Source organism: Subtercola sp. PAMC28395, assembly GCF_018889995.1.
Taxonomy (GTDB): Bacteria; Actinomycetota; Actinomycetes; order Actinomycetales; family Microbacteriaceae; genus Subtercola.
Genome location: NZ_CP076547.1, coordinates 1,772,402 through 1,887,744, shown reverse-complemented (window position 1 = coordinate 1,887,744; position 115,343 = coordinate 1,772,402). Strand labels below are relative to the sequence as shown.

Genomic DNA, 115,343 nt, shown 5'->3' with positions numbered 1-115,343 from the left:
TTGCCAGCCTCGCCAGCATCGGCGCTGTCGTCGTCGTTCTGGTGGGGTCGGGCAACCAATCGGGATTCGCCCGGTTCGGTAGTGGTGCGCTCGGAGTGGCCAGCCTGACGATCTCCTGGGTTCTGGTGCACACCCTCTACACGCTGCGGTATGCCTCGATCTACTACCGGGGAACCGACGGCGGCATCGACTTCAACCAGGACGCGAAGCCCAGATACAGCGATTTCGCGTACGTCGCATTCACGATCGGAATGACCTACCAGGTGTCAGACACGACGTTCCAGTCGAGCGAATTCCGCTCGGCAGCTCTGCGCCACGCGCTGCTCTCGTACCTTTTCGGCGCCGTCATACTCGCCTCGGCAATCAACCTCGTTGCGGGGTTGGCGCACTGAGGTTGATCGCTGGTTGCCGGTCGCGCTGTCAGGCTTGTGCTCTTTGCAGAACCAGCTCGCGAACGCGTGCCGCGTCAGCCTGGCCCTTCATCGCCTTCATGACGGCACCGATAACGGCCCCGGCGGCCTGGACTTTGCCGTCGCGGATCTTCGCGAGAACGTCAGGCTGAGAGGCGAGCGCCTCGTCGATCGCGGCGATCAGGGCACCGTCGTCTGAGACGACAGCGAGCCCACGACCGGCGACGACCTCGTCGGGTGTGCCTTCTCCCTCGATCACACCTTCGAGCACCTGGCGCGCAAGCCTGTCGGTCAGCTTTCCCGACTCCACGAGGGCGATCAGCTCAGAGACGTGAAGCGGAGACACGAGACTCGACGCATCGACACCGCGTTGGTTCGCGACACGGGCGATCTCGCCGGTCCACCACTTACGTGCAGCCTGGGCCGACGCGCCAGCCGCCGTCGTCTCGACGATCTCGGTGAGAAGCCCGGAGTTCACGACATCCTGGAACTCGAGGTCGGTGAATCCCCAGTCGGCATTCAACCGGCGACGGCGCATGACGGGAGCCTCGGGAAGCGCCGCGCGGAGTTCGGCAATCAGTTCGGCAGAGGGTGCAACGGGCAGCAGGTCGGGCTCCGGGAAGTACCGATAGTCGTCGGCGTCGCTCTTGGGACGGCCGGCCGAGGTCTGGCCGGTGTCTTCGTGCCAGTGCCTGGTCTCCTGGATGATCGTTCCGCCCTTGGCCAGAATGGCCGCCTGCCGCTGGATCTCGTAGCGGATGGCCCGCTCCACCGAACGCAGCGAGTTGACGTTCTTCGTCTCGGTACGCGTGCCCAGCTTCGCCGGCGGCTCGCCGGGAGCGGTGCGGGGCCGCAGCGAGATGTTCGCGTCGCAGCGCAGGTTGCCTCGCTCCATCTTCGCGTCAGAGATTCCGAGCGAGACGACGATGTCGCGGATCGTCGAGACGTAGGCCTTGGCGAGCTCTGGCGCGTCGCCTTCTGCGCCGTAGATGATGTCGGTGACGATCTCCACCAGTGGCACGCCTGCGCGGTTGTAGTCGACGAGCGAATACTCCGCGCCCTGGATACGGCCGGTCGCGCCGCCGACGTGGGTCAGCTTTCCCGCATCTTCTTCCATGTGAGCGCGCTCGATCGGCACGGTGAAGATACGGCCGTCTGCGAGCTCGACTTCGACAGAGCCACCCACAGCGATGGGCTCGTCGAACTGTGAGATCTGGTAGTTCTTCGCCAGGTCGGGGTAGAAGTAGTTCTTCCGTGCGAAGCGCGAGACCGGTGCGATCGAGCATCCGAGGGCCAGCCCCAGGCTGATCGAGTACTTGACGGCCTGCTCGTTCACCACGGGCAGCGAGCCCGGCAGCCCCAGGTCGACCGGAGTGACGTTGGTGTTCGGCTCGCCGCCGAAGAAGTTCGGCGCGTCAGAGAACATCTTCGTCTTGGTGTTTAGCTCGACGTGCACCTCGAAGCCGAGTACCGGCTCGAAGAGTTCGATCGCTTTGTCGTAATCCATCAGTTCGGCCTTGGCCATCAGACTGCACCTTCTTCAGAGGCGAACATTTCGCCGGACTCGAGCGCGGGCGCCTGGCTGAGCAGGGTGTGGCCCCACTTCTCTTCGAGCAGGGCCTCGAGGGTTGCCCCGAGGCTGTAGAGCCGGGCATCCTGCCGCGCCGGCGCCATGAACTGGATGCCCACCGGCAGCCCGTCTTCGGGTGCAAGCCCCACGGGCAGGCTGATACCGGGCACGCCCGCGAGGTTGGCCGGAATGGTGGTGAGGTCGTTCAGGTACATCGCCAACGGGTCTTCGAGCTTCTCGCCGAGCTTGAAGGCGGTGGTCGGGGCGCTCGGGCTGACCAGCACGTCGACGTCGGCGAACACCCTGGCGAAGTCGCGCTGGATGAGCGTGCGAACCTTCTGCGCGCTGCCGTAGTAGGCGTCGTAGTAGCCGGCGCTGAGTGCGTAGGTGCCGAGAATGATGCGGCGCTTCACTTCGTCACCGAAGCCCGCCTCGCGAGTGGCCGACATCACGTCTTCAACCGTGCCGCCGCCGACCGGGTTCACCCGGAGGCCGAAGCGCACAGAGTCGAATTTCGCCAGGTTGCTCGACGCCTCGGCGGGAAGGATCAGGTAGTACGCCGAGATCGCGTATTCGAAGCTCGGGGTGCTCACCTCGACCACGTCGGCGCCGGCCTCGGTGAGGAGCGCGACCGCCTCCTCGAAGCGCTGGGTGACGCCGGACTGGAAGCCGTCGCCCTGGAGTTCCTTGACGATACCGACCTTGAGGCCTGCGAGGCTTCGGTTCTCGGCACCTGAGCGCGCTGCGGCGGCGAAACTCGGCCAGGTATCGGTGAGCGAGGTTGAGTCGCGGGGGTCATGGCCACCGATCACGTCGTGCAGCAGCGCGGCGTCGAGAACGGTGCGGCTCACGGGGCCCACCTGGTCGAGCGAGGAGGCCAGCGCGATGGCACCGTACCGGCTCACCCCGCCGTAGGTGGGCTTGACGCCCACGCTGCCGGTCAGGGCTGCGGGCTGGCGAATCGACCCGCCGGTGTCGCTTCCGAGCGCAAGGGGCGCTTCGAATGCGGCGACGGCAGCGGCCGATCCACCGCCGGAACCACCCGGAATGCGCTCGAGATCCCACGGGTTGTGAGTGGGCCCATAGGCAGAATGCTCGGTCGACGAGCCCATGGCGAACTCATCCATGTTCGTCTTGCCGAGAGGAACGAGGTCGGCATCGCGGAGTTTGCGCACGACCGTCGCGTCGTACGGCGGAACCCAGCCCTGCAGGATCTTCGATCCGGCGGTGGACGGCATGTCGATGGTGCAGAGCACATCTTTGATTGCGATGGGAACGCCGGCAAGCGGGCCGAGTTTCTCGCCTGAGGCCCTGCGCTTGTCGATCGCGTCGGCCGTGGCACGGGCTGCTTCTGATGCGACGTGCAGGAAGGCATGCACGTCGCGGTCGACAGCCGCGATGCGGTTGAGATGGGCATCCGTCGCTTCGAGGCTCGAAACCTCGCCGGAGGTGAGTTTCTCGGCGAGCGCGGAGGCGGTCAGGCGGGTCAGGTCGTGGCTCACTGCTCTTCTCCCAGAATGGCGGAGACGCGGAACCGGCTGCCGTCGTGGTCGGGTGCGCCCGAGAGCGCCTGTTCCTGCGTCAGCGTTACACCGACGACGTCGGGGCGGTACACGTTCTGGAGTGGAATGGGGTGGCTCGTCGCAGGCACGTCTGGCGTTGCCACTTCGATCACTTTGGCGACGTTGTCGACGATCGCCTTCAGTTCGCCGGTGAGCTTGGTGATCTCAGCGGGCGTGAGGCGGATGCGGGCGAGGCTGGCAAGGTGCGACACCTGGTCGGCTGTGATCTCACCGGGGCCGGCCGAATCGATCTGCACGGGCCTGCTGTTCGCGCTCGTGCTGATGGTGGCGGGCTGATCGGCGTCTGCTGATCCGGCCGGGGATGTTTCGGGGGGCATGCTACTCCGTAGGGCTTCTTGTCTCGCGCGCACTGTCACGGCGGTGAACCAGTCAAGTGTATTCGGTCGCCATGCCAGTGATCGGTGTGGCGAGCTGTCGCGACCGACGCGGTTCGGATCGTCGCGGTCAGGTTGTTGCGGCTTCGGCTCCGCTTTCAGAGGTCGCCACTGCGGGTGGTGGGCCCAGAGCTTCAGGACCCTCAGCGAGCAGCAGCGCGAACTGGGCCGCGTCGATGATTCGCACTCCGAGTGCTTCAGCTTTGGGCAGTTTCGACCCGGCTCCGGGACCTGCAGCGACGAAGTCGGTCTTCTTGCTTACCGACGACGCCGCCTTCCCTCCGGCAGCAATGATCGCCTCGACAGCACCTTCGCGGGTGAACCCCTCGAGAGAGCCGGTGGCCACCACGGTCAGCCCGGCCAGGGTTCCCCCGGCAACCGCTGCAGCTCCGGGGCCAGCGTGACCCGGAGTGGAGAACTGCACGCCGGCCGCTGCCCACGTGTCGATGATCTCGAGATGCCAGTCCACGGCGAACCAGTCGGCGAGCGCCTCGGCGATGATGCCACCGACGCCGTCGACCGATGCGAGTTCCTCGGCGGTCGCGGCCCTGATGGCTTCGAGTGAGCCGAAATAGTCCGCCAGCGCACGGGCGGCCACCGGGCCGACGTGGCGGATGCTCAGCGCGACCAGGATTCGCCACAGCGGGCTGGTTCTGGCCTTGCCGATGTTGTCGATCAACCTGATCGCATTGCTGGAGGGAACGAAGAACTCGTCTCCGGAGAATTCGCCCCCCGCAACGAATGGGCCGTCTTTCTTCTGCCGCCGACGCCGGAATGGAGCTTCGCGTTTGGGCAGATCGTCATCGCCGAGCTTCTCCAGCCCCGTCTCCGAGTCGCGAACAGTGGTCGTGATGGGGAAGATCTGCGCGAGCGTGAGGTCGAACAGCCCGGCCTCCGTGATGAGCGGCGGGGTCTTCGGTTCGACGGGTTGGGTGAGTGCCGCCGCGGCGACTTCACCGAGCACTTCGATGTCGAGCGCACCCCGCGAGCCGACGTGCTCGACCCGCCCGCGCACCTGGGCGGGGCAACTGCGCGCATTGGGGCAGCGCAGGTCGATGTCATTCTCTTTCGCGGGGGCGAGTCGTGTGCCGCACTCCGGGCAGAACTCCGGCATCACGAACTCGCGTTCAGTGCCGTCGCGCAGTTCGACCACCGGGCCGAGCACCTCGGGGATGACGTCGCCCGCCTTGCGGAGAATGACGGTATCTCCGATGAGTACACCCTTTGCTTTCACAACGTCCTGGTTGTGGAGTGTGGCCTGGCGCACCTCCGACCCGGCGACGCGGACCTTCTGCATCACCGCAAACGGGGTGGCCCTGCCCGTGCGCCCGACGCTCACGACGATGTCGAGGAGTTTCGTCTGCACCTGTTCAGGCGGGTACTTGTAGGCGATCGCCCAGCGCGGAGCGCGGCTCGTCGCTCCCAGCTCCTGGTGGAGGGCAAGCTCATCGACCTTGATCACGATGCCGTCGAGCTCATGCTCGACGCTGTAGCGATGCTCTCCGTAGTACTCGATGAAATCGGCGGCTTCTGCCGAACTCGGCTTCACCTCGAAGTGGGTACTCGTCGGCAGGCCCCAGCCCTTCAGAACGCCGTAGACCTCGGACTGCGTCTGCACCGGCGGGTTCGGCCAGGCCCCGATACCGTGCACCAGCATGCGGAGTCGTCCAAGACGGGCCTTCATCAGCGCGAGCTGTTCGGGATTCTTGTTCTCGGACTTCTGGCGAAGCGAACCACTCGCTGCATTTCGTGCGTTTGCAAAGACGCGCTCACCTGCAGAGACCTGGGCCGCATTGAGATCATCGAACGCTGCGGTCGGAAAGAAGACTTCGCCCCTCACCTCCATGACGGGCGGGAACTCCAGACCTTCGACCGGTGTCAGGCGTGCGGGGATCCCGGGAATCATCGCGACGTTCTCCGTGACGTCTTCACCGACGACGCCATCACCCCTGGTGGCGGCCGAGAGCAGTACTCCGTTCAGATACCGCAGGTTCAGCGCGAGCCCGTCGATCTTCAGCTCGCAGAGGAAGTGAACAGCACGACCGGAATCCCGCTCGACCTTGCCCGCCCATTCGGCGAACTCCTCGAGCGAGAAGACGTTGTCGAGGCTGAGCATGCGCTCAGCGTGCTGCACGGGAGCGAAGAGAGTGGTCTCAGCACGACCGCCCACGGTCTGGGTGGGGCTGTCCTGGCTCTGGAGTTCGGGGAAGAGCCGTTCGAGCTCGCCGAGATCCCGAAGCAGGGCGTCATACTCCTCATCGGAGACCAGCGACGAGTCGTTGTCGTAGTAGGCATCGCGCAGCTCCTGAACGCGCTGCGTCAGCGCTGCCGCTCGCTCTGCTGCTGCTTCGAGCGACAGATTCTCAAGCGGCGCGCCACTGGCTGGCGGAGCAGTGTGCGAGACCGCTTCGTGCGAACTGGCTTCTGGCGAGACGCCATTCGGCTCTTTCACGCCAGTGGGTTCGCTCGGTGAAGACGGGGAACTCGCGGTCATCGAGGTCTGCTTTCTCGGCTCTTCTACGCTGCTTCTGGCGCTGCTGCCGGGGCCGTGGCGAGAGGCACAGCGCTCACGGTGCGGTCGATGGTGGTCTGCCCCAAGACGCGTGTTCCGATGTAGACGACCGCCGTCTGCCCGGGCGAAACCCCGATGAGCGGGTTGTGCGGCCTGATCACGAGTTCGCTCGAGCCGGCATCGCCCACAGCGACGACCTGGGCAACTGCCGGCACGGGGTCAGCATGCGCACGGATCTGCACCTCGCACTCGAAAGGGAGCTCTGGATGCTCGGGGGCACGCCCCGCCCAGGTGAACCGTGAACCGGCGATCTCGGCGATGGCAAGTGCCTCTTTCGGGCCGACGACCACAGTGTTGCTCGCAGGCTTGACCTCGAGAACGAATCGCCGACGACCGTCTTCGGCCAGCCGGCCGAGGTGCAGGCCACGGCGCTGGCCCACAGTGAAACTGTGCGCACCCTCGTGGCTGCCCACCACGGTGCCGTCGCGCTCGACGATGTCACCCGTCGCCGTGCCGACCTTGTCGGCGAGCCACCCTTTGGTGTCTCCGTCGGAGATGAAGCAGATGTCATGGCTGTCTGGCTTGTTCGCGACACTGAACCCACGCTCGGCGGCCTCGGCCCTGACCAGCGCCTTCGACGGAGTCGCCCCGAGAGGGAACATGGAGTGTGCGAGCTGCTCTGCGGTGAGCACCCCGAGAACGTAACTCTGGTCTTTGGCCCACGCGCTCGCTCGGTGAAGCTCCCGGTTGCCGTCACCGTCGGTCACGATCGTCGCGTAGTGGCCCGTCGCCACCGCGTCGAACCCGAGGTCGAGCGCCTTCTCGAGCAACGCGGCGAACTTGATTCGCTCGTTGCAGCGCATGCAGGGATTGGGGGTTCTGCCTGCCGTGTACTCGGCGATGAAGTCGTCGACGACGTCGAGCTTGAATCTCTCAGAGAAATCCCAGACGTAGTACGGAATGCCGATGATGTTCGCGGCACGCTGGGCGTCTGATGAGTCTTCGATCGTGCAGCAGCCCCTGCTGCCTGTGCGAAGGGTGCCCGGCATTCGGCTGAGGGCCAGGTGAACCCCCACCACGTCGTGGCCGGCCTCGACCGCGCGCGCGGCGGCCACCGCGGAATCGACACCGCCGCTCATTGCTGCCAGAACTCTCATGTGCACAAGTCTAAGCCGACCCTCCGACTGTGTCCCCGGTCCAAGCATGCGGGCGCAGTGCTGTGCAGAACTCAGTTCGACACACCTGCGTGTGGAGGAGATGTTCACTCAGCAGTCAGTTTCGTGGGGGAAAGTAGTCGTGATGTCGTTTCTCTCCACCCCGACCCGCCCGGTACCCGTCAGCACACCTGAGGGGCACGCCGTCGTGCCACGCAGAGGCAGCTCCACGCTCGGCATCACCACGGTCATCCTCGCACTGCTGCTCGTCGGGCTGCTCCTCTTCCACACGGCCGTGCCCGACATCGCAGGCGTTGGCCTCGTGCTCGACACGGCGATCCCCTGGTTCGGGCTGCTGGTGCTCCCCCTCGGGGTACTCGCACTCATCAGCAGGCGGCGCCGGGCCTGGCTCGCCGTTCTGGCGCCGATCGCGGCCTGGGCTCTGCTGTTCGGCCCCTCGATCGTGCCGCTCTCCTGGGGTGCCGTACCACCGTCGACGGCAGAGGGCACGAGCCTCACCGTCGCCAGCCAGAACATCGAAGCGACCTCGGGCACCGGCGCCCAGTCGGCCACGGCGCTCGCCGCGACCGGGGCCGACGTCATCGCTCTCGAAGAGATGACCTCGACCGACTTCGACACCATCTCCGCGACCCTCGCATCGGCATATCCCTATTCGTACGGAGTCGGCACCGTCGGGCTGTGGAGCAAGTACCCCGTTCTCAACGCGCAACCCCTGAACCTCGGCCTGGGCTGGAACCGAGCCCTCGCCGCCGACCTGCAGACACCGCAGGGCCTTGTCAGTATCTACGTCATCCACGCTGCCTCGGCGAGGCCGGGAGACGTTTCTGCGCGAGACTCGATGCTGTCCGCGCTCGCCACAACCCTGCCGAGAGACGAGAACAACCGGGTGATCGCGGTGGGCGACTTCAACGCCGCCTCAACCGATCGGGCCATGGCGGGAATCGAATCACAGCTGACGGAGTCCAATCAGAGCGAAGGGATGTTCGGCAGCACGTGGCCCACCCCGCTCCCCCTGACCCGCCTCGACCACCTCCTGCAGCGAGGAATGACTGTCACGTCGAACACCACACTGAGAGCCGGCGACAGCGACCACCGCGCCATCCTGACGAGCATGAACCTCTGAGAATCACAACGTCCCGGTGCCACACCGCGAGGCTTCTGGCTTCCCGGCCAACCAATGAGTGAGCCGTTGAGCAGCCGAGAGCCTGAGAATCGGCACGTGTGGCCGCGGGGCGGCAGAGCCACAGGGCCCCTCCTTCCGCCGGTCGGGTCAACTATCCCTGAGCGATGAACATCAGCTCGCGGGCTCAGCCGACGGTGCGGTCAGCGAAACCGGCCTTCGACGCGCGGCTGACTGCACCCGGTAGCGCCGACACGAGCGCATCGACATCGGCCTGGGTGGTTCCGTGGCCGATTGTGAACCGCAACGCACCCCGCGCCTCCGCCTCCGGCACGCCCATCGCGGTGAGCACGTGCGAGACCTCCGGCACCCCTGCCTGGCAGGCAGAGCCCGTCGAAACCGAGAAACCGGCGACATCGAGCAGGAAGAGCAGCGAATCGCCCTCGCACCCGGCGAACGTGAAGTGAGCGTTGCCCGGAAGCCGGCCGGCAGGGTGCGGGTCGCCCCTCAGCACCGCCGAGGGCACAGACGACCGGATGCCCGACACCAGGCGATCGCGAAGGCCGGCCAGCGATTCAGCAAAATCCGGCAGCCCTGCCGTCGCCGACCGCGCAGCCGCAGCGAACGCCACGGCCCCTGCTGCGTCCTGCGTGCCGGATCGCCCGCGCTGCTGGTTTCCGCCGTGGATGAGGGGCACGACGTCGGCCGTGCGCGCCACGAGAAGTGCTCCGACCCCGACAGGCCCACCGATCTTGTGCGCAGAGACGCTGAGCGCCGCAACTCCGATGCCGTGGAAGTCGATCGGCAGGTAGCCGTAGGCCGAGACCGCGTCCACGTGCACAGGAACCCCGAACTCCGCCGCAACGGCCGCGAGTTCGGCGACCGGCTGGAGCGTGCCCACCTCGTTGTTTGCCCAGAGAAAGCTCACCAGCGCGACATCGGCGGCGCCCCGCGGCTCGCCGCCGAGAGAATCGACCGGACGCGACTCGCCCTCTTCGGGCTCACCGAGGGCGTTTCGCGTCAGGTCGACGTCTGCCACGCCCGCCGCCGCACCGGTGCCAGCGAGCGCGGCACGCAGGACGTCGGGGTGCAGTCGCCCGTACGAATCGACCGGAAGCCACTCGACGACGGCACCCTCGTGCCGCACGAGCCACTCGACGGCATCGTTCGTCGCATGGTGCTCTCCGCCAGGGACCAGGATGCGCGGCCGGGCGTGCTGCTCCTGCTGCCGATTCCAGTACAGGCCCTTGATCCCGAGGTTGATCGACTCCGTGCCCCCCGAGGTGAAGACGACCTCGACAGCGTCGGCTCCGAGGGAGGCCGCAACCACCTCACGCGACTCCTCGAGCAACTGCTTGGCCTGCTGCCCCTGCGAGTGGATCGACGAGGGGTTGCCGACCACGCTGAGTGCCCCGATGTAGGCCTGCAGGGCATCCGGAATCATCGGCGTGGTCGCCGCGTGATCGAGGTAGATCGCCATGTTCGCCCGAGACTCCCGTTTTTCTTGCTGTAACAACCATTCACTACTCTAAGACTCATGACACACGCCGATGCCCTCGCCAACCTCGGCATCAGACAGACCGCCAGCGGCGGCGAGATCCGGGTGTGGTCAGAGAACGCCAGCCAGATCGAGCTGTGCCTGTTCGACCACAAGGATTCGAAGTGGATCTTCAAGACCGTTGCGCTGACCCGCGACGCTAACAACGTCTGGTTCGGCAGGACAAAGTCACTCACCCCTGGCCGCAAGTACGCCCTGCGAGTCAACGGCCCCGACGGCCCGATGAACTCGTTCGACCCGAATGCGCTTCTGCTCGACCCGTATGCGCGAGGCCTGACCCGCACAGGCCCTGACATCTGGCGAAGTGTCGTCGTCGACAACGATTTCAACTGGAATGGCTCCGTCAAGCCGAACACCCCGCTCGACCACACGGTCATCTACGAGGGCCACGTGAAAGGGCTCAGCAGGCTCAACAACCGGATGCCCGAACACCTCCGCGGCACCTACGCCGGTCTCGCGCACGAAACGACCATCAGCTACCTCAAGAAACTCGGCGTCACGGCCGTGCAGTTGCTCCCGGTACACGCCTTCGTGTCGGAGCGTCGCCTCATGAAACAGGGGCTCAGCAACTACTGGGGCTACAACACCCTCAACTTCTTCAGCCCGCACTCGTTCTACGGCACGCGCGAGGCGCAGGCCAATGGCCCGAGCGCAGTGCTGCGCGAGTTCAAGGGCATGGTCAAGCTGCTGCACGAAGCGGGCCTCGAAGTCATTCTCGATGTGGTCTACAACCACACCGCAGAAGAAGGGCCGAACGGCCCGCGCACCAGCTTTCGAGGCATCGACAACGCGAACTACTACCGACAGACCAAATCGGGCAACTACATCGACGTCACCGGCTGCGGCAACAGCGTCAACACCTCGGTGCCCGCTGTCTCGCGGCTCGTTCTCGACTCGTTGAAGTACTGGGCGAACGACGTGCAGATCGACGGGTTCCGTTTCGACCTCGCAGCCACGCTCGGCCGCAACGCCGACGCGTACTTCGACCCGCAGCACCCTATTCTCGACGCGATCATCAGCGACCCGGAGCTGAAAGACGTCAAGATGATCGCCGAACCCTGGGACGTGGGCATGGGCGGCTGGCAGACGGGCAACTTCCCCGAGGGCTGGCAGGAGTGGAACGACCGCTACCGTGACCGCATGCGCAAGTTCTGGCTGCGCGACGTGCGATCGATGCGCGAACACGGCTCCCCCGGCGACGGCGTCGGGATGCTCGCCACACGCCTGGCGGGGTCGTCGAACACCTTCTCCCAGACTCGCGGCCCCCTCGCCTCCGTCAACTTCATCACGGCCCACGACGGTTTCACCCTCGCCGACCTCACGGCCTACGACGTGAAGCACAACGTCGGCAACGGCGAGTCGAACCGCGACGGCACCGACAACAACATGTCGTACAACCACGGCGTCGAAGGGCCGACGACGAACCGCGTCATCGAGGCAAGCCGGCGCCGCACCATCCGCAACATGATGGCGACGCTTCTCCTCTCGGCCGGCACACCGATGATCACCGCAGGTGACGAATTCGGCCGAAGCCAGAAGGGCAACAACAACGCCTACTGTCACGACAGTGAACTCACCTGGCTCAGCTGGGATCGCCGCAAGTGGCAGAACGGCCTCTGGCAGACCACGCAGCACCTGCTGAAACTCCGCCACGAGAACCCAGCCCTCCGTCCCTCGCATTTCGGCGTCTTCGGCGAGACCACGCCGAGCGCGAGCCAGATGGACTGGTACGACGCCGACGGCGATGAGATGAGCGTCTGGGACTGGAATTCAGCCGAGAACCGCACCCTGCAGTTCCTTGCAGCGTCGACACCCGAGCGCGAAGAGTTCAACCGCATCCTGCTGGTGATCCACGGCATCGAATCGCCCACCAGTGTGATCCTGCCGCGTCACGAGGGCGTGGCCGGTTATACCCTGCTCTGGGACAGCAACGACGACACTCCTCCGGGAGAGGATGCTCCCGCCATCGTCTTCGCCCCCGGCACCGAGCTCACCGTGTCGGCGAGCTCACTGCAGCTCTTCCGCGCAGACTGACCCCCACGCGCGCGCTGGAGCTTCAAGCGGGCATCCAGTGGATGCCCGCCGCGACGCCAGCGCTGACAAAGCTGTGCTTTGTCAGGTCACAGCCCCACCTCGTACACTCGTTCGTCCACACGCGCGCTGGAGCTTCAAGCGGGCATCCAGTGGATGCTCGCCGCGACGCCAGCGCTGACAAAGCTGTGCTTTGTCAGGTCACGATCCCACCACGACCACCCATTCGTCCACACGCGATGCCACGTGCAGTGTGCACACGGTGATGCGTGTGGACGAACGGGTGGACGCCAAGTACCGCTCAGCGAGCGGTCGCGATTAGGCCCAGCTCGGCAGACGACGCCAGAAGCTCGTGCCTCGGCACAACGCGAACGGTGTACCCGAACGAACCCGCGTGCTCGAGTACGACAGTGCCCGAGAACCCATAGAGGCCGTCAGCATCGGTCGGTACGACCCCGGGGGCGACCACCGTGAGCGGGGTCGTCGAGGTCGAGACGACGGTGGGTGCGAGGGCGACGGCCCGGGCATCCGTCAACTGGTCGCCGACCGCCGTGTGGCCGTAGACCACCTCGACCGAAACGTCGTCAGGCGTCAGTGAGCCGAGGTTCACCCTGGCCCTGACCTGCAGCTCATCGCCGACCTGGGGCGTGTCGTCGAGGCCACCCGATTCGACGTGTACCACCGCGACACTCGGCCACGCCGCGCGCTCGCGTGCCTTCCAGTCCGACAGCGCGATCGCGGGCGCATAGTCGTGGCCGGAGACGGCCTTCTCGGCGGCGCAGGCGGGTACGTAGAGGCGGGTGACGTACTCGCTGACCATGCGCTCGGCCGAGAGTGACGGCGAGAGTGTGGCCAGCGTGTGTCGGATCGACTTGGTCCAGCGCTCGGGCACACCCTCGGAGTTGCGGTCGTAGAACCGCGGCGCGACCTGGTGTTCGATCAGATCGTACAGGGCCTCTGACTCGAGCTGGTCACGCTCTTCTGCCGACTCTGCGCTGTCTGCCGTCGGAATAGCCCAGCCGTTCTCACCGTCGTAGAACTCGTTCCACCAGCCATCGAGAATCGAGAGGTTGAGCCCGCCGTTCAGGGCGGCCTTCATTCCGGATGTTCCGCAGGCCTCGAGCGGCCGCAACGGGTTGTTGAGCCACACGTCGGTACCCGGGTAGAGCTTCTGCGCCATGCCGATGTCGTAGTTCGGCAGGAACACGATGCGGTGCCGCACCTCGGGGTCCGAGGCGAACTGCACAAGCTTCTGGATGAGGCGCTTGCCTTCTTCGTCAGCAGGGTGCGACTTGCCGGCGATCACGAGCTGTACCGGCTGCGTCGGGTTGAGCAGGATCGACTTCAGGCGGGCAGGGTCGCGGAGCATCAGCGTGAGGCGCTTGTAGGTCGGTACTCGCCGGGCGAACCCGATCGTGAGCACGGCGGGGTCGAGCAGGGTGCGATACCACGAAGGAGGAATCGAGCCGGGGCTCCGCTCGAGCCACGCTTCGGTCACGCGGTGCCTGGCATCGGCCACCAGCTGGCGGCGCATGTCGTTTCGAACCGCCCAGAGGTCGTCGTCGGTGACGTCAGGCGACATCCAGTCGGCCGTGGCCGTGTCGGGGGTGCCGAGCCGGTTCTGCGCGAGCTCCATGAGAAGCGGATCTGTCCAGGTCGGGGCGTGCACACCATTGGTCACAGAGGTGATCGGCACATCGGCCCTGTCGAAGCCCGGCCAGAGCCCTGCGAACATTCCGCGGCTCACCTCGCCGTGCAGCTTCGACACGCCGTTGGCCCGCTGCGCGAGGCGCAGGCCCATGATCGCCATGTTGAACATGCCAGGGTCTCCGCCGTTGGCGACCTCATTGCCGAGCGCCAGAATGGCCGATACGTCGACTCCGGGGAGGAGGTCGGTGGAGAAGTAGCGCTCGACGACAGCGGCATCGAACCGGTCTATGCCGGCCGGAACCGGAGTGTGGGTGGTGAAGACCGTGCCCGCACGAACCACCTGCAGGGCGGCATCGAACGACAGCCCCTCGCCGATGAGGTCGCAGATGCGCTCGAGGCCGAGAAAACCGGCGTGACCTTCGTTGGTGTGGAAGACCTGGGGCTCCGGCTGCTCGGTGAGTTCCGCCAGGATCTTCAGTGCGCGCACTCCCCCGATCCCCAGGAGGAGTTCCTGCAGCAGGCGATGTTCACCCCCGCCGCCGTACAGGCGGTCGGTGACACTCCGCAGGTCTTCGTCGTTGTCGGGGATGTCGGTGTCGAGCAGCAGCAACCGGATGCGCCCGACCTGCGCCTGCCAGATCCGGGCGTAGAGCGCGCGGTCGTCGGGAAGAGCAAGCACGACCTGGGCGGGTGATCCGTCCGCCAGCCGCAGCACGTTCAACGGCAGCCCGTCGGGGTCGAGGATCGGGTAGCTTTCCTGCTGCCAACCGTCACGCGAGATCGCCTGCCGGAAGTACCCGGCACGGTAGAACAGCCCGACGCCGATGATGGGCACCCCGAGGTCCGATGCCGCCTTGAGATGGTCCCCGGCCAGTATCCCGAGCCCGCCGGAGTACTGCGGCAGCGCGGCGGCGATGCCGAACTCGGGTGAGAAGTAGCCGATGCTACGGGGCTTGGGCCCCTCGAGGCCCTGGTACCAGCGGGGTTCGGTGAGATACCGATGCAGATCGTCGCGCAGGCTGTTCGCCCAGGCCACGAAACCCTCGTCGGAGGCCAGGGCAGCCAGTCTGGCAGGGCTGACGGCACCGAGTAGCGCGATCGGGTCACCGAGGCTGGCCTCCCAGTCGTCTGGCGAGATATGCGCGAAGAGCCTGCGCGTCGGCTCGTGCCACGACCAGCGGAGGTTCGCCGCAAGCTGTCCCACGGATTTCAGCTCAGGGGGCAGAACAGATCGAACGGTGAACTTGCGTATTGCCTTCACGTACAGCTCCTTCGAAGAACACAGCAGTGCCTCGGTACTGACGGAGCAACGTGTCGGGTGCGCTCCATCGTTGCCCCTGTCGCGCAAGCCTAGAACAGGTACGTTACGGAACGTTAAACGCACAAGGGGGCAATTTTTCCGCCGCCTCCCCTGACCTTTGTTGGTACGGTCAATCTGTGGCTAAGACAGTGGCAAAGACATCCGGCCGAGCGGCACCCAAGCGAGCCGGGGCTCCGACGGAACCCGGCTTCACCCCCGCGATCGGGCGTATCCCCATCGTCGACGTCTTCCCTCAGGTCTCCGGCGGCCGATGGCCGGCAAAGGCTTTCGCCGGTGAAGTGATCCCGTTCGGCGCAACGGTGTTTCGCGAGGGCCACGACGCCGTCGGTGCCAGGCTCGAGCTCGTCGACCCAACGGGTGCGGCCTCCTCCCACGGGCTCCGGATGATCGGCACCGGCATCGATCGCTTTCAAACACTCGCCCATGTGCCAACGCAGGGTGCGTGGAGATTCCGTATCCGCGCCTTCAGCGACGACTACGCCACCTGGGAGCACAACGCCTCGATCAAGGTCCCCGCCGGGATCGATGTCGAGCTGACCTTCGCCATCGCGAGCAAACTGTTTCTCTTCGCCGGCGCCGATGCCGAGCGCCCCGTAGAGGAACGTGCACTGTTCGACGACCTCGCCCTGTTCGTGGTCGACGCGGCCATCCCCGCTGCAGACAGGCTCGAGCAGGCAACCTCGGCGGCCGTGTTGCACGCCGTGGAGAATCGCCCGATCGCGAGCCTCGACACGTTCTCCGACTGGCACGAACTGAAAGTCGAACGCGAGCGCGCCGGCTACGGCGCCTGGTACGAGTTCTTCCCCCGTTCGGTCGGAGCTGTGGAGCAGGCCGACGGAACGTTCACCAGCGGGACCTTCCGCACTGCCGCGCGTCGCCTGCCTGCCGTAGCAGCAATGGGATTCGACGTGCTCTACCTGCCGCCGATCCATCCCATCGGTGAGGCCTTCCGCAAGGGCCCCAACAACTCCCTCACTGTGGAACCGGGCGACCCCGGCTCTCCGTGGGCGATCGGGGGCGAAGCCGGCGGCCACGATGCCGTGCATCCCGACCTCGGTACGGTCGCGCAGTTCAAGATCTTCCGTGCCGCAGCCGAGAAACTCGGGCTCGAGATAGCGCTCGACTTCGCGCTCCAGGCCTCGCCCGATCATCCCTGGGTGAAGCAGCACCCCGAGTGGTTCACGACCCTGCCCGACGGGTCCATCGCCTACGCCGAGAACCCGCCGAAGAAGTACCAGGACATCTATCCGATCAACTTCGACAACGATCCCGCCGGTATCCGCGCAGAGGCACTCCGCATTCTGCGGTTCTGGATCGCTGCCGGCGTGCGGATCTTCAGGGTCGACAACCCCCACACGAAGCCGCTGGACTTCTGGGAGTGGATCATCGCCACCGTCAACTCCGAGCATCCCGACGTCATCTTCCTCGCGGAGGCCTTCACACGGCCGGCGCTGATGCAGACGCTCGCCAAGGTGGGCTTCCAGCAGTCGTACACCTACTTCACCTGGCGCAACACGAAGGAGGAGCTCGAAGAGTTCCTCGATGGGCTCGCACACGAGACGGCGGCGTTCTTCAGGCCCAACCTGTTCGTGAACACGCCCGACATCCTGCACGCCTACCTGCAGTTCGGCGGTCGCCCAGCGTACAAGATCAGGGCGGCGATCGCGGCGACGGCGTCGCCGACCTGGGGAGTGTATTCGGGATACGAGCTGATCGAGAACGTCGCCAGGCCCGGCTCCGAAGAGAACATCGACAACGAGAAGTACGAATACCGGCCACGCGACTTCGAGGCGGCAACGGCCGCCGGAACCTCGATTGCGCCGTACCTCACCCTGCTCAACAAGGCGAGGGCGGAACACCCCGCGCTTCACCAGCTGCGCAATCTCGACATCCATGCCAGCGACGACGACTCGGTTCTCGTGTACAGCAAATACATCGCGGGCGAGTTCACCGAGAGCGGCCTTCCTGACGGCCTGATCGTGGTCGCGAACGTCGACCCCTGGTCGGTACGGGAGACCACCGTTCGCCTCGACGTGACCAAGTTCGGCCTCGAGCCCGGGGCGCAGTTCCGAGTGACCGACGCGGTCACGGGCGCCTCTTGGCTCTGGGGCGCAGACAACTACGTGCGGCTGAATTCCTTCGCCGAGCCGGTCCACATCCTGTCGGTGCACTACAGCCCCGACGAGCCGGCTGACGCGACGGCCGCCGCCGGCTCAGACTCACAGAACCTCGACGAAACGGACAACACCTGATGGCCCAGATCGACGGCCTCACCGCCCTGACCATTCCCGAGATCGATGAGAACGTTCTGCAGCAGGTCGCCAGCGGTTCGTACTACGACCCACACTCCATCCTGGGCCAGCACCTCATCGACCCCGGCAGTGCGGGCGACCCCATCACGGTCATCCGCACCCTTCGTCCGCTCGCCACCGAAGTTGTCGCGGTGCTCTCCAACGGGGCACGCACCCAGCTGACCCACTTGTACGGCGGCATCTGGCAGGGTTTCACCATCACCGGGCTCGACGACTACCTCATCGATGCCACGTACGGCGACGGCTCCACCTGGTCGGCCGATGACCCTTACCGCTTCTCACCGACACTCGGTGAACTCGACCTCCACCTCATCGGCGAAGGCCGCCACGAGCAGCTGTGGGACGTTCTGGGGGCGCACCACCGCACACACCACGGCATCGACTCGGCGACCACCGGCACCTCGTTCGCGGTCTGGGCGCCACATGCCCGCGCTGTGCGCGTGATCGGCGACTTCAACGGTTGGGACGGCACACGCCACTCGATGCGCAGCCTGGGCGCGACCGGCGTCTGGGAGGTGTTCATTCCCGACCTCGCGCCCGGCAGCAACTACAAGTTCGAGCTGCTGACACAGCACGGCGGCTGGGTGAGCAAGGCAGACCCGATGGCGCGCCGAACCGAAGTGCCGCCTTTGACGGCCTCGGTCATCACCCAGTCGAGCTACGAATGGGCCGATGGGGAGTGGATGCAGACGCGGGCAGAGACCGACCCGCACAACTCGCCGATGAGCGTCTACGAGATGCACCTCGGCTCGTGGCGGCCCGGGCTCGACTACCGTTCGCTGGCCGATCAGCTGATCGACTACATGAACGAGCTGGGCTTCACCCACGTCGAGTTCATGCCCCTGGCCGAGCATCCATTCGGCGGGTCATGGGGCTACCAGGTCACCGGCTACTACGCACCGACGGCACGCTTCGGCACTCCGGATGACCTGCGGTACCTCATCGACCGCCTGCATCAGGCGGGCATCGGCGTGCTTCTCGACTGGGTACCGGGTCACTTTCCGAAGGACTCCTTCGCCCTGGCGAACTTCGACGGCCAGCCCCTCTACGAGCACGCAGATCCGCGACGCGGTGAGCAACCGGACTGGGGCACACTGGTCTTCAACTTCGGAGACTCGAAGGTGCGCAACTTCCTCGTCGCGAATGCGCTGTACTGGTTCGAGGAATTCCACATCGATGGGTTGCGGGTCGATGCCGTGGCCTCGATGCTCTACCTCGACTATTCGCGCAAGGCGGGCGAATGGCTGCCGAACCAGTACGGCGGGCGTGAGAACCTCGAGGCGATCAGTCTGCTGCAGGAGGTCAACGCCACAGCCTACCGACGCTACCCCGGCATCGTGATGATCGCCGAGGAGTCGACCAGCTGGCCGGGCGTTACGCACCCGACGAACCAGGGCGGGCTCGGCTTCGGCATCAAGTGGAACATGGGGTGGATGCACGACAGCCTGCAGTACATCGAGACAGATCCGCTCTACCGCTCGCACCACCACGGTGAGATCACGTTCTCGTTCCTGTACGCATTCAGCGAGAATTTCATGCTGCCGATCTCGCACGACGAGGTCGTGCACGGCAAGGGATCACTCCTGTCGAAGATGCCGGGCGACCACTGGCAGAAGCTCGCGAACCTGAGGGCGTACCTCGGCTTCATGTGGGCGCACCCGGGCAAGCAGCTGCTGTTCATGGGCCAGGAGTTCGGCCAGCCCTCGGAGTGGAGCGAGGAACGGGGCCTCGACTGGTGGATCCTCGACCAGCCGGTGCACCGGGCACTGTTGCACCTCGTCTCGTCGCTGAACACCGTCTATCGCGAGAACCCGGCGCTCTGGGCGCGCGACAACGAATCCGGCGGCTTCGAGTGGATCGACGGCGGGTCGAGCGAGAAGAACCTCGTCTCCTTCCTTCGATGGGATGCCGACGGCAACCCGATCGCTGTCCTGATGAACTTCTCCGGCGCCCCTGTCGGCCCGTACCGCGTGGGTCTGCCGTTCGGCGGAATCTGGGACGAGATCATCAACACCGACGCCGTCGAGTTCGGCGGTTCGGGCGTCGGCAACTTCGGTGCCGTCACCGCCGAGAGCGTGCCCTGGTCGGGACGCCCCGCCTCCGTGGAGCTGACCCTCCCTCCCCTGGCCGCTCTCTACCTGAAGCCCCGCCCCCGCGCCTGAGTCCGCGCCGCTGGCTGCCACTGCACTTCGGGCGGAGCTGGGCGGATGCGCCTCCGTCGAGCACCCGCACGCCATCCCATAGCGCCTTCGGACTGACGCCCCCGCCACGGCCGGACGTGGGCATCGTTCCGCAGCTCACCCCGCAGGCGGCGCCAAACCCAACGCTTCAGAGTTTCGGACTGACCCGTGAGCCCCGGCCGGACGTGGGCATCGTTCCGCAGCTCACGTCAGGGGTGCCCTCGCAAACCCTCCCCCGGCACGGAGTGTGTTGAAGTTTCGGACCGGCGCGTCGAGTCCCGGCCGGACGTGGGCATCGTTCCGCAGCTCACCTCAGGGGTGCCCTCGCAAACCCTCCCCCGGCACGGAGTGTGTTGAAGTTTCGGACCGGCGCGTCGAGTCCCGGCCGGACGTGGGCATCGTTCCGCAGCTCACGTCAGGGGTGCCCTCGCAAACCCTCCCCCGGCACGGAGTGCCTTACTTCGCGTCCTGCTTCGGGAACACCACCTTCTCGATGATGATGATGGCCGAGGCGGCCACGGGAATCGCGACGAGGGCACCCAGCACACCGCCCACGGTTCCTCCGGCGACCGCACCGATCACCACGACCGCCCCCGGAACCGACACTGCGCGGTTCATGATTCGAGGGCTCAACACGTATGCCTCCACCTGCATGTACACCAGGTAGTAGATCGCAGCGACGAGCGCCGTGAGCGGCGACGCGAGCAGGCACACGAGCACGATGATCAGTGAGCCCGTGATCGTACCGACCAGAGGCACCAGCGAGAGCAGGAAGGCGATGAACGCCAGCAGCACCGGCAGTGGCGCGCCGATGATCGAGAGGAAGATGAAGCTCAGAATGCCGTTGACCAGCGCCAACGCAATCTGCCCCACGACGTAGCGACCGACCGCCTGGGTGATCTGCTCCGTGATCTCGGCGAAATTCGCGCGCTTCGTGGCCGGCACGAACCGGTACGTGACGCGCTTCATCGACCGGAGTGACGCCAGGAAGTAGAGCGTCAGGATCAACACGATGACGGAGCCGGTCACGCCGCTTGCCACGCCGGCCCCGACAGCCAGGATCCCGCCGCCGAGGGAGAGCACCTTGTCGGGGCTGAAGAAGGTCTGCACGTTCTTGATGACGTCGTCGACACTCACTACACCCGAGAGTTGGTTCTCGAGATTCTTGACCCAGTCCGAGTTCTGCAGGTTCGTCATGTACGTCGGAAAGTTGTTCACAAGATTCGTCGTCTGGTCGACGATGATCGGGATGATCGTGAACAGCAGCCCCGCGAGAATCAACACCACGACACCGAACACGATTCCGATCGCGAGGGCCCTGGGCATCCGCTTCGACAGGCGAGACACCAGGGGGTCGAGGCCGAGAGCGATGAACAGCGCGACGCCGACGTAGATAAGCACCGTGCCCAGCTGCGTGACGAGCCCCCCGATGACCAGTGCCACGAGCACACCGAGCGCCCCGAGCAGCCCGATCTTGAAGGCGTTCACTTGGGCGAATGTCTCGGTGCCCTGGGTGACGGTCTGAACCTCGGGCGAAATACTGGCCGGGCTCGGTGGTGGTGTGTGACGCCTGCTCATCCTCATGGTTCGACTTTATTGCCCCGGCAGTCAGATCAGGCGCAACCATACTGCCGATTGACAAGCATCAGCCGCTTGGGTATCCGCGCCGGGCCGTATCGAAATCTTCTCGAGCAGCCGGTTTCGATACCCCTTGCAGGCTCTTCAACCAGAAGGCGGATCAGTACAGCAGCATCGTGAGACGGCGGCGGGCAGCTGTCACTCGGGGGTCTTCGAGACCGACCACCTCGAACAGGTCGAGGAGCCGGGTGCGCAACACGTCTTTTGCGGGCACATCTGCCCTGGCCGATGCCGAGGCGAAGAGGGTCAGAATACGGTCGAAGGCGTCGTCGATGTGCCCACCGGACACGTCGAGATCGGCAACCAGGAGTTGCGCATCGAGGTCCTCGGGCTGGGCCGCTGCCTGCGCCCGGATCTCGTCCAGCGTGTGGTCGGTGAGGCGGTCGAGCAGCTTCACTTGCGCGAGGCCGGCGATGGCCAGCTGGTCGCGAGGGCTCTGCGCGAGCGCCGTCTCGTATTCTGCGATGGCTGCCTTGTAGTCCCCTCGCGAAATGGCTTCGTATGCTTCAGCGTGGTGAGGGGGAAGCACCTCTTCTGCGGCTGACGCAGGGTCGGCCTCACTTTCGGTGGGTGTTGCGCCTGTGCGCCCGTCTGAAGGTTCTGCGCGGCCGGTGATGCCATTCTGGTCGGCGAGTTGCGCCACTTGTTCGAGCACGTCGCGGATGCTCTGCTCGGGCTGCGCGCCTTCGAACAGTGCCACGGGTCGCCCACCGATGATTGCGGCAACGGTCGGCACGGATTGCGCCTGGAACGCCTCGGTCAGCTGAGGGTTCGTGTCTGTCTCGACTCGGACCAGCACGAATTGGCCCGAGTACTCCAGGATCAGCTTCTGCATCAGCGGAGCGAGAATTCGTGATCCGTCAGACCACGATGCCCACAGTTCGACAATGACGGCAACCGAGTTGGAGAGTTCGAGAATCTGCGAGAACGAGGCATCAGTTCCATCGAGAAGGAGACTCGGAACCGTGACGACACCCGTAGGCCCCGCTGCCGCGCCGCTACCGTTCGATGACGGTGCCGAACCCGCCGGCGAAGTTGCCCGGTTCACCAGCGAAGACAGGTCGACCGCACCTCGCAGGCTCGCGGCGGAGGGGGGAACCTGACTCACGGCAACTCCTTTGCACTCAAGAGCCCCTGAGCGAAACCGAGAAGTCTGACCTTCGAAGTGTCGCCCGACGGCGGGATATAGAACAGCAACTGGTAATCGTAGATCGCCTCGGTGCCCTTCGTCGACGTGGTGACGCCGGAAGCGGCCTTCACCGCACCTTCCGGACTGACTGTCGCACCGGCCTCGACCACCTTGACGGTCTCCGACTCCCTGATGTTGAGTGCGACGATCGCGCCCGACTGGTTAGTCGCGAGCGAAATGGTCTGCCCGGCCCCGGCGACCTTTGCGAATTCGATACTCGCAGTGTTGGGTAGCGCGGCTTTCTTCGCGTTCTTGTAGTCCACGCCGACGCTCGTTCGAAGTGTGTCACCTGTTGCATCGAATTTGTCGAAATACGGGCTCTGGTCACCGACAGCCAGAATGTCTGCATATCCGGTCGCTGCATCGGCCGGGGTGATGGACAGGAGCTTGCTGTCGTCTGCCAGGCGCGAGGTGCCGACGGTTGCCGGAGCAACTGGGGGAAGTGTCGTGTTCGGCTCGAGCGGAATCGCGTAGTACACCTTGTAGGCACTGCGTGGGGTGTCCTGAACCATCATCAGCGAGAGTGGCGCAACGGTCGTATCGGCCGTGTTCTCAGCGATGGCGAAGACGGTGCGAGGCCAGGCCGTTGTAGCCTGTGGCAACACAACCGAGGCTGGCCCGACGGGAATGGCCTGTGGGGCTGGATACGCGGGGTCCGCTGCCCGGATCTTGTAGGTCGCAGCTCTCAGCTCCAGGGCCGGCCCGGTGACGCGTGCGGCCAGGGCTGTCGCGTCTGAGGCAGCATCTGCCGCGGTGGTGGTGGCACTGACCCGGGCGAGAATCGCGTCGAGCTGCGTCTCGCTGACCACTGGCGGCGGCCCGGACTCGGGAGTCGGAACAGGCGTGGGAGTGCCGGTCGTCTCCGACGGGGTCGAACTCGGCGTCGGTGTTCCCGTGGTCGACACAGGCACTGGCGTAGCCGTATCCGCAAGAGCACCCTGCGCCGGCATCGACACTCCGCCGGCCGCCACGACACAGAGCACCAAGGCTGGCGCCACGGTTCCGGTGAAGCGGGTGATCGAGCGTCGCCCGCGCCTGACCCCGGACTCGATGGCGTTCGTTCTTGAAGGAGAGAACCTCGTGCCCCGAGGGAGCGCCGGCGGCTTGCGGCGCGGTCCGCGGGACTTCTTCATGTGATTGAGCCCCAGGAGTAGCAGCACGAGCCCGGCGATGAGGAACGCTGCCCCGGCGAGGATCAGCGGCGTGGCCGCTGGAGTGCTGTTGTCGAGGGGCCACGAGATGCTCACCGTGGTCGGTGCTGGCGCCGTACCGTCGTCGGCCACGATCAGCGAATAACCTGCCGGGAGGTTGAACGTGCGCGACATCGAGGTGTCGGCGGAGTATTCCTCGAGCCAGAGGTCGGATCCAGCGGGATTCGCAGAGCCACTCGCGACGTTCGCCGCCGCGGCAGTTGTCGTGTCTGCGGGAACGATCGTCGACGACAGGGAGGGCTTGTCGCCACCCTGGTAGGCGATCTTGGCGAAGCTCGACCCGTTCAGCCAGGCCTTCACGTCATCGGTTCTGCCGTAGGCGACGAAGATCTTCGGGCTGCCGGAGAGGGTGACCGTCTGGTCTCCGCCCAGCGCTTTGAGTACATCACTGTCGATGTAGACATAGGGCGTGCTCACCGATTGGGTGGTTTCGACCTTCAGCGACGAGGGCGGAAGGAGCACTGTCCGCTCGGCGATACCGATGCCGATGAGCGCTGTCGCAATAACGAAAGCGAAGATCGCAAGAATGAATCGCACGTGATTTCTCCAGACACAAAGACATTAAAAGATAGCTGATCCTCCTTGTGAATGCTCCCAGACTTCTGCGTTGTCGTGTGCAGGGGCTAGATTTGCAGGCAGACCGAGGGAGCATATGCAGGTGAAAGTGAAGAACGCCTTCACGCTGGGCCTCGTGGGAACACTGGGCGTCGGCCTCGGTGTGGTGATCCTTCTCGCCATCGGAAACCTCGCCACGGTTCTCACGTATATCGGCATCGCCGTCTTTCTGGCGCTCGGTCTCGACCCGATCGTCTCCTGGCTCGAACGACACCATTTCCGCCGTCCGGTGGCCATCCTCGTGGTCGTGATCGGCGTCGCCGGAATCATCACGGGCCTCGTCTTCGCCGTGCTGCCGATCATCATCGACCAGCTGACGCAGCTGTTCGCCCAGATACCGCACCTGGCCACCCTGCTCCAGTCGTCGAGCTGGGCATCGAACCTCACCAACAGCCTGGGCGGCTTCATCGACGTGCAGGCCGTCGTCGACGCGGTCACGAAGTATCTGCAGGATCCCGGCAACATCACCACGATCGCCGGCGGTGCGCTGGCTGTCGGCGTGGGCATTGCAAACGGTATCTTCGGCACCGTCATCGTGGTCATCCTGACGCTCTTCTTCACGGCCAATCTCGCGCTGATGAAGAGGTCGGTCTACCTCCTCGTACCGGCGAGCAGACGCGAACGGTTCGCCGACCTCGGCGAGCAGGTGACAGAGGCAGTGGGCCGGTACGTGATCGGCCAGGTGACGCTCGCGCTCTGCAACGGTGTTCTGAGCTTCGTGTTCCTGTCGATCATCCAGGCACCATACGCAGCAGTTCTGGCGTTCATCGCCGGAATGCTCTCTCTGATCCCGCTGGTCGGAACGATCTCTGGCTCAGTCATCATTGTCGCCGTGTGCCTGATCCCGGGCGTGGGCTCACCACTTACCGCTCTGGTCGCCGCCATCTACTACCTGGTGTACATGCAGGTCGAGGCATACCTGCTGAGCCCGAACATCATGAAGCGTGCGGTCTCTGTGCCCGGATCGGTTGTGGTGATCGCCGCGCTGGCCGGCGGGTCATTGCTCGGGGTCCTGGGAGCGCTGGTTGCGATTCCGATCGCCGCGTCGATCATGCTGATCGTCAAACAGGTCGTGATTCCGATCCAGAACGAGCGCTGAGCCGCGGTCCCAAACCGTCCCGCAGGTGTCCGAGACGGTTCCGCAGATGCCAGAGGTCGTCTCGTCGAACTCTGGCCGTATCCTCGGCCTCAGGCCGTCTCGTAGGTCTCCGGCAGCGGGGCCGCGGCGGGGTTCACTCGCTGGACGATCTCGTTGAGCACCCTCTTGGTCTGCGACTCCCCCACCCACAGGTGTTTTCCGCCTTCGACCTCGACGATGTCGGCTTCGGGAACAGAAGAAAAACGTTCCCGAGCCTCGGGAGCCTTCAGATAGTCGTCGAATTCCGGAATGAGAGCGACAAGAGGGATGCCCGTCCCGGCCCACGCGGCGACTTCCGCCGTGGTCGCGCGGTGCAGCGGCGGCGACAAGAGGATCGCGCCCTCGATCTCGTGGCCCAGACCGTATTTCAGGGCGAGTTCGGTACCGAACGACCACCCGACTAGCCAGGGGTGCGGCAACCCCCGCTCCCCTACGAACCGCATCGCCGCGTCGACGTCGAGGCGCTCGTCGTCACCGTGGCCGAACGTGCCGTCACTCGTCCCGCGCGGAGACGAGGTCCCTCTGGTGTTGAAGCGCAGCACGGCGAGCTGGGCGAGTGCCGGAAGCCTGCCTGCCGCCTTGCGGATGATGTGCGAGTCCATGAATCCACCGGCCGTCGGCAGGGGGTGGAGCATCACCAGCGTTGCGACCGGTTCTCCTGTCGGGGGCAGCGACAGCTCACCGACCAGGGTGAGACCGTCTTCGGTGTGCAGTTCGATGTCTTCCCGAATGGCGGGGAGCACAACGCTGCTTCGAACATCGATCACGGGTGCCATCTACGAACCAATCCTCCAACAGTGGGTGTGCCAGTGCCTGCGGGCAGCAAGATCGCTGGAGTCGCCGAGCACGCCGTCGGCCCGCCACGCAACCAGGTGTGCCGTTCCCGGCGTGACGGTGAGCGAGCATCCGGGGCAGGTGTACGGCTTCGTGGCCTGCTTGGCCGAGATGGGCTGCACGTTCCAGTCGCCATTCCGGCGGTGTTCGACGGTTCGCCAACCCGTCATCATGCGTTCGAATCCGTCGTCACCCGTGTCGCCCGCCCCCGAATTGCGTCGAGGGCGATTGCTGCGGGGCATGACGTCAATTGTACGAGCCTCTCCCGGACTCCCCGGCGATGCACTCGGACTGCCCGGCGATGCGCTCGTACTACCCGCCGAGGCCCTCACTCTGCACCAGCCGAGACTCCTCGAGGTCGAGCATCTCGTGGGCGCGAGTGAGGGTGTGCGAGCTGAATTCACCGCGGTCGCGCTCGTCGAGAAGTGTCTCGCGCTCGACCCGGATCACCTCGAGCCTCAACTCACGATACTGTTCGTGCGGCGCAGGGTTGGTCTCGTCCTCGGCCAGGCTCGTGACCTCCCAGGCCGACTGGCTGCGCAACTTGGCGTCGCGCTTGACACGCTCGACCACACCCAGGTCGGGCACGGCTCCTCCCGGCAGCACGAGCTCCGGGTTCTCGAGAAGCCCGCGCCCCGCCTCCTGCAGGCGATCCACCAGCGAGGCGAACTCCACCTTCTCATCGGCTGCGCGCGCCCGCTGGATGCCCGACAGCTTGATCACGAACGGCAACGTCGACCCCTGCACGATCAGGGTCACTATTGCCACCGTGAAGGCGATCAGGATCAACTGGGGGCGGTATGGCGTGTCTTCAGGCAGGGACTGGGCCGCGGCAAGCGTCACCACGCCGCGCATTCCACTCCACGACAGTACGACTCCGCCCGCCACACCGGTCGGCACGTCACCGGCCATGGCACCCGGGCGCGTGGGCGGCGGATGACGTTTGCGACGCCAGGCGCTGATCAGGGTCGGCGGCATCACGAAGACGAACCGCACGATGATCAGCAGCCCCGTGGCCAACAGCCCGAAATAGATCGCCTGTTCGACACTCAGGTGTTTGTCGACGACTTGTTCCACAAGGTCTTTCAGCTGCAGCCCCATGATGAGGAACACCGCGTTCTCGAGCAGGAACTGCAGCGTACGCCAGGTGAGCCGTTCGCTGATGCGCGAGGGGGCGGTGAAGTACTTGGCGCCGAAGTGCCCGGTCATGAGCCCGGCCGCGACGACACTGAGCACCCCGGAGGCACCGACCGATTCGGCTGGCACGTATGCAAGAAACGGCACGGCGAACGAGACCGCGGTGGTCAGGACGGGGTCGGAGAGTTTCGAGCGCACCAGAATCGTCACTGCACCGACGAGCGCACCGACGACAGCTGCCACGACGACCGAGTAGACGAAGCTGCCAGCGACCTGCCACAGGCTCACCGCTCCTGCCGTTGCAGCAACGGCTGACCTCAGCAGAACGAGTGCTGAGGCATCGTTGACGAGGCTCTCGCCTTCGATCACGGCGCTCAGCCGGTGGGGCAGCCCGAGCCGCTTTCCGATCGATGTCGCCGCCACAGCGTCGGTCGGGCTGATCACCGCGCCGAGGGCGATTGCAGAAGCAAGGCTCAGCTCAGGGAAGAGCGAGAAGAGCAGCAGCCCCGTTCCGAATGCGCTCACGAACACGAGGGCTACGGAGAGCCCGGTGATGCTCCCGATATTGCGGCGGAAGTCGATGAGGGGAAGGTTGATCGCAGACGCGTAGAGCAACGGCGGAAGCACGACCGTCAGGATGAGCGCAGACGGCACATGAACGGGCTGTACACCAGGAATGATCGAGATACCCACCCCGATCAGCACGAGGATGATCGGGGCAGCGATGCGCAGCTTCGGCGCCAGAAGCGAGACCCCGACGATGACGATCACGCCAATGATCGCGACGATCTCGTTTCGCATGCCGTCAGCTTAGCGAGTGACGGGGATCGGTCAGGTCCTCAGCGAACTGCGCGTCAACGAACGGCGAGCATCACGTCGACGACGGCGTCGAGCACCAGGTCGACCTGCACCTCGCTGTAGCCGCCCAGCTTCGGGCGGAACACGACACCCCGAACATCCGCCACCGTGACGTTCGCGCCCGAGCGGAAGTATGCGATGAGGGTGTCGCAGAAAGCGTCGACGTCATCGCGGTTGTACCCGCCGGTGAGAACATTCGCTCGGGCGAACTTGTGGCCGTCTGCGCGTTCGAGACGCGCGACGATCTCGCGGGCCCGCTCCCTGCTGCGCGTGAACCACGCCTCGTCACCGATCTCGTGCTTTGCCCGCGCACGCTCGCGGGCGACGAAGGCATCTTCGAGGCGCTCCAGCGCCGCATCGACGTGGGCAGGCGAGTAGCCGCCCTTTTGCAGCCCGAAGCTCGCTCGCCGGATGCTCGTCGAATCCGTCTCGGCAGAATCGGCAGGGTTCAGCTCGGCCTGGGCCTCGTACGCCTTTCGGGCACGGGCGAGAAATCCCTCGACTTCATCGATGTTGTAGCCCAGAGCCGACTTGCGGCTGAGGGGAAAGGATTGGCTCACTCGACCATTGTGCCAATACTTGGCCCGTTACGCTGACAGCCAGCCGAGTGGACGCACAGGGTGCCTCTCAGGCGAAGACGATGAAGAGCACGTACGCCGCTGCTGCCGAGGGCAGCATCGAATCGAGGCGGTCGAGAAAGCCGCCGTGCCCCGGCAACCAGGTGCTCATGTCTTTGATACCCATGTCACGTTTGAGCAGGGACTCCGCAAGGTCGCCGAACGTCGCGGTGACGGTGATCACCGCCCCCAGGAGGAGCCCGAACCACACGGGTTCCTGCAGCAGGAAGACCGAGAGCAGCACACCAGCAACCAGCGCCGTTATTGCAGCGCCTGCAAGACCCTCCCAGGTCTTCTTCGGGCTGATGCGCGGTGCCATCGGGTGCTTGCCGAAGTTCAGGCCCGCCACATACGCGCCGGTGTCGACGCAGACGACGATGAGCATGAAGCTGAGCACCCACCACTGGCCGCCGGGTTGCACGACGAGAAGAAGCGAGATGCTCCCGAGAAAGACGACGTAGCCCTGCACCAGGAGACCGGCCGAGAGGTCACGCACAACGGATTGCACCGAGCCCCGGTGACTCCGGCTTGCGAGCATGACAATGCGCCACACGCACACCACGGCTGCGCCGACAAGAAGAACGAGCCACTGCGCCGAAGCGCCGAAGAAGTAGGCGGCTGCGGAAACCGCTGCCCCGGAGGCGATTGTCGGGATGAGCGGCACCGTGCGACCTGAACGGCGCAGTGCCTGCACGAGTTCGGCTGCGGTGACGCACACGAGGAGACCGACGAAGATGAAGAAGATCAGATTGAAGAACAGAAGGCTGACCAGCATGGTGCCGCCGAGGCCGAGGCCGATGGCAATGGCCGGGATGAGGTTGCGGCCCGTGCGCGCCGTGATCTTCTCATTGGCCTCTTCGAACTGCTCGCGCCTTGCACGAACCCGCTCTTCGAGCTCGGCCCGGGTGATGCCCTGGGGCGATCGCCTCGGCCGACCGGGCCTGCCCTCGCGCGAATCTTCTGTCACGTCTGGTACGCCTAGATTTCCAGCAGCTCGGTCTCTTTGCGCTTCAGAGCATCGTCGATGGCATCGACGGTGGACTTCGTGTTCGCCTCGAGCTCCTTCTCTGCCCGGGCAACCTCGTCGTCACCGACTTCGCTCTTCAGGGCATCCAATTCGTCTTTGGCCTTGCGACGGATGTTGCGCACAGAGATCTTGCCGTCTTCGGCCTTGACCTTGACCACCTTGACGAATTCCTTGCGGCGTTCTTCGGTGAGGTCGGGCAGCGTCACGCGGATGATGTTGCCGTCGTTCGTGGGGTTGGCGCCCAGGTTCGGCATGTCGCGCAGTGCCTGCTCGATATCACGGAGTGCACCCTTGTCGTACGGGGTGACGATGATCGTGCGGGCTTCGGGGTTCTGCATCGACGCCAGCTGCGAGAGCGGAGTGGGTGAACCGTAGTAGTCGACCAGAACCTTCTGGAAGAGGGCGGGGTTGGCCCGGCCGGTGCGGACGGTCGAGAAGTCCTCTTTGGTGGCCTCGAGGGCTTTTCTCATTCGCTCAGCGGCGTCAGACAGTACATCGGCAATCACGGCAACTCCTTATTTCTCGGCTCAGTTTACTGTCAATCGCAGTGGATGGCTGGGCAGACGCCCCGTGACATCTCTACGCGTGCGAGGTGTGCACCAGTGTGCCGATCTCTTCTCCGAGGATCGCGCGCGTCACGTTGCCGTGCGGCTCCATTCCGAAGACGACCATCGGCATCCGGTTGTCCATGCAGAGGCTGAACGCCGTCGAATCGACGACCTTCAGTTCGCGCTGCAGCGCGTCGAGGTAGGTGAGTCGGTCGATCTTCTTGGCGTCGGGGTTGGTGCGGGGGTCAGAGTCGTAGACGCCGTCGACGCCGTTCTTGGCGACCAGCACGACATCGGCGCCGATCTCCAGTGCACGCTGGGCAGCAACGGTGTCGGTCGAGAAGTAGGGCAAGCCTGCCCCGGCACCGAAGATGACGACCCTCCCCTTTTCGAGGTGGCGCTCGGCACGCCTCGGAATGTAGGGCTCGGCGACCTGGGTCATCGAGATGGCCGACTGCACGCGAGTGGCGGCGCCAGCCTGTTCGAGGAAGTCCTGGAGCGCGAGGGCGTTCATCACAGTGCCGAGCATGCCCATGTAGTCGGCGCGGCCCCTGTCCATGCCCCGCTGGCTGAGCTCCGCACCCCGGAAGAAGTTGCCACCACCGACAACGATGGCGATCTCGACGGATTTTGCTGCTTCGGCGATCTCCCTCGCGAGTGCGCCGACCACATCAGGATTGACTCCGAGTGAACCGCCACCGAAGGCCTCCCCCGAAAGCTTGAGCAGAACCCGTCGTTTTCCGGTCGATTCGTTCATCGTGTGGATTTCCCTTCGTCACTTCCGTTGTTCAGGCTACCGGTAATTCCTTGCCCCTCTTTCGGGTACAAAAAAGGGGCAGCCGAAGCTGCCCCTTTTTGCCTGCCAGATGCGGGAGCGTTATGCGCCGACCTTGAATCGGGCGAAACCCGACACGGTCAGGCCGGATTCCGACAGCACCTTGGCAACGGACTGCTTGTTGTCCTTGGCGTAGTCCTGGTCGAGCAGGGCGACCTGCTTGAAGAAGCCGGTCAGGCGACCTTCAATGATCTTGGGCAGGGCCGCAGCGGGCTTGCCCTCGTTCTCGGCGATCTCCGTCACGATCTTGCGCTCAGCCTCGACTGCATCGGCCGGAACGTCGTCGCGGGTCAGGTACTCGGGGTTGGCGAACGAGATGTGCTGCGCGATGCTGCGCGCAGTCTCGGCGTCTGAACCGCTGTAGCCGACGATCACGCCGACCTGCGGGGGAAGGTCCTTGCTGGTGCGGTGCAGGTAGATGGCAAAGTGCTCGCCGGTCACCTGGGCAACGCGACGCAGTTCGATCTTCTCGCCGAGGATTGCAGCTTCGTCGGAGATCGCCTCTGCGACGGTCTGTGATCCTGCAGGAGCGGCAAGCGCCTCTTCGACGCTAGAGGCGCCGGCTGCAACAACGGCTGCCAGGACCTTCTCGCTCAGGTCGATGAACTTCTGGTTCTTCGCGACGAAGTCCGTCTCGCAGGCGAGTTCGATGAGCGTGGCGGTCGTTCCGGACTCCTGAGCGGCGACGAGGCCCTCACTGGTGGCACGGCCCTCGCGCTTGGCGACGCCCTTCTGGCCCTTGAGGCGCAGGATCTCGATGGCCTTGTCGATGTCTCCATCGGCTTCGACCAGAGCGTTCTTGCTGTCTACCATTCCAGCGCCCAGGCGGTCGCGCAGAATCTTAACGTCGGCAACGTTGAAATTTGCCATAGTGCTTCATTACTCCTAGCTAAAGTGCTGTGCCCGAGTCTCCCCGGGCACAGCATGGTTCAAACGGGTTACGAGTTACTCGGCTTCTTCGATGATCTCTTCAGCTTCGACCGCGGCAACGACTGCCTCGACGACAGCCTCAGCGGCGACCTCAGGAGAGACGGCGTCTGAGGTCAGAGCCTCTTCTACGAGGGTCTCGGCGACAAGAGTCTCATCGACGGCCAGCTCGACAGCAGAAGCCTCGAGAAGCTCGCGCTCCCACTCGGCCAGCGGCTCGACAGCCGAGACATTGCCGGCCTCTTCGGGCTTCTGGTGGCGCTGGATCAGGCCCTCAGCTGCGGCGTCGGCGATGATGCGGGTCAGCAGGCCGACCGAACGGATCGCGTCGTCGTTACCCGGGATCGGGTAGGTGACTTCGTCGGGGTCGCAGTTCGTGTCGAGAATACCGATCACGGGGATGCCGAGCTTCTTCGCCTCGTCGATCGCGAGGTGCTCCTTCTTGGTGTCGACAACCCAGAGAGCCGACGGGGTCTTCGTCAGGTTGCGAATACCGCCGAGGCTCTTGTGCAGCTTGTCGAGCTCGCGCTTCTTGATGAGCAGCTCTTTCTTCGTGAAACCGCTCTTGGCGGTGTCTTCGAAGTCGAGCTCCTCGAGCTCCTTCATACGGGCAAGACGCTTCGAGACCGTCTGGAAGTTCGTGAGAAGCCCACCGAGCCAGCGCTGGTTGACGTAGGGCTGGCCCACGCGGGTCGCCTGCTCGGCGATCGCTTCCTGCGCCTGCTTCTTGGTGCCGACGAAGAGAATCGTGCCGCCGTGGGCGACCGTCTCCTTCACGAAGTCGTAGGCCTTGTCGATGAAGCCAAGCGACTGCTGCAGGTCGATGATGTAGATGCCGGAACGCTCGGTGAAGATGAATCGCTTCATCTTCGGGTTCCAACGGCGGGTCTGGTGCCCGAAGTGCACGCCGCTGTCGAGCAGCTGGCGAATCGTTACGACGGCCATGAGCCGTTCTCCTGTTCCAAGGCCCGCCGCCGTGCACGCCCGGAGGGCACGCAGAACTGGTCAGGCCAAATCGGTTTTCAGCAGCGATCGGATGATCGGCGCTCCTGGTGCCCGGCACAGAACCGCCCCGACTCCCCGTTGAACCCAGCAGAATGAGCCTGGATCAGTACAGAAGGTCAGAGACCGAATGGATCTGGCGGCCGAATGGCACGCGTAGTCACCACGACAAAGCGCGGTGCTCCGTCCATGATAGCACCGCGCAGGGCAGGCCCGTGCGGGCCGTGCCAGGATGCCTCTCTGAGACCGATCAGGAGGGAGAAGCTTCGGCACGGAGTGCCGCCGCCTTGGCAGCTCGCCCGCCGCGATCGACCTTCAGGCCATCCATACTCTCGAGTGAACGCCCCTTCGTCTCTGGCACCGCGAAGAACACGAAGAAGAACGACACCAGGGCGAAGAACGCGTACATACCGTAGGTGAAGGTGAGCGAGAACGCCGACAGCGCCGGGAAGGTCTCGGTGATGGCGAAGTTCGTGAGCCATTGGGCTGCCGCCGCGATGCCGAGTGCCTTGCCGCGGATGCGGTTGGGGAAGATCTCGCCGAGCAGCACCCAGACGAGCGGGCCCCAGGTGGCGCCGAACGAGATGACGAACAGGTTGGCGGCGACGAGGGCGATCGGGCCCCATGCTCCCGGCAGTTGCGGCGTTCCGTTGACGAGCTGGGATTGGCCGAACGAGAGCGCCATGACTCCGAGCGAGACGAACATGCCGATCGAACCGCCAAGCAGCAGCGGCCGCCTGCCGATCTTGTCGACGAAGAAGATGGCGACGAACGTCACTGCCACGTTGACGACCGAGGTGATCACCGAGATGGTGAGCGAGGTGCCCGGGTTGCCGGTGTCGAACCCGACCGACGCCCACAGAGACGTGGAGTAGTAGAAGATCACGTTGATGCCCACGAGCTGTTGGAACATCGACAGCAGGATGCCCACCCAGACGACCGGCAGCAGACCGAACATCTTGCCCCTCAGCGAGGCGGTGCGCGCGTTCTCCTTGTCTTCGCGAAGGGAGGTCTCGATCTCCTGCAGGGCATCGTCGACCTGGGTCGTGGGCATCACGCTCGCAAGAACGGTTCTCGCCTCCTCCTTCTTGCCCTTGCCGGCAAGGAAGCGGGGAGACTCAGGCAGGCGCAGGGCGAGCAGCCCGTACACGATCGCGGGAACTGCGCAGACCACGAACATCCATCGCCAGGCATCGACGCCGAACCACAGCGGGCTGTTGGCGTCACCGGCTGCGTTAGCAAGGATCGCGTCAGAGAGCAGGGCGGCGAAGATACCGAGCGTGATCGCGAGCTGCTGCAGTGAGGCCAGGCCACCACGCACGGCCTTCGGCGCGATCTCGGCGATATAGGCCGGGGCGATCACCGAGGCGATGCCGATGCCGAGGCCGCCGAGGACCCGCCAGAGAACGAGGTCCCAGACCGCAAAGGCTGCTGCCGAGCCGATGGAGCTGATGAGGAAGAGCGAGGCGCCGATGAGCATGACGGGGATGCGGCCCATGCGGTCGGCCAGGCGGCCCGCGAAATAGGCACCGACTGCACAGCCGAGCAGCGCCGAGGCGACGACGAAGCCGCTCAGAAGCGGTACCGCCTCGAGGCCGAAGTCCGACTTGATGGCGTCGACCGCCCCGTTGATGACAGAGGAATCGAAACCGAAAAGGAACCCGCCAAGTGCCGCTGCAACCGAGAGTGCGATGACTTTTCGATTGAGTTTCTTCTGGAGGTTCTTGTCGGTTTCACCAGACGCCGTTGTACCAGCTGACCCAGACATGTCGTGCCCCTTCGAACGTGTGACTCGCGCGTCGTGCACTGCGCGATCGAACTACCCATGAAGGATCACAGCTGTAAGTTGTCTCCCTCACAGTTTCGATCTTCGCACGATGTTGCACAGTTCGATCGGATTGCGTCAGGGGGTTGCGTGCGACAGCCGATGCTGTCCCTATGAAATTCTGGATGCTCGTGTTGCTGCATGCGCGTGTGTACGCGCTTGTGCCGGTGGTTGTCTGGCTGACGGCTATCGGTCCGATGGTTTGGCCGGTTGATGGGCCGCAAGAGGGGCAGGCGGGGCGGGCTCCGGTCACCGGAGTGTCCCAGAGGTCGGTGCCGGCAACCGGTGGAACGACAGCGGTGATGGATGGGGCTGAACCCGTTGGGGCCGAAACTGTCGGCACAGGGTCAGCGAGCGCGCGGTGGCCTGTCGCTGGCACTCTGCTGATCATCCGGGAGTTCCTTGCACCGCTCGACCGGTATTCTGCGGGGCACCGGGGCATCGACCTGGCTCAAGAGCCGGGCTCTGAGGTGACGGCGGTTGCCGACGGGCGAGTTTCGTTCGTCGGCGTCGTAGTCGACCGGCCGGTGGTGTCGATCACTCACGACGGAGGGTTCATATCGACAGTGGAGCCTGTGACTGCCTCGGTTGTGCTCGGCCAGGCCGTCACCGCAGGCACGCCCATCGGCGCGCTCTCCAGCGGGGCGTCGCATTGCGCCCCGTCATGTCTCCACCTTGGCGTACGACTGCACGGCTCGTACGTGTCGCCGCGTGTCCTCATCGGGGGGTTGCCACGCGCCGTGCTCCTGCCCATCGATTCGACAGCAGTCGGCGAAGGCGCCAAGACGCCGGCCAGAATCGTGGGTGGGCCTGTTCGGTCTCCGGTCACGCTCGAGGGTGAGCGGAGAGATAGGTCTGGCGAAGGCGTTCTGTGGTCACGTGCGTGTATATCTGCGTCGTGCCCAGGCTCGAATGACCGAGCATCTCCTGCACCGCCCGCAGATCGGCGCCTCCGTCGAGCAGGTGCGTCGCCGCGGTGTGCCGGAACGCGTGCGGGCCCTCCGGTCCCGATCCCGGGAAGCGCTGCAGCAGGCTCGCTACCAAGGAATACACCGAGCGCGTACCGAGGCGGGTGCCGCGGGTGTTCAGGAACAGTGCCGTCGTGGTCGCCGGTTGAGCCGCCCTGAGCGCGAGCTGTGGTCGACCGAGCCGCTGGTAGGCGATGACGGCATCCTGCGCTGGGGTACCGAACGGCACGACTCGCTGTTTCGATCCCTTCCCCGTGACCAGTACAGTACGCCTGTCGTGGTCGATGTCTGCCGGATCGATACCGACGAGCTCAGATACCCGAAGCGCCGACGCGTACAGAAGTTCCACGATCGCGTGATCCCGCAGGGCGATCGGGTCGCCCTCGGCCGCCCTTTCTGCCAGAAGCGCGAACACCTCGTTCATCGACTGCGAGGTGAGCACCCTCGGTAGCGACCGATCGGCCCGAGGCGCCCGAAGTCGCGCTGCCGCGTCGGAGGGCTCCCTCTTCGTTCGCACCAGCCAGGCCGAGAAGCTCTTCGCCGTTGCCGAACGCCTCGCGAGGGTCGATTTCGACAACCCCGAGTTCGATGCTTCCCAGAGCCAGTCCCGCAGCATTTCGAGGCTCAGCTCGTCGGCTTGCTGCTCGCGCGCGAACGCTGTCAGATTCGCGAGGTCGGAGGCGTATGCCCTGACGGTGTTGGGCGAGTAGGCGCGCTCGAACTCCAGATACGACAGGTAGTCGCCGATCGGCTGGTCCAGGCTCACCGCTCCAGCATGCCTGATTGTGGCACCTCGACTGGCCGCGCTGTGTGGCGCGTCGCTGTTCAGCAGTGCCCCATCGTGCCCGATCAGTCTGTCGTGGGGGCCTGTCGCGAGAATGCTTCCCTCTGCGCAGCTGCGGGGAGCGATTCGATCCGGTCGACGAATTCCGCTGGAAAGGTGTTCACGACCTGACTGATGCCCAGCGGCACCACGGAGTGCACCACCTGGCCCGGGTACACCTGCACGAGATTGAGCGACTGGCCCCCGTCCCTGCCGACCAAAGACTGGCGAGCCGAGACAAGGTCCATTGTGTAGCAGGTGGCTGCGGCCACCGAGATCGGCACACCGGCGAAGAGGGAGTGTGTCGAGTAGTGAAGGTGCCCCCCGAGGATCGAGATCACGTCGGTCCCTCGGATCACATCGGCAAGCTGATCCTGTTCCTGCAGTTCGAGGATGGGCATGAGCGGCAGCGTTGTGGGGATGGGCGGGTGGTGCAGCGCCAGAATCGTGCCGGCGGCCGCGGGTGTGTGAAGCTCTGCAGCCAGCCAGTCGAGCTGTTCGCGTGTCAGCTCGCCGTGGTGGAATCCCGGCACAGAGGTGTCGAGGGCAATCAACCTGAGCCCGTTGAGCCAGAAGACCCGGTCGACCGGAGAATCCGAGCCGGGTTCGTCGAGCAACTCGACTCGCATCCGCGACCGGTGGTCGTGGTTCCCCATCACCCACACCAGTTGCGCTCCCATCCGATGGGCGGCCGGCTCGACCAGAGCCCTGACGCGCTCGTAGGCGTCCGATTCGCCGAGGTCGGCTATGTCACCGGTGAAGACCAGCGCATCGAATGAGATGCCGGATCCCTCGAGTCGCTCGAGGGCTCGAGCCAGGGTCGTATCCGTGTCGATCGCGCCGTAGAGACGAGCTTCGCCGGCCAGGAAGTGTGTGTCGCTGATGTGGGCGATCGTGTGGGTCGGCATTGCCTCGATGGGCCGGGCCGGATGTTCTGAGACCATGCTTCCATTGTCACAGCAGCCACCGCTGCCCGTCAGTGCCGGACTCTGCAGGAGATGGAGTTCGCCCTGTCACAGCGCGCTGCGTATACAGGGGTTGCTGATCCACTGACGCTACGTCCGGCCCCGCCCGGATGCAGGAGCCTTCTTCCAGCCGTCATCCTCGTGCACCACCTCCCGCGTGAGGCTCAATGTTCCGAGTACTGACTGGGTGTCGCGAATACTCATGCCGGTTCGCGAAGCGACGTCTTCTACGCTCCGGAACGTGTGCACGGCGAGCGCGTCGAGAACTCGGAGGTGTTGGGGATGCCGACGATCGGCCGAAGGAGCCGAGCCCTCGCGGCCCTCGCTGCCTGCACTGCCTTCACCGCCACCAGGCTCACACCCGATAAGCTCGGCGACCTCGTCTGCGCTCGTCACACAGACTGCATCGAACTCACGAAGCAGACGGTGACACCCAGCCGAAGCCGCCGAGGTGACCGGACCGGGAACGGCTCCAAGTGGGCGACCCATCGATGCTGCGTGAGCAGCGGTATTCAGAGAACCGCTGCGTGCCCCTGCTTCGATGACGATCGTCGCCTTCGACACCGCCGCAATCAACCGGTTTCGTTGGAGGAACCTCCATTTCGTCGGTGGCGCACCGCACGGCAGTTCGGAGACGATCACGCCCTCGCTCGCGATGCGTGAGAGAAGCGAGTCGTGTCCCGAGGGATACGAGCGGTCCACACCACCGGCGAGAAACGCGATGGTGAGTCCGGAGCTCGCCAGCGCCGCCCGATGAGCCATTCCGTCGATGCCGTACGCCGCACCCGAGACGATCCCGAACCCGCGATCGCAGAGACCCGCCGACAGTTCCATGGTGACGTGTTCGCCGTATCCGGTGGCGGCCCTGGCCCCGACAATCGCCAGGGAATGACCGACGGCCGCGACAGAGTCAGGCGTTCCACGCACCCAGAGCGCGAGCGGCTCGTGTGCATCAAGATCGTTGAGCCCCGCGGGCCAGGCGTCGTCGGCCGGAGTGAGCAGTCGGGCACCGCATTGCGCCGCAAGACGCATCGATGTCAGCGCCGAGTTCGCCGCGAGGCGCGGCATCCACCGTTCGATCGCGAGCGCCATTTCACGCTCAGAGCCGAACTCAGTGCCCGTTGCAATGACCTCAGCTCGAACCCGCTCGGGGGAATGTCGCTCGACCAACGCTCGCAGGGCACCTGCAGCGCCCAGCGCCCGCACGAGCGTTCCCGCCGCCACATCACCAGGTTCGGCGATCCCGCTCCACGTCGCGCGGGCGAATCGCTCTGCGGCCCACGCACGGAGGCTTTCGTCGTCGCCAGAGCTGTTTGTACCAGGGCCGATTGCATCAGGGCCGCTTGCACCAGGGCCGATTGCACCAGGGCCGTTGGCACTGGAGCTGATGGCGTTGGGGCCCTCGGTGACCGGGCCCACCGGTAGACGGGCGTCAGCATCGGGTGCTGCGGTCGGGTCACTGATTGCCCGCACTGCCGCAATGATCGTTGCCTCGTCGAGCGAGAAGAGAGTCATGAAACCGACCTCCGGAGGTAGAGGGCCCGCCCGATGTGGTCGGCGCCGGGGTCGCCGGAGCAATCGAGATCAGCCAGCGTCCACGCGACCCGCAGGATCCGGTCGTATCCGCGCATGGTCATCCCGCCCCTCTCCAGTGCACGATCCAACGAGGTCAGGGCCGCGGGAGACAGCTTTCTCGGCCCTGCCCTGAGCCATGCTCCCGAGACCTCGCTGTTGAGCCGCCATGGGGTCGACGCGAGCCTCTCTGCTGCTGCCATCCGGGCGTGGTTCACCTGGCCGCGCGCGACCGCGGTGGTCAGACGCTGCTTGTCTGCACTCAGCCGAAGTTCGGCGGCGGTGACACGGCGAACCTGGACCTGGATGTCGATCCGGTCCAGAAGGGGCCCTGACAACCTCGCGAGGTAGCGCCTTCGGGTATTGGGTGTGCAGGTACAGGTGGAATCGATCGCACCGTACTGGCCACACGGGCAGGGATTGGCAGCGAGCACCAGTTGGAACCGGCCGGGAAAACGTGCCACCGCGTTTGCGCGGTGAATACTGATCACTCCCGATTCGAGCGGCTGCCGCAGGCAGTCCAGTACGTTCCTCGCGAATTCGGGTGCCTCGTCGAGAAACAGCACTCCACTCGACGCACGGGCGGCCGCGCCCGGCCTGATCTGCCGGGACCCACCCCCGATCAGCGCAGCAGCCGTCGCCGTATGGTGGGGGCTCTCGAACGGCGGCCTTGTGGCGAGCGCCTGGGGCACACTCGCACGGGACAGCGAGCGGACGGCGGTCACCGCCAGGGCCGCTTCGGTGTCGAGGTCAGGAAGCAGCCCCGGCAAACGGGATGCCAGCATCGTCTTGCCGGCACCAGGCGGCCCGAGCAGAAAAACGTGATGGCCCCCTGCGGCCGCCGCGACAAGAGCGAGAACCGCGTCTGGGTTGCCGACGACGTCGGCGAGTTCGTGGACCGGTTCGTGGTCGTCAGTCGCACCGCTGGGTTCGATCGCATCACGTTCCACGTGCTCGAATGCACCACCGTGGAAGATCGCCGCGTCTCGCATCGAAATGACGGGAACAATGACGACCCCTGGCACCAGCTCTGCCTCCCGGCGATTGCCAGCGGGCACCACAAATTTCGTGAAGCCCGCTCGCGCAGCCGCGGCTATGGCCGGCAGCACACCGTTCATGGGCCGCAATCGCCCGTCCAGACTCAGCTCGCCCAGGTGCACGACGCCCTCGATCGAGGAGGCAGAAATCGAACCTGCAGCCGCGAGGATGCTCATCGCGATACCGAGGTCGAAGGTAGAGCCGTGTTTGGGCAGGGCCGCAGGAGACAGGTTCACAGTGATCTTCGCCGTCGGCAACGGGCACCCGGAGTTCGCCGCGGCAGAGCGCACCCGGTCCCGTGAATCAGCCAGCGCCGTGTCGGGCAGACCGATGATCATGAGCGTCGGCAACCCGTTCCCGATGTCCGCCTCAACCTCGACAATCGAACCGGTCATCCCCATCAGCGCAACGGAGTATGTTCGGGCGACCATCAGAAGATCCCCTCGATGTGCTCGATTGTCGCAGCACCGTGGAGTGGTGCGACGACACCGATGGCGTCGATACGGATCTGCCGCCTGGCGTGCGGTGCCGCCTCGCACCACGCACGGCTCAGGCGGCGCAGCCGGGAGAGCTTTCCGAGGGTGATCGCCTCGAATGGATGCCCGTACCGCAACCCCGAGCGCGTCTTCACTTCGACGAAGACCGTCACCCCGAGCTTCTCGGCGACCACGTCGAGCTCACCGATCTCGCACCGCCAGTTGCGGTCGAGGATCGAGTACCCCTGCTGTTCCAGATAAGCGGCCGCGAGCGCTTCACCACGCCGACCGAGCACGTCTTTCGCCTTCATCACTACCTCCGCCACCAACTGTGGCGAAGCAACACCCGGCTAGAAGGCTCTACACCATGAACTGTGCAGAGCCAGAAAGGCGGTGGGATTGTGAGGGAGTAGCGCAGACGATCGCCGAGCACGAAGAAGAATGACGGACGCAGCCACCATCGGCGGAGCATCCAGATGGACCCTACTCGTCGAGCGCGAGTTCTTTCGGCAGTTCGAAGTCCTTCGACGAGAGCTCTTCGATGTTCACATCTTTGAACGTGAGCACGCGCACCGACTTCACGAAGCGGTCGGAGCGGTATACGTCCCAGACCCAGACATCGCTCATCGTCAGCTCGAAGTAGAAGTCGTGCTCGGTGTCGCGGCGCACCAGATCGACATCGTTCGCCAGGTAGAACCGGCGCTCTGTCTCGATGACGTACTTGAACTGCGAGACAACGTCACGATATTCGCGGTAGAGGGCCAACTCGACCTCGCGGTCGTAATCCTCGAACTCATCTTCTTCCATGGTGGGGCAAGTCTACGCCAGCGAGCCCGCCCACCCGGTGAGCAAGGTCAGGAAGCTCAGGCCGGCTGGGCGATCATCCGCTCGCTCTTCAACCAGGTTCGCCGGTGGTGTTCAGTGGCACCCAGCAACTCGATCGCGTCGAAGTGCGCGCTGCTCCCGTACCCCTTGTTGCTGGCCCAACCGTAGCCCGGCGTGATGCTGTCGAGCTCGATCATGAGCCGGTCTCGGTGAACTTTGGCGACAACGGAGGCAGCAGCTACTGAGGCGCAATCTCTGTCGGCCTTCACCCGCGTCGTGATGGTGAGTGGTGTCGTCAGCGACGGTGAGAGCCAGTCATGCGAGCCGTCGAGCAGCACGACCGAGCGGAGCACGTCGGTTCCAGCGGCATGCAACTGTCCGAGCGCACGCTTGCCCGCGAGGCCGAGGCAGGCGATGATGCCGAGGCGGTCGACTTCTTCGGCACTCGCGAGCCCGACGGCGGATGCCCGGACCCAGGCCGATGCGAGCGGCGCCAGCACCTCGCGGCGAGCCTCCGACAGCAGTTTCGAATCCCGGAGCCCCACGGGGAATACCCCCGGACGCCGAGGATCGATGACACACATCCCCACCGCGACCGGGCCGGCCAGCGCGCCACGACCGACCTCGTCGACCCCGATCACCAGCTCTGCGCCCGCTCGACCGAGCGCGCGTTCGTGCCGGAGGGTCGGATCTGCGACTGGGCTCACCCAGAAGCTCCCGGTGTCGCGGTGGGTGCTGCCTCTTTGGCGGCGCGGAAGACCGAGGAGTAGTTGTCGAGGAACGTCCAGCGGTCAGCGGGCCACGTGATCCACAGCGCCCTTCCCACGACGTCGCCGATGGGCACGAAGCCACCGCCCGGCTTGCCCTGGTTGTACCGGGAGTCTGCCGAGTTGTACCGGTTGTCGCCCATGACCCAGAGTGAGCCGGCGGGAACGGTCACATCGAACGTGAGGTCGGAGACCCTTGTCACCCCTTCGGGCAGCTTCACATAGGGTTCGCTCAGGGGTACATCGTTCACCATCATCTGGCCCAGGGCATTGCAGCAGGTGATGTGGTCGCCAGGCAGGCCGATGACGCGCTTGATGAGGTGGTCGTTGCTATCGGTGGCCGCAAGCCCAACGGCATCGAGCACCCAGTTCACGGCCGAGACCAACGGAGTGGTCGGCGCATCGACGTGTGGCTGAAGCCATCCACCCGGGTCTTTGAAGACAACGACGTCGCCGCGCTCGACGGGCATGATGCGGGGCTCGAGTTCATTGACGAGGATGCGATCGTTCTTTACGAGCGTGTTCTCCATCGACCCCGAAGGGATGTAGAACGAACGAACCAGGAACGTCTTGATGAGCACCGACGCCAGCAGCGCGACGAGAAAGATGATCAGGATGTCGCGAATGAAGAGGGCGGTGCTGCGTGTGCGCCGCCCCCGGCGTCTGCCGGCACGATCGTGTCGTGTCGGCAACGTTGTTTCTGTCATTTAACCGCCTGAGCTCCCGACCCATTTTATGGGGCGGGAGCTCGGGGGAGATGTCATGACGCTCGACTCGAGCGGCATATTCCCAGCCGCGTTACCCAAACGTTAGCCCAAAGTACAACTGGCCGTTCGTTTGGAGCCGAACAGATGCGACTAGTCGCGCTTCTCTTTGATCTTTGCCTTCTTGCCGCGCAGTGCGCGGAGGTAGTACAGCTTCGCGCGACGAACGTCACCGCGGGTGACGACCTCGATGTGGTCGATGATGGGCGAGTGCACCGGGAAGGTACGCTCGACGCCGACCTGGAAGCTGACCTTGCGAACGCAGAATGTCTCGCGAACACCCTCGCCCGACTTGCCGATCACGACGCCCTGGAACACCTGCACTCGCGAGCGAGTACCTTCGATGATGTTGACGTGAACGCGAACGGTGTCGCCCGCGCGGAAGTCGGGAACATCGCTACGCAGTGAAGCTGCGTCTACGCTGTCGAGAATATGCATGTTGTGTCGCTCTCTGTAACCGCCACAGGTCGACTACGTGTTAATAGTTAGAGGAAGAGTGTGCACTCGTAACTGCAGAACTCCCCTGTGGCAGAGTCTGGCGGTGGCACAATCGTCAATTGTGCCATGACAGCGCGTCTTTAAGCAAAGCGCGGCCCACGAACCTGCCAGTGGTGACGCGGCCGGAGCCTACTTCTCGTGGCTGCGCCCGGTGTCGATGACGATGTACTCACCGTCGGCGACGATCGGCGTGCGCGGCGCAGACGAGACACCGGCAGCAGCGGCCTGTGCCTCGGCCATCTGCGCCGCGTATTGAAACGAGTCGAACACTCCGCTGACGCGACGTTTGGTCTCTGCGCCCAGCTGGAAGATCGAAGCCCAGAATGCGGCGAGGCCGAGCACGACGACGGCGACGGCCAGAAGAGTGCCCGCCGGTGTCAGGAACCCGACAGCGATGATCGCAGCATGCCAGGCGGCGAGAAGACCGGTGTCGAGCCACGACAGCGCACGGGCCTGACGCACCGACCTTCGAAGGTAGTTCAGCACGCCGACGCCAGCAAGGCCGAGCGCGAGAACCCCGCACGAAAGGAGCACCAGAAGGAACTGCCAGCCAGACCCACCGAACAGCGACCAGCCGATCAGCACCCACAAGGGCAGCACGACAACGGCGGCAACCTGCCAGTAGTAGAAAGCCCGGCGAACGAACATGTGTCAATGGTACGGCGGGTAACGTGGGTTCGGTCCAATCGCGTTTTGGTACACAGGCAAATCAAAGGGAACCGCCATGATCGAGCTCAGAACACCCGCCGAAATCGAGAAGATGCGAGTCGCCGGAGTCTTCGTCGGTGAGGTACTCACCGAACTCGCTTCCCGCGTCGCTGTGGGCATGAATCTCCTCAAACTCGACCAGATCGCGCACGACATGATCCGCGCCCGCGGTGCTGAGTCCTGCTACATCGACTACCACCCCTCGTTCGGTGCCAGCCCCTTCGGCAAGGTGCTCTGCACCTCGGTCAACGATGCAGTGCTGCACGGGCTCCCCCACGACTATCGCCTCCGCGACGGCGACATGATCTCGCTCGACTTCGCCGCCTCTGTCGACGGCTGGGTCTCCGACAGTGCGGTCACCGTGATCGTGGGCACTCCGCGGCCAGCGGATGCCCGGCTCATCGACACCACGACCAGGGCCCTCGACGCGGGCATTGCTGCGGCCCAGCCCGGCGGAAGACTGGGCGACATCTCGGCCGCCATCGCCGCGGTCGCCCTGGCCGACGGATACACGATCAACACCGATTTCGGCGGCCACGGCGTCGGGCGCACCATGCACGGTGACCCCCACGTACCCAACAACGGCCGGCCTGGCCGGGGCATCCATCTCGACGCCGGGCTCGTTATCGCGATCGAACCGTGGTTCCTTGAGACCACCGACAAGCTCGTCACCGATCGCGACGGCTGGACTCTGCGCAGCGCCGACGGCTCCCGTGGCGCGCACATGGAGCACACCGTGGCGGTCACGGCCGACGGTCCCCTGGTGCTGAGCGCTCGCGCCTGAGTCTGGGCCCGGCGGCAGACCGATCCCGACGAAACACAGCTTCGTCGGCGCTGGCTGGCGCGGCGTCGCGGCGAGCATCCAATGGATGCTCGCTCAGCGCGTCACTGCGCTGGAGGCAGCAGGTCGGGCCGGACCCGCCGCGTGCGCTCGAGCTGCTGCTCTCGGCGCCACACCGCGATCGCCCCGTGGTTGCCATTCGTCAGCACCGGCGGCACCGCATACCCCCGCCATTCGGCAGGCTTGGTATAGCTCGGGTACTCGAGCAGCCCATCCTCGTGCGACTCCTCGACGAGGCTTTCGGGGTTGCCGATCACCCCGGGAATCAGCCGCCCGATCGCCTCGATCATGGCCATCACGGCGACCTCTCCCCCGTTGAGCACATAGTCGCCCAGGCTCACGAGCCTCACGGATGCCCGGCTCTCGGCATACTCGAACACCCTCTGGTCGATCCCCTCGTACCGGCCGCACCCGAACACGATGTGTGACGCCCCACTCAACTCGCGTGCCATCGCCTGCGTGAACACCTCGCCCGCCGGCGACGGGAAGATGACGATGGGGTCGGTCTCACGCCGGTGGCGCGGCCGAGCATCCGCGGCCCCCGCTGACAGGCCCGTGCCGACGACGCTTGCCGCGTCATGGTCGACGATGTCGCCGTCGGCGTTGGCATCTCCGTCGGCATCGGTGGTCGCCCCTGGCGCGGCTACCTGGTCGAGGATCGCGTCGAGCGCCTCTCCCCACGGCTCCGGCTTCATCACCATGCCGGCGCCTCCGCCATACGGCTTGTCGTCTACCGTGCGGTGCCGATCGTGAGTGAAGGCGCGGAGGTCGTGCACCTTCACGTCGAGGATGCCGTCTTCGCGCGCCCGCCCCAGCAGTGACACGTCGAGCGCACCGAAGTACTCGGGAAAGATCGTCACGATGTCGATGCGCACCCCAAAACCCTATCCTGATGCGCACTACCTCAGATTGGACGGCCCTCAGCCGACGCTCGGTGAAATGCGTCGAGGTCTGATTCACCGCCGCCCATTTGCAGACGGCGACGTTGTCGGGCGCTCCAGCGGTGCTCGTTGCGCTCCACTGCGGCGCGGATCATCCGCTCGACCCTGGGCCACTCGTACATCACCTGGGCGTAGGTCAACCGGATGACCGTGTACTCCCGCTCATGCAGGATGAGGTCGCGCCGCCGATCCTCGAAGAAGGCGGCCTCGCTGGTGTGCCATCGTGCACCATCGAGCTCGAGAACGATTCTGTCGCCGATCACGAGATCGACGAGTCCGACGACAGGAACGTGCACCTGCGTGCGGTACGGGATGTTCAGCGACCTCAGCCGCAAGCGGGCCTTCGTCTCGAGGCCGGATTGGGCCCTCGGGTCGGTAAGGGCGATTGCGGCCCGGTACCGTTGTGGAAAGTACACGGCCAGCCCATCCAGGCGCGCACGGGTCGTGAGTTTCAGGTTGAGTGCCGAATCCAAGGCCGCAATCGCGTCGTCTCGCAGCTGGCAGCCGAAGAGCTGGAGCAGGGCAAGCTCGATAGGAACGCAGGCCACGTGAGCACGGAGGCCGAGGGCGTCGGGCACGCGGTGCACAGCCACATTTCTGGCTCGCTGAAGGGGCCGCCCCCGCGCATCCGGAGACGATAGGTGGCTGGTGTGTCGTCCGACCGCGACGTGCAGCCGGTGGTCGTCGTGACACCAGACCTCCAGCTGACGCAGCAGTGAGATGCAGGTGAGCTGGCCGCCGACCCTGACCGCGCGAACTACGTCATCAGGCGCGCTTGGGAGCGCTACCCAGCCCTGCCGAATTCGCAGCAGAGCGCCTCGCGCGACGGCCGCCCGGGCATCCGCCGTCGTGAAACCGTGGAGGGCCAGGTGCGTTGTGCTGGCAACCCCGCCAGCCTGAGCCACGGCCTCTTCGAGATACATCTGCACAGGATGCCCGAGCCGTGGAGGCTCATGGCTGCCGTGCTCGAATCTGTGGAAAGAAGAATGGGCGGCCCTCAGCCCAACCTCGGTGAATTACGTCGAGGTTCGGTTCAGCGCCGCCCAGCCCCCGCTCACTACACTGACATTTCCTCGGTGAAATAGAAGGCGTCATGGAACCACATGCCCTGCGGGAGCTCCTCGCACCGCTCGCGGTCCCCCACGCCCTGGCTTCCCTCGCGCACTTCGCCCTGACGGTCGACGGATACTACGCTGAGGATTTCGTGCTCTGCCGGCGTAACGACCACCGACTGCGGCAGTACTCGACCGCAGCCGAGTTCGCCGCGCGCCTGAGGGTATTCGGCCAGGCGAACGAAGACGGCAGCGAGTACGCACTGAGGGGCATCCCCGGATGGGCTGCCGACGACCTGCCCGTCGTCGTGCTGGGTGACGAAGGCGGCCTGCACCCGGTTGCCGAGAACAGCGTTGAGTTCTTGCGGTTTCTCGCGGCGGACAGAAGCATCGGCGTCAGCAGAGAGCGCGTCTGGCTGACCCAAGACGAACTACACGACGATTCGCCCGGGCATCCGGCGTACGCGCACTGGCTCGAGCTGCACTTCGGCTGCGAGCTGCGCACGGCCGAGGGCGTCTTGGCACGGGCCGAAGACCGGTTCGGCGAGGCTGTTCGCGCGTTCGCGGCGAAGCTCGCATCCTCCTGAGCGTCAGGCTGTGGGCGCGCCCGTTTCGGGTGTGGTGTCCGTGGGCCGATCGAGAGTCGGCTCGGAGGCCGCTCGTTCTAGCTCGGCGTCCGGCATGTCGCCGTCGGTGCCGCGATCATCGGGATCAGCGTCATCTCCACCATCGGACTCTTCGTCGGCTTCACCAACACCAGAAATGTAAGCGTCATCGGCGGCCGGGAGCTCCTCGAAGAGGCCGGGCGGCGGTGTCACCGTCAGCGTGCCCGCGTCGATGTCGACCGCCGAGACGATCGCCTTGACGAACGGCACGAGCACTTCGCCCGTTTCCGTCTGCACGTGCAGGAGGTCCTGAGCCGCGAGGTGATCGATCTGCGTCATCGTTCCGATGCGCACGCCGTCACGCACCACAGCGAGTCCGACGAGCTGGTGGTCGAACCACGCATCTTCTTCGTCGGTCTTCTCGTCGAGGTCGTGGTCGATCCAGAGGATCGCCTTGGCCAGCGATTCAGCCGCCGTACGGTCGGGCACACCGACGAAGAAGCCGACCGGATGCCCGTTGTACCAGCGCAGTTCGGCCAGTTCGAGGGTCTTTCCGTGCCAGGGAGAGGTTGTTGGGACTTGCAGCGTGAACACCGAGCCCGGAACGAAACGTCGTTCCGGGTCGTCGGTGAACAGCTCGAGTTTGATCGCACCCTTCAGCCCATGGGCTTTGGTGAGGCGACCGACTCTCAGTTGTGTCTCGTTCTTAGAAATCGGTATCAACCACGTCAACGCGAACGCGCTTGCCATCGGCGAGCGCTGCAACGAGGGTGCGCAGGGCTTTCGCCGTGCGACCCGATCGACCGATCACGCGGCCGAGGTCACTGGGGTTCACTCGAACCTCCAGCACCTCACCGCGCGGAGAACTCTTCGCTACGACGTGGACGTCGTCGGGATTGTCGACGATGCCCTTGACGAGGTGCTGCAGAGCTGGTGCGAGCAAGACTTACGCCTCGTCGGTCGCGGCGGCCTCGGCGTCAGCCGAAACCTCAGCGGCAACGGGCGCGACGGCGACGGGCGCCTCGGCCTTGGGGCGAAGAACGGGCTTCTTCTTCTCGTCTGCGACGAAAACAGCCTTCGGCTCTTTCACGCGAACGGTCGAAACCGCGTTGGGGTCACCCTTGAACTTGCCCCAGTCACCGGTGAGCTTGAGGATGGCCTCGACCTGCTCGGTCGGCTGTGCGCCGACGCCGAGCCAGTACTGGGCACGATCGCTCTTGACCTCGATGAACGAGGGCTCCTCGGTCGGGTGGTACTTGCCGATTTCTTCGATGACACGGCCGTCGCGCTTGGTGCGCGAGTCGGCGACGACAATACGGTAGTAAGGAGCGCGGATCTTGCCCATGCGCTTCAAACGGATCTTTACAGCCACAATTCTCCTGAGTAATTTTTATGGGGCGAACTGCCGGCCGTGAGCGTGGGGATGCACACTCGGCCAAGAATAAGTTCTAAGGTTCTGCGCACCGCCTGATTAGAGGGTCGGGCAGGGGCAGACTCGACTGTCCATTCTGTCAGATATTTGCCCTGACGAGTAATTAACCGGCGATATTGCGAAATACCACAGGTAGCGGGCATCCATGTCAGGATATTCGCATCAGAGTTGCGCACCTGCGGGGCTCCAGAGGTTGGGCGGGCGCTAAGCAATGGAGATCAGCTTCGCAGAGTCCGAGCGCTCCACAGTCGGCATCGAGTGGGAGGTCGCGCTCGTCGACCGGAGCTCGGGCGACCTGGTGTCTGTGGCCGGCGAGGTACTCGAGGCGCTCCGCCAGGGCGATGGCTCCGAGCATCCACAGATCACCGGCGAACTGCTGCTGAACACGGTCGAGCTCGTGACGCGGGTGCACCACACGATCGGCGACGCAGTGGATGATCTGCTCAGCCAGCTCGACGAAGTACGCGCCATCACCGACCCCCTCGACGTCGAGCTCATGTGCGCCGGCTCGCACCCCTTCGCGCAGTGGTTCGACCAGACCGTCACCGACAAGGAGCGCTACCACCGGCTCATCGACCGCACCCAGTGGTGGGGTCGCAACATGATGATCTGGGGCATCCATGTGCACGTGGGGGTCGAGTCGCGCGACAAGGTACTGCCGCTGCTCGACGGGCTTCTGACCTACTACCCGCACCTGCAGGCGCTGAGCGCCTCGAGCCCGTTCTGGGGCGGGGTCAACACGGGGTACGCGTCGAACCGGGCCCTGATGTTCCAGCAGCTGCCCACCGCCGGCCTGCCGTACCAGTTCACGACATGGGCCGCGTACGAGCAGTACGTCGCCGACATGACTGTGACCGGCATCATCGACGACTACACCGAGGTGAGGTGGGACATCCGGCCCTCGCCGAAGTGGGGCACGGTCGAGATGCGTGCCTGCGACGGGCTGTCGAGCCCGCAGGAGATCGGCGCTGTGGCGGCGCTGATCCAGTGCCTCGTCGACCACATGTCGGGCGAACTCGACGCCGGGCGCGAACTCGTGACGCTGCAGCCCTGGTTCACGCGGGAGAACAAGTGGCGCGCGGCGAGGTACGGGCTCGATGCGGAGATCATCCTGAACCCGGCCGGAGACGAGCGCCTGGTCACGGACGAGATCCGCGATCTGCTGGTGATTCTCGCCCCGACTGCTGAGAAACTCGGATGCTCGGCTGAGCTCGCCCAGGTGAACCTCATTCTCGAGCACGGCGCCAGCTACCAACGTCAGCTGCGGGTCGCCGCCGAGAACGGCGGCAGCCTGCACGCGGTGGTCTCGTCGCTGACCCACGAGTTGCGGCACGGCCTCGGCGGCTGATCGCCCGATCGAACAGACACACGACGCGCGCGAGTCACGTACGCCGTGGTGAGGCCGCCAGACCCGTCTCACCACGGCGCAGCGGCCTCACGGGACAGCGCCTCAGCCCGACGATCGTGACTCACTCATAGACGTGTCGGCAGTCCGGCCGGCGCCCGACGCGAGTTACGCGTTCTTGGCGTCGCGCCAGGCGAGCAGGTCGGCTATCGGCGACAGGTCGATGTCGGGGCCGGTGATGCCGAGCGTGAAGAGGCTCGCCCCGAGCTCGACCTGCGCGTCGAGGTCGGTCGTGTCGAAGTCGCCCGGCGTGTGTGGGCGGGTTCCGGTCGAGATCTCGATCTCTGCGAAGTCGCGGCCGATCTCCTCGCAGTGCGAACGGAGGATGACCAGCTTGCGCTCGAGCGTCTCGGTGTCGGCGAAGCTGTGCCAGATGTCGGCGTGCTTGGCGACGATACGCAGCGTCTTCTTCTCTCCGCCACCGCCGATGAGCACCGGGATGTCGCGCGTCGGGGGCGGCGTCAGTTTGGCCCAGCGGGCTTCGATGCGCGGGAGGCTTTCGGCAAGGGCATCCAGCCGCTGGCCGACGGTGCCGAACTCGTAGCCGTATTCGTCGTAGTCGCGCTCGAACCAGCCGGAGCCGATGCCGAAGATGAGTCGACCCTCGGCGCCAGGGGTCTTCGCCGAGATGTGGTCGACCGTGCGTGCCATGTCGGCGAGCAGGTCAGGATTGCGGTACGTGTTGCAGGTCACGAGCGGGCCGAACTCGATCGTCGACGTCTGCTCTGCCCAGGCAGCGAGCATGCTCCAGCCTTCGAAGTGCAGGCCGGCAGGGTCACCCGAGAGCGGGTAGAAGTGGTCCCAGTTGAACGCGATGTCGACGCCTAGCTCTTCGAGCGAGGTGAGCGTGTCGCGAATCTGTGTGTAGGTGGAGTGCTGGGGAGCGATCTGGACGCCGATTCGAATCGGCCGCGTCAACGTGTTGGTCATACAGAAAGCCTAAGCCTCTCTACAGACACCCCGCGTGAACATCTCGGATGCCCGTTCCCTGGTTCGCGGACAACGGAGGAACGACTCCGCTCAGCGGCGCAGGAACTTCTGAAGCGACTCGAGTTCCTTCTCGCTCGGCCCGCCCGCGGCCGCACCGGCACCGCCGCTGCCCAGGCCGAAACCTGAGCCAGCAGGCGTGCTTGCACCGGCAGCCGGCAGCTTCTCGCCCGAGGCCAATGCCGCGTTCTCGATGGCGCGCTTGGCCGGGTTGCCCGACTTCGAGCCCTTCTTCTTCTGCTGGACCTTGCCGCGACCGCCGCCGAAACCGGCACCGGGGATCGGCCCCATTCCGGGAATCTGTGGCACTCCCCCGCGAGCAACCGTCTTCATCATCTTCGCGGCCTGCTCGAAGCGCTGCACCAGCTGGTTCACGTCGGTGACCGTCATGCCAGAACCGCGCGCGATCCGCACCCGGCGCGAGCCGTTGAGGAGCTTCGGGTTCTGCCGCTCTGCCTTGGTCATCGACTGGATGATCGCTTCAGTGCGCACGATTTCGCGCTCATCGAAGTTGGCCAGCTGCTCCTTCATCGCCCCGGCACCGGGCAGCATGCCGATCATCTTCTTGAGCGACCCGGCCCCGCGCAGCTGCTGCATCTGGCCGAGGAAGTCTTCGAGGGTGAACGTGTCGGTGCGGAACTTCTCCGCGACCTTCATCGCCTCTTCTTCGTCGAAGGCGCCCTGTGCCTGCTCGATGAGGGTCAGGATGTCACCGAGGTCGAGAATGCGGCTCGCCATGCGGTCGGGGTAGAACGGCTCGAAGTCGTCGAGCGACTCGCCCGTCGACGCGAAGATGATCGGGCGACCGGTCACCGACGCGACCGACAGGGCCGCACCACCGCGGGCGTCACCGTCGAGTTTGGTGAGCACGACACCGGTGAAGTCGACACCGGCCTGGAACGCCTTGGCTGTGGCCACAGCATCCTGCCCGATCATCGCGTCGATCACGAAGAGCACTTCGTCGGGGTCGACGGCCTTGCGGATGTCTGCGGCCTGCTTCATCATGTCGGCGTCGACACCCAGGCGGCCGGCCGTGTCGACGATGACCACGTCGTACTGCTTGTCGATGGCCCACTTGATCGAGTCTTTGGCGACCTTGACCGGGTTGCCGACACCGTTGCCGGGCTCGGGAGCGTAGACCGCGACCCCGGCCTGCCCTGCAACGACCTGCAGCTGCTGCACGGCGTTGGGGCGCTGGAGGTCGGCCGCGACGAGCAGCGGGGTGTGGTTGTCTTTCGCGAGCCACTTCGCCAGCTTGCCGGCGAGGGTCGTCTTACCGGCACCCTGGAGCCCTGCGAGCATGATGATGGTCGGCGGCTTCTTGGCGAAGTTGATGCGCCGGGCCTCGCCGCCGAGAATCGCGATGAGCTCCTCGTTGACGATCTGCACGACCTGCTGGGCCGGGTTCAGCGCCTTGTTGACCTCGTCACCGAGCGCGCGCTCGCGCACCTTGCCGGTGAAGTCCTTGACCACGTCGAGCGCCACGTCGGCATCGAGCAGGGCGCGGCGAATCTCGCGGACGGTGCCGTCGACGTCGGCCGGGCTCAGCTTGCCCTTCGTGCGGAGGTTGCGAAAGGTGTCCGCTAAGCGGTCAGAAAGGGTTCCGAAAGTTGCCATGGTGCGACAATCTTAACCGCTCCCGCCGGGCCCTCGCTGCGAAAACAGCCTCGCGAGCGCACGCCCCCGGCGAACGGATGCCCGGCAGAGGCTCCCGACCGCTTGCTTCAGCCAATCAGGTTCTGCACGAAGACGTGCGGCGTGAACCCGGTGAGGTCGTTGATGCCCTCGCCCTGGCCGATGAGCTTGATCGGGATGCCCGTGCGCTCCTGCACCGCGAGCACGAAGCCGGCCTTGGCCGAGCCGTCGAGCTTCGTCAGCACGAGCCCGGTCACGCCGGCGTGCTGGATGAACGCCTCGGCCTGCAGCAGGCCGTTCTGGCCCGTTGTCGCGTCGAGCACGAGCAGCACCTCCGACACGGGGGCCTGCTTCTCGATGACCCGGCGGATCTTGGTGAGCTCATCCATCAGCCCACCCTTGGTCTGCAGGCGGCCGGCGGTGTCGATGATGGCGATCTCGATGTTGTTGCGCTTCGCGAAGTCGACGGTCTGGAAGGCGACCGAAGCAGGGTCCTGCCCCTCCTGCTGCGGCCTCACGATCTGCGCGCCTGCCCGCTCAGCCCAGGTGGCGACCTGCTCTACGGCCGCGGCGCGGAAGGTGTCGGCCGCACCGACGACCACGCTGCGGTTGTAGTTCGCGAGGAACTTCGCGAACTTGCCGATGGTCGTGGTCTTGCCGACTCCGTTGACGCCGACGACGAGCACGACCGCCGGGCGCTCGGTGAGCTTCAAGGTGGAGTCGAGTTTGGAGAAGCGTTCCTCGAGGGTTTCGCGGAGCATCCGCTGCAGGTCTTTGGGGTCTGTGGTGCTGTACCGGGCGACCTTGGCCCGCAGGTCGTCGACGATCTGGTCGGTCACGTCGATGCCGAAGTCGGCCGTGATGAGGGCGGTTTCGAGGTCGTCCCAGGTCTCGGCGTCGATCGTGCGTTTCGCGAACATGCCGCGAAGGGCTCCGGAAAGCGACCAGGGAGTGCGTTCAGCCATGCGACAAGCCTATGGTGCGGGCGTGGTCGACGCTGCCCCCTCTGTGAGCTGGGGTCAGGCGGAGTCTTTCACCCGCTGGCCGATCACGGCCGACACCCCGTCGTGCCGCATCGAGACACCGTAGAGCGCATCGGCGATCTCCATCGTGCGTTTCTGGTGGGTGATGACGATGAGTTGGGAGGTCTCACGCAGGTCTTGGAAGATGGTCAGCAGACGGCCGAGGTTGGCGTCGTCGAGGGCCGCTTCGACCTCGTCCATGATGTAGAACGGGCTGGGGCGCGCCTTGAAGATGGCGATGAGCAGCGCGACTGCGGCGAGCGAGCGCTCCCCACCCGAGAGCAGCGACAGGCGTTCGATCTTCTTGCCCGCGGGCTTCACCGAGACCTCGACACCCGTCGTCAGCAGGTCACCGGGGTCTGTGAGCGAGATGCTGCCGGTTCCGCCCGGGAAGAGCACGGGGAACACCTCGGCGAACGCCGCCTTCGTGTCGTTGAAGGCGCTCTCGAAGATGTACTTCATCTTGTCGTCGATCTCGTCGATGATCGTCAGCAGGTCTTTGCGCGTGTTCGTGAGGTCGGTGAGCTGTTCGGTGAGGAACTTGTGGCGCTGCTCCAACGCGTCGAACTCTTCGAGTGCAAGGGGGTTCACGCGGCCGAGCTCGGCGAGCATCCGTTCGGCTTTGGCCAGGCGGCGCTTCTGCTCGTCACGGTTGAAGGGAACGGTCGGATGCCCGGCACACGCTTCATCGCCGGAAGCGCTGCTGTTCGCGTCCTGCCCGTCCGGCACCCCGTCGAATGCGGCCCTGGCGGTCGAATCGCCGTCGGCGGGAACAATCTTGGCGGTGGATGCGGCGCCGGGACGTCTGTCTGCCCCCACCCCATCGACTGGAATGGGTTCGTCGGGCCCGTACTCCGCCACCAGGTCGGCCTCGACGAGTCCGAGCTCTGAGCCGACGCGCTCGAGCACACTCGACAGGTGCAGCTTCTTCTCGTAGATCTGCAGTTCGAGGCCGTGCACGTTCTCGGTGATGCCCTGGAGTCGCTCGCGTAGCCCTGATTCCTCGCGGCGCAACTCGGTCAGCTCTGCGTTCTGCTCAGCGCGCTCGGCCTCGCGCTGGGCGAGTTCGAGCCGCGCCACGGTGACGGAGCGGTCGACGGAGTCGAGAACTTCGGGCAACGCCGTCACCACGGCTGTCGCCGATTCGACCTGCCTGCGACGGATCACGGCCCGGCGCGCGGCCTCCTCGGCCGCGGCGCGCTCAGCCACCCTCTGGCGTTCGAGCTCGGTCACCCGGGCGAGTTCGGCCCGCAGACGCTCGCGCGCCGTCTCGAGCGACAGCCGCGCTTCGATCTCAGCCTCGCGGGCGGCCTCGAGTGCGCCGAACAGGTCGTCACGCGAACTCACGTCGAGAATGGGCCGGGGCCGCGAGCGCATAGCATCGAGTTCGGCGCGCGCCTTCTCTGCCGCTGCCAGCGCGGTTGCCACGGTCTCCTTCGCGGCGGCACGCGAGCGCTCGAGGCGCTCAAACTCGCTGTGGCTGGCGTCGACCTGCGCTTTCAAGCGAGAGAGCCGTTCGGCCTGCGCGGCGAGGCGCGAATCGAACTCGCGCAGTGCTGAGAGCGCGTTCGTCGACTGCTGCTTGGCGTTCTGGAGAATGGATCGCTGCTCGGCCAGCGCCTCGCGGGCGCGGTCGATCTCCGTCTTCACGGTCTCGAGGCGGGTCGCCGCCGAGTCGCGCTCAGCCACGAGTTCGAGCCGCGAGCGCTTCGCGCCAGAGCCGCCGCGGAGCACGTACTCGGTGAGCACGTCGCCGCTCTTCGTGATGATCGTGAGCGGGCCGAAGCCCTTGCTGCCATGCGCGTGCTGGCCCGCAGGGTGAGTCGTCTGCGCCGAAGTGAGCGCGGCAGAGCTGCCGCTTTTCGGCGCAGCGGCCTCACCACGGACATCGTCACCGTCGCCGTCGCCGTCGCCGTCACGCACCGACGCGTTGGCAGCGGCCTCACCACCGGCTCGCCACGCGGCCCGCGCAGACTCGAGGTCGTCGGCGATGAGCGTCAGTGCCAGGATCGCCCGTACTCCGTCGGGTGCCCGCACAACGTCGACCGCCCATACGAGCCCCACGCCCGGCAGTTCGCCGGCCTCTGCGCCGTGAGCCTGCTGCGCCGAACTGCGCCCGGCAGGCGCGTCTCGCTTCGGCGCAGTGGCCTCACGTGAACTGCCCGAGGCCGCAGCCGCAGATGCCGCAGCGATGATGACCTCCACGCGGCCCATGTCAGCATCGCGGGCCGAGGCAAGGGCGTCGAACGCCGCCTCAGCCGTGTCAGCAAGCACCCCGTCGGCCAGCGAACCCAGCGCCGCCGCAATCGCGGCCTCGAACCCCGGCGTCACCTGCACGTGCTCCGCCACGAGGCCCCGGATGCCCGGCAAACCCGACCCGGCGAGCTCACTCGAGCCGTCTTTCTGCCCGAGCGCCATCGACAGCGCGCTCGTCTTGCCCGCCAGAGCGTCTCGCTCGCGCTCGAGCGTGTGCAGGGCATCCCGAAGCTGTTCGATCTCGGCCTCGGCCTCGAACACCGCGGCCTGCGCGAACTCGTACGCCTCGTCGAGATCGGTCGCGCCCTCGTCGGTCGTCGTTGCCTCAGCGTCGAGGGCAGCGAACTCGAGCTGCAGGCGGCCCCGGCGCTCGAACGCCGCGTCGAGGGCGTTCTGCTGGCGCAGGTCTTCGCCGCGAACGGCAGCGAGCCGCGAATTCGCCGACTCGAGCTGGCCGGTGAGTTTCGAGATCTCGAGATCGTGTTTCGACACGAGCGCGCTCTGAACGGCGATCTGCTCGTCCACGGCGTCAAGCGACTGCCGCATAGCCAGGGTCGCGGCACCGGCATCGCGCCACCCCTGTTCGGCCGCAGCCAACCGTTCGGCGAGGCGCTCGGCCTCCTCCTGCGCGTCAGCGATCATGCTCGCGGTCACCCCGGGCCCGTTCGAGGCCGTCTCCGCTTCGGAGCCGAGCAGCGCGAGCCGCTGGTTGGCGAGCGTATAGAGGCCACGCAGCCGTTCCTGCACAGACTCGAGCCCGAACGCCGTGCGCCGGGCGAGGTCGACAGCATCGCCCACCTGCGCCTGCTCGATGCGATTGATGCGCAACTGGTTCTGCTCGAGGCGCTCCTGCAGAACGATCCGTTCGGTGCGCCGTTCGTTCTCGCTTCGGGAGTGGTCGTCGAGGGCGGCTCGCAGCGTGACCACTTCGTCTGCCAGGAGGCGGGCGCGGGCATCCCGAACGATCGAGGCGATGCCCTGGGCTTCCTTGGCGACCTCCGCCTGCCGGCCCAGCGGCTTGAGCTGCCTGCGGATCTCGCCGGCAAGATCGCTCAGCCTGGTGAGGTTCGCCTGCATCGCCTCGAGCTTGCGCTGCGTCTTCTCCTTGCGGCGGCGATGCTTCAGGATGCCCGCGGCCTCCTCGATGAAACCACGCCGCCCCTCGGGGGTGGCGTGCAGCACCGCGTCGAGTTGCCCCTGCCCGACGATCACGTGCATCTCTCGGCCGAGACCGGAGTCGCTCAGCAGCTCCTGCACGTCGAGCAGCCGGCAGGAGTCGCCATTGATGGCGTACTCGCTGCCGCCGTTGCGGAACAGGGTGCGGCTGATCGTCACCTCGGAGTAGTCGATCGGCAGCGCGCCGTCGGCGTTGTCGATCGTGAGGATGACTTCGGCGCGGCCGAGCGGGCCCCGGGTGGAGGTGCCGGCGAAGATGACATCTTCCATCTTGCCGCCGCGGAGGGTCTTGACACCCTGTTCACCCATGACCCAGGCCAGGGCATCCACAACGTTGCTCTTGCCGGAGCCGTTCGGCCCGATCACGCAGGTGACGCCGGTCTCGAAGGCGAATGTGGTCGGCTGAGCGAAGGACTTGAACCCCTTGAGGGTCAGGCTCTTCAGGTACACCGGCGACCCTCTCGTGTAGCTCTCGTCATGCTGCTGGCTCTACGGTACCCAACCCTGCCGGTTCTTCGGCCCTGTGACGCGGCGGCGCGGCGGGAGTGGGCGGGTCGGGGCCGGACGAGGCAGTGGGGCGAGCGGTGGGTCTGGGCGGGCGCGGCGGCGGGTGTGGGCGGTTCGGGCTCGTGGGGCACGGCGGTCGCGGCGGCGGGTCTGGGCTGCTGAGGGTAGCGAGTCGTGCTGTCTCCCGGTGGCCACCTGCCACCCGTTCTGCCGCCCGTTCTGCCGCCCGCCCGTCCACCCGTTCGTCCACACGCGGTGCCACGTGCAGTCTGCACGTGATGTCGCGTGGGGACGAACGAGCAGCGCCCCCGCGCCGAATCGGTCGCGCCTCCGAGCCGGTTCGGGCTGGCACCGCGGAGTTAGGGGCGGCCGGTCGCGGCGGCGGGAGTGGGCGGTTCGGGCTCGTGGGGCACGGCGGTCGCGGCGGCGGGTGTGGGCTGCTGAGGGTAGCGAGTCGAGCAGTCTCCCGGTGGCCACCTGCCACCCGTTCTGCCGCCCAGTCGTCCACCCGTTCGTCCACACGCGGTGCCACGTGCAGACTGCACGCGATGTCGCGCGTGGACGAACGGGTGGCGCCCCCGCGCCGGTTCGGTTGCGCACGCGTACGGGCTCGGTCGAGCCCCGAGCCGGCTCGGGCAGGCACCGCGGGGTTAGGGTTGGGGGTTATGGCACGCAGACCGCTCGTCGCCCCCGGGCCCGAGCTCACCCCCGACGAACTCGAGCGGTATTCCCGCCAGATCCGACTGCCGCAGATCGGCCTCGAGGGCCAGCGACGGCTCAAGGGTGCGCGGGTGCTGGTGCTCGGCGCGGGTGGGCTCGGGTCGCCGGTTCTGCTGTATCTCGCCGGCGCAGGGGTCGGCACGATCGGCGTTGTGGATGATGACACCGTCGATGTTTCGAACCTGCAGCGGCAGATCATCCATTCGGCCGCGGTGGTCGGCACGTCGAAGGCCCGCTCGGCGCGCGCGGCGATTGAGCGACTCAACCCGCTCGTGCAGGTAGAGCTGCACGAGGTTCGGCTCGATGTGGGGAACGCGGCCGTGATTCTTGCGGGATACGATCTGGTGATCGACGGCACCGACAATTTCAGCACGCGATACCTGGCGAATGACGAGGCAGCCCTGCTGGGCATGCCCTACATCTGGGGTTCGGTGCTGCGGTTCGACGGGCAGATGTCGGTGTTCTGGCAGGATGCCCGGGGTGACAGTGTCACACTTCGCGACCTCTACCCTTCGCCACCGGCCGATGATGAACTCGAATCGTGTTCAGTTGCCGGCGTGCTCGGGCCGCTCTGCGCGACGATCGGTGCCGCCATGGCCACCGAAGCCCTCAAGCTGATCGCCGGATTCGGTGAGCCGATGCTCGGCCGCGTTCTGGTGGTGGATGCCCTCGACGGCTCACAGACGCAGGTACCGTTTCGTGCCGCCGAGCCCCACGCCACAGCCCAGGCCCAGGCACCCGCTGCGACCCAAGCCTCGGTCTCAGCCCTTGCCGCGTCCTCAGGCTCGGGCGCGGTCTCTGCCTCTGCATCTAGCACTGCCTTAGCCCCTAAATCGGCTTCCGGCTCGGGCACCCGCTCGGGCACCGGCTCACCTTCAGAACCTCGCTCCGCCTCTGGCTCGGACACGCATCGCGCATCTCCAGCTCCCGCCTCGAACCCGGCGGACGCGACGCCCTCGATCACGGTTGCCCAGCTCGCCGAGCGACTCGCGGCCCGAAGCGCAGGCGCTGACGACTTCGTGCTCGTCGACGTGCGGGAGGAATGGGAGCACGAACTCGTGGCCATCGACGGCGCGGTCCTGCTCCCGATGTCGACCCTGCTTTCCGACCACGCACGGGAGCTCCTCATGGGCGAGCGAGTTCTGCTGCACTGCCACCACGACACCCGGTCGCGCTATGCCCGCGAGGTCATGTTGCAGTCGGGCTACACCGATGTGACCTTTGTCGAGGGCGGCATCGATGCGTGGGCGACGACGATCGACCCCGAGCTGCCGCGCTACTGAACCAGGTGCCACGCCTGAGATAGTCACGGCCGGGAGCATCCAGCTGGGGCTCAGGCGGCAGGCGACGACAATCAACCAATGCCGCGAGGTTCGATACTCGCCGCCGGAATCAGTGGCGGGCACGCGGTCGGGCTTGGACTCGCAGGGTCAGTCAAGCAGCGGGCTGCCCTGACTCAGCCGCCGGCGAAAGGGGGCAGAACGTCGAGGGTGTCGCCGGGGTGCACGAGGGCCTCGCGATCGGTGGTCGTGACACCGTTCAGCAGAAAAGTGCTGCGCGCGAAGACGGGAGCCGAGCCGAACGGGGTGCTGTCGAGCAGGGCCTGGATCGAGCATCCGGGGCCCGAGCCGGGCAGTGGGCGCACCTCTTCGCCGAGACCGGCTGCCGCTTTTGCCGCGGCGAAATAGCGCACGGTGACGCCAGCAGTGCCGGTGGCAGCAGACTCAGAGACCTGCGTGACCTGCGTGAGCTCAGCCACCGATGGCACTCATCGGTCGGTCGGGCTGCTGGAAGCCAGCCTGGTTCATTCCGTGGCCGGAGGGTTTCGCCCACATCGCCGCACGCCAGAGGTCGGCGACCGTGTCGTCGTCGGCACCGGCCCGCATCGGGCCGAGCAGGTCGATCTCGGTGTGCGAGAAGAGGCAGCTGCGCACCCCACCCTCGGCGGTGAGCCGGGTGCGGCGGCAGTCTTCGCAGAAGGCCTCGGTGACAGAGGCGATGATGCCCACGGTTCCGAGCGAGGGTGAATCGGCTGCCGCGCCGCGCAAACGCACCTGGTACAGCTCGGCCGGCGCGCCGTCGCGCGGAGCTTCGTCGGGCGTCAGGTCGTAACGCTCCGAGAGTCGGCGGCGCATCTCCTCGGCCGTGATCATCACGTCGCGATCCCAGATGTGGTCGGCGTCGAGCGGCATCTGCTCGATGAACCGCAGCTGGTGCCCGCCGGCGAGCGCCCACTCGAGCAGCTCGGGGCCCTCGGTGTCGTTGATGCCGGGAATGAGCACCGCGTTGATCTTGGTGTGATGGATGCCCGCCGCACCCAGCGCGTCGATGCCTGCGAGCACCTTGGTGAGAAAGGGGCGCCTGGTGATCGTGGCGAACGTCTCAGCACAGATCGAGTCGAGCGACACGTTCACCCGGTCGAGGCCCGCGTCGGCGAGCGCGGTCGCGCGCCCGGCCAGCCCGATGGCGTTGGTGGTGAGCGAGACCTCCGGGCGGGCATCCAGTGCTGAAACGTCACGGATGATGTCGACCAGGTCGCCGCGAAGAAGTGGTTCACCGCCCGTGAAGCGCACCTGCCGAACGCCGAGCCGCTCTGTCGCGAGGCGCGCAAGCCTCACGATCTCGTCGCGCTGCATGAGCTTGGGAGTGGGGAGAAAAGGCAGGCCCTCTGCCGGCATGCAATAGGTGCAGCGCAGGTTGCACTTGTCTGTGAGGGAGATGCGGAGGTCGGTGGCGACCCGGCCGTAGCTGTCGAGCAGCCCGGGAACAGACGACGATGCCGGTCGCACCCCGAACTGGGCGATCTGCTGGGCGCTCTGCGGCTCGCCCGGGCGAACCCTCACCTGCGGCACTCCGAGCATCACGGTCATTGACCAAGCCTAAGTGGTATTCCGGCCGACGTGCCTCTCCGGTTTGAGGCGCCTGCAGCGAGTGCACCAAGCCGAATGCGTCGGGGCCGTCAAGTGGGCAGACAGCTCCCGGCAGAGTGAGGCAGGATGGTGCTGTGATCCGCCGCACGATTGATGAACACCGTGACGCCATCGACGCGCTGCTCGGGCCCCTTGCCGCGGGTCGCTCCGCCCGGGCATCCGAACCGCTTCGTGTCTCTGCCGACGCACTCGCTGCCCGGCCGGGAGACTACCAGGGGCGCATCCTGGCCGCCGACGTGCTCTCCCCCACCGATCTGCCCGGGTTCGACAACTCGCAGATGGACGGCTACGCCGTTTCGTGGTTCGACCTGGTGACCGCGTCGGGCGAGAACCCGGTGAAACTCACGGTCGCAGGGCAGATCGCCGCAGGTGACCCGGCAGGCGTGCTCACACCCGGCACCGCGGCACCCATCATGACCGGCGCCCCGGTGCCGCCGGGCGCAGACGCTGTCGTGCCGATCGAGCAGGCAGTGCCGCCGCGGTTCCCCGAGCACCTGCCCCAGGGTGGCAGGCACGCGACAGACGAGGTCGCGCCCAGCGTGAACGTCGAATTCGTCGAGCCCGTGACGCCAGGCGCGTTCATCCGCAAAGCCGGAAGCGACGTGACGGCGGGCGACGTGCTGCTTCGGTCCGGATCCTCGCTCGGGCCCGCGCAACTCGGAGTCATCGCCGGCACGGGGCTTCGAGAAGTGCAGGTGCTGCCGCGCATCCGGGTGCTCCTCGTCTCCACAGGGCACGAGATCCGCGACGCCGGAACCGCGCTCGAGCCTGGGCAGATCTTCGACTCGAACAGTGTGGCGCTGAGCCTGGCGATCATCGAGACCGGGTGCGAAGTGCGTGCTGTGCCGTGCCGGTCTGACGACGCCGAGGTGCTGCTGGGCATCCTCGCAGAGCACGCGGCCTGGGCCGACATCGTTGTGACCATCGGAGGCGTGAGCGCCGGCGCCCGCGAAGTGGTGCGCGACGCGCTGACACCCCTCGGCGTGGTGTTCGGCAAGGTCGCCATGCAACCCGGCGGCCCCCAGGGATTCGGTCTCGCGGCCATCCCTGCCGCCGCAACAGACGTGGCCTTCGTGCGCCCGGTCATCTGCATGCCGGGCAACCCCGTCAGTGCCCTGGTCACGTTCGAGATGTTCCTGCGCGCGCCGCTGCGCCGGCTCGCCGGGCAGAACCCGGCCGAGCGCCTCAGAGAGCTCGCTATGACCGCCGAGGCCGTCGACTCACCCCTCGGCGTGCACCAGATCCGCCGCGGATTCGTCGATGACGACGGCACAGTGACCCTGGTCGGCGGCCCCAGCTCGCACCTCCTGCACTCGTACGCGTCGTCGAATGCGCTCGTGCACATTCCCGCCGACGTCGCCCACCTCGACGCCGGCGACCCGGTGATGGTCTGGAGAATCGATGACTGACGAACTCACGCCCGGGGTCGACGGCGATCGGCTCACGCACGTTCGGCCCGACGGAGCGGTGCTCATGGTCGACGTCACCGACAAGGCGGTCACCAAACGTATCGCCCACGCCACGGCGACGCTCAACACCCGGCCCGACGTGATCGCCCTCCTGCTGGCCGGCGACCTCCCCAAGGGCGAGGCACTGGCCACCGCGCGCGTCGCCGGCATTCTCGGCGCGAAGCAGACCTCGAACCTCATTCCCCTCTGCCACCCCCTGCCGCTGTCGGGTGCGACGATCGATTTCACTGCCGAGCACGATCGGGTCATCATCCGGTCGATGGTCAAGACGACGGGCGTGACCGGCGTCGAGATGGAGGCGCTGACGGCCGCGTCGATCGCCGCGCTCACGCTCTACGACATGATCAAGGCCGTCGACAAGACGGCCAGCATCACCGACATCGCCGTGCTCGCCAAGAGCGGCGGCAAGAGCGGCGACTGGGTGCGCGAAGACGGGGTCAACGGTCAATCGGCTGCCCCGCGCGATCTGGCGAGCCAGACAGAACCGGCTCATACGCACGAAACGGCTCATCAGCCCGGAACGGTCGCGCAGTGACTGACACCGTTGCCATCCTCATCGTGTCGACCCGGGCGGCGTCTGGGGTCTACGACGACCTCACCGGCCCGCTCATCGCCGCGTGGGCAGCGGCGCGTGGATGCTCGGCGGCACCACCGCTTGTCGTCGCCGACGGCCCCGGGGTGACCCCGGCTCTGCAGCGGCTGCTCGCCGCCGCACCCACGCTGCTCGTCACGAGCGGCGGAACGGGCATCCACCCTGCAGACCGCACGCCAGACCAGACCCGCGCGCTGCTGGACTACGAGATACCGGGGTTCTCGGAGGAACTGCGCCGTCGAGGCTCGCTGAAGGTCGCGAGCGCCCTGTTGTCGCGCGGGGTCGCAGGGGTTGCCGGGTCGACGATCGTGGTGAACCTGCCCGGCTCGCGTGGTGGTGTGGCCGATGGTCTGGCGCTGCTCGACGAGGTTCTCGACCACATGATCGACCAGCTGAGAGGTGGAGACCATGCCCGCTGATTCTGATTCGTACGTCTTCGGGCCCGACGATGTGGGGCCAACCGGGGCGGTGCCGAGTGAGTCGATTGCTGGTGCCAGCGGTTCAGAGAAGAGCGGCGCCGAGGCCGCGGCTAGCGCATCGGGCGAGACTATCGGTGGCTTCGAGCTCGACGACCGCAGCGCCACGGGCCAGGTCGCGTTCGCGTACGTCAGCGATGTCGGCATCACCGTCGAATGGTGCGCCGAGAACGTCGCAAGTGACGAAGCAGGGGCCGTCGTGACCTTCAGCGGAGTGGTGCGCAACCACGACCACGGCAAACCCGTCACACGCCTCAGCTATTCGGCACACCCGAACGCCGGCGAAGTCATGCGCGAGGTCGCAAACGACGTCGCGGCTGCGTACCCCGGGACCCGCATCGCCGTGGCCCATCGCATCGGCAACCTGGCCATCGGCGACATCGCCCTCGCCTGTGCGGTCTCTGCGGCTCACCGCTCGGAGGCCTTCGCTGCGTGCGGCGAACTGGTCGACGCCGTGAAAGACCGGGTACCCATCTGGAAGGAACAGTGGTTCACCGACGGCACGTTCGAGTGGGTAGGTGCGGGGTAGCGCGAGCCCGTCTCTCCGTCAGCAGATCACAGGCGCAGCACCTGACCGAGATGTAAGACGTGGTGTCAGGCTCTGACGAGCCGTGCTGACTACAGGTGAACGTCGCCCTCAGCCAGGTAGCCGGGGGCGTGCACGAGAAAGAGTTCCATCTGGCCGCCGTAGGAGTACGGCGTGTTCTTGGGCAGGAACACGACGTCTTTCGCAGTGACCGCTTTCGTAGTTCCGTCGACCTCGAACCACCCCGTTCCCTCGACAACGAGGTACACCCGGCCTGAGTGCGTCGAGAGAATGCGCGGGTGAGAGCCCTCGACGGTGATCATCGAGGCGCTGGCGAAGTCGTCGCCACTCGAGTAGGCGAAGACCGTGAGCTCGGGGTACGGGATCTCGGTGGTCTCGGCGTAGGAGACGACGTGATTCATGGAACGTCCTTCTTTCTGTGGTCGATCGGTGAGTTGGAGTGTCTCGTCGGTTCCCGGGCAGCGTAGCCGAGATTCTGGATTGGTGGACTAGAGTCGATTCCGCAAGCATTAGTAATACTGATAGCGGAGGCTCCATGAGTGCAATCACCCTCAACAACGGCGTGACGATCCCCCAGATCGGGTATGGCGTCTTCCAGATTCCGCCGGCCGACGCGCAGCGGATGACCGAAGCAGCCCTCGCCGTCGGCTATCGCCACATCGACACCGCGGCCGGCTACCAGAACGAGGAGGGCGTCGGCAGCGGAGTGATCAGCTCGGGCATCCCTCGTGACGAGATCTTCGTCACCACGAAGCTGTGGAATGCCGACCAGGGCTACGAGAAGGCTCTCGCCGCCTACGAGACCAGCCGCAAGAAGCTGGGTCTCGACTACATCGACCTGTACCTGATCCACTTCCCGGTTCCCCAGAAGCGGTTGTATGCAGAGACGTGGAAGGCGCTCGAGAAGCTCTACGCGGAGGGCGCCGTGCGTGCGATCGGCGTCTCGAACTTCAAGTTCCCGTACCTCGACCGGCTGCTCGCCGGAGCCGACGTGATTCCCGCGGTGCACCAGATCGAGGTGCACCCGACCTACCAGCAGGCCGAGCTCGATGCCCTCACCCGCACGCACGGGATCGCCGTCGAGGCCTACAGCCCACTGGGCCGCGGAGCCGACCTCACCGCCCCGATCATCGTCGAGATCGCCGAGCGAGTGGGGGCCAGCCCTGCCCAGGTGATCATGAAGTGGCACCTCGACCGCGGCCGGGTCGTGCTGCCCAAGTCGGCATCCGTCGACCGACTCACCGAAAACCTCCGCGTCGACGCCATCGAGCTGACGGAATCAGACCTCACCGCGATCGAGACCCTCGAAGAGGGCTTGCGCACCGGCGAGGACATCGAGACGTTCGACATCCCGAACCGATGAAATCCGCAGCTGAGGTCATCGCCCAGGTCGAGGCCGACGAGAAGCTCTTGGTGTTCCCCGCGTTCACCGACGACGACGCTTTTCGGCTCGGTTTGCTCATGCGCGAGCTCGCGGTCAGTCGCGGCCACGCGATCGTCATCGACATCGCTCGAGGCGAGCAACGTCTCTTCTACACAGCGCTGCCGGGAACCTCCGCCCACAACGCCCACTGGATCGAGCGCAAGAAGGCCACGGTGCGCGAGTGGGCGGCGAGCAGCTACGCCGTGGGGCTCCGGTTCCCGGTCCTTGACCCGCCCTTCGCACTCGAAGACGCCCCGTGGATGGACCCGAAACGGTACTCCGGCAGCGGTGGCGGGTTCCCGATCGTCGTGACCGGGGCGGGCCTGGTCGGCACGATCGCGGTCTCGGGCCTGCGACATGACCTTGACCATGCCTTCATCGTCGACGCGCTGACGCTGTTCCTTGGCTTGGAGCCGGCGCCACAGGTAGCGAGCTGAACGCGGTTTCGGGCGAACCCGGCGGGCCCGATGCCGCCGCGCCGAAATCGTCGCTGCACGCAACCGTGCTCGATGTACTGGGCTCGGAGATCGTCGCTGGCATTCTCGCTGAAGACGACATTCTCAACGTCGAGTCGGTGCGCGAGCGATTCGGCGTCTCGCGCACCGTGGTGAGGGAGACCCTGCGATCCCTGGGAGCCCTGGGGTTGGTTCGCGCTCGATCCAAAGTGGGCACGCAGGTCAACAACGCACGATCCTGGGCGCTGCTCAACCCGGCGGTCATCCGCTGGCGGGCGTCATCACACTATCGGCAGCAGATGATCGAACTGCTGCAGGTTCGGCGCGGCGTCGAAGCCACCGCCGCGCGCCTCGCGGCACTGCACGCGAGCGACGAGGCAGCTCGCGGATTGGTTGATCTGAGCGACCGATTGGCCGCCGCGGCCGAGTCCAACGACGGCGAAGCGTTTCTGGAGGCCGACACCGCGTTCCACCGGCTGCTGCTCGAGGGCAGCGGCAACCAGGTGATCGCCCAATTCGCCTTGGTCGTCACCGCAGCGCTTCGCACCCGTGATGACGCGAAGCAACCGCTCGTCATCGACACGACGCCGCTCGGTATCGCGCTGCACACTCGCCTGGCGCGAGCGATCGCCTCCCGCGACGCCGCTCTTGCTGAGCGTCTGGCGACCGAGATCGCCGACACGACGCTCGCTGAGTTCAGTTGAGCCCCGCACACCATGCCAGCTCGAAGAAAAGGAAACCCGGTGAACGCACTCTCAGACCAGACCCACCCCACGGGCCAGCAGTTCGAACTCCGAAGTGAGGGCGGTCGTATCGTGGCGGTCGTCACTGAACTCGGCGCCATGCTTCGCGTTCTCGAGATCGACGGCGTGTCACTGATCGAGGGGTTCGACGCCAGCGTCTACCCGACGTTCTGCGCCGGCTGGATGCTCGTTCCCTGGCCGAATCGGGTGCGCGACGGCCGCTGGAACGACGGCGGTGTCGAGCGCCAGCTGCCGATCACCGAACCCGACCGCGGCAACGCACTGCACGGGTTCCTCTTCGACACCGTGCATTCCGTCGTACGTCAGAGCGACTCATCGATCACGCTGCGCGGTGTGATCGGCCCGGTGGAGGCCTACCCCTTCGAGCTCACGGTCGACACCACGTTCACCGTCGGTTCAGCATCCATTGCAGCCGGCGCGGCAGAATCGGTGCTGACCATCACTCACGCGATCACCAACGTCGGCGAGCGTGACGCCCCGGTCGCCATCGGAGCCCACCCGTACTTTCGCATCGGAGACGTGCCCACAGAGCAGCTCACGGTGACCGTGCTCGCGGCTTTGCGGGTCACGGTGGATGACCGGCTGAACCCAACCGGAACGGCTCCTGTCGCGGGCACGCCGTACGACCTCTCGCAGGGAGCAGTGGTGGGTGACCTCGACCTCGACACGGCCTACCTCGATCTGACCCCCGACACAGACCAGCGATACCGGCACACCATCGCCGCACCCGATGGCCGCCGCATCGAACTCTGGGGCGACGAGAACTACAGCCAGGCCCAGGTCTTCACAACGTCTGTCTTCCCGACGAAGGCCGGCCCCGGCTGGGCCGTGACGGTCGAGCCGACCACCGCGCCACCCGACGCCCTCAACTCGGGCGAGAGCCTGCGCTTGATCGCACCCGGCGACAGCTGGGTCAGCTCCTGGGGAATCGACTTCGTCGCGTAGTCCACCTCCGCGAAACGCAGGGCATTCCCCACGTTCTAGGCGATAGCCGACTCGCCCGTGACGTGCACTGCGATAGCCTGTGGCTATGGCACGCAGCGGCGTCGGAACAACGAGTGGCATCACTCTGCTGCAGCTCAAGTATTTCGTCGAGGTTGCCGTAGAAGGCTCCATCAGCGCAGCCGCCGACCTGAGCTTCGTGTCGCAGCCGACCATGTCCGCCGCAATGAAAGACCTCGAGACACGCGTCGGTCGCACCCTCTTCACCCGCTCCGCACGCGGGGTCACCCTTACCGAAGACGGCGCAGAGTTCCTTGGCTACGCTCGCCAGGTCGTCGAGCAGGCAGAGCTCCTCGAGCAGCGCTACCTCGGGCGCCCGCGTTCCCGCCGGCTCCTCGCCGTCTCTGCACAGCACTACTCCTTCGTCGTCGACGCTTTCGTGCGGATGGTGAACGCCTCAGACGCGGCGGAGTACGAATTCACTCTTCGTGAGACCCGCACCTGGGACATCATCGAAGACGTGCGCACACTCCGAAGCGAGCTCGGCGTTCTCTACCGCAACGACTTCAACCGAAACGTCATCAACAAACTGCTCCGGGAATCGGGCCTCACCTTCAATCCGCTGTTCCTCGCCGCCCCGCATATCTTCGTCGCGCGCACGAACCCGCTCGCCAACCGCGAGCGTGCCACCCTCGCCGACCTCGAAAACCTGCCCCGGCTCACCTTCGACCAAGGGGCCAACAACTCGTTCTACTTCGCCGAAGAGATACTCTCGACCCTTTCGTCGAAGCAGAACATCAGGGTGAGCGACCGGGCCACCATCTTCAATCTCATGATCGGTCTCGGCGGTTACACCATCTCCACCGGCATCATCTCCGACGACCTCGACCCGTCGATCACCGCTGTGCCACTCGACGTCGACGAGCGCATCGAGATCGGCTGGATCGGGCACACCTCCGTGCCACTCACAGATCAAGCACGGGGTTTCGTCGCCCAGCTGCGCGATGTCGTCAGAGATTTCGGGGTCGAACTGCTGGCATAGGCAACGCCTATGCCAGCGCATCCTTCATCTCGATGGTGCTATGGCCGCCGATCGTGCCTAATCTTGAATCTCTCAGACAAGGCATCGGATCACATGACGAACGAACTCACGTTTGATATCACCACCACGCGCTTCGACGAAGATTATTCCCCGTCGAATGGCTCCCGAAGCACGACGAACTTCGCTAACCTCGCACGAGGCGACGATCGTCAACAGAATCTTCGCTACACCTTGGGGATGATCGACAACCGCTTCAACGACCTCGCGCACTTCGACAATCCCAACCGGGATCGCTACTCGGTCGAGCTTGAGATCGTCTCCATCGACCTGCACCTCCCATCAGACGTCGCTCATGAAGCATTCCCGCTGATCGAGATCCTGGATACCCGCATCGTCGACCATCGAACCGGTGAGCGTGTTCACGGCATAGTCGGAAACAACTTCTCGTCGTACGTTCGCGATTACGATTTCAGCGTGCTGTTGCCGCGGCACAGTGCGAGTGGATCTGCACTCCCTGTGCCACAGGATTTCGGAGACCTGCACGGCAAGCTGTTCAGACATTTCCTCGACTCTGATGCCTATGCCGAGCACTTCGAGAAGCCGCCCGTGATCTGCATCAGCGTGTCGAGCAAAGAAACGTATCGTCGCACTGGCAATCACCACCCTGTGCTGGGCGTCGAATATCACCAGGATGCACTCTCGTTGACCGACCACTACTTCGCGAAGATGGGGCTTCAGGTTCGGTATTTCATGCCTCCAGGCAGCGTGGCGCCCTTCGCGTTCTACTTCGTCGGCGATCTCACGAACGACTATTCCGACCTGGAGCTCATCGGCACCATCAGCACTATGGAAGCGTTCCAGAAGATCTATCGCCCAGAGATCTACAACGCCCATTCACCGGCCCCAGAGATCTATCGACCGAAACTGGAGAACCCAGACTATTCGCCGGTTCCCGTAGCCTACGACCGCGAAGAGCGCAGCCAGCTGGCGATCACGCAAGGCAAGCTTGCCGAAGAGCACTTCATGATTCCGTTCCACGATGTGCTCGAGCGGTGGGCTGCGAGCTACCCCCCACAAGCCCGACGAGTCGCGGAGATTCAGGCAGCATGAACCGTCTGTTACCGACCTCGATCGTCGGAAGTCTGCCCAAACCCTCCTGGCTCGCACAGCCGGAGAAACTCTGGTCGCCCTGGAAGTTGCACGGCGAGGAATTGATCGAGGCCAAGAAGGATGCGCTCGGCCTGGCGACCCATGAACAGCTTCTGAGCGGCATCGACATCGTGAGCGACGGCGAACAGACTCGCCAGCATTTCGTCACCACGTTCATCGAACACCTCAGCGGTGTCGACTTCGAAAACCGCGAGACGGTCCGCATCCGCGATCGTTACGACGCGAGCGTGCCGACCGTCGTCGGTGCGGTGACCCGCGAGCGGCCCGTTTTCGTCGAAGACGCGAAGTTCTTGCGCCAGCAAACCGATCAACCCATCAAATGGGCCCTCCCTGGCCCCATGACGATGATCGACACGCTCTACGACGGTCACTACAAGAGTCGCGAGAAGCTCGCCTGGGAGTTCGCGAAGATTCTCAACGAAGAAGCGAAAGAACTCGTCGCGGCAGGGGTGGACATCATCCAGTTCGACGAGCCCTCGTTCAACGTCTTCTTCGACGAAATGAAGGATTGGGGGGTGGCGGCTCTGGAGCGGGCTGCCGAAGGCCTCAGCAGTGAAACCGCCGTGCACATCTGCTACGGCTATGGCATCAAGGCCAACACCGACTGGAAGGCGACGCTCGGGTCTGAATGGCGCCAGTACGAGGAATCGTTCCCGCTGCTACAGAAGTCGACCATCGACATCGTCTCGTTGGAGTGCCAGCACTCTCACGTTCCGCTCGAGTTGATCGAGATCATCCGGGGCAAGAAGGTCATGCTCGGCGCCATCGACGTCGCCAGCAATACGACCGAGACCCCTGAAGAAGTGGCCGCCACGCTTCGGAGCGCGCTCGAGTTCGTCGATGCCGACAAGCTGTACCCGAGCACGAACTGCGGCATGGCGCCGTTGCCCCGACAGGTTGCACGAGACAAGATGGTCGCTCTCGCTGCAGGAGCTGACATCATCCGAGCAGAACTCGGCCAGTCTCGGGTGGCCGAGTAGCAATGCTTCCTTCGGCGAGACGACCGCGCGCTGAGGCGAGGGGCAGTCTGGTCAAGGTTCTGGCGGCTCTCGGCGAAGTTAGCAGAGACCTCTTGAGCCACCCTCGCTTGCGACTACATATGCTGAGCCAATCGGGTTCTTGTACTCCAAACCAAGTTGGCGGCCGACTGGGCCATTCGAGCCTCGATCTTTGGTGAAGTGCGCTCCGCCTCACTGCTCGTAATCGAGGTGTCCGTTCTCCACCGCCCATCCGATGAAGCGTCCTGCCTCAAATGGGTACCGGTAGTCGCTGGCGAGAATGTCGTCGGCAACCGCTCCTGCCGTGTCTCTCGACAGCCCATGATTGCGGACGGCATCTAGAAGCAACCCAACGGTGCCGCGTAGATCGACGCCTTGCGAAGCGCCCGCGCGCCGGGCAGCACCGTCATCGATAATCGCAGTCCCTGGGAGTGTCTCGCTCAGGGCGAGCACTCCGCACTCGCCCACGTTCGTGACGCCATCCGCACCTACTAAGAATGAGTGATATTTGGAAAAAGCTACAAGGCCGCTTGATTCGACGATCGGCCGTACCGAAATCCAGGACTTTGTTGCGTCGAGGACCAGCGAGAGGTGTGAGTGCCGCTCCGATCCCCGGATCACCTCGTCGTGAACGACATCAGGAATAAGAACCGGGTGATCACCGGCCATCAGCTTGAGCAGACCCAGCCATCCGGCCTTTGCAAAGTGGCTAAGAGGTCGCGCCGTTAGGTCATGGTCGTCGGTCTGGTCGGGTGTCCCAGCGGTAGCGGGTCCAGGCTTCGCGGATCAGTCGTCTGGTGGTGATGATCGCGGCCGCGAGGGCGATGAACGCGTCGATCACGCGGGTGCGGACCTCGGTGCAGATCTGGAGTTTACGGAACCCGCGGGTGTGCCACGAGTTCGTGCGTTCCACGACCCATCGGGCTCCTGTCTGCAGGGGTGTGCCCTTCTTGCTGATGACGTAGTCGCAGCCGAGCGTGTCGAGCAGGTCGCGGGTCTTGCCAGAGTCATAGCCGGCGTCCAGGTGAACGGTGATCCGTTCTGGGAGGTCGAATCCGAACCTGCCCAGCGTGTCCAGCGTGGGCGCCAGCAGGGGTGAGTCGTGACAATTCGCGCCCGCGATCACGCAGCCGAGCGGGATGCCTTTCCCGTCGACGAGGAGGGAGCGTTTCGTGCCCTGCTTCCCGCGGTCTACCGGGGATCGGCCGGCCGCTTCGCCGCCGCAGGGTGCTTTCACGATGCACCCGTCCACCGACAGATCTGTCAGTTCGAGGCCGATCATCTTGTCGTAGGCGTTCAGGCAGATCTGCTCCAGCTCGGCGAAGACCCCGTGCATGATCCATTCGTCGCGTCGGCGGCGGATTGTCGTTGCTGAGCAGCTGCTGTCGGCGATCTTGACGTACGCGGCGCCGAGCACGAGGACCTGCACAAGCTTGTCGAACACGATCCGGTCCGGCACACGAGGCCGGTGGCAGCCGAGTGGGTGCTCATCAGCTACCGGTGGGATGAGCGCTTCGAACTGGTGCCAGATCGGCTCAATGATCGATGATGGAACGGCGGGCACGAGGACTCCGGTTGACGCACGAGATATTCACACATCCGTGATTAACAGGCCTCGTGCCCGTCCCGCCGACAACACGCCGAAATACCACCTATCGGCGCGACCTCTAAGTGGCCCACTGTCGAAGATCCATGGTCGGGTAGAAGCGTCACTCAATTGAGGATCGACCATAGCTCGTCCTCGCGGGCAGGGGACAGCTCGGGCAGGTCTTCCAGCGCGTACGTCGAGTGAAGAAGGTCAAGCGCCCGTTCTGCGCTAATCCGCTCGCCACGGTAGAGGGCTAATACGCCGCGCTCGTACGAGCGCGGCAGCGTCGGCTTCTCCAATTCATACGGCACAATCAGGTCGTAATCGACGATGTCGGCTCGCGTGGTTCGGACCTCCCTGATTCGACCCGCTTCTTCTCGATCGATGATCCCTGTTTCGTGCAATCGTCGAGCCAGGGTGGCCATGTCCACCTGGAAGTGGCTCGCGGTCCTCACAGCAGCGGCACGAAGACCGTCCGCTAGTGCCGTCAGCCAGTACCGGCCAAGGCCTTCTTCTGGAAGTAATAGTGCCCGCGCAAATCGATCGAAGAATGCCTCGGTGCGCCCGCTTTCTGCGCCTTCTGCCACTCGCCAGTCAATGACAAAGTCATCCGCGACGAGGTAGTGGGCCAGTTCGTGGGCGGCGGTGAGGCGGCGGCGACCTAGGTGGCTGGTTCCATTGATGAGCGACAATCCGCCCTGACTGAGTAGCACAGTCCCGCCATCCGCGGAGTCAATGCCCAGATCCTTCACGAATACCAGGAGCCCCAGCCCACCGAACGTTTCCGCCAGCCGAAGCGCCGGCGCACCCTTTTCGAGGTTGAGTTCATCGCGCGCGCGAGCGGCGAGATTGTCAGCGTCGGAAAAAGACTGGGGAACACTCCACGGCTCCCGCGCGGGGAGATGAAAGGACGAACTCTGCTCGGCTAAGAACTCGACATCTCGGGCGAGACGTTCAAGTTCCCGATCGATGGACGCAACTGATGAATCAGCATCCCGGCGAATGCGGTGGGCCACGACCGCCGCTGGCCCGTCCGTCAGTAGCCACTCCACACGCTGACCAACTGCCGACGCGATCTGAGACAGCTCAAGAGCGGAGACGCCGCGCAATCCAGTCTCGATCTTCGCCACAGCTGAACGTGCTAGACCAATTTGCCCGGCGAGGTCCGCCTGAGTCAGACCTGCCTCGGTGCGTGCCTCCGCTATACGGGAACTCAAAATGACTGAATTGATCGGCATGTGTTCGATTGTAGAACAATTCGTTCATCCCGCGCCCATAAAAGAGCGGACGGCTTTTGATAGAACGCCCCACAAGGAGTGGATAGCGAGTCGCCGCGGCAACCTCGCTTGCCGCTCTCATTCCCACGTCTATCGTCGAGACAGGTATCTACTTGGTCGCGTGGTCACAGAGCAAGTGCCTGACGCTGCGCCTGTGCAACCTGCGAAGCCGAAATGCCACTGGGGAGCATGCTAGGGATCGTAAGCCCGTCGTGGAAGAACATGATCTCCGAACCGGAAGTGCGCTCCAGATTGGCGGAGTATGTGAGTCCATAGCGAATTTGGACGGCGCCGGGATACAAGCGAGTGATTTCGGGTCGCGCATCGTAAGACACGATCCACGGGTGCGCCAAAGACGCGACCGACTCAGAAATAAGGACATGGTCGTCGGCATCGTAGAAGTTGTCATAAAGCCCTTCACCCTTCTCGAAGTAAGGGGGGTCAAGGTATAGGAACGCGGGGTCTGCGGCCGGGTCTGACCACTGTTTTACGAATTCCACCGCGTCCTCGTTAGAGACGACGATACTGCTGCGATGACGCCCAATCTTGCGTATGCGTTGCACGAGGGAGTCGACGTTGTAACGAGCATCTACTTTCCACTGACCGGTCTGGTCTAGTCCTCCGATCACACCACCATTAATAATCCCGGATCTGTTTGTGCGGTTGAGAAAGAATGTGGCGAATCCAAGTTCCAGACCCTCAGCCTCTGGCGCCTTGGCTATCTCGCGCTGCTCGTGCCAGGTTTGCATGGTGATTGGAGTGGACTCGATCAGCTGACACAGCTGATCAGTCTGCGACACTGCACTGGACCAAAATGCGTGCACACCGGGATTAAGGTCATTTATGAATGCGCGATCGGCATACCCCTCGTACAGAAGCGAGAGTGCCACCGATGCGCCGCCTGCGTAGGGTTCCACATAATCACGTCCGACCAGAGCATTCTCAATCATCAGTACTTTGACGAAGTTGGCGATCTTGCCCTTGCCGCCGGGGTAACGCAGCGGCGAGGGGTAACGAGACAGCTGGCTCACTTCCAAACCGCCTCTAGAAACGGTTGAAGTTCGTCCCAGGACGTGCGGAGTTCGCTCGGCTTCGGGAAGGCATACGAATTGTGCACGTACTGATTGAACGTCACCATGCTCGCAGCCAAGCCGTGCTTGTTGTTCCCAATCAGCTGAACGACCGAGTGTAGTCCTTTCGGGATTACTTTGGCTTGGTACAGGTGGTCATTCACGTCTTTGAGCCGCTTGGCCAGCGGGGTGTTTGATTTGGTCTCCTCGCTCATCAGGTTGTGGCGTGCCAGGTAGTCATCTATCGAGAGTTCTACAAAAACGCGGAAGAGTACGGATGAGGCGTTGGGATGCTTATCGGCATTCAGCGTGACAAGCTCTTGATACACGTCATTCGTGCGGGGAGCGCTCGGATTGATTTTGGCATCGCTCGCGGCTACTGTCACCCGCTGCGGCTTGGGTTTGATCTTCGGCTTTTTCGGAGTGGGCGCAGGCGTTGATACAGGAACCGCATCGCCCTTTGGCAAATCAATGAGGTTAACCGGCGCCAAAAGCTTCGTCCCCGGATCGGGCATCTCGTCCTTTGTGAAGGTGGCGAGATAGTCCTTACGCAGCTCGTCGTCGTAGATATTCGGCACTGTGATGGTCTTGCTTCGAAGATCGCCGGCGATCTTGCGCAAAGCCTTCGCGATCTCGTCCTTGGGATAACTCGATACCAGCTGCTTGTTTACGACAGTCAGGCCCAGTAGCTCACGGACCGCGGTCGAACCCATCAGGCGCTGAACGTTTGTGGCGATCTTCGCAGTCGACTCGGACGGCCCGTCCACCTCCGCTAGAAAATCAATCACCTGTCCGGAATACGCGCGCACCGCGTTCCCGCCGTGTCGGGCGCGGTAACGATCCTTCTCTTCTGCGCCCCACTCGACGAGACCCACGCCGTCCTGCGCGCCACCATGACGGCTCATCACGAACTCGTTAGCTTTCGGAGCCTCGGCGGGTTCGTAGAGCACGCAGTGGACCACCTCGATGGGGTTCTTCTGGTACTTGTCTGACAGCGATGAGAGTTTTTTGAAATCCGTGGGCGTTAGAGCGGCTTGGACAATGGTGGGCGTCTCGAGCGCCTTTAGAGCGAGCGTCCGGCGGTTGCCTTCCAACACGACGTAGCGTGGCTTCTTATCGGTGGTACGCATGACGCTAAACAGCTGAGCCGGGTCGAGGCCCTTCGATACGATGCTCTCAGCTAGCTTTACGAGCCGCCGGCCCTGATGAGTAGCTAACGCATGTATGGTGGCCTGCTGCGTTTCCACCTCATCGCCCAGACGGGCATTCTGCCGATCCAGGAGCAATTCGCTCACAGGTATATCGGTTCGCTGTGCCATGGTGCCCCCCAGAGTGTTGAAGACCAATCTAGTAGGCAGATAGTCACCAACCGCAACAAACGCACCCACTGCTCGGCGGGCGTGCCTTCCTGCTCCTCACAGTCACCGAGTTCGTCTCCACACGCTGGATTCCCCGGTTGGTCGTCGAGTTCGGAACCCTCCCGATGCTCGCCGACGGCGGCGTACTCGTCGCCCTCAGCTTCGTACTCTGGTCGACACTGGATGCTGTAAGCACCTACCTCAGCATCGTCACCCGACTCCTCGTCTGCGCCCTCGGCGTCTCCCTGATTTTGGTTAGCGGCACCATCGCCGCTATGGACTACGTCGCCGACCCAGGCACGGGATTCACATCCGGCATGCTGCAGCAGCTCGGCGCGTCCGTCGACGCCGCGAAGTCGACGCCTGGCCCAGTCCGGAATGTAGTTTGCGCTCCCTACCGGCGGCATCGGCACCCGGCGGCGGCGCCTCGCGACAGTCCGCCACAGCCAGCCCTGCGTCACATAAAGCTAGAGGTTAGTTAGACAACCAGGTCTTCGATAATGGGTCATTCAAGAGCCCAGAATCAACCGAATGCCCGCGGTCTTAGAAAGACGCCTCACAGTCATTAGCGTCTCCAGCCCGTTTGTCGGGGTTCTCGAGACACAACCGTCTAACGGTCGCTCAAAGACGTCAGCGTGGAGAGACATACCGTACCACCGAAAATCAGGGCTGGCATGACCTCGCTCAGGCGCACTCAGCGTCGCCCGACAAAGGATAACCAAATAGCGGAATCTCAAACTCAAACCAAGACGCCAGCGATACTGGCCATAATCTCGGCGGCCCTGACAATTTCTTAGCGCGACCGTATTTTACTCAGCTGTCGGCTACGCGCAGTGAGGCGAACGTATCAAAACATCTAAGCCTGGACCTTTGTGTCGGATCGAATAGCCCTCCAGGCAGGTGTATCAATTCGGTGCGTCGCTAATTCCCGGCAAGCGATAGGCTCCCAGCGTGCGGGGATTCTGGGATTCGATAGCTCAACTATTCGGGTATGACTCTTGGAGCTGGGGCAGCGCCGGAGAGTGGGCTGGCGCAATCGCCGGTCTTCTCGCGTTTCTCGGAACGATCGCAATCATTTGGATCGACCAGCAGAAGACTCGCTCCCAGCGTGTGCAAGAACGCCTTGAGCTAGCAAACCTATTTTCAACCTCGCTCTCAAGAGGTGGCGTTGAAAACGAGGGTGGCTGGTCGAAGCACACTATGCGTGTCGACATCTTCAACGGTGGTTCACTGCCCGTTCAGCAGGGCATTCTGTATGCACCTGCGGACAAGCACGGGGTGTCGCGTGTCACCTTTGCCGCACGGAACGATCCTGAGGGCGGCGTAGCCAAGTTTGACGATCAACTACCGCGCGTTCTCCCCAACGAGCAGTTCAACATCACCTGGGATTACGCAACGCAGCAGGATGATGCCGACTTCTACGTGGAGTTCGTTGACGGTCGAGGTCGGAAGTATTACCGTCGTCTAGTTGATCAAGAGTTGGTTCCCGAGTTGCCGAAGAAATACCAAAACCTTGGAGCGTTCAGCACTCCAAACAAATTCACCGATCCACAGAAGGCTTTCAAGCAATTCGCTGGACTGCTTTTCAATCCCGACGGCGAGAAGATGCCTAATCCGGCCGATCAAACTGAGCGCGAGCGAGAATGAGGTGGAGCGCTTTCAAGTTGTGCAGTCTGCGGCCTCGTAAGCGTCGTGCGGATCTGGGAGAACGCATGGCAAAAGTTGACACCGTTCCTCGACTACGACACCGAGAAACGAAGAATGATCTGCGTTACAGACGCGATTGATGCGCTGAACGCCAGATTCCGAAGCGCCCTTCGCGTGCGCGGTCACTTCCGCACGGGGCAAGCAGCGCTGAAATGCTTGTGCATTGTCACCAGACCCCAAACCGACAGCCGCAGGATGAGACCGATGGCCGATGTGCTGGAAGCCTGCGCCGAACGCGTTCGCCATCACCTTCGCCGATCGCTGGCCAGCCGCGGTGACCTACGAATTCAAAACGCCGGCATCATCATTACCGTTGCAGACACCGCCCAGCGACAGAGCTGCGATGACCTCCCTCGTGAGCACCCAGTGCAGCCTGACTGGGGCCAGCCGCCGGGCTTCTGTAAGATTACGGGGCCGGGATCGAACCCATCCACCTCGGCGATGAAGGAGCACCATGGCCGACCAGTCCCGACTCGATGCAGTCATCACGCTCGCGCAGCACCGCGGTTTCGTCTTCCCTTCGGGAGACATCTACGGCGGCACGCGCTCGGCGTGGGACTACGGGCCCCTGGGAGTGGCGCTCAAGGAGAACATCAAGAAGCAGTGGTGGAACAGCTTCATTCGCCAGCGCCGCGACATGGTGGGGCTCGACTCGGCGGTCATTCTGCCGTCGGCCGTGTGGGAGGCTTCGGGGCACGTCAAGGTGTTCTCCGACCCTCTGACCGAGTCGCTGATCACGCACAAGCGGTACCGCGCCGACCACTTGTTCGAGGCCTATGAGGCTGAGCACGGGTTTCCTCCGGCGAACGGGCTCGACGACATTGCTGACCCCGAGCATCCGACCAAGGTCGGCCAGTGGTCGCCGATTCGCCAGTTCTCGGGAATGCTGAAGACCTACCTCGGCGTCGTGGACGACGAGACGGGCCTGCACTACCTGCGCCCCGAGACCGCCCAGGGCATCTTCACGAACTTCGCGAACGTGCTGCAGACGAGCCGCAAGAAGCCGCCGTTCGGCATCGGCCAGATCGGCAAGGCGTTTCGCAACGAGATCACTCCCGGAAACTTCATCTTTCGCACGCGCGAGTTCGAGCAGATGGAGATCGAGTTCTTCGTCAAGCCCGGCACCGACGAAGAGTGGCACCAGAAATGGATGGATGCTGTCTGGGACTGGTTCATCGAACTCGGTATGACGCCAGAGAACATCCGCTGGTTCGAGCACCCGAAAGACAAGCTGTCGCACTACTCGAAGCGCACAGTCGACATCGAGTACAAGTTCAACTTCACGGGTAGCGAGTGGGGTGAGCTGATGGGCGTGGCGAACCGCACCGACTTCGACCTGAAGACGCACACCGACGCCTCGGGCAAAGACCTCAGCTACTTCGACCAGGCCAACAACGAGCGGTTCATTCCGTATGTGATTGAGCCGTCGTTCGGCCTGACCCGTGCGCTGATGGCGTTCTTGCTCGACTCGTACGACGAAGAGCAGGTGCCGAACGCCAAGGGCGGCACCGACAAGCGCACGGTGCTGCACCTCGACCCGCGCCTGGCGCCGGTGAAGGTTGCCGTGCTGCCGCTCTCGCGGAACGACACGCTGATTCCGCTGGCCCAGAAGATCGCCGACGACCTGTCTCTGTCGTGGGATGTCGACTACGACGACACGCAGGCGATCGGGCGCCGGTACCGCCGGCAAGACGAGATCGGCACGCCGTATTGTGTCACGGTGGACTTCGACTCGCTCGAAGACAACGCGGTGACCGTGCGCGACCGCGACTCGATGAAGCAGGAGCGCGTGCCGATCGCGGAGCTGCAGGGGTACCTTGCGGAGCGGCTCGTCGGCGCGTAGGGCTGTTCGCCAGACACTGCGCTGGCGCTGAGTTGAAGTCATTATCGGCCTCAATGTCTGAACTGGCAGGAATAGTGGCTTCGCTATTCCGAGTTAGCCCATTAACTCGGAATAACGGCGATGCTATTCCGACTTATGCCCTTAACTCGGAATAGCGCTAAGCTTATTCCGAGGAATGGAGCGAGCGATGACCTGGCCTGCGCACACGTCGCGCGTCGTTCCCTGGCAGTCCCAGTCGAGGCGCGGCACCAGAGAAGACCGGATGCTGCGGGAGATCACTGTCTCGCTGCCGCCCCTCATAGCCGAGCGGAGCTACGTGACTCCGAGCAGTCTGGTGCGAGAGACCGAAGACGCGGTTCGTGACATCACCACCCTCGACCGCGAAACTCTCGGGCCGATCGGCGCGCTCGGCAGTCTCCTCCTCCGAACGGAGTCAATTTCGTCGTCGAAGATCGAACAGATCGAAGCAAGCATCGACGACTACGCCCGGGCTGTCGCTGGAATCAAAGCAAATGAATCCGCGACGTCGATGGTGGCGGCCACCACTGCGCTCAGCGAGATGATCCATTCGGCCGGGTCAAAGCGACGTATCGAGCTGGATGACATCCTCGCCGCACACAAGATCCTCATGGCCGAAGACCCGACGGACGCACCGTATGCCGGCACGCTCCGAACGGTGCAGAACTGGATCATGGGCTCCGACCATTCCCCCCGTGGGGCGATCCACGTGCCGCCGCCTCCCGAGACGGTCAGCGAATACATGACCGATCTGATCGCGTTCGCCAATCGCGACGATGTTCCTGCGGTCGCCCAGGCGGCAATCGTGCACGCCCAGTTCGAGTCGATTCACCCCTTCACCGACGGCAATGGTCGAATCGGGCGCGCGCTCATCAACGCCGTGTTTCGTCGACGAGGTCTCACGGAGAACACCGTCATCCCGATCGCTTCTGCAATGGTCGCCAACCGCCAGCAGTATTTCGACCTCGTCAACGACTACCGCACGGGCACCATCGATCCATTCGTACGCAGCCTCGCCGCGGCGATGACGGTCTCCGCCCGCGAGTCCCGGGTGTCTGCCGGCAGACTCGCCGTGCTTCCCAGCGAATGGCAAGCGGCCGCAAACCCTCGTGTCGGGAGCGCCCTGACGAAGATTCTCGAGGGGCTCGCCGAGCATCCGATTCTCTCAGCCGAAGACGCCATCAGGTTCACCGGGGCGCCGTCGTCGAGCATCTACGCGGCAATGGAGCGACTCGAAGCCGCCGGAATCATTCACCAGGTCACGAACCGCCAGCGCGACAAGGTCTGGGGTGCGACCCAAGTGCTCGATGAACTCGACGAACTCACCAAACGAATCGCCGTCGAGATGAATCGCGCCGGCTGACGATCGACCGGCGGTTTACACGCCCGACACTTTTGTGGTGTTCACTGGAGCAACATCGCCGCACTGCGATGAGGGCGCCACGAACGGCGGCACCCGCAGAAAGGGCACCGTGGATCTCAATACCGTCACCGAGGTCTCGCTTGCGAGAAGTCGCGCAGACCTGTCGGCTCTGGGCCCGACCGTCGTGCCGCTGGCCGGCGGCTCTGCGCTCTACGGCGAGCCCCAAGACCACCTCACCGGGCTCGTCGACCTGATGACGCTCGGATGGCCGTCGCTCACCGTCGTCGACGACGGGCTCGAGATCGCAGCGACCTGCACGGTAGCCGAGCTCTCGACGTTTCCGTCGCAACCGGGCTGGAACGCGCATCCGGCGTTCTACCAGTGCTGCACCGCCTTTCTGGCCGGATTCAAGGTCTGGAACGTCGCGACCGTCGGCGGCAACCTCTGTGCGGCTCTCCCCGCAGGCCCCATGACCTCCCTCGCAGCTGCCCTCGACGGCGAGGCGCTGGTCTGGCTGGCCGACGGCACAGAGCAACGGATGCCCGTTACCGACTTCATCACCGGCAACAAGACCACGGCGCTGAACCCCGGCGACGTTCTGCGTTCGATCACGCTCCCAATACACTCCCTTGAAGCGCGCGTGGCGTTCCGCAAGATCGCCCTCTCACCGATCGGCCGCTCGGGTCTCGTGATTCTCGGGCGCGTCGACAAGGATGACTCCTTCGTGCTGACCGTCACCGGCGGCACGGTTCGCCCCATTCAGCTGCGCTACGCCTCGCTGCCCTCGGCAGAAACTCTGAAGGCCGATGTCCTCGCCATCACCGAGTGGTTCAGCGACGCTCACGGCGCTGCCGACTGGCGCCGGGGCGTTGCCGCAGTGCTCGCCGAAGAGATCCGGGAGGAGCTGTCATGAAATTCGTCGTCAACGGGTCAGAGATCGAGGCTGCCCCCCGGGCCGGCCAGGTGCTGCGCACCCTGCTGCGTGAGAACGAGCACTTCGAGGTCAAGAAGGGCTGCGACACCGGCGACTGCGGCGCATGCTCTGTGCTGGTCGACGGCACACCGGTTCACTCGTGCGTGTACCCGGCCCACCGCATCGAGGGGCATGAGGTGACCACGGCGGCAGGGCTCGGCACATTGGAGCACCTGAGCCCGGTGCAACAGAAATTCGTCGATGCCGCCGGATTCCAGTGCGGTTTCTGCACGGCGGGCATGGTCGTCACGGCGACCGCCATCGCCGCCGAGGCAGACAAGGCTGACGCTGACGAGAGACTCACCGACCCTGCCGAACTGCCGCGACTGTTGAAGAACAACCTCTGCCGCTGCACGGGCTATCGTTCGATCCACGACGCGTTCCACGGCGTGACGAACGTGACCGAGAAGTCGACAGAGAACCACACGCAAGCACCCACCCCGAGGCTCGGCGAGATCCGTCGGCTGCGCCCGCTCAGCGGCAAGGAGATGCCCGGCGAAGGCGCAGCATCCACCGAAGACGCCACACCCGGGGCCCCCGCCGCGCTTGGTCAGCCCGCCACTCTCGACGACTTTGCCCAGCACGCCGAGAACCCGGCACCCTCCCCCTCGGTCGGCACCTCCGAGCGAGCCCCCGCCGGCGCCCGCATCGTCACGGGCCAGGAGCGCTACACCCTCGACGTAGCCGTGCCGGGGCTGCTGCACCTCGTCGTTCTGAGAAGCCCGCACGCCCACGCCCGCATCGTCTCGATCGACACCGCCGCCGCCGAGAACCTGCCCGGCGTGGTCGCCGTGCTCACCCACCATGACGCACCAGAGAAGTACTTCTCCACGGCCCGCCACGAGAACCGCACCGACGACCCCGATGACACTCGCGTGCTCGACTCGGTTGTGCGATTCATGGGCCAGCGGGTCGCCGTTGTCGTCGCCGAATCGGTCGGTATCGCCGAAGAGGCATGCCGCCTGCTCGACGTCGTCTACGAGGTTCTGCCCGCAAACTTCAACCCCGCCCTGGCGACAACCCCCGGAACCCCGCTCCTCCACGCCGACAAAGACGCCGAAGAAGCCCGCATCGCCGACCCGTCAGCCAACCTCGTGGCAGCGATGCACGGCGAGTACGGCGACGTGGCCCAGGGACTCGCCGAAGCCGACGTCACCGTCAGCGGTACCTGGCAGACCCAGCGCATCTCGGCGGCAGCCCTCGAAACCCACGCCTCCATCGGCTGGGTCGACGACGACGGCCGCCTGGTGCTCCGCTCGAGCTCCCAGGTGCCGTTCCTCGTGCAGAAGGAGCTCTCGCGCCTCTTCGACCTGGAGCTCGACGCGATCCGGGTCTTCACCGCCCGCGTCGGCGGCGGCTTCGGCAGCAAACAGGAGATCCAGACCGAAGACCTCGTCGCCCTCGCCGTGCTGAAGACCGGCCGGCCCGTGCAGTACGAGATGACCCGCACCGACGAGCTGACCGTCGTGCCCTGCCGCCACCCGATGGCCGTCAGCGTCACCCTCGGTGCATCATCCACCGGCAGGCTCACCGCCTTCGCCGTGAAGGTGCTCTCTGACACCGGCGCGTACGGCAACCACGGCCCCGGCGTCATGTACCACAGCTGCTCCGAGTCGATCAGCCTCTACAACTCCCCCAACAAGCGCGTCGACGCCGAAGCGGTCTACACGAACAACATGCCCTCCGGCGCGTTCCGGGGTTACGGCCTCGGCCAGGTGATCTTCGCCGTCGAATCGGCGATGGATGACCTGGCCATCCGCCTCGGAATGAACCCCTTCGAGCTGCGGCGCCTCAACGCGGTCGGCCCGAACGACCCCCTTGTGATCACGCACGTCGAGGGAGACGACCTGAGTTTCGGCGGCAGCTACGGGCTCGACCAGTGCCTCGACCTCGCCGAACGGGCCCTCACCACAGGCAACGGCGTCGAAGCGCCCACCGGGGCCGAGTGGCGCATCGGCGAGGGCATGGCGGCCTCGATGATCGCCACGATCCCGCCCCGCGGCCACTTCGCCGAAGCATCCATCACCCTCAGCCCGCTCGGCGAATACACCCTGAACGTCGGCACCTCGGAGTTCGGCAACGGCACCACGACCGTGCACGCTCAGCTCGCCGCCACCGCACTGAACACCACGGCTGACCGCATCACCGTGCGCCAATCCGACACCGACCTCGTGCCTTACGACACCGGCGCCTTCGGTTCGGCGGGCACGGTCGTCGCGGGCAAGGCATCGCTCGCCGCAGCAGCCGCGCTGGCCGGGCGCCTCTGCGAGGTCGCCGAGTCGCTCACCGGCGTTGCCGCAGGCGAATGGATGCTCGATTCCCACGGCCTCACGACCGGCACCCGTTCCCTCTCCCTCGCCGAGCTCGCCACCGCAACCGCAACGTTGCCGGGCGCGGAGGCAACGCCTGAAACTGTCGCACAACCATCTACCGTGGTCTTCAACGACGCCCCAGAGGGCGAACCCTTCGAGGGCGCCGTGGCCGTCGTCGAATCGACTCCCACAGGGATCACCGCCACCGGCTCTCACGCGGGTGACCACCGCTCGATCTGCTTCAACGTGCAGGCCTTCCGGGTCGCGGTCAACACCCTGACCGGAGACATCCGTATTCTCCAGTCGATTCAGGCCGCCGACGCCGGTTTCGTGATCAACCCCGAGCAGTGCCGTGGCCAGATCGAGGGAGGGGTGGCCCAGGGCATCGGAACGTCGATGTACGAGGAGCTGAAGATCGGCCCCGACGGCACCGTCAAGACGCGCGTGTTCCGCAACTACCACCTGCCGCAGATGGCGGATCTGCCGCCCACGGAGGTCTATTTCACGTCGACAGCCGATGACCTGGGGCCGTACGGCGCCAAGTCCATGAGTGAGGCACCGTTCAATCCGGTGGCCCCCGCACTGGCAAACGCGGTGCGCAACGCTGTGGGTATCAGGCCGTACGAGCTGCCGCTGTCACGCGACAGGGTGTGGCGAATGCTGCAGGGCTGAACCGGGCACCCGGTTATATGCCTGTTACGGCATGGACCGCCTGGTCTGCCCCGGAATAGCGGTGGATCGGGCCGTCTGTCTGGGCGAGCCGTCGACCTGACGCCCCATTCTTCGCTGCCAACACCTCGGCCAGGATCGACACGGCGGTCTCCTCAGGAGAACTCGCGCCCAGGTCGAGGCCGATCGGTGAATGCAGGGCAGCGAGCTCAGTCGCGGAGAGGCTCTGCCTGAGCGCCGCCAGCCGGCGTTCATGTGTCTTTCGCGAACCCATCGCTCCGACGTAGGCAATTGGCAGTCGCAGTGCGACCTCGAGCAACGGCACGTCGAACTTGTCGTCGTGCGTGAGCACGCACACGACGGTTCGGGCGTCGACCTCGGTGCGCGCCAAGTAGTCCGAGGGCCACTCGACGATCACCTCAGACGCAGCCGGAAAGCGGGCGGCGGTGGCGAACACGGGCCTGGCATCGCAGATCGTCACCCGGTAGCCCAACAGGGCGGCGGCCGCCGAGAGCGCTGACGAGAAGTCGACGGCGCCGAAGATGATCATGCGGGGTGGGGTTGCCCGCACGGTGAAGAGCACGTCGAGGGGGCCTTCGTCGCAGTCGACCGTCACTCGGCCTGTGCGGCCGGTCGAGATCCGCGAGGCGAGCTCAGCGAGAAGCCGACGGGCGGTCGTCGGCGAGAGCCTGCCCCCGAGCGACGATGGAGAGCCGCCCCCGAGAATCGCGCCGAGCGCACTGTAGCCCCGCGCACTGTCACCCAGTGCGCTGCCGCCCCGGTCGCTGTCGGCGGGTGCGCTGTCGCCGGGTGCGCTGTCGGCGGGTGCGCTATCGCCGGGTGCGCTATCGGCAACCGCACCGTCAGCAGGCGAGTCGCCGCTAACGACGAGGGCCAGCCCGGAAGGCTGCCCCTCGGCTGCCGCCGCCAATTCGGCCAGGAGCGGGGCCGGAGAGGCGGAGTCGATGACCTGGACGAGCACCTCGATGTGACCGCCGCAGGCCAGGCCGACGGCGAACGCGTCGTCATCGCTGTACCCGAATTCTTCGATCCTGGGCTCCCCGGTGAGCAGCACCTCCTGGCACGCCTCGTAGACGGCTCCCTCGACACAACCGCCGGAGATGCTTCCGATCACCGAACCCGACTCATCGACGGCCATGGCTGTTCCGAGGCTGCGCGGGGCGCTGCCGTCGATCCGGGTCACGGTGGCGACGGCGACGCGCTGCCCCGCGGTGATGCGCGCGAGCAGCGATTCGGCCAGTTCGAGCATCCGGTCTCACCTCTCATCGTCGGCATCAGTCAGTCATCGTCGGCATGGGCCGGTCATCGTCACACGTCGAGGCGGCTCGCTCAGTCAGGCCCGTCGACATGAGCCTGACACAAAAGAATGTTAGAACTCATTCATGCTCACGATCCACGGCGCCGTCTCCACGTTCATCGATGAAACCACAGAAATGGCAGATGACCTGTACTTCGAGGATGGGGTGGTCGTCGATGCACCCGGCGCAGGTGCGCCAGCCACATCGGTACTCGAGCGACTGGATGCCACGGGTTGCGTCGTCACGCCCGGTCTGGTCAATGCCCACCATCACCTGCTGCAGACGGCCTTCCGCACCCTCCACGGAACCCGGGGGGTACCGATGGCGACATGGTTGCCGACGATGGCCGCATCATATGCTGCCGTCGGCATCGACCCGGAGTTGGCCCACGCCGCCGCCATGGCCGGGGTCGCCGAAGGCTTGCTCAGCGGGGTCACGACCGTTGCCGACCACCACCTGACCTGGCCGTCAGGCTGCGATTCTGTCGGCATTGCCCGGGCCACGGCGAGCGCGGCGGCAGAACTCGGTGGCCGACTGGTCTTTGTGCGCGGCTCCGCCAGGGACGACCCGGAGGAGGCAGCGGCCTCGGCCGAAGCCATCATCTCTGCGTTGGTTCCGGGTGCCGTCGGCGGCATCGGCTCGGGCGGAATGCTGCAGCTCGCGATCGGCCCCGCGGGGGTGCACAGCGACAGCCCGGAGACGTTCCGGCTGTTCGGTGAACTCGCCGAACGCTTCGGACTCCGCCGGCGCACGCAGGCCAATGAGCAGGTCGACGTGGTCATCGCACTCGAGAAGTACGGCCGCCGGCCGCTCGACCTTCTCGAGGAGTGGGGCTGGCTCGCACCTGACGTCACGCTCGCTCACCTCTGCGCCGTCACTACCGAGGAGATCGTGCGCCTGGCCGCGAGCGGTGTGACGGCCACCCATGCGCCGGGTTGCGACCTGCCGATGGGCTGGGGCATCGCTCCCGTCGCCGCCCTGCGGGAGGCGGGCATCGCCGTGGGGCTCGGAACAAGCGGCGGCGGCAGCAACGACGCAGGCCATCTCTTGGCCGATGCGCGCCTGGCTATGCAGGTGGCACCACTCGTGGGCCCACCGCTGGCCGCGCGCGAGGTGATCGGCATGGCGACCAAGGGCTCCGCGCTGGGTCTCGGCCGCCCGGAGCTCGGCTCACTCGCCGTCGGCGACGCGGCCGACGCCTGCGTCTGGGATGTCTCAGGTGTCTCAGATGCCGCCGTTGCCGACCCGATCGCCGGGTTGCTGTGGGCCTCGCCCGGTCGACGCCCGAAACACGTCGTCGTGGCTGGTCGGGTCGTCGTTCGCGACTACCGCCTGGTCGCCCACGATGAACGCGCCATCGCGCTCACCCTCGAAGACCTCCTGGCTTCCCGCCGTCACGATGCCTGAGTAGGCCGAAGGCCGTATCGAAGCCTCAACCAGCGTTCGGCTACAGCTCGAGTACCAGCCGCGGGCACGCCGCGCGCGACACGCAGATCATCATCACTTCATTGTCGGCCTGCTCTTCGGGGGTGAGCACCGAATCGCGGTGATCGACCTCGCCGGAGACGACCGGCGTCTCACAGGTTCCGCAGGTCCCCTCGCGGCACGAGGAGAGAACCAGCACCCCCGCCTCCTCCACCACCTCGAGGATCGTCTTCTCCGGCGGCACGGTCAGTGTCAGTCCAGAGAGCTCAAGCTCCACCTCGAATGACTCTTCGCGCACGGGAGCACCCACATCGCGCGCCTCGAACCGCTCCACCCTGAGCCGGCCAGAGGGCCAGTCGTGCGCAAGCTCGAGCGCAGCATCCAGCAGCCTCGTCGGCCCGCAGCAGTACACCATGGTCGAATCGTCGACATCTTCGAAGAGCGCGTCGAGCGCGAGCCGTTCGCCCACGTCGCTCGCGTAGATGTCAACACGCTCCGGATGCCCGGCCCGCAGCTCGCGAGCGAACGCCATTGCTCCTTCTGACCGGCCGGCGTAGGCGAGCGTCCAGTCGGCTCCAGCGGCATCTGCAGCCCGGATCATCGGCAGCAATGGCGTTATTCCGATGCCCCCCGCGACGAAGACATATCGCTCGGACTCGTCGAAGACGAAGTGGTTGAGTGGGCCGCGGACCCTGAGTGTGTGGCCTGCAGAAAGAGCCGTGTGCACATACTCCGAGCCGCCCCTGCCCGCAGATTCGCGCAGCACGGCGATCTGCCACCTGTTCGTGTCTGCTGGGTCTGAGCAGAGCGAATACTGTCGCTCGACGCCGGCAGAGAGCACAAGATCGATGTGGGCTCCCGGCGTCCAGGCCGGAAAGGCCGCGCCATCCGCGCGCTCGAGGGTGACCAGCAGCACGTCGGAGGCGACCACGGCCAGCTCCGTTACTGTTGCATCGAATTCCTCGAGAACATGCACGGTCATCGTGCACCCGCCGGGAGCACGGAGGGCAGAACCGCCGCCACCGGCACATCGTTGGTCTCGCTGAAGTGCGCTGCAGTCGACTCTGTGCTCCACACCGTTGTGCGTGCGGGGGAAATCGTATCTGCGGGTACGAATCGCTGTTTGACGATGAACAGCCGGTACGGCTGCCCGTCGCCTGAACGCCAGCGGTGCGAGGTGCCCCCGGTGTAGTAGAGCGAATCGCCCGCCCGGAGCTCGTGAATGCCGGTTTCACCCAGGTCGACGAGGATGGTGCCGTCGACGACAGTCACGAATTCGTCTTCGGCGTGACGGTAGTAGTCGCCGAACGAAGCGTTTGCCCCGCGGAACTCCATCGGCTGGAACTTCGCCGTACCGTCGACGAGAAGGCGCCCCTCCCCTTCGGCGTAGGGCCCGGTTGTGCCCTCGGTCGAGCGAATGACGATGGCACCGCAGCGGTCGGGGTGAACACCTGCGTCAGCCTGTACCTCGCGAATGCGCGACACGTCAGCAGCGCCGGCCAGAAGGTCGAGTTGGCTCGTCTCGAGCGCCCGCGCGATCCGTTCCAGCGACGACATGCTCGGTCGGGCGTGGCCGCGCTCGAGCTGGCTGAGGAACGGATGCGACAGGTCAGAGAGTTTGGCGAGTTCCACGAGGGTCAGCCCCCGCGACAGGCGTGCTGCGCGGATGGTGACACCCAACTGCAGCGTCTGCAGATCGAGTGCTTCGGTGATGGCTGGAATGACGGACCTCCTTTTGACGCCTCACGTCAGACAGTAATCGCCAAACCCACTGATGCCACAATCGGCGCCGCCCCTTCTTAACACGAGGAAATCTGCGCGTTACGTGTTCGAAACGCGCCGCTCGTAGATTCGCTCATGTTGAACACATCAACATCAGCCCTGATCACCCCAGCGTCGAGATGATCTTCACATCGGTTGCCACGCGGCCGATTCCCAGAGGAGAACACGAACCGTGAGCATCCTGCCTCGACCTCTGAACCTGCTGCACAACGCCACGTTGCCAAGTGGCGAGCTGTGCGACATTCACATCGACGGTGGCTACGTGACCGCAGTCACCGCGCCAGATCACTCGGCATTCACCGCCGCCGACACTGACGCGGCACTCGACCTGACCGGCTTCATCGTGCTCACCGCCCCCGCTGAGCCGCACGCGCACCTCGACAAGGCGCTCTCGTTCGATCTCATCGACCCGCCGATGGGCGACCTGGTCTCGGCGATCCTGGCCTGGCGTGAGTATGCCGCCACGATGACGACCGAGAGCATCGCCGACCGCGCCCGTGAGGCCGCCCTTCTCATGCTGCGCCAGGGAACCACAGCCATCCGCAGCCACGTCGACATCCTGCTCGGCGACGACCCCCTCCGGGGTGTCCGTGCCCTGGTGCAGGTCCGCGAAGAACTCCGCGGCCTCGTCGACATCGAACTCGTCGCCCTTGCCAGTTCAGAGGCGCCCGACGCCGACATCGAAGCGGCCATCGCCCTCGGGGTCGACCTCGTCGGCGGCGCACCCCATCTTTCTCCCGACCCGAGTGCCGACCTGCAGCGACTGCTGCGCCTGGCCGAACGGATGCACGTGGGGGTCGACATCCACACCGACGAGGGTCTGGACGGCCCTCTCACCCTCGGTGAGCTTTCGGCGAGCGTCAGGCACTGGCCTGCAGACCGAAATCGCAGCGCGGGCCACTGTGTACGACTCGGAACCCTCGACGCGGCTCCCCTTGCCGAAGTGCTCGATGAAGTCCAGGCGAGCGACGTCGGCATCATCAGCCTGCCGATCACGAATCTCTACCTCCAGGGGTGGGAGCATCCGGTGTCGACTCCCCGTGGCCTCACCGCTGTGCGCGCGATTCTCGACAGGGGCATCCGTTTCGGAGCCGGTGCCGACAATGTGCGCGATCCTTTCAACCCCGTGGGCCGCAGTGACGCACTCGAGACGGCATCGCTTCTCGTCACAGCCGCACACCTCACACTCGACGAAGCGTACGTAGCCGTCAGTGACGGAGCCCGCTCAGTGATGGGCTTGGAGGCAGCCGGCGTCGGCGTCGGTTTCGCGGCCGAGCTTCTCGCCGTACGGGGCGTCTCGCTATCCGATGTCATCGCCAACGCCTCGGCAGACCGTTTTGTGATCCACGCCGGCAACCTCGTTGCCCAGAGTGCCGTGACATATTCCGTCGCAGCACCCCTCCACCACCTGCACGAACCGTCTCTAGTCGAATCGAAGTGATGCTGGCATGACTGTCACAGCACCCGCACCAACCGGCACCGGTACTTCCGAGAATGACGTCCTGCTGGACTTCACCAACGTCGAGATGACCTTTCCCGACGGCACCATCGCCCTGCAGGGCGTCGACCTCGTCGTCAAACGCGGGGAGTTCGTCACCGTCGTCGGCCCTTCGGGGTGCGGCAAGAGCACCCTGCTGCGGATCGCATCCGGCCTGGAGACCGCCTCTAACGGGGTCACCACAGTGGGAACCGACCGCATCGGGTATGTGTTCCAGGATGCGACGCTCCTTCCCTGGCGCACTGTGACGGCCAACGTCGAGCTGCTCGCCGAACTGCACGGAGAAAGCAAGGCGGCACGAGCCGAGAAGGCGAAAGAAGCGATCGACCTGGTCGGCCTCAGCGGGTTCGAGAAACACCTGCCCAAGGCACTATCCGGTGGCATGAAGATGCGCGCATCTCTCGCGCGCTCCTTGACGCTGGATCCCGAGCTCTTTTTGTTCGATGAGCCGTTCGGCGCACTCGATGAGATCACCCGCGAGCGCCTCAACGACGAACTGATCGGGCTGTTCAACGCCAAGCAGTTCGCCGGGCTGTTCATCACGCACTCCGTCTCAGAGGCGGTCTACATGTCAACCAAGGTCGTCGTGATGTCAGGTCGCCCAGGAAGGATCGTCCAGACCTTCGATGTGCCCTTCCCGCCCTCGCGAGACCCAGAGATACGCTTCACCGCCGAGTTCGCCTCCCTGGTGGGAGAGGTCTCCCACGCACTCCGGAAGGGGCACGAGAACTCATGACCACAATCTCGAACGAAACGACAGTGGGTGACGGCATCGACAACGTTGAAGGCCACCCCACCCCTGAGCTCCCGGCGACCCTGTCGACCACATCGTCGAAGAAGCAGAAACGTGGTGTATCCCGCTGGCTGCCACCGCTCCTGGTGTTCCTCGGCATCGTTGTCATCTGGTACCTGATCAGCCTGTTCGTACTCGACTCGCATCTTCGATTCTTGCTGCCACTGCCGCAGGACATTCTCTTCAAGGGATTCCTTGACCCGCTTTCGTTCACTGCACTCTGGGTCGCCCTGTACCAGACGGTGATCGTCTCGATGCTGGGTCTCGCGATCGCCATCGTCATCGGTATTGTCTGGGCGATCGCTATGTCTCAGGCGAAATGGGTGGAACGCTCCCTGTTTCCCTATGCGGTGATTCTGCAATGCATCCCGATCCTGGCTCTCGTGCCACTGATCGGCTTCTGGTTCGGTTACGAGTTCCCTTCGCGTGTTCTCGTCTGCGTGATGATCGCCCTCTTCCCCATGGTCAACAACACGCTGTTCGGTCTGCAATCCGTCGACAAGGGTCACAAGGAGCTCTTCAAGCTGCAAGGCGCCAGTCGCTGGACCACGCTCGGCAAACTCTCGCTGCCCGCCGCGCTTCCGGCCATCTTCGCCGGGATGCGCATCTCCGCAGGGCTCGCGGTGGTTGGCGCCATCGTCGGTGACCAGTTCTTCCGCCGGGGTACGCCAGGCCTCGGAATCCTGATCAGCAACTACAGCTCGCGCCTCCAAGGCGAACAGCTATTCGCATCGATCATCACCGCAGCGCTCTTCGGCGTACTCGTCTTCTGGCTCTTCGGCCTGCTCGGCCGCCGCGCCGTCGGTAAGTGGTACGACTTCACCTAGGCCCAGCCGCCCCACCCCCCACAGATGTTCCACAGCACCACCCGAAATGCACCACAGCAACAGGCAGTTCAGCACCACAGCACCGAGAGACACCCAGCACTGCACCCTGCACGCATCCGAAAAGGAGAAGTAATGCGCAAGAACACCAAGAGAGTCGCTTTCGCCAGCGGTCTCGCCGTACTGAGCATCGTGGCACTCGCCGCCTGTAGCTCAGGCTCGACCACGAGCACCCCCGCAGCATCCGCCGGCGCCGGCGGAATCGACCTGGCCGCCGCAGGCTGCCCGGCGACCGTCGTCATCCAGACCGACTGGAACCCTGAAGCAGAACACGGTCACCTGTACCAGCTGCTCGGCCCGAACCCGGTCATCGATGCGAACAAGAAGTCGGTCTCCGGCCCGTTGTACGCCAACGGCGCAGCGACCGGCGTCAACGTCGAGATCCGTTCGGGCGGCCCGGCCATCGGCTTCCAGACCGTCACCAGCCAGATGTATGCCGACAGTTCCATCACCCTCGGCTATGTCACAACCGACGAGGCCGTGCAGCTCTCAGCAGACCAGCCGACCACCGCCGTCTTCGCTCCCCTCGACAAGACGCCGCTGATGATCATGTGGGACCCGGCAACCTACCCGAACGTGAAGACGATCGCCGACCTGGGTAAGACCGGAGCCATCGTTCGCTACTTCGGCGGATCGGCCTACATGGAGTACCTGACCAGCGCGGGCATCCTGAGCAAGTCGCAGGTTGACGGCGGTTACGACGGCACGCCCGCGAGCTTCGTGGCTGACCAGGGCAAGGCTGGCCAGCAGGGCTTCGCGAGCGCCGAACCGTACCAGTACCAGTACGAGGTGCCGGCCTGGGGCAAAGCGGTCAACTACCAGACCCTGAACGACGCGGGCTACCCCGTGTACGCGTCAGCCGTCTCGGTCAAGACCGCCGACGTCTCAAAGCTCTCGGGCTGCCTCACCAAGCTGGTTCCCGTACTGCAGCAGGCCGAGGTCGACTACTTCAAGGATCCGGCAGCCGTCAACAAGCTGATCCTCGACCTGGTCACCCAGTTCAACACCGGCTGGGTCTACTCGCAGGGCATGGCCGACTACTCGGTCAAGACCCAGGTCGACACCGGACTCGTCGGCAACGGCGACAACTCCACACTCGGCGACATGGACACAGCGCGGGTGCAGAAGATCATCGACCTCGACACCCCCATCTACGCCGCCGGTGGTAAAGCGGTCAAGACGGGTCTCACGGCCGCCGACATCTTCACCAACCAGTTCATCGACACCTCGATCGGCATGAAGTAACTCTCATGACCACCTCTGCACCGGTGACATCAGCACGGCTGAAGGGTCGTCGCATCGTTGTCACCGGTGCAGCCCGCGGCATCGGTGCCTCCATCGCCGCACGGTGTGCGGCTGAAGGAGCCGATGTCACGATCCTCGATCTCCTCGAAGACCCAGGGCTCGCCACCGCCGAAACCATCGGCGGCCGGTTCCACCGGGTCGACCTCGCCGACGAAGCCAGCACTCGCTCTGTTCTCACGCAGGCCATCGAAGAACTGGGCGGCATCGACGTGCTGGTCAACAACGCCGGCATCCTGCGCTTCTCCCCGCTGCTCGACATCACGGCCTCGGCCTGGGATGACATGTTTGCCATCAATACCCGCTCGATGCTGATCACCACGCAGGTCGCGGCCAGATGGATGATCGGCAGAGGCATCCCGGGCAAGATCATCAACATGGCCAGCATGGGGGGCAAGAGCGGCGGTGCCGGCCAGGCGCACTACGCGGCGTCGAAGGCTGCCGTCATCGCCCTGACCCGGGTGACGGCGCTCGAACTCGGTTCAGCGGGAATCACGGCCAACTGTATCTGCCCGGGCTACGTGCTCACCGAGATGGGGGCAGCGACGAGAACCGACGACGACATCGCCGAGTGGAGCAGCTACTCACCTCTCGGCCGCCTCGCCCAGCCCGACGATGTCGCCGGGGTCGCGGCCTTTCTCGCCACCAGTGACGCCGACTACCTCACCGGGCAGTCATTCAATGTCACCGGCGGAATGATCATGCACTGACCCTCCGTCTCCATCTCCACTCCTCCACACCAGCTCAACAAAGGATCCACACCATGTCCCGCAACCTCGTCGAACTCTCAAGTCTCGCCGCCGTCGAGGCGCTCCGGGGCGACTCGATCGTGGTTCTGCCGACCGGTGCCATCGAGCACCATGGGCCGCACCTGCCTCTCTTCACCGACTTTCTCGTCGCTGAGGAGTCCGCGAAGGCCGCCGTCGAACTCGCGGCGGCGAGCGGGGTCAACGCCTGGCTGCTGCCCGGCCTCGCCTACACGAAATCAGACGAACACCACTGGGCACCGGGAACGGTCTGGCTGAGCTGGGAAACCCTGATGGAGACGATCGTGGAGATCGGATCATCCATCGCCCAGACGCCCTGCACCAAGCTGGTCTTCTACAACGGTCACGGCGGCAACGTTGCCCTGTTGCAGGTCGCCTGCCGCGAGCTGCGTCGCCGGTTCGGGCTGCAGACCTTTCTGATCGGCGGCCAGATGCCGGCCAACGGAGGTGCTGCCTCCGGCGAGACCGAGTCGGGCCTCGGCATCCACGGCGGCCACGTCGAAACGAGTGTGGTGCTGCACCTGCGCCCCGAGCTCGTCGACATGAGTCTCGCGGTTCGGAGCGTGCCCGAACAGCTCCTGGACTACGAGTACGTCGGTTTCGGCAAGCCCGTGAGCTTCGGCTGGGTCAGCAACGACTTCGCCGCGAGCGGGGTCATCGGTGACCCGACCACTGCGAACGCGGAATTCGGCAAGGCGCATTTCGAGAACAACGTCACGAAGTCGGCCGCAGCACTTGCCGAGATCGCGACCTTCACCCCGGGCCCACGCACCAAACGCATCGGCTTCGCCGCCCACTGATACGCACGACCGAGAATCCACGAGAAAGTATTGCAGCCCATGACCAGCACAGCTCTCACACCCGATATCGACGCCCTGCAAGCCGAGCTCCGTGAACTCCTCGGCGACAAGGCCGTCACCGTCGAACTCCGCGCCCGCGAGAAGGCCTCGCTCGACGGCGCCTGGATGTCACCGATCCTCGCCGAACAGCTCCCCCTCGGCCTGGCCGACATCGTCGCCTTTCCCACGACCGCCGAGCAGATCGCGGCCGTCGTCGCCGCAGCCGCGCGTTACCACGTGCCGATCACGCCGCGCGGCAAGGGAACGGGCAACTACGGCCAGGGCATCCCGATGCAGGGCGGCCTGGTGCTCGACATGTCGAAGGCACGCGGCATCGTCGAGGTGGGCGACGGCTTCATCACGGTCGAGGCCGGCACGCCCATGGTCATGATCGAGCAGGCCGCGAACGCCGCCGGGCAGCAATTGCTGATGTACCCCTCCACTGCCCAGTCCACGATCGGCGGCTTTCTCTCCGGTGGTTCCGGTGGCACCGGATCGATCAAGCACGGCTCCAACCACACCGGCTTCGTCAAGGAGCTCGACGTGGTGCACGCGGTTCCGGATGCCCGGCTCATCCACGTCGTCGGCGCCGAAGCCGAACCCTATGTTCACACCTACGGCACACTCGGCATCATCGCCCGCGCAACCCTGGCGCTCGAGCCGCTGCAGAACTGGCGCGGACTCTATGCAAGCTTTGACACCTTCGCCGACGCGATCTCGGTGATCCGCGAGATCGGCCAGCTCGAGCCCACGCCGCGGCTCGTCTCCGCCGATCTCCCCACGCTGGCGAACGCCCTGCCAGACGACCCCGCCATTCCGAAAGACCGAGCCAGCCTCCGCGCCATTCTCGACGCCGAAACTGTCGAGGCGGCCTCTGCGCTGATCTTCAGCGCCGGGGGCCGAATCGAAGACGTTCGCGAAGGCCCGCAGGCCTCGATGAAGATCAGCATGCTCTCGTACAACCACCCGATCGAGTGGTTGCAGAAGAGTGACCCTGGCACCTACTTCCACATCGAGGTCGCCGGTGACGGCCTGGTAGAGCGCATCGACGAGGTCCACGCGGTCTACAACGGAGGCATGTTGCACATCGAGGCGCAGCACGGTCGCCCGATCGGCATGCTCGCCGGTATCTACGAGAGCCCGGAGCAGGTCTATGCCGGTTTCGCCGCCCTCGAGGCGCTGGGCGTCGGCTCGCACAACCCGCACCACTGGGAGGTCGACCACGAGGTCGAGCGAACCCGGCGCCTCTCTGCCGTGACCGACCCAGAGGGCCTGCTGAACCCGGGCAAACTCCCCATCGTCGGCACCGCCCCGGTTGCCGGTGCCGGAAAAGTCACCTGATGACGGTCTCACCCACGCTCGTTGCAGCGCCGTTCTTCGATGAGCTCGTGCATTGGCTCCCGGACAACAGCGAACCCGTTCGACCACTCGTGGCCCTGTCGACGATCACCGCCGACGGGTATCCCGACACTCGGCACGTGCTGCTGAGCGAATTCGATGAGATCGGCTTCTACTTCCACACTGATGCCCGTTCCCGCAAGATCGCCCAGCTCACCAGGCTGCCCCGCGCGGCCTTCACTGTGGCGTGGCCGGAGCTCGGTCGGCAGCTCGTCGTGCTCGGCGACACCGAACCCGCTCCTACCACTGAAGCCCAGCGGGCCTACGGGAACCGCTCGCCCTACCTCAAGACCCTGGCCTGGCTCAATTCGCCGGAGTTGGCCGCACTGCCCATCGACGAACGCATCGAGGCCTGGCGATCATTCGATGGCGAGCACGAATCCGACTCCCTTCTCCCACCTGCCACGTGGGCAGGCATTCTGCTGCGCCCCACGCGAGTGACGCTGTGGCACGCGCATCCTGGCACGGCAAGCCGGCGCCTGGAGTACACCCGTGAAGCAGAAGGCACATGGGCGTCGAACGTTCTTCCCGGCTGACGCTGTCAGCCGGCGCCATGAATGCGCAGCGAAACTCCGCTGGCGATGCGTGCCAGCGCTTCGGCGAAGAAGCTCTCGCGACCGTCTTCGGGCCCACCAGAGAGATTCACCCCGGAGACGCCGTCGAGAGTGAGCAGCTCGTTGCTCAGGTCGATCGCCGCGGCGATTCCCTCGGCGTAGACGTCGCGGGCCCCGAGAATTCGCTCGAGGTACCCGTCAGGCAGAACCAACGTCGTGAACGAGCGGAGCAGTTCGGCACTGCCACGATCGACAACCACCGGAACGCAGGCGATGTACGCCAGCCCCGGCAGTCTCGCTTCGCCGTGCTCACGCTCGACTTGACGCTCACGGACCTCGGCGATGAATCGAGCGACCGGCGCAGCGCCGCCGGCATGATTGACGAAGGCCAGCGCAGCACCGGCTCGCTGCTTCTCCACCAGGCGCTCCGCACGATGCGCCACCGGCGGGGTCGCGGGCGATTCACCCACCGAGACCAGGTGCCCGTACTCGGCGGCGAGCGACGCGACCCCCGTGGAGTCCAGGTCGAACACGGGCTTCGCGTCGGGCCTCGAGCCGGTCAGAGTGTGGTCTCCAGTCACGCAGTGCACCGCCGCAACGCCCACATCGGCCAGTCCGGCCAACTCGCCTTCGATCGCCACGCGGTTCCGGTCACGACAATTGAACCCTGCGATCACCCGAAGACCACGGCTCTGGATCAGCTGGGCCCGGTAGCTCGGCGAGAATTGCACCCGGTGCGCACCGGAATCGCCGGCCAGCGTGGCATCGGCCGAGCCGGCCAGGAGGTCGGCGCACTCGGCGAGCGAAACCCTGTCGACCGCCTTGGCCGGGAAGTCGGCCACGACGACCTGGCGGGAGCGGATCAGCTGGGCGAACTCGGCTCCCCCAGGCGAAACGGGGTCGGAAGGCACAGCCACCACCCCAGGCGAGCCGTCGCTCGCGGGCCGATCGACGAGCAGCACGGGCATGGGACCTCGCCAGGCCACCGTCTCCCGGTCCACGAAGACACAGCGATGCTCCGACACCTCGCAGGTGCCGTCGAATTCCACACCACCGCACGGCCCGTACGTCATGCTCTTCGGGCAGCTGAAGACGGCCTCCTGCACTCGTTCCATTTTCGTGATCCTTCGTGTGAAAGTCGTGGCCGATCTGCGTGCCATTCTGCACGGGTACCAGCGGCAATCACTCAGGGTAACGGCCGTCTGTGTCCGGCATATTTCCGACCTTCCCTCGGTGGCACCACCAAGAAAGTTAGGGTGAATGAACGAATGATGAACCAGATCTGCACGACCCACGGAGCCACGAATGACTGAAATCCACGACCTGGTCGTGCGGGCCGAGCACGCCTACGTCGACGGGCGCTTCCAGTCCGTCGCCCTGGCGGTGACCGCGGGAAAGATCGTCTCGATAACCGGCATCGATGCGCCGTTCGACGCAGCTACCGAAATCACTCTTCCTGACTCCCAGGTGCTGATCCCCGGAATCGTCGACACCCACGTGCACGTCAACGAGCCGGGTCGCACGGATTGGGAGGGCTTCGCCAGCGCGACCCGTGCCGCCGCCGCAGGAGGCGTCACGACGATTCTCGATATGCCTCTGAACAGCATCCCGCCCACGACGACACCGGATGCCCTGCAGCTCAAACGCGAAGCAGCCGGCCCCCAGGCCTCCGTCGACGTGGGGTTCTGGGGCGGCGCCATTCCCGACAGCCTCGGGCACCTCGAACCACTGCACCGCGCAGGGGTCTTCGGATTCAAAGCGTTCCTCTCCCCCTCCGGCGTCGACGAATTCCCGCACCTCAGCACCGAACAACTTCATGCGGCCCTGCACGAACTGGCTGGATTCGATGGCCTGCTGATCGTCCACGCCGAGGACCCCGGTGTTCTGGCAGAACACGAGAACGCCGGCGGCGTGGGTTACGAGGCGTTCGTGGCCAGTCGCCCGCAGGCCGCAGAGAAGACCGCGATCGACCATGTGATCGACGGGCTCCGTGCCACGGGCGCCCGCGCCCACATTCTGCACCTCTCTGCCGCGGGGGCGCTTCCCGCCATCCGCACAGCGAAAGCCGAGGGCCTCCGTCTCACGGTCGAGACCTGCCCGCACTACCTGAGCTTCGCCGCTGAGGGAATTCCCGATGCGGCGACGCAGTACAAGTGCTGCCCGCCGATCCGTGACGAACACAATCGGGAATTGCTCTGGGCGGCGTTGGTTGCGGGTGACATCGACCTCATCGCCTCTGACCACTCACCCAGCACCAAAGAACTCAAGTTCGCCCACGGTGGCGACTTCGCTCTGGCCTGGGGCGGGATCTCGGGCCTGCAGGTGAGCCTGCCTGCCGTGTGGACAGCGGCACGAGCCCAGGGAATCGGCCTCGACAGCGTCATCGAATGGATGGCCGTGGCCACATCGAGACTGGCCGGGCTTGCAACCAAGGGTTCGCTCTCTGTCGGAGCCGACGCCGACTTCGTCGCGTTCGCGCCAGAGGAGACGTTCACCGTGGTCGCACAGGAGCTGCAGCACAAGAACAAGCTCTCCGCCTTCGACGGCCGTGACCTCTTCGGCGTCGTGCACTCGACCTGGCTCGCCGGGGGCGCCGTTTTCTTGCGCGACTCCGACATCGAACACGGCCGCGTTCGTGGCACCCTCCTCACCCGAACCTGACCCCTCACCCGAACCTCATCGCTCCACCAAACCCTCGCAGACAGGAAGAAGCATCGTGGCAATAGTTCTCGGATCCAACCGTTACGGCAAAGCAGAGAATCGTGTCGTTCGCATCTATCGCGACACCGATCGACACGAGATCAGGGACATCAACGTCTCGAGTGCGCTGAGAGGCGAATTCGCCGACGCCTACCTCGTCGGCGACCAGTCAAAGATCCTGCCGACTGACACCCAGAAGCAGACGGCGTACTCGTTCTCGAAGGAGAGGGGTCTGACTTCGATCGAGACCTATGCGCTCGAGCTCGGCGCCCATTTCGTCGACACCGTCGAATACGTGCAGAGTGCGCGTATCGAAGTGGAGGAATTCGAGTGGCAGCGTGTCCTTGTCGATGGCACGGAGCACGATCACACCTGGGTCCGCAAAGGCCAGGAGACCCGCATTTCCGCTGTCACCGTCACCGGTTCTGGCGAGGCTCGCACCAACACGGTGATCGGAGGCTTCAAAGACCTGGTCATCCTGAAGTCGACCGGATCGGAGTTCACCGGCTTCCTCGAAGACGGATACACCCTCCTCGAGCCCACCACAGACCGGGTGATGGCCACCTCCCTCGTAGCGAAATGGCGCTTCACCTCGACCGATGTCGATTGGGAGGCGACGTACCTCGGAATCAAGAAGATCATCATCGAGAAGTTCGCCACGCTTCACTCACTCGCCCTGCAGCAGACGCTGTACGAAATGGGCAAGGCCGTACTCGAAACCTATGATTTCATCGCAGAGATCCGCTTCTCAGCACCGAACAAGCACCACTTTCTCTACAACCTCGCTCCGTTCGGCGTCGAGAACAACAACGAGGTCTTCAATGCGGATGATCGGCCCTACGGCCTCATCGAAGCCACCGTCATCCGTGACGATGTGCCCCCCGCCCCCGAGGCCTGGGACAGCTACACGGGACTGGTCTGACCCCAGACGCGCCTCAGTACTCAGCAGGCCAGGCAAACGGCGCGCTCGGGGCCGGCGTCGTTCCTCGCGGGGCCAGAACGAGATCGATGTCCAACTTGTTGGTCAACGCGATGGTTGCCGGGTCCCCTTCGAACGGGCGCTGGTTCACGAAGACGCTGAACGACTCGGTCGACGATTGACGGAAGTCTCCGACACCCTCTGAATCGAGCGGGACACCCCACTCGGCGAAGAACTCCCCCAGCTCGAATGTGCGCTGGGTGGGCGATTCGACGTGGAGGATGCCTGTGGTGTCGTGCGTGTGCAACGGCAATGTCACCTGTGTCTTCTCATTGATTCCCACATTTGCCGGTACTACCTGCGGCGCTCCATCAACGGTGATGGAGACGTGGGAATGGAGGTGCTCAGGCACGGGCGCCACGGCAGCGGCCAAGAAGAGGACACCTGCCGAGATCACGCCCAAGAGCACAAACACCGCCCACAGAGGAAGGGACCATCTCGGCTTCAGTTTCTCATCGCTCACCTGGTCACTTTAGGTGCCGGTTGTGGGGGTTGTCTGTTAACGAGAAGAGGCCCACCTGGTGGGGTGGGCCTCTGTCGTGTTTCTAAAGTGAGTCCGGCGGTGTCCTACTCTCCCACAAGGTCTCCCTTGCAGTACCATCGGCGCTGCGAGTCTTAGCTTCCGGGTTCGGAATGTTGCCGGGCGTTTCCCTCGCGCTATGGCCGCCGAAACATTAGGGACATCCTTACGGGTGTCTAAAAATGTTCGGAAGTGTTTAGCTTCGTTCATGTTTAGTTGTACCGAACCCTTGGGGGTTTGGTTGTGACCCGACCGTATGTCGGGAACCACAGAGTGGACGCGAGTGTTTTTGTTGCGCAAAGATTTTCAGCCACACCATGCCGTTGCTGGGGGTGTGGTGGTGGTGTTGAAGTTATCGGCTTATTAGTACAGGTCAGCTCCACACCTCTTTCGTCGGTGCTTCCACATCCTGCCTATCAACCCAGTAGTCTCCTGGGAGCCTCTCACCATAAATGGTATGGAAATCTCATCTCGAAGCCGGCTTCCCGCTTAGATGCTTTCAGCGGTTATCCGTTCCGAACGTAGCTAATCAGCGGTGCACTTGGCAGTACAACTGACACACCAGAGGTTCGTCCATCCCGGTCCTCTCGTACTAGGGATAGCTCTTCTCAAATTTCCTGCGCGCGCAGAGGATAGGGACCGAACTGTCTCACGACGTTCTAAACCCAGCTCGCGTACCGCTTTAATGGGCGAACAGCCCAACCCTTGGGACCTACTCCAGCCCCAGGATGCGACGAGCCGACATCGAGGTGCCAAACCATGCCGTCGATATGGACTCTTGGGCAAGATCAGCCTGTTATCCCCGAGGTACCTTTTATCCGTTGAGCGACAGCGCTTCCACAAGCCACTGCCGGATCACTAGTCCCGACTTTCGTCCCTGCTCGACTTGTCAGTCTCACAGTCAAGCTCCCTTGTGCACTTACACTCGCCACCTGATTGCCAACCAGGTTGAGGGAACCTTTGGGCGCCTCCGTTACTCTTTAGGAGGCAACCGCCCCAGTTAAACTACCCACCATGCACTGTCCCAGAACCGGATTACGGTTCGTAGTTAGATATCCAGAGTGACCAGAGTGGTATTTCAACAATGACTCCACCAGCACTAGCGTGCCCGCTTCACAGTCTCCCACCTATCCTACACAAGCCACACCGAACACCAATACAAAGCTATAGTAAAGGTCACGGGGTCTTTCCGTCCTTCTGCGCGTAACGAGCATCTTTACTCGTAGTGCAATTTCGCCGAGTTCGCGGTTGAGACAGCTGGGAAGTCGTTACGCCATTCGTGCAGGTCGGAACTTACCCGACAAGGAATTTCGCTACCTTAGGATGGTTATAGTTACCACCGCCGTTTACTGGGGCTTAAATTCTGGGCTTCGCCTTGCGGCTAACTCTTCCTCTTAACCTTCCAGCACCGGGCAGGCGTCAGTCCGTATACATCGTCTTGCGACTTGGCACGGACCTGTGTTTTTAGTAAACAGTCGCTTCCCACTGGTCTCTGCGGCCATACATCGCTCCAGGAGTAAATCCCTTCACGACTCCGGCCCCCCTTCTCCCGAAGTTACGGGGGCATTTTGCCGAGTTCCTTAACCACGATTCTCTCGATCTCCTTAGTATTCTCTACCTGATCACCTGAGTCGGTTTGGGGTACGGGCACATGGAACCTCGCGCCGATGCTTTTCTTGGCAGCAGACGATCACTGATTTCCCCAATGAAGGGTACCCATCGAGTCTCAGCCTTATATGAGGGGCGGATTTGCCTACCCCTCGGCCTACATCCTTAGACCGGGACAACCATCGCCCGGCTCAGCTACGTTCCTGCGTCACACCTGTTAATACGCTAACCGCACCACATCGGGTCGCACGCTACGCCAGAACGCTTCACCCCGAAGGGATCCGTCTATCTGGTTTCAGATGCTTAGCATTAGCGGATTGGCTTGGACGGTTCTTCTGCGGTACGGGAATATCAACCCGTTGTCCATCGACTACGCCTGTCGGCCTCGCCTTAGGTCCCGACTTACCCAGGGCGGATTAGCCTGGCCCTGGAAACCTTGATCTTTCGGAGGACGGGTTTCTCACCCGTCTTTCGCTACTCATGCCTGCATTCTCACTCGTGTGGCCTCCACGGCTGGTTTACACCGCCGCTTCGCTGGCCACACGACGCTCTCCTACCCATCCATACGGCTGGACCACGAAGGCCTGCCAAAAATATAAATGCCACAACTTCGGTGGCGTGCTTGAGCCCCGTTACATTGTCGGCGCGGAATCACTTGACCAGTGAGCTATTACGCACTCTTTCAAGGGTGGCTGCTTCTAAGCCAACCTCCTGGTTGTCTATGCAACTCCACATCCTTTCCCACTTAGCACGCGCTTAGGGACCTTAGATGGTGGTCTGGGTTGTTTCCCTCTCGACGATGAAGCTTATCCCCCACCGTCTCACTGCTGCGCTCTCACTTACCGGCATTCGGAGTTTGGCTAACGTCAGTAACCTTTTAGGGCCCATCGGCTATCCAGTAGCTCTACCTCCGGCAAGAAACACGCAACGCTGCACCTAAATGCATTTCGGAGAGAACCAGCTATCACGAAGTTTGATTGGCCTTTCACCCCTATCCACAGCTCATCCCCTCCATTTTCAACTGAAGTGGGTTCGGTCCTCCACGACGTCTTACCGTCGCTTCAACCTGGCCATGGATAGATCACTTCGCTTCGGGTCTAGAACCAGCGACTCAAACGCTCTATTCGAACTCGCTTTCGCTACGCATTCCCCTCACGGGTTAAGCTCGCCACTGATCACTAACTCGCAGGCTCATTCTTCAAAAGGCACGCCGTCACACCAACAAAGGGCGCTCCGACGGCTTGTAAGCAAACGGTTTCAGGTACTATTTCACTCCCCTCCCGGGGTACTTTTCACCTTTCCCTCACGGTACTTGTTCACTATCGGTCATCTGGGAGTATTTAGGCTTATCAGGTGGTCCTGACAGATTCACGCGGGATTTCTCGGGCCCCGCGATACTTGGGATACTCTTCGGACCATAACCACATTTCGACTACAGGGCTGGCACCTGCTACGGCTGGGCTTTCAATCCCATTCGTCTATATGGCGCTGTAATCCTCGCAGTACGGCAGTAACTGCTGAAAAGTCCCACAACCCCGACCATGCAACGCCTGCCGGCTATCACACATGATCGGTTTAGCCTGTTCCGGTTTCGCTCGCCACTACTCACGGAATCACATGTTGTTTTCTCTTCCTGTGGGTACTGAGATGTTTCACTTCCCCACGTTCCCTCTACCCGCCCTATATATTCAGGCGGGAGTCACCAGGTCACCTCACGGGCCTGGCGGGGTTTCCCCATTCGGAGACCCTCGGATCACAGCTCTATTATCAGCTCCCCGAGGCTTATCGCAGATTTATACGTCCTTCTTCGGCTCCAGATGCCAAGGCATTCACCGTTTGCTCTTAAAAACTTCAACAAACAAAATTACACAACAAAGACCAATGTTAATCCCGAACCATAAAGGCCCGGGGAACATTGATTATCAGACAGTGCCCGCAACAATCACCGGCCACCCCAAAAGGCATCCGGTTCATATACGTGACACATCTGAAGATGCTCGCGTCCACTGTGTAGTTCTCAAAATACGGGCGGTACCCCAAACAACCCCAAGCCAAAAGCCAGGGCCGAAATAAGGTCCAAACAAGTTACAGCCAACCCTCCCACCACCCACAAACCATAAGGCCTGCGAACGACGAAAAAGCTGCCCGGTCCCTCAGGACCCAACAGCGTGCACAACACGGTCACACCCAACCCCCCGTTCCAAACCCGAAGGTCGTACTAACAGAATCCGATGCACTACGTGAATGTCAAATGTTCCACCCATGAGCGCCACCAACAGATAACTTCCGTTGAAATGACTGTCATCGTTTGTGTCCCTGTATACAGAGGACCGATGAACGTGCTCCTTAGAAAGGAGGTGATCCAGCCGCACCTTCCGGTACGGCTACCTTGTTACGACTTAGTCCTAATCACCGATCCCACCTTAGACAGCTCCCTCCCTTACGGGTTAGGCCACTGGCGTTGGGTGTTACCGACTTTCATGACTTGACGGGCGGTGTGTACAAGGCCCGGGAACGTATTCACCGCAGCGTTGCTGATCTGCGATTACTAGCGACTCCGACTTCATGAGGTCGAGTTGCAGACCTCAATCCGAACTGAGACCGGCTTTTTGGGATTCGCTCCACCTTACGGTATTGCAGCCCTTTGTACCGGCCATTGTAGCATGCGTGAAGCCCAAGACATAAGGGGCATGATGATTTGACGTCATCCCCACCTTCCTCCGAGTTGACCCCGGCAGTCTCCTATGAGTTCCCACCATAACGTGCTGGCAACATAGAACGAGGGTTGCGCTCGTTGCGGGACTTAACCCAACATCTCACGACACGAGCTGACGACAACCATGCACCACCTGTATACCGACCTTGCGGGGCCTACATTTCTGCAGGTTTCCGGTATATGTCAAGCCTTGGTAAGGTTCTTCGCGTTGCATCGAATTAATCCGCATGCTCCGCCGCTTGTGCGGGCCCCCGTCAATTCCTTTGAGTTTTAGCCTTGCGGCCGTACTCCCCAGGCGGGGAACTTAATGCGTTAGCTGCGACACAGAAACCGTGGAATGGCCCCTACATCTAGTTCCCAACGTTTACGGCATGGACTACCAGGGTATCTAATCCTGTTCGCTCCCCATGCTTTCGCTCCTCAGCGTCAGTTACGGCCCAGAGATCTGCCTTCGCCATCGGTGTTCCTCCTGATATCTGCGCATTCCACCGCTACACCAGGAATTCCAATCTCCCCTACCGCACTCTAGTCTGCCCGTACCCACTGCAGGCTGGAGGTTGAGCCTCCAGTTTTCACAGCAGACGCGACAAACCGCCTACGAGCTCTTTACGCCCAATAATTCCGGACAACGCTTGCACCCTACGTATTACCGCGGCTGCTGGCACGTAGTTAGCCGGTGCTTTTTCTGCAAGTACCGTCAAACCGAAGTTCTTCTTCCTTACTAAAAGAGGTTTACAACCCGAAGGCCGTCATCCCTCACGCGGCGTTGCTGCATCAGGCTTTCGCCCATTGTGCAATATTCCCCACTGCTGCCTCCCGTAGGAGTCTGGGCCGTGTCTCAGTCCCAGTGTGGCCGGTCACCCTCTCAGGCCGGCTACCCGTCGTAGGCTTGGTGAGCCATTACCTCACCAACAACCTGATAGGCCGCGAGTCCATCCTTGACCAAAATTCTTTCCACCAATAGACGATGCCGTCAAAGGTCGTATCCGGTATTAGACACCGTTTCCAGTGCTTATCCCAGAGTCAAGGGCAGGTTACTCACGTGTTACTCACCCGTTCGCCACTAATCACCAAAGCAAGCTCTGGATCATCGTTCGACTTGCATGTGTTAAGCACGCCGCCAGCGTTCGTCCTGAGCCAGGATCAAACTCTCCGTAAATGCTTACGCGCCAAACGCTCAACGGGAATCGAAGAACGAATGACAAGTTTGATGCTGACAGAACAAATCATTACTGACTTGCTTGTCCGCAAACCACTAAAAGTGATCTGCTAATTTCATTTCCCAAAGGAACCCGGACACCCAAAAGGTGCCACGGGGATTTGGCATTTGACAATGTGCACGCTGTTGAGTTCTCAAAGATCGGACGCTCCCAAACGCTTGACTCTCGTGGAGAGAAGCAGCTCGGGGCAACTTTACTATCTTATCACTCGCCGCGATCTTGTCAAATCGAAGTGTTCGAGGCAGTTGAAGCGTCGCCAAGAAGACCCGAACCGACTGTTGCGGGAGTGGTTTTACATCTTACGCTCGCAAGCAGAGATTCCCTAAGGAATGTGTTGCTTGTTTGCGGGGGATGGCCCCCACTTGAGGCCCGGAAGCTCTGCGGCTTTCCGGCACCTTTGGGGTGACGAGTAGTTACTCTATGGGGGATTCGGCGATGATGCAAATCGAGCGGCTGACGCCCGGAATCATGCGCCACAACCGGCGTGTCTCAGCTGCCGCGATAGGTCGAGTAGGCAAACGGACTCAGCAGGAGAGGGATGTGATAGTGCTCGCCCGGGTTCGCGAGCTCGAAGGAGATGGTCACTTCGGGGTACATCGTCTCCCTGTGCTGCGTACCGAAGTAGGCACCGGTGTCGAATGTCACCCGGTAGAGGCCGGCGGGGAGAGCAACGGGGCCGAGCGCGGTTGCGCGACCGTCGGCATCGGTGATGGCAGAGGCGACGGGCATCCACGCGCCGTCGGTTCGCGATTCGAGAACCAGCTCTACTCCCCCGGCCGGCCTGCCTGTGGTCGAGTCGAGCACATGAGAGGTCACATGGCTGCGTTCGGTCATTTCTGCATCTCCTGGCTCTGCATCTCCTGGCTCTGCATCCCTTGGCTCGGTGACGACTCTGCTGCCAGCTCGCCTGCGACCGCCCGGAGCCGAAGCATGGTGATGTCCCGCAGTTCACTGGCGACGATGCCGACTTCAGTCTCGGGGTCGAGCTCGAGGCGACGGGTCAGTTCGCCGAGGATCTCGGCGCGGGAGCGACCTTTGGCTCTGACCAGGAAGACGCGACCGAATCGCTGTTCATAGACGGCGTTACCGCGCGCGACGGCGGCATTGACCTCGGCATCTTCTGCGTCAGCCGACGACTGCTCTGACTTCGAGAAGGCCTGGGCCGCGCCCTGCCCTGCGTGCTTCTCACCGATTCGTGGATGATCGGCGAGAGCTTCGTCGATCTCAGACTCGGTGAGGGGAGTGGCGGACATGCTCGCCACCTCGAGGAACTGCTCTTCCGAGTCGTACGGCGCCGCCGCCGAAACGTCGTCTACCCATCGATCGACGTTCAGACAGCTGCGCAGTAGGGCGCGGAGTTCGTCGGGCGGCAGATTCAGCACAGAAGCCTCCTACCTTCAGTTGATCGGCCCGACTTCACGCGGAATCTCGCCAGACAATCGAGGTCTCGAGGAGACTTCCGAGCGGGGATGGCACCGAGCCCTCCAGCTGCGAGAGAACACTCCGCGCAGCCATCATGCCGAGCGCTTCGGCGGGCTGGCGAACGGTCGAGAGCAGTGGCTGGCAGCGGAGTGCCCAGGAGCTGTCGTCGAAGCCGACGACGCCAACATCTTCGGGTACTCGGCGCCCGGCCTCACGCAGGGCATACAGCGCTCCGGCGGCGATGGCGTCGGACGCAGCGAACACTCCGTCGATTGCGGGATCCCGTTCCAGGAGTTGCCGCATGCCAGTGACTCCGGCATCGTACGAGTAGAGCGGGAAGTCGACAACCAGTGACGGGTCGAAGGCCGGACCGAGAGCCTGGGTGAACCCGGCGAGGCGGTCCTGGCCGGAGTCGCGGTCAAGAGCACTGGCGATCATGCCGATGCGGGACCTCCCCGTCTGCATGAGCCGGGAGGTGATCGCCTTCGCTGCCGCGACGTTGTCGATGCCGACGAATGCCATGCCGTCGACATCGATCGGATGCCCGACAACCGATGCGGGAAGCCCCATCTTCGCCACAGCTCGCGCGATGGGGTCCCCGGCCCGTGCGGAGATGATGACGACGCCGTCGACGAAGCCGCCGCGCAGGTACTCTGCCACCCGGCTGCTGTCGCGATCGGAATCGATGACGAGGGAGACGAGCTGGTAGTCGGCGGCCGAGAGGACCGCATTCGTGCCCAGGAGGATCGCGCCGATGTTCGGGTCTTCAAGAAAGAGCGAATGAGGTTCGAGAACAATCAAACCGATGGCGTGCGATCGTTGTGTCTTGAGATTCCGCGCGGCGGTGTTCCGCACGTAACCGACTTTCTCGATAGCGGCTTCGACCACGGCACGCGCTTCGTCAGAGACGTAGGGTTCGCCGTTCATCACCCGTGACACGGTGCCCCGCGACATTCCGGCCTCCGCAGCGACGTCGTGGATCGTCGCTCGACGCAACCGCCCCTCATGCGAAGACATGCCCCCCACTGTACCGGCAGCGAGAGGCCTCGCTTTCGCGCCTCGCCCCAGGTGAGAAAGCGTGTTTCGGATGAAGCAGTTGACATCGAACCGCAAGCGTGTTTACTCTGGGAACGTTCACAGGCCCACGGCTCTGGGAACGTTCACAGAAACCGGACCAATGACGATCGAGGCAGAGTTGACAGTGCAGACCGACGATGTGCGCACGAGCGTGGGCAGCTCTCACGACGCTGCCTTGCTGGAGTTCGGGTGCGACTACAACCCCGAGCAGTGGCCGCGCGAGGTCTGGGCCGAAGACATGCGACTCATGCGCGAGGCCGGAGTGAACCTCGTCGCCATCAACATCTTCGGGTGGGCCAGCATTCAGCCGAAGGAGAGCGAATTCGACTTCGAGGCTCTCGACGCGATCATCGAACTGCTTCACCAGAACCACATCGGAGTGAACCTCGGTACGGGCACATCCTCTCCTCCGCCCTGGCTGAGCACGAAGCATCCGGAGATCCTGCCCGTCGTCGATGACGGCACCACCCGATGGCCGGGAGGCCGGCAGGCCTGGTGCCCGAGCTCACCGGTGTTCCGGCGATATGCCTTCGCCCTGACCGAGGCAGTTGCGATCCGTTACGGTCAGCACCCTGCTGTGAAGCTCTGGCATGTGTCGAACGAGCTCGGTTGTCACAACGCGTACTGCTTCTGCGATGTCTCTGCCGGCGCATTCCGGCGCTGGCTGATCGCGCGGTATGCCACCCTCGATTCGCTGAACACGGCGTGGGGCACAGCGTTCTGGAGCCAGCGCTACTCGGATTGGTCAGAGATCCTGCCGCCGAGGCTCACTCTCTCAACCTCGAACCCGACCCAGCAACTGGACTTCGACCGATTCAGTTCAGACGAATTGCTCTCGTACTACATCGGCGAGGCCGAGATCCTGCGGCGGCACTCGAGCGCACCGGTGACGACCAACTTCATGGTCACTGCCCACATCACGAGCCAGGACTACTGGCAGTGGGCCCCGCACGTCGACATCGTCGCGAACGACCACTATCTGGACCACCGCCTTGCCTCTCCACTGCACGAACTGAGCTTCGCCGCCGACGCGACTCGAGGGCTTGCTCTCGGTTCGCCGTGGATTCTCATGGAACAGTCGGTGGGTGCCGTGAACTGGCAGCCGCGCAATCTCGCCAAGGTGCCCGGGGAGATGATGCGCAATTCGCTCACTCACGTGGCACGCGGGGCCGACGGCGTCTGCTTCTTCCAATGGCGGGCATCGATCCAGGGAAGCGAGAAATTCCACTCGGCTATGCTTCCGCACGCCGGCGAGGGCAGCGAGAAGTTCTCCGAGGTGCTCGAACTGGGTGCAGCACTGCAGGCCCTGAAGGAGATCCGCGGTTCGCGGGTCGTCTCCCAGGTCGCGCTGGTCTTCAGCTGGGAGGCGTGGTGGGCTACCGACCTGGATTCCCGCCCCTCGGAGGACGTGCGCTACATCGACCAGGTTCACCGCGTCTACACCGCACTCTGGGAACTCGGCGTGACGGTCGACGTCGTGCAGCCCGGTGCCGACCTCTCCGCTTATGCTCTCGTCGTCGTTCCGTGCCTCTATCTGGTGACGGATCGCCAAGCCCAGGTCATTGAGGACTACGCCAGCTCGGGTGGACACGTCGTCGTGACCTTCTTCAGCGGCATCGTCGATGAGGACGACCGGGTGCGTCTGGGCGGCTACCCCGGCGCATTCCGTGAGCTTCTCGGTGTCTCGAGCGAAGAGTTCCAGCCGCTGGCGGGTGACGAGAGTCGTGCTCTCAGCAGCGGAGCACGAGGACACGTCTGGACAGAGGTGACCTCACTCCGCGGCGCCGAGACCGTAGCGTCGTACGAGTCGGGTTCGCTCGCCGGCCGGCCCGCCGTCACACGCAACTCCTTCGGCGAGGGCGTGGGGTGGTACCTGGGCACGCAGCTCGACGCTGAGGGCCTGACACAATTCTTGGCGACGGTCGTGGCCGAGGCAGGCGTTCACGCGATCGCACCGACTCGCGGCGAAGACGTCGAGGTGGTCATCCGTCGCTCGGACGACAATGACTATGTGTTCGTCATCAACCACGGCGACGCCGAAGCCGAACTTCCCGCGCAGGGATTTGAACTGCTTCATTCCTCTGCCGTCGACGGCGCACTCACGGTGCCGCCCGGCGAAGTGCGGGTCGTGCGCACTGCACACTCCCCCAACTACGACACCGTGAGCTAGAGAGAGGCACGATCCATGACAGCGACGTCACCCCCTGCACCGGCACGGCGCGGGGCCCCCACGACGCCGGGCGCTCCCCGAAAAGGGCTGCGCCATTGGCGAGCGATTCTGGTCTTCATTGCCCCATTCGGCATTCTGTATGTGCTCTTCTACATCGTTCCGATTCTGTATGCGGTGTACCAGTCGCTGCTCACCGTTCAACGCTCGGGGACGTACGGCAAGGCGACTGAAGTCTTCGGGGGCCTGACGCAGTACGTGCAGGTCTTTCAGAACAGCGACTTCTGGACCTCGGTTCTGCGGGTACTGCTCTTCGGAATCGTGCAGGTGCCGGTGATGCTCGGGCTCGCTCTGCTGTTCGCCCTGTTGCTGGACTCTCCGCTGGTGAAGGGCAAGAAGTTCTTTCGGCTCGCATACTTCATGCCGTACGCGATTCCGGGCGTGATCGCCGCCATCATGTGGGGCTTCCTCTACTCCCCCTCGCTGTCGCCGTTCTCTGCAGTGACCAGCTCCGTACCGTTCCTGTCGGGCAATCTTGTTCTCTGGTCCATCGCCAACATCGTGACGTGGGTGTACATCGGCTACAACATGCTGATCATCTACTCTTCGCTGCTGTCGATCCCGACCGAGATCTACGAAGCAGCGAAGCTCGACGGGGCCAACAACTGGCAGGTTGCGTGGCAGATCAAGATTCCGCTGGTGATCCCCGCGATCATCCTGACGGCGATCTTCTCGATCATCGGCACACTGCAGCTGTTGGCAGAGCCGCAGACGCTTCGGAGCTTCAGCTCAGCGATCAGCAGCACCTACACGCCGAACCTCGCGGTCTATACGACCGCTTCGGTGCCGAACTACAACCTCGCAGCAGCGTTCTCGGTGGTGCTCGCGCTGGCCACTTTCGCGCTCTCATTCGTGTTCCTGAAAGTCACCCAGAGGAGAGCCTTCGCATGAGTACTGCAACAGCAAGAAAGGCATCGCCCCGCGACGCAGGCCTCACGCCGACTCTTCGAGGAGCTGGTCGGGAGAGCATCCTCTCGCGCACCGCTGCGATGCTCATCATGGGCATCTTCACCCTGTACTTCCTGATCCCCATCTTCTGGCTCCTCGTCTCGGCGACGAAGACCCAGGACCAGTTCACCTCGACGGCACCGTTGTGGTTCACCCCGGAGGCGATCCCGAACTTCATCTCGAACATCGGGCGACTGTTCAGCTACGACGACAACGTCTTCATCAAGTGGATCGTCAACAGCGTTCTGTATGCGGGTCTTGGGGCATTCGTGAGCACCATCATCGCCTCGATGTGCGGCTACGCCCTGGCAAAATACGGGTTCAGGGGCCGGGAGGCCGTCTTCAACGTCGTGCTCAGCGGAGTACTCGTGCCGGCGACGGCACTCGCCCTCCCGCTGTTTCTCATCTTCAGCAAGATCCAGCTGACGAACACCTTCTGGGCGGTCTTCCTGCCGAGCATCGTGAGCCCGTTCGGGGTGTACCTGGCCAGAATCTACGCTGCGTCGAGTGTTCCCGACGAGTTGCTCGAAGCCGCGAGACTCGACGGCTCAGGGGAACTGCGCACCTTCTTCACGGTGGCAGCGCGTCTCATGGCCCCCGCGCTCGTGACGATCTTCCTCTTTCAGTTCGTGGCCATCTGGAACAACTTCTTTCTGCCGCTGATCATGCTCCGTGATCAGACACTCTTTCCCGTGACCCTCGGACTCTATGCCTGGAACAGCCAGATCAGTCAGATTCCCGAGCTGCGTTCCCTGGTCATCGTCGGTGCGTTCGTCTCGATCGTGCCATTGATCATCGCCTTCCTGAGCCTGCAACGGTTCTGGAGCGGTGGGCTGGCTGCCGGCAGCGTCAAGTAGGCGACGCCAAAGACAGCACGTTCACCACAACACCCGCCCCGATCATCCGATCCCGGCACCTCTCTTGCATTCACCACAGATAGGAAAGTCACATGCAACGAAAAATCATGGCAGCGGCCACGCTTGTGGCGGTTGCCTCGACTCTCGCACTCGCGGGTTGTTCGTCGTCATCGTCAAGCACGGATTCCGCTTCGACAGCGTCGTCGTGTGCGCCCTCGGGCGGCAAGGTCAACCTCACGTACACCTCCTGGGTTCCCGGAATGGACAAGGTCGTCGACCTCTGGAACCAGAAGAACCCCGACATCCAGGTGACGGTGCAGACCGGGCCCAACGGAAACAGCG

General features: G+C 64.3%; 95 protein-coding genes, 3 rRNA genes and 4 pseudogenes (2 of these 102 running past the window's edge). 44 read left to right on the top strand and 58 right to left on the bottom strand.

Annotated elements, in window-relative coordinates:
* On the top strand, window positions 1–392 hold the 3' portion of the coding sequence (locus tag KPL76_RS08705) for a DUF1345 domain-containing protein (RefSeq protein ID WP_253201962.1). The gene continues 265 nt to the left of window position 1, outside the view; the window shows 392 of its 657 coding nt (coding positions 266–657); the start codon falls outside the window, past its left edge; the stop codon is at window positions 390–392.
* 28 nt (window positions 393–420) lie between these two features.
* Here the strand turns inward: KPL76_RS08705 and gatB are convergent, their stop codons facing one another.
* The 5 genes from gatB to mnmA all read right to left on the bottom strand — a co-directional run bounded on the left by gatB (window position 421) and on the right by mnmA (window position 7,606).
* Window positions 421–1,935, bottom strand: coding sequence for an Asp-tRNA(Asn)/Glu-tRNA(Gln) amidotransferase subunit GatB (gene gatB, locus KPL76_RS08700; protein WP_216332373.1), 1,515 nt, complete (start codon window positions 1,933–1,935; stop codon window positions 421–423).
* Window positions 1,935–3,482, bottom strand: coding sequence for an Asp-tRNA(Asn)/Glu-tRNA(Gln) amidotransferase subunit GatA (gene gatA, locus KPL76_RS08695; RefSeq protein WP_216332371.1), 1,548 nt, complete (start codon window positions 3,480–3,482; stop codon window positions 1,935–1,937). Before gatA ends, gatB begins: the two co-directional genes overlap by 1 nt.
* Window positions 3,479–3,793: an Asp-tRNA(Asn)/Glu-tRNA(Gln) amidotransferase subunit GatC gene (gene gatC / locus KPL76_RS08690; protein WP_253202229.1), complete on the bottom strand. Its 315-nt coding sequence runs from the start codon at window positions 3,791–3,793 to the stop codon at window positions 3,479–3,481. Before gatC ends, gatA begins: the two co-directional genes overlap by 4 nt.
* A gap of 214 nt (window positions 3,794–4,007) precedes the next feature.
* Window positions 4,008–6,431: an NAD-dependent DNA ligase LigA gene (gene ligA / locus KPL76_RS08685; RefSeq protein ID WP_216332367.1), complete on the bottom strand. Its 2,424-nt coding sequence runs from the start codon at window positions 6,429–6,431 to the stop codon at window positions 4,008–4,010.
* Between the two features lie 23 nt (window positions 6,432–6,454).
* A complete protein-coding gene (gene mnmA, locus KPL76_RS08680; protein ID WP_216332364.1) occupies window positions 6,455–7,606 on the bottom strand; it encodes a tRNA 2-thiouridine(34) synthase MnmA in 1,152 nt (383 codons plus the stop codon).
* A gap of 142 nt (window positions 7,607–7,748) precedes the next feature.
* Between mnmA and KPL76_RS08675 the strand changes: the two genes are divergently transcribed.
* Window positions 7,749–8,747: an endonuclease/exonuclease/phosphatase family protein gene (locus KPL76_RS08675; RefSeq protein WP_216332362.1), complete on the top strand. Its 999-nt coding sequence runs from the start codon at window positions 7,749–7,751 to the stop codon at window positions 8,745–8,747.
* Between the two features lie 184 nt (window positions 8,748–8,931).
* On the opposite strand, the gene KPL76_RS08670 is transcribed toward KPL76_RS08675, so the two are convergent.
* A complete protein-coding gene (locus tag KPL76_RS08670; RefSeq protein ID WP_216332359.1) occupies window positions 8,932–10,224 on the bottom strand; it encodes a cysteine desulfurase family protein in 1,293 nt (430 codons plus the stop codon).
* A 57-nt stretch (window positions 10,225–10,281) separates the two neighbouring features.
* Here KPL76_RS08670 and glgX point away from each other — a divergent pair, with 57 nt between their 5' ends.
* Entirely contained in the window at window positions 10,282–12,336 is a 2,055-nt protein-coding gene (glgX, locus tag KPL76_RS08665; RefSeq protein ID WP_216332358.1) for a glycogen debranching protein GlgX, read from the top strand.
* Window positions 12,337–12,634: 298 nt separating this feature from the next.
* Here the strand turns inward: glgX and glgP are convergent, their stop codons facing one another.
* A complete protein-coding gene (gene glgP / locus KPL76_RS08660; protein WP_216332356.1) occupies window positions 12,635–15,244 on the bottom strand; it encodes an alpha-glucan family phosphorylase in 2,610 nt (869 codons plus the stop codon).
* 176 nt (window positions 15,245–15,420) lie between these two features.
* Between glgP and KPL76_RS08655 the strand changes: the two genes are divergently transcribed.
* Together KPL76_RS08655 and glgB are read left to right on the top strand one after the other, a co-directional pair.
* Window positions 15,421–17,556, top strand: a complete 2,136-nt coding sequence (locus tag KPL76_RS08655) for an alpha-1,4-glucan--maltose-1-phosphate maltosyltransferase (RefSeq protein WP_371733884.1) — start codon at window positions 15,421–15,423, stop codon at window positions 17,554–17,556.
* Window positions 17,556–19,778 (top strand): 1,4-alpha-glucan branching protein GlgB, encoded by a 2,223-nt coding sequence (glgB, locus tag KPL76_RS08650; protein ID WP_216332354.1) that lies wholly within the window; start codon window positions 17,556–17,558, stop codon window positions 19,776–19,778. The genes KPL76_RS08655 and glgB overlap by 1 nt, the downstream gene beginning before the upstream one ends.
* 474 nt (window positions 19,779–20,252) lie before the next feature.
* Here glgB and KPL76_RS08645 read toward each other — a convergent pair whose 3' ends face one another.
* From KPL76_RS08645 to KPL76_RS08635, 3 genes are all read right to left on the bottom strand, one after another.
* The gene (locus KPL76_RS08645; protein ID WP_216332352.1) at window positions 20,253–21,374 is read right to left on the bottom strand and encodes an AI-2E family transporter; all 1,122 of its coding nucleotides are present in this window, start codon (window positions 21,372–21,374) and stop codon (window positions 20,253–20,255) included.
* A gap of 160 nt (window positions 21,375–21,534) precedes the next feature.
* Window positions 21,535–22,542, bottom strand: coding sequence for a tetratricopeptide repeat protein (locus tag KPL76_RS08640; protein ID WP_216332350.1), 1,008 nt, complete (start codon window positions 22,540–22,542; stop codon window positions 21,535–21,537).
* Entirely contained in the window at window positions 22,539–24,371 is a 1,833-nt protein-coding gene (locus KPL76_RS08635; RefSeq protein ID WP_216332348.1) for a hypothetical protein, read from the bottom strand. Before KPL76_RS08635 ends, KPL76_RS08640 begins: the two co-directional genes overlap by 4 nt.
* Before the next feature lie 121 nt (window positions 24,372–24,492).
* On the opposite strand from KPL76_RS08635, the gene KPL76_RS08630 reads away from it, so the two are divergent.
* The gene (locus tag KPL76_RS08630) at window positions 24,493–25,548 is read left to right on the top strand and encodes an AI-2E family transporter (protein ID WP_216332346.1); all 1,056 of its coding nucleotides are present in this window, start codon (window positions 24,493–24,495) and stop codon (window positions 25,546–25,548) included.
* 89 nt (window positions 25,549–25,637) lie between these two features.
* Here KPL76_RS08630 and KPL76_RS08625 read toward each other — a convergent pair whose 3' ends face one another.
* From KPL76_RS08625 to KPL76_RS08580, 10 genes are all read right to left on the bottom strand, one after another.
* Window positions 25,638–26,363: an alpha/beta hydrolase gene (locus KPL76_RS08625; protein ID WP_216332344.1), complete on the bottom strand. Its 726-nt coding sequence runs from the start codon at window positions 26,361–26,363 to the stop codon at window positions 25,638–25,640.
* Window positions 26,364–26,663, bottom strand: a complete 300-nt coding sequence (locus tag KPL76_RS08620; RefSeq protein WP_216332342.1) for a hypothetical protein — start codon at window positions 26,661–26,663, stop codon at window positions 26,364–26,366.
* A gap of 70 nt (window positions 26,664–26,733) precedes the next feature.
* Entirely contained in the window at window positions 26,734–28,359 is a 1,626-nt protein-coding gene (locus tag KPL76_RS08615; RefSeq protein WP_216332334.1) for a sodium:proton antiporter, read from the bottom strand.
* 53 nt (window positions 28,360–28,412) lie between these two features.
* The gene (locus KPL76_RS08610; RefSeq protein ID WP_216332332.1) at window positions 28,413–28,976 is read right to left on the bottom strand and encodes a DivIVA domain-containing protein; all 564 of its coding nucleotides are present in this window, start codon (window positions 28,974–28,976) and stop codon (window positions 28,413–28,415) included.
* A 67-nt stretch (window positions 28,977–29,043) separates the two neighbouring features.
* Window positions 29,044–30,000: a phosphatidate cytidylyltransferase gene (locus KPL76_RS08605; RefSeq protein ID WP_253201961.1), complete on the bottom strand. Its 957-nt coding sequence runs from the start codon at window positions 29,998–30,000 to the stop codon at window positions 29,044–29,046.
* An 11-nt stretch (window positions 30,001–30,011) separates the two neighbouring features.
* A complete protein-coding gene (gene frr, locus KPL76_RS08600) occupies window positions 30,012–30,566 on the bottom strand; it encodes a ribosome recycling factor (RefSeq protein WP_216332331.1) in 555 nt (184 codons plus the stop codon).
* Between the two features lie 73 nt (window positions 30,567–30,639).
* The gene (gene pyrH, locus KPL76_RS08595; RefSeq protein WP_216332329.1) at window positions 30,640–31,365 is read right to left on the bottom strand and encodes a UMP kinase; all 726 of its coding nucleotides are present in this window, start codon (window positions 31,363–31,365) and stop codon (window positions 30,640–30,642) included.
* A gap of 120 nt (window positions 31,366–31,485) precedes the next feature.
* A complete protein-coding gene (gene tsf / locus KPL76_RS08590) occupies window positions 31,486–32,313 on the bottom strand; it encodes a translation elongation factor Ts (protein ID WP_216332327.1) in 828 nt (275 codons plus the stop codon).
* Window positions 32,314–32,388: 75 nt separating this feature from the next.
* Window positions 32,389–33,315 carry a 30S ribosomal protein S2 gene (gene rpsB, locus KPL76_RS08585; protein WP_216332325.1) on the bottom strand — a complete coding sequence of 309 codons (927 nt, stop codon included), beginning with the start codon at window positions 33,313–33,315 and terminating at the stop codon, window positions 32,389–32,391.
* Between the two features lie 307 nt (window positions 33,316–33,622).
* Window positions 33,623–35,140 carry a sugar porter family MFS transporter gene (locus tag KPL76_RS08580; RefSeq protein ID WP_216332323.1) on the bottom strand — a complete coding sequence of 506 codons (1,518 nt, stop codon included), beginning with the start codon at window positions 35,138–35,140 and terminating at the stop codon, window positions 33,623–33,625.
* 170 nt (window positions 35,141–35,310) lie between these two features.
* Between KPL76_RS08580 and KPL76_RS14975 the strand changes: the two are divergent.
* Window positions 35,311–35,895 (top strand): annotated as a pseudogene (locus tag KPL76_RS14975) (peptidoglycan DD-metalloendopeptidase family protein); the annotation flags it as partial.
* A 127-nt stretch (window positions 35,896–36,022) separates the two neighbouring features.
* On the opposite strand, the gene KPL76_RS08575 reads toward KPL76_RS14975, so the two are convergent.
* From KPL76_RS08575 to KPL76_RS08530, 10 genes are all read right to left on the bottom strand, one after another.
* The gene (locus KPL76_RS08575) at window positions 36,023–36,931 is read right to left on the bottom strand and encodes a tyrosine recombinase XerC (RefSeq protein WP_253201960.1); all 909 of its coding nucleotides are present in this window, start codon (window positions 36,929–36,931) and stop codon (window positions 36,023–36,025) included.
* 83 nt (window positions 36,932–37,014) lie between these two features.
* Window positions 37,015–37,932, bottom strand: a complete 918-nt coding sequence (locus KPL76_RS08570; protein ID WP_253201959.1) for a metallophosphoesterase — start codon at window positions 37,930–37,932, stop codon at window positions 37,015–37,017.
* A 111-nt stretch (window positions 37,933–38,043) separates the two neighbouring features.
* Window positions 38,044–39,468, bottom strand: coding sequence for a DNA-processing protein DprA (gene dprA / locus KPL76_RS08565; protein ID WP_216332321.1), 1,425 nt, complete (start codon window positions 39,466–39,468; stop codon window positions 38,044–38,046).
* Window positions 39,465–40,997, bottom strand: a complete 1,533-nt coding sequence (locus KPL76_RS08560; protein ID WP_216336239.1) for a YifB family Mg chelatase-like AAA ATPase — start codon at window positions 40,995–40,997, stop codon at window positions 39,465–39,467. Before KPL76_RS08560 ends, dprA begins: the two co-directional genes overlap by 4 nt.
* Window positions 40,994–41,350, bottom strand: a complete 357-nt coding sequence (locus KPL76_RS08555) for a YraN family protein (protein ID WP_216332319.1) — start codon at window positions 41,348–41,350, stop codon at window positions 40,994–40,996. The genes KPL76_RS08560 and KPL76_RS08555 overlap by 4 nt, the downstream gene beginning before the upstream one ends.
* A 172-nt stretch (window positions 41,351–41,522) precedes the next feature.
* On the bottom strand, window positions 41,523–41,846 hold the full coding sequence (locus KPL76_RS08550; protein ID WP_104244363.1) for a DUF2469 domain-containing protein: 324 nt from the start codon (window positions 41,844–41,846) through the stop codon (window positions 41,523–41,525).
* Between the two features lie 56 nt (window positions 41,847–41,902).
* Window positions 41,903–42,571 (bottom strand): ribonuclease HII, encoded by a 669-nt coding sequence (locus KPL76_RS08545; protein WP_216332317.1) that lies wholly within the window; start codon window positions 42,569–42,571, stop codon window positions 41,903–41,905.
* Window positions 42,568–43,338, bottom strand: a complete 771-nt coding sequence (gene lepB, locus KPL76_RS08540) for a signal peptidase I (protein WP_216332314.1) — start codon at window positions 43,336–43,338, stop codon at window positions 42,568–42,570. The genes KPL76_RS08545 and lepB overlap by 4 nt, the downstream gene beginning before the upstream one ends.
* 150 nt (window positions 43,339–43,488) lie before the next feature.
* Window positions 43,489–43,833, bottom strand: coding sequence for a 50S ribosomal protein L19 (gene rplS / locus KPL76_RS08535; RefSeq protein WP_205109876.1), 345 nt, complete (start codon window positions 43,831–43,833; stop codon window positions 43,489–43,491).
* Between the two features lie 189 nt (window positions 43,834–44,022).
* On the bottom strand, window positions 44,023–44,541 hold the full coding sequence (locus KPL76_RS08530) for a hypothetical protein (RefSeq protein WP_216332312.1): 519 nt from the start codon (window positions 44,539–44,541) through the stop codon (window positions 44,023–44,025).
* A gap of 76 nt (window positions 44,542–44,617) precedes the next feature.
* Between KPL76_RS08530 and map the strand changes: the two genes are divergently transcribed.
* Window positions 44,618–45,385 (top strand): type I methionyl aminopeptidase, encoded by a 768-nt coding sequence (gene map, locus KPL76_RS08525; protein WP_216332310.1) that lies wholly within the window; start codon window positions 44,618–44,620, stop codon window positions 45,383–45,385.
* 101 nt (window positions 45,386–45,486) lie between these two features.
* On the opposite strand, the gene trmD is transcribed toward map, so the two are convergent.
* Together trmD and KPL76_RS08515 are read right to left on the bottom strand one after the other, a co-directional pair.
* Window positions 45,487–46,317 carry a tRNA (guanosine(37)-N1)-methyltransferase TrmD gene (trmD, locus tag KPL76_RS08520; RefSeq protein WP_216332308.1) on the bottom strand — a complete coding sequence of 277 codons (831 nt, stop codon included), beginning with the start codon at window positions 46,315–46,317 and terminating at the stop codon, window positions 45,487–45,489.
* Window positions 46,318–46,346: 29 nt separating this feature from the next.
* Complete coding sequence (locus KPL76_RS08515) at window positions 46,347–47,306, bottom strand: endonuclease domain-containing protein (protein WP_216332306.1); 960 nt, start codon at window positions 47,304–47,306, stop codon at window positions 46,347–46,349.
* Between the two features lie 170 nt (window positions 47,307–47,476).
* Between KPL76_RS08515 and KPL76_RS08510 the strand changes: the two genes are divergently transcribed.
* The gene (locus KPL76_RS08510; protein ID WP_216332304.1) at window positions 47,477–48,022 is read left to right on the top strand and encodes a hypothetical protein; all 546 of its coding nucleotides are present in this window, start codon (window positions 47,477–47,479) and stop codon (window positions 48,020–48,022) included.
* Window positions 48,023–48,154: 132 nt separating this feature from the next.
* Here KPL76_RS08510 and rimM read toward each other — a convergent pair.
* The 3 genes and pseudogenes from rimM to rpsP all read right to left on the bottom strand — a co-directional run.
* Window positions 48,155–48,790, bottom strand: a pseudogene (rimM, locus tag KPL76_RS08505) (ribosome maturation factor RimM); the annotation flags it as partial.
* Window positions 48,747–48,983: an RNA-binding protein gene (locus KPL76_RS08500; protein WP_205109888.1), complete on the bottom strand. Its 237-nt coding sequence runs from the start codon at window positions 48,981–48,983 to the stop codon at window positions 48,747–48,749. The gene KPL76_RS08500 and the pseudogene rimM, both read right to left, overlap by 44 nt.
* A 3-nt stretch (window positions 48,984–48,986) precedes the next feature.
* Entirely contained in the window at window positions 48,987–49,412 is a 426-nt protein-coding gene (gene rpsP / locus KPL76_RS08495) for a 30S ribosomal protein S16 (RefSeq protein WP_216332300.1), read from the bottom strand.
* 271 nt (window positions 49,413–49,683) lie between these two features.
* On the opposite strand from rpsP, the gene KPL76_RS08490 reads away from it, so the two are divergent.
* Window positions 49,684–50,820, top strand: a complete 1,137-nt coding sequence (locus KPL76_RS08490) for a glutamate--cysteine ligase (protein ID WP_216332298.1) — start codon at window positions 49,684–49,686, stop codon at window positions 50,818–50,820.
* 165 nt (window positions 50,821–50,985) lie between these two features.
* Here the strand turns inward: KPL76_RS08490 and KPL76_RS08485 are convergent, their stop codons facing one another.
* The 4 genes from KPL76_RS08485 to KPL76_RS08470 form a co-directional block, all read right to left on the bottom strand.
* Entirely contained in the window at window positions 50,986–51,807 is an 822-nt protein-coding gene (locus KPL76_RS08485; RefSeq protein WP_216332296.1) for an LLM class F420-dependent oxidoreductase, read from the bottom strand.
* Window positions 51,808–51,897: 90 nt separating this feature from the next.
* Window positions 51,898–53,481, bottom strand: a complete 1,584-nt coding sequence (gene ffh, locus KPL76_RS08480; protein WP_216332294.1) for a signal recognition particle protein — start codon at window positions 53,479–53,481, stop codon at window positions 51,898–51,900.
* A gap of 107 nt (window positions 53,482–53,588) precedes the next feature.
* Window positions 53,589–54,464, bottom strand: a complete 876-nt coding sequence (gene ftsY, locus KPL76_RS08475; protein ID WP_216332292.1) for a signal recognition particle-docking protein FtsY — start codon at window positions 54,462–54,464, stop codon at window positions 53,589–53,591.
* Window positions 54,465–54,518: 54 nt separating this feature from the next.
* Entirely contained in the window at window positions 54,519–58,403 is a 3,885-nt protein-coding gene (locus KPL76_RS08470; protein WP_216332290.1) for an AAA family ATPase, read from the bottom strand.
* Between the two features lie 722 nt (window positions 58,404–59,125).
* Between KPL76_RS08470 and KPL76_RS08465 the strand changes: the two genes are divergently transcribed.
* Window positions 59,126–60,463 carry a ThiF family adenylyltransferase gene (locus tag KPL76_RS08465; protein WP_216332288.1) on the top strand — a complete coding sequence of 446 codons (1,338 nt, stop codon included), beginning with the start codon at window positions 59,126–59,128 and terminating at the stop codon, window positions 60,461–60,463.
* A gap of 173 nt (window positions 60,464–60,636) precedes the next feature.
* Here the strand turns inward: KPL76_RS08465 and KPL76_RS08460 are convergent, their stop codons facing one another.
* Window positions 60,637–60,939, bottom strand: coding sequence for a MoaD/ThiS family protein (locus KPL76_RS08460; RefSeq protein ID WP_216332286.1), 303 nt, complete (start codon window positions 60,937–60,939; stop codon window positions 60,637–60,639).
* A complete protein-coding gene (moaA, locus tag KPL76_RS08455) occupies window positions 60,932–62,050 on the bottom strand; it encodes a GTP 3',8-cyclase MoaA (RefSeq protein ID WP_216332284.1) in 1,119 nt (372 codons plus the stop codon). Before moaA ends, KPL76_RS08460 begins: the two co-directional genes overlap by 8 nt.
* Window positions 62,051–62,184: 134 nt before the next feature.
* Between moaA and glp the strand changes: the two genes are divergently transcribed.
* From glp to KPL76_RS14755, 4 genes and pseudogenes are all read left to right on the top strand, one after another.
* The gene (glp, locus tag KPL76_RS08450) at window positions 62,185–63,519 is read left to right on the top strand and encodes a gephyrin-like molybdotransferase Glp (protein ID WP_253201958.1); all 1,335 of its coding nucleotides are present in this window, start codon (window positions 62,185–62,187) and stop codon (window positions 63,517–63,519) included.
* Window positions 63,512–64,006 (top strand): annotated as a pseudogene (gene moaC / locus KPL76_RS08445) (cyclic pyranopterin monophosphate synthase MoaC); the annotation flags it as partial. The gene glp and the pseudogene moaC, both read left to right, overlap by 8 nt.
* Window positions 64,007–64,110: 104 nt before the next feature.
* On the top strand, window positions 64,111–64,590 hold the full coding sequence (locus KPL76_RS08440) for a molybdenum cofactor biosynthesis protein B (RefSeq protein WP_216332272.1): 480 nt from the start codon (window positions 64,111–64,113) through the stop codon (window positions 64,588–64,590).
* A 202-nt stretch (window positions 64,591–64,792) separates the two neighbouring features.
* The gene (locus tag KPL76_RS14755) at window positions 64,793–65,176 is read left to right on the top strand and encodes a molybdenum cofactor biosynthesis protein MoaE (RefSeq protein WP_253202227.1); all 384 of its coding nucleotides are present in this window, start codon (window positions 64,793–64,795) and stop codon (window positions 65,174–65,176) included.
* A gap of 89 nt (window positions 65,177–65,265) precedes the next feature.
* Here KPL76_RS14755 and KPL76_RS08430 read toward each other — a convergent pair whose 3' ends face one another.
* Window positions 65,266–65,595, bottom strand: coding sequence for a hypothetical protein (locus KPL76_RS08430; protein WP_216332268.1), 330 nt, complete (start codon window positions 65,593–65,595; stop codon window positions 65,266–65,268).
* Window positions 65,596–65,729: 134 nt separating this feature from the next.
* On the opposite strand from KPL76_RS08430, the gene KPL76_RS08425 reads away from it, so the two are divergent.
* The 7 genes from KPL76_RS08425 (at window position 65,730) to KPL76_RS08395 (ending at window position 71,970) form a co-directional block, all read left to right on the top strand.
* The gene (locus KPL76_RS08425; RefSeq protein ID WP_216332266.1) at window positions 65,730–66,557 is read left to right on the top strand and encodes an aldo/keto reductase; all 828 of its coding nucleotides are present in this window, start codon (window positions 65,730–65,732) and stop codon (window positions 66,555–66,557) included.
* Window positions 66,554–67,054, top strand: a complete 501-nt coding sequence (locus KPL76_RS08420; RefSeq protein WP_216332264.1) for a heme-degrading domain-containing protein — start codon at window positions 66,554–66,556, stop codon at window positions 67,052–67,054. Before KPL76_RS08425 ends, KPL76_RS08420 begins: the two co-directional genes overlap by 4 nt.
* A 65-nt stretch (window positions 67,055–67,119) precedes the next feature.
* A complete protein-coding gene (locus KPL76_RS08415) occupies window positions 67,120–67,776 on the top strand; it encodes a FadR/GntR family transcriptional regulator (protein ID WP_216332256.1) in 657 nt (218 codons plus the stop codon).
* 39 nt (window positions 67,777–67,815) lie between these two features.
* A complete protein-coding gene (locus tag KPL76_RS08410; RefSeq protein ID WP_216332254.1) occupies window positions 67,816–68,781 on the top strand; it encodes an aldose 1-epimerase family protein in 966 nt (321 codons plus the stop codon).
* 85 nt (window positions 68,782–68,866) lie between these two features.
* Window positions 68,867–69,820, top strand: a complete 954-nt coding sequence (locus KPL76_RS08405) for a LysR family transcriptional regulator (protein ID WP_216332247.1) — start codon at window positions 68,867–68,869, stop codon at window positions 69,818–69,820.
* Window positions 69,821–69,913: 93 nt separating this feature from the next.
* Window positions 69,914–70,930, top strand: coding sequence for a DUF1852 domain-containing protein (locus KPL76_RS08400; protein ID WP_216332246.1), 1,017 nt, complete (start codon window positions 69,914–69,916; stop codon window positions 70,928–70,930).
* The gene (locus tag KPL76_RS08395) at window positions 70,927–71,970 is read left to right on the top strand and encodes a methionine synthase (RefSeq protein ID WP_216332243.1); all 1,044 of its coding nucleotides are present in this window, start codon (window positions 70,927–70,929) and stop codon (window positions 71,968–71,970) included. Before KPL76_RS08400 ends, KPL76_RS08395 begins: the two co-directional genes overlap by 4 nt.
* A 210-nt stretch (window positions 71,971–72,180) precedes the next feature.
* Here KPL76_RS08395 and KPL76_RS08390 read toward each other — a convergent pair whose 3' ends face one another.
* The 5 genes from KPL76_RS08390 to KPL76_RS08370 all read right to left on the bottom strand — a co-directional run bounded on the left by KPL76_RS08390 (window position 72,181) and on the right by KPL76_RS08370 (window position 77,218).
* Window positions 72,181–72,657 carry a hypothetical protein gene (locus KPL76_RS08390; RefSeq protein ID WP_216332241.1) on the bottom strand — a complete coding sequence of 159 codons (477 nt, stop codon included), beginning with the start codon at window positions 72,655–72,657 and terminating at the stop codon, window positions 72,181–72,183.
* A 61-nt stretch (window positions 72,658–72,718) separates the two neighbouring features.
* Window positions 72,719–73,552 carry an IS5 family transposase gene (locus tag KPL76_RS08385; RefSeq protein WP_216332239.1) on the bottom strand — a complete coding sequence of 278 codons (834 nt, stop codon included), beginning with the start codon at window positions 73,550–73,552 and terminating at the stop codon, window positions 72,719–72,721.
* A gap of 149 nt (window positions 73,553–73,701) precedes the next feature.
* Entirely contained in the window at window positions 73,702–74,814 is a 1,113-nt protein-coding gene (locus KPL76_RS08380; RefSeq protein ID WP_216332237.1) for a helix-turn-helix domain-containing protein, read from the bottom strand.
* Window positions 74,815–74,978: 164 nt separating this feature from the next.
* A complete protein-coding gene (locus KPL76_RS08375) occupies window positions 74,979–75,884 on the bottom strand; it encodes a DNA adenine methylase (RefSeq protein ID WP_216332235.1) in 906 nt (301 codons plus the stop codon).
* Window positions 75,881–77,218 (bottom strand): hypothetical protein, encoded by a 1,338-nt coding sequence (locus tag KPL76_RS08370; protein ID WP_216332233.1) that lies wholly within the window; start codon window positions 77,216–77,218, stop codon window positions 75,881–75,883. Before KPL76_RS08370 ends, KPL76_RS08375 begins: the two co-directional genes overlap by 4 nt.
* A gap of 161 nt (window positions 77,219–77,379) precedes the next feature.
* Here KPL76_RS08370 and KPL76_RS08365 point away from each other — a divergent pair, with 161 nt between their 5' ends.
* The 7 genes and pseudogenes from KPL76_RS08365 to KPL76_RS08340 all read left to right on the top strand — a co-directional run bounded on the left by KPL76_RS08365 (window position 77,380) and on the right by KPL76_RS08340 (window position 86,169).
* Window positions 77,380–77,763, top strand: a complete 384-nt coding sequence (locus KPL76_RS08365; protein ID WP_216332231.1) for a hypothetical protein — start codon at window positions 77,380–77,382, stop codon at window positions 77,761–77,763.
* Between the two features lie 469 nt (window positions 77,764–78,232).
* Entirely contained in the window at window positions 78,233–78,928 is a 696-nt protein-coding gene (locus KPL76_RS08360) for a hypothetical protein (RefSeq protein ID WP_216332229.1), read from the top strand.
* 39 nt (window positions 78,929–78,967) lie between these two features.
* Window positions 78,968–79,271 (top strand): annotated as a pseudogene (locus KPL76_RS14750) (transposase); the annotation flags it as partial.
* Window positions 79,272–79,442: 171 nt separating this feature from the next.
* Window positions 79,443–80,831 carry a glycine--tRNA ligase gene (locus tag KPL76_RS08355; protein ID WP_216332227.1) on the top strand — a complete coding sequence of 463 codons (1,389 nt, stop codon included), beginning with the start codon at window positions 79,443–79,445 and terminating at the stop codon, window positions 80,829–80,831.
* A 187-nt stretch (window positions 80,832–81,018) separates the two neighbouring features.
* Window positions 81,019–82,212, top strand: a complete 1,194-nt coding sequence (locus KPL76_RS08350; RefSeq protein ID WP_216332225.1) for a Fic family protein — start codon at window positions 81,019–81,021, stop codon at window positions 82,210–82,212.
* Between the two features lie 109 nt (window positions 82,213–82,321).
* Window positions 82,322–83,125: a xanthine dehydrogenase family protein subunit M gene (locus KPL76_RS08345; RefSeq protein WP_216332223.1), complete on the top strand. Its 804-nt coding sequence runs from the start codon at window positions 82,322–82,324 to the stop codon at window positions 83,123–83,125.
* Complete coding sequence (locus KPL76_RS08340) at window positions 83,122–86,169, top strand: molybdopterin-dependent oxidoreductase (RefSeq protein ID WP_216332221.1); 3,048 nt, start codon at window positions 83,122–83,124, stop codon at window positions 86,167–86,169. Before KPL76_RS08345 ends, KPL76_RS08340 begins: the two co-directional genes overlap by 4 nt.
* Window positions 86,170–86,182: 13 nt before the next feature.
* Here the strand turns inward: KPL76_RS08340 and KPL76_RS08335 are convergent, their stop codons facing one another.
* A complete protein-coding gene (locus KPL76_RS08335; RefSeq protein ID WP_216332219.1) occupies window positions 86,183–87,436 on the bottom strand; it encodes an XdhC family protein in 1,254 nt (417 codons plus the stop codon).
* 133 nt (window positions 87,437–87,569) lie between these two features.
* Here KPL76_RS08335 and KPL76_RS08330 point away from each other — a divergent pair, with 133 nt between their 5' ends.
* On the top strand, window positions 87,570–88,892 hold the full coding sequence (locus KPL76_RS08330; protein WP_216332216.1) for an amidohydrolase family protein: 1,323 nt from the start codon (window positions 87,570–87,572) through the stop codon (window positions 88,890–88,892).
* A 40-nt stretch (window positions 88,893–88,932) separates the two neighbouring features.
* On the opposite strand, the gene KPL76_RS08325 is transcribed toward KPL76_RS08330, so the two are convergent.
* Window positions 88,933–89,892, bottom strand: coding sequence for a PDR/VanB family oxidoreductase (locus tag KPL76_RS08325; RefSeq protein ID WP_216332214.1), 960 nt, complete (start codon window positions 89,890–89,892; stop codon window positions 88,933–88,935).
* Complete coding sequence (locus tag KPL76_RS08320; RefSeq protein WP_253201957.1) at window positions 89,889–90,590, bottom strand: helix-turn-helix domain-containing protein; 702 nt, start codon at window positions 90,588–90,590, stop codon at window positions 89,889–89,891. The genes KPL76_RS08325 and KPL76_RS08320 overlap by 4 nt, the downstream gene beginning before the upstream one ends.
* Before the next feature lie 274 nt (window positions 90,591–90,864).
* Between KPL76_RS08320 and KPL76_RS08315 the strand changes: the two genes are divergently transcribed.
* The 8 genes from KPL76_RS08315 (at window position 90,865) to KPL76_RS08280 (ending at window position 98,709) form a co-directional block, all read left to right on the top strand.
* Window positions 90,865–92,133, top strand: coding sequence for an amidohydrolase family protein (locus tag KPL76_RS08315; RefSeq protein WP_216332212.1), 1,269 nt, complete (start codon window positions 90,865–90,867; stop codon window positions 92,131–92,133).
* A gap of 7 nt (window positions 92,134–92,140) precedes the next feature.
* Window positions 92,141–92,926: an ABC transporter ATP-binding protein gene (locus KPL76_RS08310; RefSeq protein WP_216332209.1), complete on the top strand. Its 786-nt coding sequence runs from the start codon at window positions 92,141–92,143 to the stop codon at window positions 92,924–92,926.
* Complete coding sequence (locus tag KPL76_RS08305) at window positions 92,923–93,810, top strand: ABC transporter permease (protein ID WP_216332207.1); 888 nt, start codon at window positions 92,923–92,925, stop codon at window positions 93,808–93,810. The genes KPL76_RS08310 and KPL76_RS08305 overlap by 4 nt, the downstream gene beginning before the upstream one ends.
* Before the next feature lie 132 nt (window positions 93,811–93,942).
* Window positions 93,943–95,112: an ABC transporter substrate-binding protein gene (locus KPL76_RS08300; protein WP_216332206.1), complete on the top strand. Its 1,170-nt coding sequence runs from the start codon at window positions 93,943–93,945 to the stop codon at window positions 95,110–95,112.
* 5 nt (window positions 95,113–95,117) lie between these two features.
* Window positions 95,118–95,879: an SDR family NAD(P)-dependent oxidoreductase gene (locus tag KPL76_RS08295; RefSeq protein ID WP_216332198.1), complete on the top strand. Its 762-nt coding sequence runs from the start codon at window positions 95,118–95,120 to the stop codon at window positions 95,877–95,879.
* 53 nt (window positions 95,880–95,932) lie between these two features.
* Window positions 95,933–96,736 carry a creatininase family protein gene (locus tag KPL76_RS08290; protein WP_216332196.1) on the top strand — a complete coding sequence of 268 codons (804 nt, stop codon included), beginning with the start codon at window positions 95,933–95,935 and terminating at the stop codon, window positions 96,734–96,736.
* Window positions 96,737–96,775: 39 nt separating this feature from the next.
* On the top strand, window positions 96,776–98,116 hold the full coding sequence (locus KPL76_RS08285; RefSeq protein ID WP_216332194.1) for an FAD-binding oxidoreductase: 1,341 nt from the start codon (window positions 96,776–96,778) through the stop codon (window positions 98,114–98,116).
* Window positions 98,116–98,709 carry a pyridoxamine 5'-phosphate oxidase family protein gene (locus KPL76_RS08280; RefSeq protein WP_216332186.1) on the top strand — a complete coding sequence of 198 codons (594 nt, stop codon included), beginning with the start codon at window positions 98,116–98,118 and terminating at the stop codon, window positions 98,707–98,709. Before KPL76_RS08285 ends, KPL76_RS08280 begins: the two co-directional genes overlap by 1 nt.
* 5 nt (window positions 98,710–98,714) lie before the next feature.
* Here KPL76_RS08280 and KPL76_RS08275 read toward each other — a convergent pair whose 3' ends face one another.
* Window positions 98,715–99,842, bottom strand: a complete 1,128-nt coding sequence (locus tag KPL76_RS08275) for a methylenetetrahydrofolate reductase C-terminal domain-containing protein (protein ID WP_216332184.1) — start codon at window positions 99,840–99,842, stop codon at window positions 98,715–98,717.
* Window positions 99,843–100,032: 190 nt separating this feature from the next.
* Between KPL76_RS08275 and allB the strand changes: the two genes are divergently transcribed.
* Together allB and pucL are read left to right on the top strand one after the other, a co-directional pair.
* Window positions 100,033–101,388, top strand: coding sequence for an allantoinase AllB (gene allB / locus KPL76_RS08270; protein WP_216332182.1), 1,356 nt, complete (start codon window positions 100,033–100,035; stop codon window positions 101,386–101,388).
* Between the two features lie 55 nt (window positions 101,389–101,443).
* A complete protein-coding gene (gene pucL / locus KPL76_RS08265) occupies window positions 101,444–102,349 on the top strand; it encodes a factor-independent urate hydroxylase (RefSeq protein WP_305803662.1) in 906 nt (301 codons plus the stop codon).
* A gap of 13 nt (window positions 102,350–102,362) precedes the next feature.
* On the opposite strand, the gene KPL76_RS08260 is transcribed toward pucL, so the two are convergent.
* From KPL76_RS08260 to KPL76_RS08230, 7 genes are all read right to left on the bottom strand, one after another.
* Entirely contained in the window at window positions 102,363–102,869 is a 507-nt protein-coding gene (locus tag KPL76_RS08260) for a hypothetical protein (protein WP_216332180.1), read from the bottom strand.
* A 91-nt stretch (window positions 102,870–102,960) separates the two neighbouring features.
* Window positions 102,961–103,077: ribosomal RNA gene (rrf, locus tag KPL76_RS08255) — 5S ribosomal RNA — on the bottom strand.
* Window positions 103,078–103,269: 192 nt separating this feature from the next.
* Window positions 103,270–106,390, bottom strand: a 23S ribosomal RNA gene (locus KPL76_RS08250).
* A 494-nt stretch (window positions 106,391–106,884) separates the two neighbouring features.
* A 16S ribosomal RNA gene (locus KPL76_RS08245) occupies window positions 106,885–108,409 on the bottom strand.
* The 16S, 23S and 5S rRNA genes sit together here, the layout of an rRNA operon.
* Window positions 108,410–108,959: 550 nt before the next feature.
* Window positions 108,960–109,304, bottom strand: a complete 345-nt coding sequence (gene uraH, locus KPL76_RS08240) for a hydroxyisourate hydrolase (RefSeq protein WP_216332178.1) — start codon at window positions 109,302–109,304, stop codon at window positions 108,960–108,962.
* Entirely contained in the window at window positions 109,301–109,852 is a 552-nt protein-coding gene (gene uraD, locus KPL76_RS08235) for a 2-oxo-4-hydroxy-4-carboxy-5-ureidoimidazoline decarboxylase (RefSeq protein ID WP_216332172.1), read from the bottom strand. Before uraD ends, uraH begins: the two co-directional genes overlap by 4 nt.
* Window positions 109,853–109,886: 34 nt before the next feature.
* A complete protein-coding gene (locus KPL76_RS08230; protein ID WP_216332170.1) occupies window positions 109,887–110,909 on the bottom strand; it encodes a LacI family DNA-binding transcriptional regulator in 1,023 nt (340 codons plus the stop codon).
* A 160-nt stretch (window positions 110,910–111,069) separates the two neighbouring features.
* Between KPL76_RS08230 and KPL76_RS08225 the strand changes: the two genes are divergently transcribed.
* The 4 genes from KPL76_RS08225 to KPL76_RS08210 form a co-directional block, all read left to right on the top strand.
* Window positions 111,070–113,139: a beta-galactosidase gene (locus KPL76_RS08225; RefSeq protein WP_216332168.1), complete on the top strand. Its 2,070-nt coding sequence runs from the start codon at window positions 111,070–111,072 to the stop codon at window positions 113,137–113,139.
* A gap of 15 nt (window positions 113,140–113,154) precedes the next feature.
* On the top strand, window positions 113,155–114,087 hold the full coding sequence (locus tag KPL76_RS08220) for a carbohydrate ABC transporter permease (RefSeq protein ID WP_216332160.1): 933 nt from the start codon (window positions 113,155–113,157) through the stop codon (window positions 114,085–114,087).
* The gene (locus tag KPL76_RS08215; RefSeq protein WP_216332158.1) at window positions 114,084–115,001 is read left to right on the top strand and encodes a carbohydrate ABC transporter permease; all 918 of its coding nucleotides are present in this window, start codon (window positions 114,084–114,086) and stop codon (window positions 114,999–115,001) included. Before KPL76_RS08220 ends, KPL76_RS08215 begins: the two co-directional genes overlap by 4 nt.
* 92 nt (window positions 115,002–115,093) lie before the next feature.
* Window positions 115,094–115,343: the beginning of an ABC transporter substrate-binding protein gene (locus tag KPL76_RS08210; protein WP_216332156.1), read on the top strand. 1,085 nt of this gene lie beyond the right edge of the window; 250 of the gene's 1,335 nt are visible here — the first part of the coding sequence; the start codon lies at window positions 115,094–115,096; its stop codon lies off the right edge, out of view.

Excerpts from the sequence above, each read along its gene's own strand:
- KPL76_RS08420 (WP_216332264.1), top strand. The coding sequence starts at position 66,554 with ATGAAATCCGCAGCTGAGGTCATCGCCCAGGTCGAGGCCGACGAGAAG.
- KPL76_RS08380 (WP_216332237.1), bottom strand. The coding sequence starts at position 74,814 with ATGCCGATCAATTCAGTCATTTTGAGTTCCCGTATAGCGGAGGCACGC.
- KPL76_RS08570 (WP_253201959.1), bottom strand. The coding sequence starts at position 37,932 with ATGGTCTCAGAACATCCGGCCCGGCCCATCGAGGCAATGCCGACCCAC.
- pyrH (WP_216332329.1), bottom strand. The coding sequence starts at position 31,365 with ATGAACGAATCGACCGGAAAACGACGGGTTCTGCTCAAGCTTTCGGGG.
- KPL76_RS08390 (WP_216332241.1), bottom strand. The coding sequence starts at position 72,657 with ATGGCCGGTGATCACCCGGTTCTTATTCCTGATGTCGTTCACGACGAG.
- KPL76_RS08515 (WP_216332306.1), bottom strand. The coding sequence starts at position 47,306 with ATGTATCTCGAAGAGGCCGTGGCTCAGGCTGGCGGGGTTGCCAGCACA.
- KPL76_RS08215 (WP_216332158.1), top strand. The coding sequence starts at position 114,084 with ATGAGTACTGCAACAGCAAGAAAGGCATCGCCCCGCGACGCAGGCCTC.
- KPL76_RS08355 (WP_216332227.1), top strand. The coding sequence starts at position 79,443 with ATGGCCGACCAGTCCCGACTCGATGCAGTCATCACGCTCGCGCAGCAC.
- KPL76_RS08555 (WP_216332319.1), bottom strand. The coding sequence starts at position 41,350 with ATGAAGGCGAAAGACGTGCTCGGTCGGCGTGGTGAAGCGCTCGCGGCC.
- KPL76_RS08530 (WP_216332312.1), bottom strand. The coding sequence starts at position 44,541 with ATGTTCGTTCGCCGGGCTTTCTACTACTGGCAGGTTGCCGCCGTTGTC.
- mnmA (WP_216332364.1), bottom strand. The coding sequence starts at position 7,606 with ATGAGAGTTCTGGCAGCAATGAGCGGCGGTGTCGATTCCGCGGTGGCC.
- KPL76_RS08230 (WP_216332170.1), bottom strand. The coding sequence starts at position 110,909 with ATGTCTTCGCATGAGGGGCGGTTGCGTCGAGCGACGATCCACGACGTC.
- KPL76_RS08350 (WP_216332225.1), top strand. The coding sequence starts at position 81,019 with ATGACCTGGCCTGCGCACACGTCGCGCGTCGTTCCCTGGCAGTCCCAG.
- KPL76_RS08335 (WP_216332219.1), bottom strand. The coding sequence starts at position 87,436 with ATGCTCGAACTGGCCGAATCGCTGCTCGCGCGCATCACCGCGGGGCAG.
- KPL76_RS08295 (WP_216332198.1), top strand. The coding sequence starts at position 95,118 with ATGACCACCTCTGCACCGGTGACATCAGCACGGCTGAAGGGTCGTCGC.
- KPL76_RS08580 (WP_216332323.1), bottom strand. The coding sequence starts at position 35,140 with ATGTCTGGGTCAGCTGGTACAACGGCGTCTGGTGAAACCGACAAGAAC.
- KPL76_RS08290 (WP_216332196.1), top strand. The coding sequence starts at position 95,933 with ATGTCCCGCAACCTCGTCGAACTCTCAAGTCTCGCCGCCGTCGAGGCG.
- KPL76_RS08275 (WP_216332184.1), bottom strand. The coding sequence starts at position 99,842 with ATGGAACGAGTGCAGGAGGCCGTCTTCAGCTGCCCGAAGAGCATGACG.
- KPL76_RS08325 (WP_216332214.1), bottom strand. The coding sequence starts at position 89,892 with ATGACCGTGCATGTTCTCGAGGAATTCGATGCAACAGTAACGGAGCTG.
- KPL76_RS08395 (WP_216332243.1), top strand. The coding sequence starts at position 70,927 with ATGAACCGTCTGTTACCGACCTCGATCGTCGGAAGTCTGCCCAAACCC.
- KPL76_RS08620 (WP_216332342.1), bottom strand. The coding sequence starts at position 26,663 with ATGCCCCGCAGCAATCGCCCTCGACGCAATTCGGGGGCGGGCGACACG.
- KPL76_RS08330 (WP_216332216.1), top strand. The coding sequence starts at position 87,570 with ATGCTCACGATCCACGGCGCCGTCTCCACGTTCATCGATGAAACCACA.
- rpsB (WP_216332325.1), bottom strand. The coding sequence starts at position 33,315 with ATGGCCGTCGTAACGATTCGCCAGCTGCTCGACAGCGGCGTGCACTTC.
- dprA (WP_216332321.1), bottom strand. The coding sequence starts at position 39,468 with ATGACTCTCTTCTCGCTCGACGAGGCAACGATCATTGCGGCAGTGCGG.
- tsf (WP_216332327.1), bottom strand. The coding sequence starts at position 32,313 with ATGGCAAATTTCAACGTTGCCGACGTTAAGATTCTGCGCGACCGCCTG.
- ligA (WP_216332367.1), bottom strand. The coding sequence starts at position 6,431 with ATGACCGCGAGTTCCCCGTCTTCACCGAGCGAACCCACTGGCGTGAAA.
- KPL76_RS08220 (WP_216332160.1), top strand. The coding sequence starts at position 113,155 with ATGACAGCGACGTCACCCCCTGCACCGGCACGGCGCGGGGCCCCCACG.
- ffh (WP_216332294.1), bottom strand. The coding sequence starts at position 53,481 with ATGGCAACTTTCGGAACCCTTTCTGACCGCTTAGCGGACACCTTTCGC.
- moaA (WP_216332284.1), bottom strand. The coding sequence starts at position 62,050 with ATGACCGTGATGCTCGGAGTGCCGCAGGTGAGGGTTCGCCCGGGCGAG.
- KPL76_RS08615 (WP_216332334.1), bottom strand. The coding sequence starts at position 28,359 with ATGCGAAACGAGATCGTCGCGATCATTGGCGTGATCGTCATCGTCGGG.
- KPL76_RS08550 (WP_104244363.1), bottom strand. The coding sequence starts at position 41,846 with ATGGAAGAAGATGAGTTCGAGGATTACGACCGCGAGGTCGAGTTGGCC.
- KPL76_RS08490 (WP_216332298.1), top strand. The coding sequence starts at position 49,684 with ATGGAGATCAGCTTCGCAGAGTCCGAGCGCTCCACAGTCGGCATCGAG.
- KPL76_RS08625 (WP_216332344.1), bottom strand. The coding sequence starts at position 26,363 with ATGGCACCCGTGATCGATGTTCGAAGCAGCGTTGTGCTCCCCGCCATT.
- KPL76_RS08400 (WP_216332246.1), top strand. The coding sequence starts at position 69,914 with ATGACGAACGAACTCACGTTTGATATCACCACCACGCGCTTCGACGAA.
- KPL76_RS08305 (WP_216332207.1), top strand. The coding sequence starts at position 92,923 with ATGACCACAATCTCGAACGAAACGACAGTGGGTGACGGCATCGACAAC.
- ftsY (WP_216332292.1), bottom strand. The coding sequence starts at position 54,464 with ATGGCTGAACGCACTCCCTGGTCGCTTTCCGGAGCCCTTCGCGGCATG.
- lepB (WP_216332314.1), bottom strand. The coding sequence starts at position 43,338 with ATGACAGAAACAACGTTGCCGACACGACACGATCGTGCCGGCAGACGC.
- KPL76_RS08280 (WP_216332186.1), top strand. The coding sequence starts at position 98,116 with ATGACGGTCTCACCCACGCTCGTTGCAGCGCCGTTCTTCGATGAGCTC.
- KPL76_RS08340 (WP_216332221.1), top strand. The coding sequence starts at position 83,122 with ATGAAATTCGTCGTCAACGGGTCAGAGATCGAGGCTGCCCCCCGGGCC.
- glgB (WP_216332354.1), top strand. The coding sequence starts at position 17,556 with ATGGCCCAGATCGACGGCCTCACCGCCCTGACCATTCCCGAGATCGAT.
- KPL76_RS08225 (WP_216332168.1), top strand. The coding sequence starts at position 111,070 with ATGACGATCGAGGCAGAGTTGACAGTGCAGACCGACGATGTGCGCACG.
- gatB (WP_216332373.1), bottom strand. The coding sequence starts at position 1,935 with ATGGCCAAGGCCGAACTGATGGATTACGACAAAGCGATCGAACTCTTC.
- KPL76_RS08645 (WP_216332352.1), bottom strand. The coding sequence starts at position 21,374 with ATGAGCAGGCGTCACACACCACCACCGAGCCCGGCCAGTATTTCGCCC.
- rplS (WP_205109876.1), bottom strand. The coding sequence starts at position 43,833 with ATGCATATTCTCGACAGCGTAGACGCAGCTTCACTGCGTAGCGATGTT.
- glgX (WP_216332358.1), top strand. The coding sequence starts at position 10,282 with ATGACACACGCCGATGCCCTCGCCAACCTCGGCATCAGACAGACCGCC.
- KPL76_RS08510 (WP_216332304.1), top strand. The coding sequence starts at position 47,477 with ATGGAACCACATGCCCTGCGGGAGCTCCTCGCACCGCTCGCGGTCCCC.
- KPL76_RS08465 (WP_216332288.1), top strand. The coding sequence starts at position 59,126 with ATGGCACGCAGACCGCTCGTCGCCCCCGGGCCCGAGCTCACCCCCGAC.
- KPL76_RS08310 (WP_216332209.1), top strand. The coding sequence starts at position 92,141 with ATGACTGTCACAGCACCCGCACCAACCGGCACCGGTACTTCCGAGAAT.
- KPL76_RS08670 (WP_216332359.1), bottom strand. The coding sequence starts at position 10,224 with ATGGCGATCTACCTCGATCACGCGGCGACCACGCCGATGATTCCGGAT.
- allB (WP_216332182.1), top strand. The coding sequence starts at position 100,033 with ATGACTGAAATCCACGACCTGGTCGTGCGGGCCGAGCACGCCTACGTC.
- KPL76_RS08425 (WP_216332266.1), top strand. The coding sequence starts at position 65,730 with ATGAGTGCAATCACCCTCAACAACGGCGTGACGATCCCCCAGATCGGG.
- KPL76_RS08300 (WP_216332206.1), top strand. The coding sequence starts at position 93,943 with ATGCGCAAGAACACCAAGAGAGTCGCTTTCGCCAGCGGTCTCGCCGTA.
- KPL76_RS08485 (WP_216332296.1), bottom strand. The coding sequence starts at position 51,807 with ATGACCAACACGTTGACGCGGCCGATTCGAATCGGCGTCCAGATCGCT.
- uraH (WP_216332178.1), bottom strand. The coding sequence starts at position 109,304 with ATGACCGAACGCAGCCATGTGACCTCTCATGTGCTCGACTCGACCACA.
- map (WP_216332310.1), top strand. The coding sequence starts at position 44,618 with ATGATCGAGCTCAGAACACCCGCCGAAATCGAGAAGATGCGAGTCGCC.
- KPL76_RS08405 (WP_216332247.1), top strand. The coding sequence starts at position 68,867 with ATGGCACGCAGCGGCGTCGGAACAACGAGTGGCATCACTCTGCTGCAG.
- KPL76_RS08675 (WP_216332362.1), top strand. The coding sequence starts at position 7,749 with ATGTCGTTTCTCTCCACCCCGACCCGCCCGGTACCCGTCAGCACACCT.
- KPL76_RS08285 (WP_216332194.1), top strand. The coding sequence starts at position 96,776 with ATGACCAGCACAGCTCTCACACCCGATATCGACGCCCTGCAAGCCGAG.
- KPL76_RS08430 (WP_216332268.1), bottom strand. The coding sequence starts at position 65,595 with ATGAATCACGTCGTCTCCTACGCCGAGACCACCGAGATCCCGTACCCC.